106 protein-coding genes and 1 other RNA gene (1 of these 107 cut by a window edge) are annotated in these 111,703 nt (G+C 67.2%); 45 read left to right on the forward strand and 62 right to left on the reverse strand.

Going from position 1 to position 111,703, the window contains the following annotated elements; all coding sequences use genetic code 11:
* Window positions 1-408: 408 nt before the first annotated feature.
* From V2S85_RS15930 to V2S85_RS15945, 4 genes are all read right to left on the reverse strand, one after another.
* Window positions 409-705 carry a plasmid stabilization protein gene (locus V2S85_RS15930; RefSeq protein WP_330703831.1) on the reverse strand — a complete coding sequence of 99 codons (297 nt, stop codon included), beginning with the start codon at window positions 703-705 and terminating at the stop codon, window positions 409-411.
* A 122-nt stretch (window positions 706-827) separates the two neighbouring features.
* Window positions 828-3,560, reverse strand: coding sequence for an autotransporter domain-containing protein (locus tag V2S85_RS15935; protein WP_330703832.1), 2,733 nt, complete (start codon window positions 3,558-3,560; stop codon window positions 828-830).
* Window positions 3,561-3,797: 237 nt separating this feature from the next.
* The gene (gene secA / locus V2S85_RS15940; RefSeq protein WP_330703833.1) at window positions 3,798-6,536 is read right to left on the reverse strand and encodes a preprotein translocase subunit SecA; all 2,739 of its coding nucleotides are present in this window, start codon (window positions 6,534-6,536) and stop codon (window positions 3,798-3,800) included.
* A 115-nt stretch (window positions 6,537-6,651) separates the two neighbouring features.
* Entirely contained in the window at window positions 6,652-6,927 is a 276-nt protein-coding gene (locus V2S85_RS15945) for a hypothetical protein (RefSeq protein WP_330703834.1), read from the reverse strand.
* Window positions 6,928-7,115: 188 nt separating this feature from the next.
* Between V2S85_RS15945 and V2S85_RS15950 the strand changes: the two genes are divergently transcribed.
* From V2S85_RS15950 to V2S85_RS15965, 4 genes are all read left to right on the forward strand, one after another.
* A complete protein-coding gene (locus V2S85_RS15950; RefSeq protein ID WP_330703835.1) occupies window positions 7,116-8,114 on the forward strand; it encodes a phosphatase PAP2 family protein in 999 nt (332 codons plus the stop codon).
* Window positions 8,115-8,299: 185 nt separating this feature from the next.
* Window positions 8,300-9,745: an amidophosphoribosyltransferase gene (gene purF / locus V2S85_RS15955; RefSeq protein WP_330703836.1), complete on the forward strand. Its 1,446-nt coding sequence runs from the start codon at window positions 8,300-8,302 to the stop codon at window positions 9,743-9,745.
* Window positions 9,742-10,458 (forward strand): SDR family NAD(P)-dependent oxidoreductase, encoded by a 717-nt coding sequence (locus tag V2S85_RS15960; protein WP_330703837.1) that lies wholly within the window; start codon window positions 9,742-9,744, stop codon window positions 10,456-10,458. The genes purF and V2S85_RS15960 overlap by 4 nt, the downstream gene beginning before the upstream one ends.
* Window positions 10,459-10,520: 62 nt before the next feature.
* Window positions 10,521-10,880: a PilZ domain-containing protein gene (locus V2S85_RS15965; RefSeq protein ID WP_419198207.1), complete on the forward strand. Its 360-nt coding sequence runs from the start codon at window positions 10,521-10,523 to the stop codon at window positions 10,878-10,880.
* Window positions 10,881-10,884: 4 nt separating this feature from the next.
* On the opposite strand, the gene V2S85_RS15970 is transcribed toward V2S85_RS15965, so the two are convergent.
* Window positions 10,885-12,192 (reverse strand): cyclopropane-fatty-acyl-phospholipid synthase family protein, encoded by a 1,308-nt coding sequence (locus V2S85_RS15970; RefSeq protein WP_330703838.1) that lies wholly within the window; start codon window positions 12,190-12,192, stop codon window positions 10,885-10,887.
* Window positions 12,193-12,247: 55 nt separating this feature from the next.
* Window positions 12,248-13,624 carry a deoxyribodipyrimidine photo-lyase gene (locus V2S85_RS15975; RefSeq protein WP_330703839.1) on the reverse strand — a complete coding sequence of 459 codons (1,377 nt, stop codon included), beginning with the start codon at window positions 13,622-13,624 and terminating at the stop codon, window positions 12,248-12,250.
* An 89-nt stretch (window positions 13,625-13,713) separates the two neighbouring features.
* Here V2S85_RS15975 and V2S85_RS15980 point away from each other — a divergent pair, with 89 nt between their 5' ends.
* Complete coding sequence (locus V2S85_RS15980) at window positions 13,714-14,367, forward strand: phosphatase PAP2 family protein (RefSeq protein ID WP_330703840.1); 654 nt, start codon at window positions 13,714-13,716, stop codon at window positions 14,365-14,367.
* On the opposite strand, the gene V2S85_RS15985 is transcribed toward V2S85_RS15980, so the two are convergent.
* The 3 genes from V2S85_RS15985 to V2S85_RS15995 form a co-directional block, all read right to left on the reverse strand.
* Window positions 14,336-15,271, reverse strand: a complete 936-nt coding sequence (locus V2S85_RS15985) for a metal-dependent hydrolase (protein ID WP_330703841.1) — start codon at window positions 15,269-15,271, stop codon at window positions 14,336-14,338. The genes V2S85_RS15980 and V2S85_RS15985 overlap by 32 nt on opposite strands.
* Before the next feature lie 89 nt (window positions 15,272-15,360).
* Entirely contained in the window at window positions 15,361-16,374 is a 1,014-nt protein-coding gene (locus V2S85_RS15990; RefSeq protein ID WP_330703842.1) for a 2-oxoacid:ferredoxin oxidoreductase subunit beta, read from the reverse strand.
* Window positions 16,375-16,397: 23 nt separating this feature from the next.
* Window positions 16,398-18,356: a 2-oxoacid:acceptor oxidoreductase subunit alpha gene (locus V2S85_RS15995; RefSeq protein ID WP_330703843.1), complete on the reverse strand. Its 1,959-nt coding sequence runs from the start codon at window positions 18,354-18,356 to the stop codon at window positions 16,398-16,400.
* A gap of 255 nt (window positions 18,357-18,611) precedes the next feature.
* On the opposite strand from V2S85_RS15995, the gene V2S85_RS16000 reads away from it, so the two are divergent.
* Window positions 18,612-19,094 (forward strand): RNA pyrophosphohydrolase, encoded by a 483-nt coding sequence (locus V2S85_RS16000; protein WP_330703844.1) that lies wholly within the window; start codon window positions 18,612-18,614, stop codon window positions 19,092-19,094.
* A gap of 47 nt (window positions 19,095-19,141) precedes the next feature.
* On the opposite strand, the gene V2S85_RS16005 is transcribed toward V2S85_RS16000, so the two are convergent.
* From V2S85_RS16005 to V2S85_RS16020, 4 genes are all read right to left on the reverse strand, one after another.
* Window positions 19,142-19,684, reverse strand: a complete 543-nt coding sequence (locus V2S85_RS16005) for a tetratricopeptide repeat protein (protein ID WP_330703845.1) — start codon at window positions 19,682-19,684, stop codon at window positions 19,142-19,144.
* A 13-nt stretch (window positions 19,685-19,697) separates the two neighbouring features.
* Entirely contained in the window at window positions 19,698-20,864 is a 1,167-nt protein-coding gene (locus tag V2S85_RS16010) for an RsmB/NOP family class I SAM-dependent RNA methyltransferase (protein ID WP_330703846.1), read from the reverse strand.
* 54 nt (window positions 20,865-20,918) lie between these two features.
* Window positions 20,919-22,376, reverse strand: coding sequence for an IMP dehydrogenase (guaB, locus tag V2S85_RS16015; RefSeq protein ID WP_330703847.1), 1,458 nt, complete (start codon window positions 22,374-22,376; stop codon window positions 20,919-20,921).
* A 510-nt stretch (window positions 22,377-22,886) separates the two neighbouring features.
* On the reverse strand, window positions 22,887-24,419 hold the full coding sequence (locus V2S85_RS16020; RefSeq protein ID WP_330703848.1) for a M28 family peptidase: 1,533 nt from the start codon (window positions 24,417-24,419) through the stop codon (window positions 22,887-22,889).
* Window positions 24,420-24,609: 190 nt separating this feature from the next.
* Here V2S85_RS16020 and V2S85_RS16025 point away from each other — a divergent pair, with 190 nt between their 5' ends.
* From V2S85_RS16025 to V2S85_RS16035, 3 genes are read left to right on the forward strand one after another with little or no spacing between them, the layout of a single operon-like run.
* Window positions 24,610-25,497, forward strand: coding sequence for a neutral zinc metallopeptidase (locus V2S85_RS16025; RefSeq protein ID WP_330703849.1), 888 nt, complete (start codon window positions 24,610-24,612; stop codon window positions 25,495-25,497).
* Between the two features lie 56 nt (window positions 25,498-25,553).
* A complete protein-coding gene (locus tag V2S85_RS16030; protein WP_330703850.1) occupies window positions 25,554-26,198 on the forward strand; it encodes a hypothetical protein in 645 nt (214 codons plus the stop codon).
* A gap of 18 nt (window positions 26,199-26,216) precedes the next feature.
* The gene (locus V2S85_RS16035; protein ID WP_330703851.1) at window positions 26,217-26,987 is read left to right on the forward strand and encodes a hypothetical protein; all 771 of its coding nucleotides are present in this window, start codon (window positions 26,217-26,219) and stop codon (window positions 26,985-26,987) included.
* A 17-nt stretch (window positions 26,988-27,004) separates the two neighbouring features.
* Here the strand turns inward: V2S85_RS16035 and V2S85_RS16040 are convergent, their stop codons facing one another.
* The 6 genes from V2S85_RS16040 to sdhC all read right to left on the reverse strand — a co-directional run bounded on the left by V2S85_RS16040 (window position 27,005) and on the right by sdhC (window position 32,621).
* Window positions 27,005-28,741: a M56 family metallopeptidase gene (locus V2S85_RS16040; RefSeq protein WP_330703852.1), complete on the reverse strand. Its 1,737-nt coding sequence runs from the start codon at window positions 28,739-28,741 to the stop codon at window positions 27,005-27,007.
* Window positions 28,738-29,136 carry a BlaI/MecI/CopY family transcriptional regulator gene (locus tag V2S85_RS16045; protein ID WP_330703853.1) on the reverse strand — a complete coding sequence of 133 codons (399 nt, stop codon included), beginning with the start codon at window positions 29,134-29,136 and terminating at the stop codon, window positions 28,738-28,740. The genes V2S85_RS16040 and V2S85_RS16045 overlap by 4 nt, the downstream gene beginning before the upstream one ends.
* Before the next feature lie 56 nt (window positions 29,137-29,192).
* Entirely contained in the window at window positions 29,193-29,780 is a 588-nt protein-coding gene (locus tag V2S85_RS16050) for a DUF308 domain-containing protein (RefSeq protein ID WP_330703854.1), read from the reverse strand.
* A gap of 238 nt (window positions 29,781-30,018) precedes the next feature.
* A complete protein-coding gene (gene sdhA, locus V2S85_RS16055; RefSeq protein WP_330703855.1) occupies window positions 30,019-31,827 on the reverse strand; it encodes a succinate dehydrogenase flavoprotein subunit in 1,809 nt (602 codons plus the stop codon).
* On the reverse strand, window positions 31,827-32,213 hold the full coding sequence (gene sdhD, locus V2S85_RS16060) for a succinate dehydrogenase, hydrophobic membrane anchor protein (protein WP_008831298.1): 387 nt from the start codon (window positions 32,211-32,213) through the stop codon (window positions 31,827-31,829). The genes sdhA and sdhD overlap by 1 nt, the downstream gene beginning before the upstream one ends.
* A gap of 12 nt (window positions 32,214-32,225) precedes the next feature.
* Window positions 32,226-32,621, reverse strand: a complete 396-nt coding sequence (sdhC, locus tag V2S85_RS16065; protein WP_330703856.1) for a succinate dehydrogenase, cytochrome b556 subunit — start codon at window positions 32,619-32,621, stop codon at window positions 32,226-32,228.
* Window positions 32,622-32,771: 150 nt separating this feature from the next.
* On the opposite strand from sdhC, the gene bla reads away from it, so the two are divergent.
* Together bla and V2S85_RS16075 are read left to right on the forward strand one after the other, a co-directional pair.
* Window positions 32,772-33,668: a subclass B3 metallo-beta-lactamase gene (bla, locus tag V2S85_RS16070; RefSeq protein WP_330703857.1), complete on the forward strand. Its 897-nt coding sequence runs from the start codon at window positions 32,772-32,774 to the stop codon at window positions 33,666-33,668.
* Window positions 33,665-34,567 (forward strand): 50S ribosomal protein L11 methyltransferase, encoded by a 903-nt coding sequence (locus tag V2S85_RS16075; protein WP_330703858.1) that lies wholly within the window; start codon window positions 33,665-33,667, stop codon window positions 34,565-34,567. Before bla ends, V2S85_RS16075 begins: the two co-directional genes overlap by 4 nt.
* 157 nt (window positions 34,568-34,724) lie before the next feature.
* Here V2S85_RS16075 and V2S85_RS16080 read toward each other — a convergent pair whose 3' ends face one another.
* On the reverse strand, window positions 34,725-35,015 hold the full coding sequence (locus V2S85_RS16080; RefSeq protein WP_330703859.1) for a PilZ domain-containing protein: 291 nt from the start codon (window positions 35,013-35,015) through the stop codon (window positions 34,725-34,727).
* A gap of 220 nt (window positions 35,016-35,235) precedes the next feature.
* Here V2S85_RS16080 and V2S85_RS16085 point away from each other — a divergent pair, with 220 nt between their 5' ends.
* A complete protein-coding gene (locus V2S85_RS16085; RefSeq protein WP_330703860.1) occupies window positions 35,236-35,538 on the forward strand; it encodes a DUF1153 domain-containing protein in 303 nt (100 codons plus the stop codon).
* A gap of 96 nt (window positions 35,539-35,634) precedes the next feature.
* On the opposite strand, the gene ligA is transcribed toward V2S85_RS16085, so the two are convergent.
* The 7 genes from ligA to V2S85_RS16120 all read right to left on the reverse strand — a co-directional run bounded on the left by ligA (window position 35,635) and on the right by V2S85_RS16120 (window position 44,921).
* Complete coding sequence (gene ligA / locus V2S85_RS16090; protein ID WP_330703861.1) at window positions 35,635-37,860, reverse strand: NAD-dependent DNA ligase LigA; 2,226 nt, start codon at window positions 37,858-37,860, stop codon at window positions 35,635-35,637.
* Window positions 37,857-38,114: a type II toxin-antitoxin system RelE/ParE family toxin gene (locus tag V2S85_RS16095; protein WP_330703862.1), complete on the reverse strand. Its 258-nt coding sequence runs from the start codon at window positions 38,112-38,114 to the stop codon at window positions 37,857-37,859. The genes ligA and V2S85_RS16095 overlap by 4 nt, the downstream gene beginning before the upstream one ends.
* A 34-nt stretch (window positions 38,115-38,148) precedes the next feature.
* Window positions 38,149-38,448, reverse strand: a complete 300-nt coding sequence (locus V2S85_RS16100) for a type II toxin-antitoxin system Phd/YefM family antitoxin (protein ID WP_330703863.1) — start codon at window positions 38,446-38,448, stop codon at window positions 38,149-38,151.
* 42 nt (window positions 38,449-38,490) lie between these two features.
* On the reverse strand, window positions 38,491-40,155 hold the full coding sequence (gene recN / locus V2S85_RS16105; protein WP_330703864.1) for a DNA repair protein RecN: 1,665 nt from the start codon (window positions 40,153-40,155) through the stop codon (window positions 38,491-38,493).
* 73 nt (window positions 40,156-40,228) lie between these two features.
* Entirely contained in the window at window positions 40,229-40,378 is a 150-nt protein-coding gene (locus tag V2S85_RS16110) for a hypothetical protein (RefSeq protein WP_330703865.1), read from the reverse strand.
* Between the two features lie 272 nt (window positions 40,379-40,650).
* On the reverse strand, window positions 40,651-43,104 hold the full coding sequence (locus V2S85_RS16115; protein ID WP_330703866.1) for a TonB-dependent receptor: 2,454 nt from the start codon (window positions 43,102-43,104) through the stop codon (window positions 40,651-40,653).
* 1,022 nt (window positions 43,105-44,126) lie between these two features.
* Window positions 44,127-44,921 carry an outer membrane protein assembly factor BamD gene (locus tag V2S85_RS16120; protein ID WP_330703867.1) on the reverse strand — a complete coding sequence of 265 codons (795 nt, stop codon included), beginning with the start codon at window positions 44,919-44,921 and terminating at the stop codon, window positions 44,127-44,129.
* A gap of 101 nt (window positions 44,922-45,022) precedes the next feature.
* Between V2S85_RS16120 and V2S85_RS16125 the strand changes: the two genes are divergently transcribed.
* Window positions 45,023-46,804: a cation:proton antiporter gene (locus V2S85_RS16125; RefSeq protein ID WP_330703868.1), complete on the forward strand. Its 1,782-nt coding sequence runs from the start codon at window positions 45,023-45,025 to the stop codon at window positions 46,802-46,804.
* A gap of 251 nt (window positions 46,805-47,055) precedes the next feature.
* Here V2S85_RS16125 and V2S85_RS16130 read toward each other — a convergent pair whose 3' ends face one another.
* Entirely contained in the window at window positions 47,056-47,532 is a 477-nt protein-coding gene (locus V2S85_RS16130) for an Lrp/AsnC family transcriptional regulator (protein WP_330703869.1), read from the reverse strand.
* Window positions 47,533-47,641: 109 nt separating this feature from the next.
* On the opposite strand from V2S85_RS16130, the gene V2S85_RS16135 reads away from it, so the two are divergent.
* Window positions 47,642-48,577, forward strand: a complete 936-nt coding sequence (locus V2S85_RS16135) for a DMT family transporter (protein ID WP_419198208.1) — start codon at window positions 47,642-47,644, stop codon at window positions 48,575-48,577.
* On the opposite strand, the gene V2S85_RS16140 is transcribed toward V2S85_RS16135, so the two are convergent.
* The 6 genes from V2S85_RS16140 to smpB all read right to left on the reverse strand — a co-directional run bounded on the left by V2S85_RS16140 (window position 48,574) and on the right by smpB (window position 57,397).
* A complete protein-coding gene (locus tag V2S85_RS16140) occupies window positions 48,574-49,506 on the reverse strand; it encodes a glutaminase (RefSeq protein WP_330703871.1) in 933 nt (310 codons plus the stop codon). The genes V2S85_RS16135 and V2S85_RS16140 overlap by 4 nt on opposite strands.
* Window positions 49,507-49,623: 117 nt before the next feature.
* Window positions 49,624-52,272, reverse strand: a complete 2,649-nt coding sequence (alaS, locus tag V2S85_RS16145; protein ID WP_330703872.1) for an alanine--tRNA ligase — start codon at window positions 52,270-52,272, stop codon at window positions 49,624-49,626.
* Window positions 52,273-52,679: 407 nt separating this feature from the next.
* Entirely contained in the window at window positions 52,680-53,750 is a 1,071-nt protein-coding gene (recA, locus tag V2S85_RS16150) for a recombinase RecA (RefSeq protein ID WP_330703873.1), read from the reverse strand.
* A 122-nt stretch (window positions 53,751-53,872) separates the two neighbouring features.
* The gene (locus tag V2S85_RS16155; protein WP_330703874.1) at window positions 53,873-56,308 is read right to left on the reverse strand and encodes a hybrid sensor histidine kinase/response regulator; all 2,436 of its coding nucleotides are present in this window, start codon (window positions 56,306-56,308) and stop codon (window positions 53,873-53,875) included.
* Window positions 56,305-56,907: a DUF2062 domain-containing protein gene (locus V2S85_RS16160; RefSeq protein WP_330703875.1), complete on the reverse strand. Its 603-nt coding sequence runs from the start codon at window positions 56,905-56,907 to the stop codon at window positions 56,305-56,307. The genes V2S85_RS16155 and V2S85_RS16160 overlap by 4 nt, the downstream gene beginning before the upstream one ends.
* Window positions 56,908-56,914: 7 nt before the next feature.
* Window positions 56,915-57,397 (reverse strand): SsrA-binding protein SmpB, encoded by a 483-nt coding sequence (gene smpB / locus V2S85_RS16165; RefSeq protein WP_330703876.1) that lies wholly within the window; start codon window positions 57,395-57,397, stop codon window positions 56,915-56,917.
* 214 nt (window positions 57,398-57,611) lie between these two features.
* Between smpB and V2S85_RS16170 the strand changes: the two genes are divergently transcribed.
* From V2S85_RS16170 to V2S85_RS16180, 3 genes are read left to right on the forward strand one after another with little or no spacing between them, the layout of a single operon-like run.
* On the forward strand, window positions 57,612-58,028 hold the full coding sequence (locus V2S85_RS16170; RefSeq protein ID WP_330703877.1) for a hypothetical protein: 417 nt from the start codon (window positions 57,612-57,614) through the stop codon (window positions 58,026-58,028).
* Entirely contained in the window at window positions 58,025-58,906 is an 882-nt protein-coding gene (locus tag V2S85_RS16175) for a hypothetical protein (RefSeq protein ID WP_330703878.1), read from the forward strand. Before V2S85_RS16170 ends, V2S85_RS16175 begins: the two co-directional genes overlap by 4 nt.
* A gap of 54 nt (window positions 58,907-58,960) precedes the next feature.
* A complete protein-coding gene (locus V2S85_RS16180) occupies window positions 58,961-59,557 on the forward strand; it encodes an alpha/beta hydrolase family protein (protein ID WP_330703879.1) in 597 nt (198 codons plus the stop codon).
* A gap of 61 nt (window positions 59,558-59,618) precedes the next feature.
* Here the strand turns inward: V2S85_RS16180 and dapA are convergent, their stop codons facing one another.
* The gene (gene dapA / locus V2S85_RS16185) at window positions 59,619-60,500 is read right to left on the reverse strand and encodes a 4-hydroxy-tetrahydrodipicolinate synthase (RefSeq protein ID WP_330703880.1); all 882 of its coding nucleotides are present in this window, start codon (window positions 60,498-60,500) and stop codon (window positions 59,619-59,621) included.
* 100 nt (window positions 60,501-60,600) lie between these two features.
* Here dapA and V2S85_RS16190 point away from each other — a divergent pair, with 100 nt between their 5' ends.
* The 4 genes from V2S85_RS16190 to V2S85_RS16205 are packed head-to-tail and all read left to right on the forward strand — an operon-like array spanning window position 60,601 to window position 64,399.
* A complete protein-coding gene (locus V2S85_RS16190) occupies window positions 60,601-62,577 on the forward strand; it encodes a lytic transglycosylase domain-containing protein (RefSeq protein ID WP_330703881.1) in 1,977 nt (658 codons plus the stop codon).
* Between the two features lie 57 nt (window positions 62,578-62,634).
* Window positions 62,635-63,114, forward strand: a complete 480-nt coding sequence (gene greB, locus V2S85_RS16195) for a transcription elongation factor GreB (RefSeq protein WP_330703882.1) — start codon at window positions 62,635-62,637, stop codon at window positions 63,112-63,114.
* The gene (locus V2S85_RS16200; protein ID WP_330703883.1) at window positions 63,111-63,902 is read left to right on the forward strand and encodes a TSUP family transporter; all 792 of its coding nucleotides are present in this window, start codon (window positions 63,111-63,113) and stop codon (window positions 63,900-63,902) included. The genes greB and V2S85_RS16200 overlap by 4 nt, the downstream gene beginning before the upstream one ends.
* A gap of 38 nt (window positions 63,903-63,940) precedes the next feature.
* A complete protein-coding gene (locus V2S85_RS16205; RefSeq protein WP_330703884.1) occupies window positions 63,941-64,399 on the forward strand; it encodes a hypothetical protein in 459 nt (152 codons plus the stop codon).
* A 56-nt stretch (window positions 64,400-64,455) separates the two neighbouring features.
* Here the strand turns inward: V2S85_RS16205 and V2S85_RS16210 are convergent, their stop codons facing one another.
* The gene (locus tag V2S85_RS16210; protein WP_330703885.1) at window positions 64,456-65,127 is read right to left on the reverse strand and encodes an outer membrane protein; all 672 of its coding nucleotides are present in this window, start codon (window positions 65,125-65,127) and stop codon (window positions 64,456-64,458) included.
* 291 nt (window positions 65,128-65,418) lie between these two features.
* Between V2S85_RS16210 and rlmN the strand changes: the two genes are divergently transcribed.
* Window positions 65,419-66,747, forward strand: a complete 1,329-nt coding sequence (gene rlmN / locus V2S85_RS16215; RefSeq protein WP_069708041.1) for a 23S rRNA (adenine(2503)-C(2))-methyltransferase RlmN — start codon at window positions 65,419-65,421, stop codon at window positions 66,745-66,747.
* A gap of 156 nt (window positions 66,748-66,903) precedes the next feature.
* Here rlmN and V2S85_RS16220 read toward each other — a convergent pair whose 3' ends face one another.
* The 3 genes from V2S85_RS16220 to V2S85_RS16230 form a co-directional block, all read right to left on the reverse strand.
* Window positions 66,904-67,686, reverse strand: coding sequence for a LysR family transcriptional regulator (locus tag V2S85_RS16220; RefSeq protein ID WP_330703886.1), 783 nt, complete (start codon window positions 67,684-67,686; stop codon window positions 66,904-66,906).
* A 37-nt stretch (window positions 67,687-67,723) separates the two neighbouring features.
* Complete coding sequence (gene apaG, locus V2S85_RS16225; protein WP_008831267.1) at window positions 67,724-68,122, reverse strand: Co2+/Mg2+ efflux protein ApaG; 399 nt, start codon at window positions 68,120-68,122, stop codon at window positions 67,724-67,726.
* Between the two features lie 268 nt (window positions 68,123-68,390).
* On the reverse strand, window positions 68,391-69,599 hold the full coding sequence (locus V2S85_RS16230; RefSeq protein WP_330703887.1) for a trans-sulfuration enzyme family protein: 1,209 nt from the start codon (window positions 69,597-69,599) through the stop codon (window positions 68,391-68,393).
* A gap of 80 nt (window positions 69,600-69,679) precedes the next feature.
* Between V2S85_RS16230 and V2S85_RS16235 the strand changes: the two genes are divergently transcribed.
* Window positions 69,680-70,960, forward strand: a complete 1,281-nt coding sequence (locus tag V2S85_RS16235) for a phospholipid carrier-dependent glycosyltransferase (protein ID WP_330703888.1) — start codon at window positions 69,680-69,682, stop codon at window positions 70,958-70,960.
* A gap of 47 nt (window positions 70,961-71,007) precedes the next feature.
* On the opposite strand, the gene V2S85_RS16240 is transcribed toward V2S85_RS16235, so the two are convergent.
* From V2S85_RS16240 to V2S85_RS16255, 4 genes are all read right to left on the reverse strand, one after another.
* Window positions 71,008-71,211, reverse strand: a complete 204-nt coding sequence (locus V2S85_RS16240; protein ID WP_330703889.1) for a hypothetical protein — start codon at window positions 71,209-71,211, stop codon at window positions 71,008-71,010.
* Between the two features lie 118 nt (window positions 71,212-71,329).
* Window positions 71,330-72,646 carry a HAMP domain-containing sensor histidine kinase gene (locus tag V2S85_RS16245; protein WP_330703939.1) on the reverse strand — a complete coding sequence of 439 codons (1,317 nt, stop codon included), beginning with the start codon at window positions 72,644-72,646 and terminating at the stop codon, window positions 71,330-71,332.
* Window positions 72,647-72,746: 100 nt separating this feature from the next.
* Entirely contained in the window at window positions 72,747-73,424 is a 678-nt protein-coding gene (locus V2S85_RS16250; RefSeq protein ID WP_008832032.1) for a response regulator transcription factor, read from the reverse strand.
* Window positions 73,425-73,518: 94 nt separating this feature from the next.
* Complete coding sequence (locus tag V2S85_RS16255) at window positions 73,519-73,821, reverse strand: PepSY domain-containing protein (protein ID WP_330703890.1); 303 nt, start codon at window positions 73,819-73,821, stop codon at window positions 73,519-73,521.
* A 142-nt stretch (window positions 73,822-73,963) separates the two neighbouring features.
* Between V2S85_RS16255 and V2S85_RS16260 the strand changes: the two genes are divergently transcribed.
* The gene (locus tag V2S85_RS16260; RefSeq protein WP_330703891.1) at window positions 73,964-75,757 is read left to right on the forward strand and encodes an ABC-F family ATP-binding cassette domain-containing protein; all 1,794 of its coding nucleotides are present in this window, start codon (window positions 73,964-73,966) and stop codon (window positions 75,755-75,757) included.
* A 50-nt stretch (window positions 75,758-75,807) separates the two neighbouring features.
* Here the strand turns inward: V2S85_RS16260 and V2S85_RS16265 are convergent, their stop codons facing one another.
* Window positions 75,808-76,110, reverse strand: coding sequence for a TM2 domain-containing protein (locus tag V2S85_RS16265; RefSeq protein ID WP_330703892.1), 303 nt, complete (start codon window positions 76,108-76,110; stop codon window positions 75,808-75,810).
* A 183-nt stretch (window positions 76,111-76,293) separates the two neighbouring features.
* Here V2S85_RS16265 and V2S85_RS16270 point away from each other — a divergent pair, with 183 nt between their 5' ends.
* From V2S85_RS16270 to V2S85_RS16280, 3 genes are all read left to right on the forward strand, one after another.
* Entirely contained in the window at window positions 76,294-76,866 is a 573-nt protein-coding gene (locus V2S85_RS16270) for a helix-turn-helix transcriptional regulator (protein WP_330703893.1), read from the forward strand.
* 7 nt (window positions 76,867-76,873) lie between these two features.
* Complete coding sequence (locus tag V2S85_RS16275) at window positions 76,874-78,100, forward strand: glycosyltransferase (RefSeq protein ID WP_330703894.1); 1,227 nt, start codon at window positions 76,874-76,876, stop codon at window positions 78,098-78,100.
* A gap of 66 nt (window positions 78,101-78,166) precedes the next feature.
* A complete protein-coding gene (locus V2S85_RS16280; protein ID WP_330703895.1) occupies window positions 78,167-78,526 on the forward strand; it encodes a putative quinol monooxygenase in 360 nt (119 codons plus the stop codon).
* A gap of 258 nt (window positions 78,527-78,784) precedes the next feature.
* Here V2S85_RS16280 and V2S85_RS16285 read toward each other — a convergent pair whose 3' ends face one another.
* Genes V2S85_RS16285 through V2S85_RS16295 form a run of 3 tightly spaced genes read right to left on the reverse strand, consistent with a single transcriptional unit; the run spans window position 78,785 to window position 81,074 of the window.
* A complete protein-coding gene (locus V2S85_RS16285; RefSeq protein ID WP_330703896.1) occupies window positions 78,785-79,204 on the reverse strand; it encodes a nuclear transport factor 2 family protein in 420 nt (139 codons plus the stop codon).
* Entirely contained in the window at window positions 79,201-80,526 is a 1,326-nt protein-coding gene (locus V2S85_RS16290) for an aromatic ring-hydroxylating oxygenase subunit alpha (RefSeq protein WP_008830433.1), read from the reverse strand. Before V2S85_RS16290 ends, V2S85_RS16285 begins: the two co-directional genes overlap by 4 nt.
* A gap of 20 nt (window positions 80,527-80,546) precedes the next feature.
* Window positions 80,547-81,074, reverse strand: a complete 528-nt coding sequence (locus V2S85_RS16295) for a nuclear transport factor 2 family protein (protein ID WP_330703897.1) — start codon at window positions 81,072-81,074, stop codon at window positions 80,547-80,549.
* Between the two features lie 240 nt (window positions 81,075-81,314).
* Here V2S85_RS16295 and V2S85_RS16300 point away from each other — a divergent pair, with 240 nt between their 5' ends.
* The gene (locus V2S85_RS16300) at window positions 81,315-82,043 is read left to right on the forward strand and encodes a TetR/AcrR family transcriptional regulator (RefSeq protein WP_330703898.1); all 729 of its coding nucleotides are present in this window, start codon (window positions 81,315-81,317) and stop codon (window positions 82,041-82,043) included.
* A gap of 130 nt (window positions 82,044-82,173) precedes the next feature.
* Entirely contained in the window at window positions 82,174-82,860 is a 687-nt protein-coding gene (locus V2S85_RS16305) for an SDR family NAD(P)-dependent oxidoreductase (RefSeq protein WP_330703899.1), read from the forward strand.
* A gap of 25 nt (window positions 82,861-82,885) precedes the next feature.
* On the opposite strand, the gene V2S85_RS16310 is transcribed toward V2S85_RS16305, so the two are convergent.
* Window positions 82,886-83,659 carry an SDR family oxidoreductase gene (locus tag V2S85_RS16310; protein WP_330703900.1) on the reverse strand — a complete coding sequence of 258 codons (774 nt, stop codon included), beginning with the start codon at window positions 83,657-83,659 and terminating at the stop codon, window positions 82,886-82,888.
* A 99-nt stretch (window positions 83,660-83,758) separates the two neighbouring features.
* Here V2S85_RS16310 and V2S85_RS16315 point away from each other — a divergent pair, with 99 nt between their 5' ends.
* Window positions 83,759-84,160 carry a helix-turn-helix domain-containing protein gene (locus V2S85_RS16315; RefSeq protein ID WP_330703901.1) on the forward strand — a complete coding sequence of 134 codons (402 nt, stop codon included), beginning with the start codon at window positions 83,759-83,761 and terminating at the stop codon, window positions 84,158-84,160.
* Here V2S85_RS16315 and V2S85_RS16320 read toward each other — a convergent pair.
* Window positions 84,157-84,546: a PilZ domain-containing protein gene (locus V2S85_RS16320; protein ID WP_330703902.1), complete on the reverse strand. Its 390-nt coding sequence runs from the start codon at window positions 84,544-84,546 to the stop codon at window positions 84,157-84,159. The genes V2S85_RS16315 and V2S85_RS16320 overlap by 4 nt on opposite strands.
* Window positions 84,547-84,613: 67 nt before the next feature.
* On the reverse strand, window positions 84,614-86,719 hold the full coding sequence (locus V2S85_RS16325; protein WP_330703903.1) for a malate synthase G: 2,106 nt from the start codon (window positions 86,717-86,719) through the stop codon (window positions 84,614-84,616).
* Between the two features lie 328 nt (window positions 86,720-87,047).
* On the opposite strand from V2S85_RS16325, the gene V2S85_RS16330 reads away from it, so the two are divergent.
* On the forward strand, window positions 87,048-87,323 hold the full coding sequence (locus V2S85_RS16330; RefSeq protein WP_330703904.1) for a hypothetical protein: 276 nt from the start codon (window positions 87,048-87,050) through the stop codon (window positions 87,321-87,323).
* Window positions 87,324-87,333: 10 nt separating this feature from the next.
* Here V2S85_RS16330 and ssrA read toward each other — a convergent pair.
* Both ssrA and mscL read right to left on the reverse strand, forming a co-directional pair.
* Window positions 87,334-87,736: a transfer-messenger RNA gene (gene ssrA, locus V2S85_RS16335) on the reverse strand.
* A gap of 53 nt (window positions 87,737-87,789) precedes the next feature.
* Window positions 87,790-88,260 (reverse strand): large conductance mechanosensitive channel protein MscL, encoded by a 471-nt coding sequence (mscL, locus tag V2S85_RS16340; protein WP_330703905.1) that lies wholly within the window; start codon window positions 88,258-88,260, stop codon window positions 87,790-87,792.
* Between the two features lie 198 nt (window positions 88,261-88,458).
* Here mscL and V2S85_RS16345 point away from each other — a divergent pair, with 198 nt between their 5' ends.
* Genes V2S85_RS16345 through V2S85_RS16365 form a run of 5 tightly spaced genes read left to right on the forward strand, consistent with a single transcriptional unit; the run spans window position 88,459 to window position 91,366 of the window.
* On the forward strand, window positions 88,459-89,073 hold the full coding sequence (locus tag V2S85_RS16345) for a LemA family protein (protein WP_330703906.1): 615 nt from the start codon (window positions 88,459-88,461) through the stop codon (window positions 89,071-89,073).
* A 4-nt stretch (window positions 89,074-89,077) separates the two neighbouring features.
* A complete protein-coding gene (locus V2S85_RS16350) occupies window positions 89,078-89,896 on the forward strand; it encodes a TPM domain-containing protein (RefSeq protein ID WP_330703907.1) in 819 nt (272 codons plus the stop codon).
* 3 nt (window positions 89,897-89,899) lie between these two features.
* The gene (locus V2S85_RS16355; protein WP_330703908.1) at window positions 89,900-90,583 is read left to right on the forward strand and encodes a TPM domain-containing protein; all 684 of its coding nucleotides are present in this window, start codon (window positions 89,900-89,902) and stop codon (window positions 90,581-90,583) included.
* On the forward strand, window positions 90,580-91,128 hold the full coding sequence (locus V2S85_RS16360; RefSeq protein WP_330703909.1) for an NUDIX hydrolase: 549 nt from the start codon (window positions 90,580-90,582) through the stop codon (window positions 91,126-91,128). The genes V2S85_RS16355 and V2S85_RS16360 overlap by 4 nt, the downstream gene beginning before the upstream one ends.
* A 1-nt stretch (window position 91,129) precedes the next feature.
* Entirely contained in the window at window positions 91,130-91,366 is a 237-nt protein-coding gene (locus V2S85_RS16365; protein ID WP_330703910.1) for a hypothetical protein, read from the forward strand.
* A gap of 88 nt (window positions 91,367-91,454) precedes the next feature.
* On the opposite strand, the gene mmsB is transcribed toward V2S85_RS16365, so the two are convergent.
* The 6 genes from mmsB to V2S85_RS16395 all read right to left on the reverse strand — a co-directional run bounded on the left by mmsB (window position 91,455) and on the right by V2S85_RS16395 (window position 97,483).
* Window positions 91,455-92,324: a 3-hydroxyisobutyrate dehydrogenase gene (gene mmsB / locus V2S85_RS16370; RefSeq protein WP_330703911.1), complete on the reverse strand. Its 870-nt coding sequence runs from the start codon at window positions 92,322-92,324 to the stop codon at window positions 91,455-91,457.
* A 141-nt stretch (window positions 92,325-92,465) separates the two neighbouring features.
* On the reverse strand, window positions 92,466-93,251 hold the full coding sequence (locus V2S85_RS16375; protein ID WP_330703912.1) for an enoyl-CoA hydratase-related protein: 786 nt from the start codon (window positions 93,249-93,251) through the stop codon (window positions 92,466-92,468).
* On the reverse strand, window positions 93,248-94,291 hold the full coding sequence (locus V2S85_RS16380) for an enoyl-CoA hydratase/isomerase family protein (protein WP_330703913.1): 1,044 nt from the start codon (window positions 94,289-94,291) through the stop codon (window positions 93,248-93,250). The genes V2S85_RS16375 and V2S85_RS16380 overlap by 4 nt, the downstream gene beginning before the upstream one ends.
* A gap of 9 nt (window positions 94,292-94,300) precedes the next feature.
* Window positions 94,301-95,443 (reverse strand): acyl-CoA dehydrogenase family protein, encoded by a 1,143-nt coding sequence (locus V2S85_RS16385; RefSeq protein WP_330703914.1) that lies wholly within the window; start codon window positions 95,441-95,443, stop codon window positions 94,301-94,303.
* Between the two features lie 28 nt (window positions 95,444-95,471).
* Window positions 95,472-95,984: a hypothetical protein gene (locus V2S85_RS16390; protein ID WP_330703915.1), complete on the reverse strand. Its 513-nt coding sequence runs from the start codon at window positions 95,982-95,984 to the stop codon at window positions 95,472-95,474.
* A 74-nt stretch (window positions 95,985-96,058) separates the two neighbouring features.
* A complete protein-coding gene (locus V2S85_RS16395) occupies window positions 96,059-97,483 on the reverse strand; it encodes an aldehyde dehydrogenase family protein (RefSeq protein WP_330703916.1) in 1,425 nt (474 codons plus the stop codon).
* 395 nt (window positions 97,484-97,878) lie between these two features.
* Here V2S85_RS16395 and V2S85_RS16400 point away from each other — a divergent pair, with 395 nt between their 5' ends.
* The 5 genes from V2S85_RS16400 to V2S85_RS16420 all read left to right on the forward strand — a co-directional run bounded on the left by V2S85_RS16400 (window position 97,879) and on the right by V2S85_RS16420 (window position 101,761).
* Window positions 97,879-98,367: a flavin reductase family protein gene (locus tag V2S85_RS16400; RefSeq protein WP_330703917.1), complete on the forward strand. Its 489-nt coding sequence runs from the start codon at window positions 97,879-97,881 to the stop codon at window positions 98,365-98,367.
* Window positions 98,368-98,516: 149 nt separating this feature from the next.
* A complete protein-coding gene (locus V2S85_RS16405; protein ID WP_330703918.1) occupies window positions 98,517-99,269 on the forward strand; it encodes an SDR family NAD(P)-dependent oxidoreductase in 753 nt (250 codons plus the stop codon).
* A 40-nt stretch (window positions 99,270-99,309) separates the two neighbouring features.
* The gene (locus V2S85_RS16410; RefSeq protein ID WP_330703919.1) at window positions 99,310-100,092 is read left to right on the forward strand and encodes an alpha/beta fold hydrolase; all 783 of its coding nucleotides are present in this window, start codon (window positions 99,310-99,312) and stop codon (window positions 100,090-100,092) included.
* A 101-nt stretch (window positions 100,093-100,193) separates the two neighbouring features.
* Window positions 100,194-100,598 carry a Zn-ribbon domain-containing OB-fold protein gene (locus V2S85_RS16415; protein WP_330703920.1) on the forward strand — a complete coding sequence of 135 codons (405 nt, stop codon included), beginning with the start codon at window positions 100,194-100,196 and terminating at the stop codon, window positions 100,596-100,598.
* Window positions 100,598-101,761, forward strand: a complete 1,164-nt coding sequence (locus V2S85_RS16420; RefSeq protein ID WP_330703921.1) for a thiolase family protein — start codon at window positions 100,598-100,600, stop codon at window positions 101,759-101,761. The genes V2S85_RS16415 and V2S85_RS16420 overlap by 1 nt, the downstream gene beginning before the upstream one ends.
* Before the next feature lie 204 nt (window positions 101,762-101,965).
* Here the strand turns inward: V2S85_RS16420 and V2S85_RS16425 are convergent, their stop codons facing one another.
* Window positions 101,966-103,183, reverse strand: coding sequence for an acyltransferase (locus V2S85_RS16425; RefSeq protein WP_330703922.1), 1,218 nt, complete (start codon window positions 103,181-103,183; stop codon window positions 101,966-101,968).
* A 144-nt stretch (window positions 103,184-103,327) separates the two neighbouring features.
* Here V2S85_RS16425 and V2S85_RS16430 point away from each other — a divergent pair, with 144 nt between their 5' ends.
* Together V2S85_RS16430 and V2S85_RS16435 are read left to right on the forward strand one after the other, a co-directional pair.
* Entirely contained in the window at window positions 103,328-104,389 is a 1,062-nt protein-coding gene (locus V2S85_RS16430) for a substrate-binding domain-containing protein (RefSeq protein WP_330703923.1), read from the forward strand.
* Window positions 104,390-104,503: 114 nt separating this feature from the next.
* Window positions 104,504-105,415, forward strand: coding sequence for a GGDEF domain-containing protein (locus V2S85_RS16435; RefSeq protein WP_330703924.1), 912 nt, complete (start codon window positions 104,504-104,506; stop codon window positions 105,413-105,415).
* Between the two features lie 3 nt (window positions 105,416-105,418).
* Here V2S85_RS16435 and V2S85_RS16440 read toward each other — a convergent pair whose 3' ends face one another.
* Window positions 105,419-106,195 carry an SDR family NAD(P)-dependent oxidoreductase gene (locus tag V2S85_RS16440; protein WP_008831106.1) on the reverse strand — a complete coding sequence of 259 codons (777 nt, stop codon included), beginning with the start codon at window positions 106,193-106,195 and terminating at the stop codon, window positions 105,419-105,421.
* A 145-nt stretch (window positions 106,196-106,340) separates the two neighbouring features.
* Between V2S85_RS16440 and V2S85_RS16445 the strand changes: the two genes are divergently transcribed.
* Window positions 106,341-107,582: a CaiB/BaiF CoA-transferase family protein gene (locus V2S85_RS16445; RefSeq protein WP_330703925.1), complete on the forward strand. Its 1,242-nt coding sequence runs from the start codon at window positions 106,341-106,343 to the stop codon at window positions 107,580-107,582.
* Between the two features lie 428 nt (window positions 107,583-108,010).
* A complete protein-coding gene (locus tag V2S85_RS16450) occupies window positions 108,011-110,464 on the forward strand; it encodes a TonB-dependent receptor (RefSeq protein WP_330703926.1) in 2,454 nt (817 codons plus the stop codon).
* A 76-nt stretch (window positions 110,465-110,540) separates the two neighbouring features.
* Here the strand turns inward: V2S85_RS16450 and V2S85_RS16455 are convergent, their stop codons facing one another.
* The gene (locus tag V2S85_RS16455; RefSeq protein ID WP_271181686.1) at window positions 110,541-111,323 is read right to left on the reverse strand and encodes an enoyl-CoA hydratase-related protein; all 783 of its coding nucleotides are present in this window, start codon (window positions 111,321-111,323) and stop codon (window positions 110,541-110,543) included.
* Window positions 111,324-111,343: 20 nt separating this feature from the next.
* Window positions 111,344-111,703 carry the 3' portion of a nitronate monooxygenase family protein gene (locus tag V2S85_RS16460; RefSeq protein ID WP_330703927.1) on the reverse strand. Its footprint extends 621 nt past the window's final position, so 360 of the gene's 981 nt are visible here — the last part of the coding sequence; the start codon falls outside the window, past its right edge; it ends in the stop codon at window positions 111,344-111,346.

Genomic DNA, 111,703 nt, shown 5'->3' on the forward strand with positions numbered 1-111,703 from the left:
CAATGCTCGAGATCCCGCTGCCAATCCTCTTCCATCGCCAGCCTCCATCAAAGCTGGCTCCCTATGAATCACGCATTTCCCCTGCAGGGAATCCCGAAAATCACAATTCTGCCAAAGTAGTGCTAGGGCGCGTGGACAAGTGCCGCGCCGACGGCTTACGCCCCATTCCTCCCCTTTGGGGGAGGAACTGACGACCCCTTGTCGCCATTCACGCCATCCGCACGAAGGGCCGAAGGCGGATCAACCGGAGTTGAACGTGCCGGTATCGACTGCGCCATCCTTCGTTCTCCCTGCAAAGACGGGGCATCATCTCGCCACACCGCGACCGGCGCAGCCGGGAGATACGTTCACCCCTGCCCGAAGAACGACGATGACAGGATCGCAGTCGATCGCGGCTCCAGCGCGCGATCAGCCGCCCGACTGACGACGGCGCCGGGTATCCCACCCCTTGCGGGCGGCGGCCGAGCGCTGCTCGAACGAGCCCGACTTGTGCGCCCGCCCCCCGCGCGCGGAGGAGATCTGGGTGTCCTTGCGGCCCCGGCCCGAGCCGGACTTGTTGCCGCCGCCCGACTCCTTGTTCACCGTCGCCCAGGCGCGGCTCACCGCGTTCTCGTGGCTGGCACCGCGCTCCTCGTAGCCTTGGGCGATGTGTCGGGCCTTGCGCTTCTGCTTGTCGGTATAGCTGCTCTTGTCGCCTTGTGGCATCGGCCGGCTCCTCGATGATTGCGGGGATGTTCCCGAATAACGAAGATCCGGTGCCGATGGTTTCGATCCGGAGCACGGCCCCGCGCCGCGCTCCGGATCCGCCCCCATCGGACCGGGCCCGATCAGAACTTGATCGAGATGCCCGCCGTCGCCCGGTCGGTATGGTAGTCACCCTGCCGGGTGATGGCATATTCGACGCGAAGCTTGATCGCGTTGCTCAGCTTGAGGCCGATCGCGCCGCCGGCCTCGAAGGCGTTCTTGCTCGCATCGACGCTGGAGACCAGCCAGTCCGCCGCGCCCAGCCGGGCGACGCGCACCGCCGTCGCGTCCTTGAGTTCGTGGCGCCAGTTGCCGAACACCGCCGCCTCGACCGGATTGCCCACGCCGACCGCCAGTTCGGCCCCCAGCTTGGTGCGGGCGCTGGTCCACTTCTCCTTGGGCAAGGCCAGCGCGATCGTCGCCGACCCGCCCTCGGCCACCGCATCGGCGCTGGTGCGCGCGATCTCGATGCCGGCGACCGGGCGCAGCACCGTGCGGTCGCCCAGCCTTACGTCGAGCTTCGCCTCGAGCGCGGCGGTCAGCGTCTCGATCTTGTAGCTGTCGGAGGCGGTCAGGGTGGCGCCGGTGAGGCCGACGTTGCGGTCGGTATCGACGCTCGCCTTGTTGTAGCCGAGCGCGAGGCCGAGCGATAGGGCGCCGAAGCGATGCGCGCCATAGGCGAAGCCGGACCAGGTATTGATGTCCGCCGAACTGCCCACCGCGCTGCTCATGTCGCCATCGGTGTAGCTGCCGCCAATGCCGATGCGGGTGCCGTCCACGTTCACCACGTTGATGCCCGCGATGACGCCGCGGGCCTTGCGGTCGTAGCCATAGGCGATGTCATCCTCGCCCACTTCGGTCGACTGGGTGAGGAAGCGGCCCCAGGCGATCGCGCCCTTGCGGGTCGATTCGACGCCGCAGCCCTCGTCGGCGCCCTGCGGGGCCGGCTCGGTGAACTGGCCGGGGCTCTGGACCGCGGGCGAACAGCCCCAGGGCTCCTGCGCCGCGCTCAGAGCCGTCTGCGAGATGTCGCGCGCGGAGTTCAGCGCCATCTGCATGGTGTCGGCGTGGATCTCGCCGCTGATCTGCGAGAAGGCATAGCCGAGTTCCGCGCCGTCCATGCCGTAGAGGCCGCTGAACAGCGGATAGAACGCGCCGCTGCGCGCGCCCGCCGCCGGCCGGAAGGGATCGAGCCCCGCCGCCGCCGAGATCGCGTTCAGCTTCCACCCGGCGCCGGCCCCGAAAGTCGCGAAGCTGACCGGGGTGACCGCCGCGATGACCTGGGTGGGGCGGTAGATCACGTCGAAGCGGGTGTTGGCGGCAAGGCCCGCGTTCGGCTGCGTCACCGAATCGAAGGCACCGGTGCCGATCGCGCCGCCGTCGACGATCACGAAGGTATCGCCGACCGTCGGGGTGAAGGTGTTGTTGCCCCCGCTGATCCCGCGCAGCGTCGGGGCCAAGATGCCGTTGGGCTGGAACGTCGCCCCCGAAGTGAGCGCGAGGCGATCGTAGCTGCCCGCCCCGCCGGCGGCGCTGTAGGCGCGCCCGTCGATCTCGACCGCGAACGTCGCGGCGTCGTCGAAGGTCACGTCGCCGGCCGCGACGATCAGGGTGCCGGGGCTGTTGCCGGGCGCCAGGGTGCCGCCCGCGCCGACATGGACGTCGGCCACCACGGTGCCGCTGCCCCCGAGCCGCGCGCCCGAGCCGACCGTGACGTCGAGGCTGGAGAGCGCCGAATCGACCAGCAGCGTGCCGCCGGCGACGGTGAAGCCCTCGTTGATCGTGCTGATCGCGCCGGACAGGGTCAGCGTGCCCTCGCCGGTCTTGGTCATGCCGCCCGCCCCGGTGATCCCCCCGGTGAGGCCGACGTCGAAGCCGCCGGTGTCGATCGTGCCCCCTTGCGTCTGCACCGTGAAGGCCTGCGCGGTATCGCCAGAGGCGGCGAACTGCAGCGTGCCGCCGACGAAGTTGGGATTGACCAGCCCGTCGTCGACTTCCTGCGGCGTGTAGAAGGCCTTGGCGGTGTCGATGTCGGGGATCGTGCCGCCGATCGGGATCAGCACGTCGGAGCCGCGGGTGATGTCGGTGGCCGGGTCGAAGTCCACGTCGGCATTGGCGTTGGGCACCGCGTTGCCAAAGCCGTCCACGTAGACGTAGCCCGAATGCGCGCCGTAGGGGCAGTCGAGCGCCACGAACAGCAGGTCGTAGTCGTGGCCCGCGATCATGTCGATGTCCTCGACCTTCCAGTCGCTGGTGACGAAGCCGTTGACGTTGCGGAAGATGGTGGTGTTCTGCGCGGTATAGGCGCTGTAGGCGATGTTGTTGATAACCTTGCCAGTCGTCTTGTCCACCACCTTGATGATGAACGAGGGGCTGTCGGTCGCGCCATGGGACGGCTGCAGCACCGCGTTCCAGGCGTAATAGAGCTTGTTGCCGGTATAGTTGGCGACCGACTGCGAGAGCGCGGTGACGCCGTAGTTCGGGTTGGCATCGTTCAGCCGGACCGCATGGTTGCCGCCGAAGACGGTGGGCGCGCCGGTGATCGTGTCGAGATCGCCGGCATTGGTGATGGTGTAGGAATCGGGCGCGCCGGCCCATGTCGAGTCCGCCGGCGGCCACTGCGCGGTGCTGGTCCAGGAGCCCCCGGTCAGTACCCAGCCGGTGGTGTCGCCGGTCTCGAAGCCGGGATTGACGACGCTTTGGCCCCAGGCCGGCGCCGCCAGTGCCAGCGATGCCGCCAGCGCCGCCGCGCTGGCGAGGCCCCTGGCCCGGACCGGTTGCACGGCGAACGTGTCGGGTGTCGCACTACCAAACATGATTTCCCCCTCATGACGAAGCTCTGTTGCCTCGCGAAAGGGACTAACTCAGCCAAAGTCATGCCGATAGTAATCAAGCCCGTCACTAAGGTTACAATAGCGGTTAAACTATTAACAACCCGAACTAAACTTTTGTTTACTTGAAGTATCGATTCACAAATACCGCGCTGTATTCCCATAAAAAAAGGCGCCGCCGGGATATCCCGGCGGCGCCTCGGCAAGAATGGGGTGCCGGCGTCAGACCAGAACGCCGTGGCAGTGCTTGTACTTGTTTCCCGAACCGCACGGGCACGGCGCGTTGCGGCTGATGTCCAGCCCGGCCCAGGGATTGCCTTCCACCGGCGCGGCGGGCGCGACACCTTCCGGGCTGCCCGCCAGATTGCCGAACAACTGCGCCATCTGCGCCGAACCGTCACCGTCGGCCGAGTTGTCGAGCCCGGTGAAGGGATCGATGTGGCCGGTCAGGAAGTCGGGCAGTTCGGGCAGCTGCGCGGGCTCGGGCATGCGCAGTTCGCTGACCGAGATGATCCGCGTCACGTCCTCGCGGATACCGTCGAGCATGCGCTCGAACAGGCCGAAGGCTTCCTGCTTGTACTCGTTGATCGGCTGCTTCTGGGCATAGGCGCGAAGGAACACCACCTGGCGCAGCGCGTCGAGCGTGGCGAGGTGCTCCTTCCAGTAGTGGTCGAGCCGGTCGAGCAGGATCGACTTTTCGACCTGGCGCCAGATCGCCGGGTCGTCCTGCGCCATCTTGGCGTTCATGTGGGCATCGGCCAGTTCAGTGATGCGCTGCTCGATGTCCTCGGGTTCGAGGCCGTCCTCCTCGATCCACGCCTCGATCGGGGCGTCGACGGCGAGGATGTCCTGCACCTTCTCCTTGAGCACCGCGACGTTCCAGTGCTCGGGGTAGGAACCGGCCGGGCAGGCGTCGGCGACGAGGGAGTTGATCGTGTCATGGCGCATGTCCACCACGACGTCGTCCACCGCCTCGGCATCCATGATGTCGGAGCGCTGCTCGTAGATCACCTTGCGCTGGTCGTTCATCACGTCGTCGTATTCGACGACCTGCTTGCGGACCTCGTAGTTGCGCGCCTCGACCTTCTTCTGCGCGGTCTCGATCGCCTTCGACAGCCATTTCGAGCCGATCGCCTCGCCATCGGCCAGATTGCTGTTCATCATCTTAGAGAACAGCGTGTCGGGACCGAAGATGCGCAGCAGGTCGTCTTCGAGGCAGAGGTAGAACTTCGACAGGCCGGGATCGCCCTGACGGCCCGAACGGCCGCGCAGCTGGTTGTCGATGCGGCGGCTTTCGTGGCGCTCGGTGCCGATGACGCACAGGCCGCCGGCTTCGAGGACGAGGCGCTTCTGCTCGCCCACCTCGGCCTTGATCTTGGCGATCGCGGCGTCGCGCTCAGGCCCCTCGGGCATGTCGCGCAGTTCGTCCTCGACGCGGAACTCGACGTTGCCGCCAAGCTGGATGTCGGTGCCACGACCGGCCATGTTGGTGGCGATGGTGACCGCGCCCAGCGAACCCGCCTGCGCGACGATGTGCGCTTCCATCTCGTGGAAGCGCGCGTTCAGGACCGAGTGCTTGACGCCTTCCTTGTTGAGGAAGTCCGAGAGCAGCTCCGACTTCTCGATCGACACGGTGCCGACGAGGACCGGCTGACCGGTCTCGTACTTCTCGCGGATCAGCTTGGCGATGGCGGCGAACTTGTCGAGCGTGTTCTTGTAGAACTCGTCCTCCTCGTCCACGCGCTGCACCGGCACGTTGGTCGGGATGGTGACGACGTTCATCTTGTAGATGTCGTAGAATTCCGGCGCCTCGGTCGCGGCGGTGCCGGTCATGCCCGAGAGCTTGGGATACATGCGGAAATAGTTCTGGAAGGTGATCGAGGCGAGCGTCTGGTTCTCCGGCTCGATCTTGACGCCTTCCTTGGCCTCGACTGCCTGGTGCAGGCCATTCGACCAGCGGCGACCGTCCATCATGCGGCCGGTGAACTCGTCGATGATGACGACCTTCTCGTCCTTGACGATGTAGTCGGTGTCGCGCTTGAACATGAACACGCCCTTCAGGGCCTGGTCGAGGTGGTGGACGACCTGCGTGTTCTCGACGTCGTAGAGGTTCGAGCCTTCAAGCAGCCCGGCGGCCTCGAGCATGCGTTCGGCCTTCTCGACGCCGTCCTCGGTGAGGCTGATGTTCTTGGTCTTCTCGTCCGCCTCGTAGTCCTCAGGCAGCAGCTGCTTCACGATCGCGTCGACCTGGACGTAAAGCTCGCTCTTGTCGTCGGTCGGGCCGGAAATGATGAGCGGGGTGCGCGCCTCGTCGATCAGGATCGAGTCGACCTCGTCCACGATCGCGAAGTTGAAGGGGCGCTGCACCATCTGGCTGCGCTCGTGCTTCATGTTGTCGCGCAGGTAATCGAAGCCGAATTCGTTGTTGGTGCCGTAGGTAATGTCGGCACCGTAGGCCTCGCGGCGTTCCCACTCGTTGAGGTTGGGGACGATCACGCCGACGGTCAGGCCGAGGAAGCCGTGCAGCTTCTCCATCTGCTCGGCGTCGCGGCGGGCGAGGTAGTCGTTGACGGTGACGACGTGGACGCCCTTGCCTTCCAGCGCGTTGAGGTAGGTCGGCGCGGTCGCCACCAGCGTCTTGCCCTCACCCGTGCGCATTTCCGCGATCTCGCCGCGGTGGAGCACCATGCCGCCGATCATCTGCACGTCGAAGTGGCGCATGCCGTAGACGCGCTTGGAGGCTTCGCGCACGGTGGCGTAGGCTTCGGGCAGAATGTCGTCGAGCGTAGAACCGTTCGCGAGCAGCTCGCGGAACTTGGGAGTCTGGGCGGCGAGTTCCTCGTCGCTCATGGCCTCCAGCGCGGGCTCGAAGGCGTTGATCTGGGCGACGATCTTGTCGAGCGACTTGACGTAACGCTCGTTGGACGAGCCGAAGATGGACTTGACGAGTGCGCCGAACATGGCGGTGGACCCCTGTTTTTCGTGAATTGGATATGATCGGTACGCGCGCCTCACGGCGACGAGGCCGGGCGCGGGAATAAGCTCGCGAGGATGCGAAAGTTGCCGGCCTTCGCGCTTACTGGCGCGCGCGGTCTATCCCGGTGAGCACGGCCGGGACGGCAACCGGCGCGAAGGCGACCGGCTGCTGCGGCGCGTGAAGGCGCGTGTTGCGCAGGCCCGGCTCGGGCAGCCGCGCCAGGGCGACCGGTGCACGCGGCGCCTTGGCGGCGACTTCGCGCAGCGGCAGCACCTGCACCGCCGACACCCGCGACACACACGCCTCGGCAGGGCCGACTTGCGCGGCGAGCCCGGTCAGCAGGGCAAGCAGGGTCAGGATGAGGCGATGGGCCATCGGAGACGTCAGATAAGGTCGATGGCGGGATGTGTCCACCTGCGTTTGCGGTGAACGGGGATTGCGCGCCGCAAACGCAGCATGCCCCCGTCCGCGCGCTTCGTTTCCCGGCGTTCCCGCGGAGACCCGGTGCGGGTCGTTAACCATTCTCATGCATGGGGTGAAACGGCCTTTGGCGGAAGGACGACATGACTGCGACTGATCGACTGCACCGGCGCCTGCGCCGGCTGGACGCGCTTAGCGCGTTCTCCATCGTTCTCCTGCTGGGAAGTTTCGCGCTTCTGGCCACGATCATCCTGACCTGCGGCATGACACTCGACTGGTCCGGGCTGGGTACATGCATCGCTTTCAGCATCGCGGCGCTGGCAGCCGGAATCGCCATGAAGCTGGCCGGCGGCACGCCTCGCGTCGCCGATCTCCTGCTCGTCGTCGCGGTGATGGCGGGCGCGACCGTCTGCAACACCCTGTCGATGAACGTCGGCCTGCGCCTCCACATGCCGCTGATCGATGCCGGGCTGGTCGCCTCCGACCACGTCCTCGGATTCGATCCGGCCATGCTGGTGCGGGCCTTCGCCCTGAGCCCGCGCATCACGGAATGGCTGGGCATCGCCTATACGCAATCGAACTGGGCCGCCATCGCGGTCGTGCTGGGCCGGTGCCTGATGCCGGACCCGGACTGGCGGCCGTTCGTGGCCTATTCCGGCGGACTGCTGGCGGCCTCGGTCATTTCCGTCGTCACGCCGGCGATGGGCAACATCGCGTACTCGCACCTCTTCGATCTGCAGGGACACGGCCTGCCATACGGCGCCGGCACCTATCACCTCGACGCCTTCCGCTATTATTACCACGGGACGGCGCCGATCGCGGGGAATGCGCATATCTCGGGCGTCGGCGTGTTCCCCTCGTTCCATACGATCATGGGGCTGGTCATCGCCACCGGGCTGCGCGGCACCCGGTTCCATCTGGCCGGCGCCGCGTTCGGCATCGCCACGATCGTCGCGACGATCCCGATGGGTTCGCACTATGTCACCGACATCGTCGGCGGCACGGTCATCTGGGCGCTGGCGATGGGACTCGCGCAATTGGGCTACCGCGCCGGGCGAAGGGCGGATGCTGGGTCCGGCGCGGGCCTTACCGCGCGGGCCTCGCAAGCGACGGGCGGCATAGAGGAAGCCATCGCCGCATGAATGGCATCGCCCTCTCACCGTTTTCCTACACGCCGGCGCGTCACCCTCCCGTCATGCATGCATGATAAAAATTCTCCCCGCTCCACGCCCTGCCGCAAGGCCCTCCCCTTCCCCCTTGCTTTTCGAAGCGATCGCAGCCAAATGCGCGTCGCGTTGAGACGCGCCAGGCGGGCTGGAAAAACATCATGAACATGACTCACCCCTTCCTCGATGCCGATGGGGACAAACTGCGCGAAGAGTGCGGTATTTTCGGCGTTATCGGCGCCCGGGAAGCAGCGGCCATCACCGCTGCCGGGCTCCATTCGCTGCAGCATCGCGGCCAGGAGGCGGTGGGCATCACCAGCTTCTCGGGCGCGGAATTCCACTCGCACCGTGGCATCGGCCACGTCGCGCAAGTGTTCCGCCAGAAGGAAGTGGACACCCTGCCCGGCTCGATGGCCTCGGGCCACGTGCGCTACGCCACCACCGGCGGCTCGGGCCTGCGCAACGTCCAGCCGCTGTTCGCGGACCTTGCCGACGGCGGCTTCTCGATCGCCCACAACGGCAACATCTCCAACGCGATGACGCTCAAGCGCGATCTGGTTTCCAAGGGTTCGATCTTCCAGTCGACCTCGGACACCGAAGTCATCATCCACCTCGTCGCCACCAGCCGCTACCCCACCCTGCTCGACCGCTTCGTCGATGCCCTGCGCATGGTGGAAGGCGCCTACTCGCTGATCTGCATGAACAACGAGGGCATGATCGCCTGCCGCGACCCGCTGGGCATCCGCCCGCTGGTGATGGGCCGCATCGGCGACGCCATCGTCTTCGCCTCCGAAACCGTCGCGCTCGACATCGTCGGCGCCGACTTCGTGCGCTCGATCGAGCCGGGCGAGATGGTGCAGGTCGATCACAAGGGCACGATCTCCAGCCATCGCCCCTTCGGCAACCCCTCGCCGCGCCCGTGCATCTTCGAGCACGTATACTTCTCGCGCCCCGACTCGGTGATGGACGGCCTCTCGGTCTACCAGGTGCGCAAGCAGATCGGCGTCGAACTGGCCAAGGAATCCTTCGCCGACGCCGACGTGGTAATCCCGGTGCCCGACAGCGGCGTCCCCGCCGCGATCGGCTATGCGCAGGAATCGGGCATTCCGTTCGAACTGGGCATCATCCGCTCGCACTACGTGGGCCGCACCTTCATCCAGCCCGGTGACGCCGCCCGCCACGCCGACGTGAAGCGCAAGCACAACGCCAACCGCGCCGTCGTCGAAGGCAAGCGCATCATTCTCATCGACGATTCGATCGTGCGCGGCACGACGTCGAAGAAGATCGTCGAGATGATGCGCGATGCCGGCGCCGCCGAAGTGCACATGCGCATCGCCAGCCCGCCGACCGAGCACTCGTGCTTCTACGGCGTCGATACCCCGGAGCGCTCCAAGCTGCTGGCCGCAACGATGGACACCGAGGCCATGGCCGAGTTCATCAAGGCCGACAGCCTCGCCTTCGTCTCGATCGACGGCCTCTACCGCGCCGTCGGCGAGGAAAAGCGCGAGAAGAAGTGCCCGCAGTTCTGCGACGCCTGCTTCTCGGGCGAATACCCCACCAAGCTGACCGACTTCTCGGACCGCTTCCCGGAACTCGACGCGGCGTGAGCGGCCGGTTCGAAGGCCAGGTCGCGCTCGTCACCGGCGCCAGCCGCGGCATCGGCGAAGCGACCGCCATCGCGCTGGCGGCCGAGGGCGCGCACGTCGTCCTGACGGGCCGCGACACCAAGGCGCTCGAACGCGTCGAGGAACGCATCTACGAAACCGGCGGTTCGGCGACGATCGCCCCGATCGACCTCGTAGAGCCCGACGGCATAGCCCGCCTCGCCACCGCGATCCAGGACCGCTGGGGCAGGCTGGACGTGCTGGTCATCAACGCGGCGATCCTGCCCGAACTGACCAGCGTGGCCGATATCGACCAGCGCGCCTTCAACAAGGCGCTGACCACCAACGTGCTTGCGACTCAGGCGCTGATCGCCAATTTCGATCCGCTGCTGAAGAAGAGCCAGGACGCCCGCGTGATCGGCATGACCACCACGGTCGCGCAGGCTCCCCGCGCCTACTGGGGCGCATACGGCGCGACCAAGGCCGCCTTCGAGGTGTTGCTGGACTGCTACGCGCAGGAAACCGCCAAAGTCTCGAAGATCCGCGTCGCCATCGTCAACCCCGGCGCCACCCGCACCGCGATGCGCGCGCGGGCCTATCCGGGCGAGGCCCCGGCTTCGGTCAAGCCGCCCGAAGTCGTCGCCGACCGCCTCGTCTCCCTGCTGGGCGAGGATTTCGCGAGCGGGCACCGGGAAACCGTTAACCAGCCGCAATAACCGGATCGTAACCCCAAACTGGGACACATCGCGCAAGTCCGGCGTTGTAGAGGCGTCGATTAATGCGCGAGGTCGCCATGGATCATACCCAGCAGGAACGCTACGCCGCCGCTGCGCAGGAAGATCGCAGCGCCATCCGCAACCGCATCTCCATTCCCGCAACGCTGCGCCCGTCCGGTTCGAAAAGCTTCCAGACGGCGGTGCGGGACTTGTCGCTCTCCGGTTTCTCGGCAACGGCGATGAGCCGCATCGCCCCGCGCACGATGTGCTGGCTGACACTGCCCGGCAAGGAAGACGCGCTGCCGGCCAAGGTGGTCTGGTGGGACAACGGCCTCGTCGGCTGCGCTTTCGAGCACCTGCTGGAACCCCACGAACTGGAAACCATCCTCGGCCGCTGGAACCGCGATTCCCGGACGAAGTGAGCGCCTAGCCGATCGCCTTCACCAGCGTCACTTGCGCCACGTCGATCCCGCCGCCGAGAAAGCCGCCCTCGCAGTACATCAGATAGAAGCGCCATAATCGCACGAAGCGCTCGTCGAAGCCCGGCGGCAGGCGTCCCTCCTCCACCGCAAGGTCGAAATTGACCCGCCATTCGCGCAAGGTACGGGCATAATCCGCGCCGAACCCCCGGCGATCGACCCATTCCAGACCACGCTCCTCGGCCAGGGCCCGGAACGCGCTTTCCCTGAGCAGCATTCCGCCGGGAAAGATGAAGGTCTGGATGAAGTCGGCGCTGCGCGAATAGCCTTCGAAGATCGCGTCGGGCATCGAGATCAGTTGCAGCGCCGCCAGTCCGCCCGGCTTGAGGTTGCGGGCGATGCAGTCGAGAAAGTCGGGCCAGTAAGCCTGGCCCACCGCCTCGACCATCTCGACCGAGACGATCGCGTCGTATTGCCCGGCGACGTCGCGGTAATCCTGCTTGCGGAAGTCCACGCTGCCGCGCTCGCCGAGCCGCTCGAAGCTCCAGCGTTCACGGGCATAGGCAAGCTGCTCGTCCGAGAGGCTGATCGCATCGACGTGGACGTCTTCATGGCTGGCGACGAAGGCCGCAAGCGTGCCCCAGCCGCAGCCGATCTCGAGCACCCGGTAGCCCGGTTCCAGTTCCAGCCGCTCCAGGATCGCGCCGACCTTGGCCGACTGGGCGACATCGAGTCCGGTCACGAACTGCGCGAAGGCGTTCGGGCCCGGCTCGACGTCCTCGTAGAGTGCGCTGGAGTAGAGCATGGTCTCGCCCAGCCACTGCTCGTAGAAATCGTTGCCGAGGTCGTAGTGCGCATGGATATTCCGAAGCGCACCCTTGCGGGTATTGCGATGCAGGGCATGGAGCATCCGGCTCGCCAGCCGCCAGGGACCATGCGCCCGCCCAGTATTGCCGAGCGCCGCCGCGTTGTCCATGAACAGCGCGAACAGCGGCACCGGGTCCGGGCTTTCCCATTCGCCCAGATCCCAGGCCTGATACCAGCCGACGGAGCCCGCCGTCGCCAGCCGCAGCAGCGCGCGCCGGTGCCTGATCTCCACGATCGCGTCGAAGCCGGGCTGGCGTCCACCCAGCAGGCGGATCGTGCCGTCCGGGAGCGTCGCCATGATCGAGCCGCGCTCCAGCCCCCGGTCGATGCGGTCGAGTATCCGGTGAACCCCGCCCGACCACAACCACGCGAGCAATTGGGAACCGACGCCGATGGCGCGTCCCGCCTCGACCAGTTCCCCACCTCTGCCCGGCGCTTGTGCGTTCATGCGCGGATGATGGCGTCAATCGCGGCCTTCGGCAATTGCCTAAGCTGCAACGGTGTTAGGCGGCATGGACACTCTTCGCTGTCTGCCAGGCCGACAATGCCCGCTCGCGCGCCTCGCGATGTTCGATGATGCGCTCGGGGTAGTCCTTCGGTCGCTTGCCGGACGGCGGATCGTGGATGTCAGCGTCTGACAAATCGGCCAGTTCGGGCACCCATTCGCGGATATAGCCGGCGGCATCGAACTTCTCCGACTGGGTCAGCGGCGCCATGATCCGCACGAACATGTTCGCATCGACGCCCGAGCCGGCGGTCCACTGCCAGTTCACCGCATTGTTGCCGTAGTCCGCATCGACAAGCGTGTCCCAGAACCAGCGCTCGCCTGCGCGCCAGTCGATCAGCAGGTGCTTCACGAGGAAGCTGGCGGCGATCATCCGCACGCGGTTGTGCATCCAGCCGGTGTGCCAGAGCTGCCGCATCCCGGCATCGACGATGGGATAGCCGGTCCGCCCCTGCTGCCAGGCCGCAAGGTCGCGGGTACTGCCGCGCCACGCAAAGGCGTCGAAGGGATCGCGCGCCGGGCGGCTGCCGTAGTCGGGATATTGCAGGATCACGTTCTGCGCATAGTCGCGCCACCCGACCTCGCCGAGGAAGGTGTCCACCGAACCACCCGCATCGGCCACCGCATGCCAGACCTGTGCCGGCGACACCTCGCCGAAGTGCAGGTGCGGCGAGAGCATGGAGGTACCCTCGACTGCGGGAAGGTTGCGCTGCTCGGCATATCGGCGGGCTTCGTCGGCGAAGGCATGGAGGCGCTTTTGCGCGCCTTCCTCGCCCGGTTCCCACATATCGCGCAGGCCCCCTGCCCAGTCGGGCCGGGTCGGCAGGAGGTTCCAGTCGGAAAGCGAATCGGACTTCGGCCACCGCGCCGGAGCCGGGATCGACTGCGGACAGCGCTGCGGCCCCGGCGGCGGCATGAATTCGCGCAAGGCCCGCCAGAACGGGGTGTAGATCTTGTAGAGGCCGCCCGCCCCCGTTGTCACCGAACCCGGCGGGGCGAGGTAGTTGCCGTGGTGCAGGTGCAGATCCAGCGCCTTGCCCACCGCCTTCTCGGCATTGCGCCACCACGGTTCGTAATGGTGGAGGGCATGGACTTCCCTCGCCCCGGTCTCCTGTGCCAGCGCGGCGAGGACGTCGGCGCTCTTACCGTGCCGCAGGATCAGCCGGGAGCCCTTGGCCCGCAGCGCCGCGTCGAGGCTCTCCAGCGAGTGATGCAGCCACCAGCGCGAGGCACCGCCCATCGCGCGATGCTTCGGCGTCTCGTCGTCGCAGATGTAGACGGGGATGACAGGGCCTTTGCGTGCGGCCTCGGCGATGGCAGGTTGGTCGGAAAGGCGCAGGTCGCGCCGCAACCACACGATGACGGGAGAATTCATGCGCAGGCAACGTCCTTTGGCAACGTGCGTTCCCTAGCGCCATGAAGGTTTCCACGCACGGCTTTCGTATCGATCCAAGGCACGCGCTGATGGCGGCGCTGGCTTGTGGGATCGGCCTGCTGCTGATGGCCTGGTCCGTCCACACCGGGCACACGGAGACGCTCGACCGGTTCGGTATGCTGTTCTGGCGCGGCGCCGACCTGCGCGCCCGCGGCTCGATCAAGATGCTGGAGACCGTGCGCGACGTGACCGCGCTCGGCGGCGTCCTCGTACGCAACCTCGTCGCCATCGGCGCGGTGGCGGCGCTGCTGTTCCTCAAGCTGCGCCGCGAGGCCGTCCTCCTTGCCCTGACGGTGATGGGCGGCTGGCTGGCGAACAGCGCCCTCAAGGCGCTCGTCGGCCGGGCCAGGCCGCAGATCGTGCCGCACCTCACCGAGGCGGGCGGCAGCAGCTTTCCCAGCGGGCACAGCTTCAACGCGGCAGTCGTCTACGTCGCGATCGCGCTGGCGTTCGCGGCGATGAGTTCGCGCAGATCGGTGCGGCGGACGCTGGTGGGCGCGGCGATGATGCTGGCGCTGGTGATTGCCTGGAGCCGCGTGTGGCTGGGGGTGCATTGGCCCAGCGACGTCATCGCCGGCTGGCTGGGCGGCACTGGCTGGGCCTTCCTCGCCAGCGCCCTGCTTTACCGCCCGGCGCGCGCGGCGGCCGAAATCACTGCCGGGGACAATCAGGCCCGGTCGTAGGAACCGTCGCCGCGACATTGAAGTTGCGGCTCAATCGTGGTCCGGTGAAGCGAGCGTCGCCAAAGGTCACGGTGGCCTCGCAGCCCTGCCGCGCGATGCGCGCCATCGGCATCTGCGACCAGGCCAGGAATTTCGCCGCCTCCGGGGTCGCCGTGGCGGCGCGCCGGACCAGCGGATCGTCCATCGCATCGGCGACGGGCGGTTCTCCCGCGGCAAAGCCGCCGAACGGATCGTAGCGCCCCATCGCGATACGCCCCCGCTCCCGCCAGATCATGTCCCGCCGCCAGAACAGCACCGGCTCGGGCGAGGCGAACACCCGGTCCGGCCGCCCCGGCACCGCGTGCGAGGCTACCGCCGAAATCCCGATGTTGAGCGCGATGAAGCCGACGACACCCGCCAGCGCCACCCTTGCGGGCCGAACGTCCCTGCGGCGCCGCGACTGCCAGATGCCGAGCCCCAGCATCGCCAGCAGCCATGGCGAGACGATGAACAATCCGTCGGTATGGAACCAGGTCTCACGCATCGGCGAGAGCAACTGGATCGCATAGACATTCTGCAGGTCCAGCAGCGGATGGGTCAGCGCACCGAGGTAGCACAGCACCAGCAGCCACCCGAACCGCATCGCAAGCCCGCTCGAAAAGGTCGCTCCGCGTGAGCATTGCCAGCGATCGAGCAGCCACAGCAGCCCCGCCAGCAACGGCGGCATCAGCAGCACGCCGCCCACCAGTCCATGCGTGAAACCCCGGTGCGTCGCCAGCGGCGCCCAGGGAGCCCAGCCGAAGAAGACGTCGATGTCGGGCATGTTCGCGGCCAGCACGCAAGCCGCGAGGCCCTTGCGCGTGCGGTGCTTGAGACCGGTTTCGGCGAGCGCCCAGCCGACCAGGCTGTGCGTGAGATTATCCATGGATCGTGGCAGCTTGCATGGCGGACCTTATCGGGTCCGCAATGCGCACTGGCAAGAGGCGGGGCCGAGGGGCCGGGCTCAGGCCGCGCTCACGCTACCGTCCAGGTCTGCCCCTTGCCCAGCAGCCCGGCGAGGTCAGCGTTCTTGCCCGCACTCAGGCTGGCGCGTTCGGCAACGACGGCGCTTTCGAATGTCGGCGCCGGATCATCGTAGATGACGCCGAGCGCCATCGGGAATTCGCCGAAGGGCATCTCCACCAGCATATGCGCAAGGCCCCGGTTGCGCACGTTGTGGACCGCCACGCCCGCCGCCTGCCAGTTCCCTTCCGCGACATCGACGACCTTCAGCGAAAGCGTCTCGATATCCAGCGCCAGGCCCTTGCTTCCCTTGGAAAACAGCAGCGGCTCGCCGTTGCGGCAGACGATCTGCATGTCGGCGGCGACGGCCTTGGCGGTGAAGTCGTCGAAGCGGTCCTTGTTGTAGACGATGCAGTTCTGGAAGATCTCCAGGAACGCCGCGCCCTTGTGCGCATAAGCCGCCTTGAGCACCTCTGGCAGATCCTTGGACACGTCGTAGCCGCGCGCCACGAACCGCGCGCCGGCACCCAGCGCGAAGGCACAGGGGCTGGCCGGGCGGTCCACCGAGCCGATCGGCGAGGTGGGCGACGGTGTACCGACCCGGCTGGTGGGGGAATACTGCCCCTTGGTCAGCCCGTAGATCTCGTTGTTGAACAGCAGGATCTGGCAATCGAGATTGCGGCGCAGGACGTGCATCGTGTGATTCCCGCCGATCGACATGCCATCGCCGTCACCGGTCACGATCCACACGTCGAGTTCCGGGTTCGCCAGCTTGATCCCCGTCGCCACCGCCGGCGCGCGGCCATGGATGGTGTGGAAGCCGTAGCTTTCGACATAGTACGGAAACCGGCTGGAACAGCCGATGCCCGACACGAAGACGGTGTTCTTCGGGTCCGCGCCGACCATCGGCAAGGTCCGTTGCACCGCTTTCAGGATCGCGTAGTCGCCGCATCCGGGGCACCAGCGCACTTCCTGGTCGGTTTCCCAGTCCTTCAGCGTGGTCTGGATCGGGGTCATGTCATTCATGATGGAGTCTCCGTTCCAACCGCTCAGGGCCTCTCGATTTCCGGGGCGGGAAGCTGGGTGTCGTTGACCGTGACCTCGCCGCCCTCGTTGCCGGGAATGGCATCGAAGAAGGTGGCGATGGCGGCCTCGATCTCGGCGATGGCGAAAGGCTGGCCGCTGGTCTTGGACAGCGGCACGGCATCGATCAGGAAGCGGTCGCGCAGCACGGTCTTGAACTGGCCGGTGTTCATTTCCGGCACCAGCACCTGCGCGAAACCGCCCAACAGTTCCGCGAGGTTCCGGGGCAGCGGCCAGACGTGACGCACATGGATGTGGCTGACGTCGAGCCCCCGGCGCCGCGCGCGGCGCACCGCCTGGTGGATCGGTCCGAAGGTGGAGCCCCAGCCCACCACCGCCAGCCGGCCCGAAGGCTCGCCCAGCGCCACGTCCTGCGGCGGCACGGCGGCGGCGACGGCTTCGACCTTGGCGCGCCGCGCATCGGTCTGGGCCTGATGGACGTCGGGGGCATAGTCGATGTTGCCGGTGTCGATCGCCTTCTCGATCCCGCCGATGCGGTGCATGAGGCCGGGCGTCCCCGGCCTGATCCACGGCCGCACGCCCCGTTCGTCGCGGCGGAACGGCAGCACCTTGCCCTCGGGGCCCTCGGGATTGTTGCTCTCCTCGAGGAAGCGCACCGGGAACGACGCGAAAGTGGCGGGATCGGGCACTTTCCACGGCTCGGAGGCATTGCCGATGTAGCCGTCGGTGAGGAGGATCACCGGGGTCATGAACTGCGTGGCGATCCGGCAGGCCTCGATCGCGCACTCGAAGGCGTCGGCGGGCGAACACGCCGCGATCACCGGCAGCGGGGCATCGCCGTTACGGCCATAGACCGCCTGGTAGAGGTCCGACTGCTCGGTCTTGGTCGGCAGCCCGGTCGAGGGACCACCGCGCTGCGAATTGACGATGACCAGCGGCAGTTCGGTCATGATCGCCAACCCCATCGCCTCGCCCTTGAGCGCGAGGCCGGGCCCGGACGAGGAGGTCACGCCGAGTTGCCCGGCATAGGACGCCCCGATCGCGGCGCAGATCGCGGCGATCTCGTCCTCGGCCTGGAAGGTGGTGACGCCGAACTCCTTCACCTTGACGAGGTGATGGAGCACCGCCGAGGCCGGGGTGATCGGATAGCCGCCGAAGAACAACTCCAGCCCCGCCAGCCGTGCCCCCGCGACGAGGCCGAGCGCCACCGCCTCCGCCCCGGTGATCGTGCGGTAGAGGCCGGGCTCGGAGGGCACCGGGTCGAGGTGCAGCTTGCGCAGCGGTCCCGCCAGTTCCGCCGTCTCGCCATAGGCATGGCCCGCATTGAGCGCGGCGATGTTGGCCTGCGCCAGTTCGGGACTCCTGGCGAACTTGGCGGTGAGCCAATCGACCAGCGGCTTGCGATCGCGGTCGAACATCCACAGCGCCAGGCCCAGGGTCCACATGTTCTTGCAGCGCAGCGCCTCCTTGTTGCCGAGACCGAAGGGCTTCACCGCCTCCAGCGTCAACGCCGAGATGTCGAACGCCATGACCTCCCACTGCGCCAGACTGCCATCCTCCAGCGGATTGGCGGCATACTTCGCCTTGTCGAGGTTGCGCTTGTCGAATTCCCCGCTGTCGGCGATCACCAGCCCGCCGGGCTTGAGCGCCGCCACGTTCACCTTGAGCGCCGCCGGGTTCATCGCCACCAATACGTCCGGCGCGTCTCCGGCCGTGGTGACCTCCTGCGAGCCGAAGTTGATCTGGAAGGCCGAGACCCCGAACAGCGTGCCCTGCGGCGCGCGGATTTCGGCGGGGAAATCGGGAAACGTGGCAAGGTCGTTCCCCGCGAGCGCGGTGGAGAGCGTGAACTGCCCTCCGGTCAACTGCATGCCGTCGCCCGAGTCGCCCGCGAAACGGACGACTACGGCTTCGGGCGCGTGGAGATGCGCATCGCTTGCGTGCTCGGCCGAACGTGTCGCCATGGTCCATCCTCCTGTCCGGTCCGCGCCGGATCTCTCGTGTCCAAGCTGCGGACGGGAGTTCCCGATGACAAATTAGTTTTCTCTTGGACGAACAAACATGGGATTTGTCGCCAAGGCAAGAGTGTGGGCCACAATATCGGCTAGTCAAGGGCGAGCCCTTGGGCCATCCTGCGGCCATGGTCAGCGCTCCGTGCATTTCCTGCCGAATCGCGTAAAGCGCCGCTCTCCCCTGCAACTTCGGATTTACCTGTTTCGATGAAAGATTTCTCGTCCCTGCCTTATCGCCCCTGCGTGGGTGTCATGCTCGTCAATGCCGACGGCAAGGTGTTCGTAGGCAAGCGGATCGACACGCGTGAAGGCGACTGGTGGCAGATGCCCCAGGGCGGCGTCGACAAGGGCGAAGACCTCAAGGACGCCGCCCTGCGCGAGCTATGGGAGGAAACCGGGGTCACGGCCGGGCACGTCCAGCTGCTCTCGCACACGCGCGAGGAACTGCTCTACGATCTGCCCGAGGAACTGATGGGCAAGTTGTGGGGCGGCAAGTACCGCGGCCAGCGCCAGACCTGGTATCTCGCGCGGTTCGAGGGCACCGATGCCGATATCCGCCTCGACGCGCACCAGCCGGCCGAGTTCTCGGCATGGAAGTGGATCGACGCCGAACTGCTGCCGGAACTCATCGTTCCCTTCAAGAAGCGCGTCTATCGCGCCGTCCTGGAAGAGTTCAAGGCGCTGATCTGAAGCAGTCCTGCGCCATCCCGGCCAGTACCGGGACGACGTACGAAGGCTCAGTTTTCCGAAACGACCGGCTTGGGCGCCACCGCATCGGCAGTGACCATGCGCGGCGCCGGGCCCTTGGCGATGGCGGTCGCGAGATCGCGGGTTTCGCTGCAGTCCTTGCCACACAGGCTCTGCAGCCGCGCGAGGTTGCGGCTGGCCTTCTCGGTCGCGCCCTTTTCCGCCAGTGCCACGCCTTCGCCGGCCAGCGCGGCGACATTGCGCGGATCACTGACCAGCGCGACGCGGTAATAGTGCAGTGCCTTGCCCTGCATGCCCTGGCGGCGCGTGGCGTCGGCCAGCGAGAGCAGTACGGAGACGCTGCCCGGCTCCACCGTCAGCGCCGATTCATAGGCATCGATCGCGCCATCGAGGTTGCCTGCTCCGGCAGCGGCGCGCCCTTCGGCGAGCAGCGCCGATGCGCGCGGATCGAGCTGTTCGGGCGGTTGCGACAGAAGGACGCTGGAAGACGTGGCGGCAAGCAGGGATAGGGCAACGGCAACGGGCGTATAACGCATCAGCAAGTCCTTGGCCGAGGTCTTCGTCCTCATCATGACCGTGACGCTATCACAGCCTGACGAAGCGCGCGACGAAAAAGCCGTCCGTCCCGTCATGCGACGGCGACAACCGCAGGCCCGCGCCGCGCGAGGTTCCGGCGGGCAACGCCGGCAGTTCGGCACGCCAGTCGGGATGGCGGGCGAGGAATCCCGCCGCCTGGTCCGCACCTTCGGCGTCGAGCAGCGAGCAGGTGACGAAGACCAGCCGCCCGCCCGCCGTCACGAGCGTCGCCGCGACGTCGAGCAGGCGCGACTGGATCGCGGCGTAGCGCTCCAACTGCTTTTCAGTCAGCCGCCAGCGGGCTTCCGGGTTGCGCCGCCAGGTGCCGGTGCCAGAGCACGGCGCATCGACCAGCACCGCGTCGGCCGCGCCGACGAAGGGCTTGAGCGCCTCCATCTCGCGGTTGGCATCTAGCAGCAGGGTCTCGATGCCGCTCGCCCCGGCGCGCTCGGCGCGGGGCGGCAGGCGCTGGAGGCGGGTGCGATCGGCGTCACAGGCGACCAGCCGCCCGGCATTCTTCATCGCGGCGGCAAGCGCGAGGGTCTTGCCCCCTGCCCCGGCGCACAAGTCGATCACCGTCTCGCCGGGCCGTGCGGCGACGACTTCGCACGTCAATTGCGAGCCGGCATCCTGCACCTCGATCATGCCGCCCAGATAGGCGCGCGACTGCTCGATCCTGGTTTCGGGCGGATAGCGCCAGCCGTTCGCGGCAGCGACCTTCTCGGCGCCTTCGGGAAGTTCGAGGCGGCCGGACTTGAGCGTGTTGACGCGAATGTCGAGCGGGGCACGGCCGAGCAGCGCTTCGGGGTGCTCGACCCCGTTGTCGGCGAGGCGCTTCATCAGCCAGCCGGGCGCAACCCCGGAATCGGCCACCGGCTCGTCCGGATCGATCGGCGCGGGAGCGTGGCGAGAGCCGTCGAACAGCGGGGCAAGTTGCGCATCGTCCGCCGCGACGCGCAGCATGGCGGCCCGGCCGGTCGCGGGGATCTCGCCGCAGGCGCGGATGGCGCGGTAGGCGAGTTCGCGCACCGCGCGGCGATCTCCGCTGCCCGCCCAGCGACGGGCGCGGAACCACTCGGAGATCAGGCGGTCGGCGGGGGCACCGTTGGAACGCGCGGCCTCGATCACGAGGTCGAGCACGTCGATCGCAGCCTGGACGCGCGCGGCGGGGGTCATGGCGTGAAATTCCTGGCAGGCATGGGCAGGGCCTTGCCGCACACCCCCATCCGATCAGCGCGTCGGATAGTTCGGCGCCTCGCGGGTGATCGTCACGTCGTGGACGTGGCTTTCGCGCAGGCCCGCATTGGTGATGCGGATGAACTTCGAGTTCTTGCGCAGATCCTCGATGGTGGCCGAACCGGTGTAGCCCATCGCCGCCTTGATGCCGCCGACGAGCTGGTGGATGACGTCCTTGGCCGGGCCCTTGTAGGCGACCTGGCCCTCGATACCCTCGGGAACCAGCTTCATCTGGTCCTTGATGTCGCCCTGGAAATAGCGGTCCGCCGAACCCCGGCCCATCGCGCCGACCGAGCCCATGCCCCGGTACGACTTGTAGGAGCGGCCCTGGTACAGGAACGTCTCGCCCGGTGCTTCCTCGGTGCCGGCCAGCATCGAGCCGACCATGATCGTCGAGGCACCGGCTGCAAGCGCCTTGGCGGCATCGCCCGAGGTGCGCAGGCCGCCGTCGGCGATGACCGGCACGCCCGCCTTCTCGGCTTCCTCGGCGGCTTCCATCACGGCGGTGAGCTGCGGCACGCCGACGCCCGCGACGATGCGCGTGGTGCAAATCGAGCCGGGGCCGATGCCGACCTTCACGCAGTCCGCACCCGCGTCGATCAGCGCCTTGGCGGCTTCGGCGGTGGCGATGTTGCCGGCGATGACCTGGGCCGAGTTCGAGAGCTTCTTCACCCGCTCGACCGCCAGAGCGACGTCGCGGTTGTGGCCATGCGCGGTGTCGATGACGACCACGTCGCACTCGGCCGCCAGCAGCGCCTCGGTGCGGGCGAAGCCCTTATCGCCCACGGTGGTGGCGGCGGCGACGCGCAGGCGGCCCGCCTCGTCCTTGGTGGCCTCGGGGAACAGGACGGCCTTCTCGATGTCCTTGACGGTGATGAGGCCGACGCAATGGAAGCCCTCATCGACGACCAGCAGCTTCTCGATGCGGCGGGCGTGCAGCAGGCGGCGCGCTTCGTCCGAGTTCACGCCGACCTTCACGGTGGCGAGGTTCTCGTGCGTCATCAGTTCGCGCACCGGCTGCGCGGCGTTGGCGGCAAAGCGCACATCGCGGTTGGTCAGGATGCCGACGAGCTTGCCCGAGGCCTCGACCACCGGGATGCCGCTGATGCGGTTCGCGGTCATCAGCGCCTGCGCCTCGCCCAGCGTGGCGTCGGGGCTGATGGTGATGGGGTTGACGACCATGCCGCTCTCGAAGCGCTTGACCTGACGGACGGCGGCGACCTGCTCCTCGATGGTGAGGTTGCGGTGCAGCACCCCGATGCCGCCCATCTGCGCCATGACGATCGCCATCTGCGCCTCGGTCACGGTATCCATGGCGGACGAGATGACCGGGATGTTGAGCCCGATCGACCGGGTCAGCATCGAGCGGGTATCGGCCTGGGTGGGGACGATGTCGGACTTGGCGGGACGCAGAAGTACGTCGTCGAAAGTGAGTCCGAGCTGGATATCCATATGCGCCACCAATGCCTTCGCCAAATACCCTAGAGGGGGAGAATCGTGGCGGCCCATGTAATCAAAGGGGGCGGTTTGGGCTAGGGGTTGTGCGGTGATTTTTCCGCAGGCCCATTCCCTTGATTGCAAGAGGGCGGCACGCCCCGTCGAGCCTCGCCCCCCTCACTGGAAGAACGGCGAAACTCGCCGCTCCAGCGGAGGGGGCGTGCGGCCAGCCCGCAAACGCCCCATTCCTCCCCCCATGGGGAGGGGGACCATGCGAAGCATGGTGGAGGGGCACGCGGTGGATCGCCAGACCTCGATCGGCGGGCATTGGGAATGCGTATCGACGCGATGGCATGCGAACCGAGGGTGCCCCTCCACCACCCTGCGGGTGGTCCCCCTCCCCGTGCCGGGGAGGAACTGACGGCAGCAAACCACCCAAATCCGCCGCCACCCTGAACTTGGTTCAGGATGACGATGGAAAGGACAGGAGCGGGTCGGTTTGCTCCTTGTGCGTTGTTTCAGGAGCTAGCGCAACTTGGATGGGGACGAGGCCGGCACCCGCCGCGTATCGCCGAACCACCGCCCCAGTGCGGTCAGCATCTTCACGTCGTCGCTCGCCCCGCCCAGCTCGATCGGATGCGAGAGGTCGTCGCTCGGCCGGTGATAGTCGCCATCGAAGAACGCGCGCATGCGGTCCATGTCGCCATAGGCCGTGGTGACCATGACGGCGGGAATATCGTGCTGCAGCAGCGCCCAGCCATCCTGCCGCTTGACGTATTCGTTGGCCTCGTCGTTGTCGCGCAGCTTGAACCCCTCTGCCTTGGCGACCTTGGCGATGTCCTTGTCCAGCCCGGTCATGCCGCGCCCGACGATGGCGAAGGGAGTCCTGCGCGGTGCGATCGCGATCGAATCGATGTTGAAGGCCGCGACGATCTTCTCCAGCGGCAGCGGGGGGCTCTCGGTGAAGGCGTGTGCGCCCAGCAACCCCAGTTCCTCGGCGGTGGTGGCGAGGAAGTAGACGTCGCGGTCCATCGGCGGCCCCTTGGCGAGGCGCCGCGCCACTTCCGTCAGCGCGGCGACGCCGCTGGCATTGTCGATCGCACCGTTGCAGATGACGTCCTCGGCCGGCGGCTCGCCGCATTCGCCGAAGTGGTCCCAATGCGCGACGTAGAGCACCGCGCCGGCCTGGCGGTTGCGCCCCGGCAGCTTGCCGATCAGGTTGTGCGTGCGAATCGTCGTCTCGTCGGTGCTGGCTTCCAGCGAGGCCGTGAGGTCGAGCACGATCGGGGCGAAGTCGTCCTTGCCCGCCGCCTGCTCGAGATCGTCGAGCGTATGCGTCGTTCCCTTGAGCAGCGTCTCCATCGTCGCCCGGCCGACGAAGGCCTCGAGATCGCCTCCCACCGCCTCGTCCGACAAGGCATAGCCGGAGCGCCTGCGCCGGCTCGCCACCTCGTCGAGCGTACGCTCTCCGTCGAGCACGGTGAGAACCGCCGACGCCCCCATCGCCAGCAGGTCATTCTGGCGTGCACTGTCGGGCGTGTCGCCGTCGAGCAGCACGGCGATGCGCCCCGCCAGTTCGTTGCGCGTGAAGTCCTGGCTGCGCGCGCGCCCGACGAACAGCATCGGCGCATTGCGCACCAGCGCCCGCTTGCCCGAGGTGAACACCAATACGTCGCTGGGCGCAAGAGTCGCACGGAAGCCCTTGCGCAGGAAGCGCGCGGTGCCCGCCGACGGTTCGTGCGCGATCACCGTGACGGGCGCGAACCATTCGTTGCCAGGATCGCCGGTGCCGGAAACCAGGCCGATGTCGAACCACTGCTTCGCCAGGTAGCGCAGCGTCTTGGCCTCGCCCTGGGTGCCCGGCTCGCGGCCGTCGAAATCGTCACTGGCGAGGATCTGGATGTGCGCGCGCAGGCGATCCTCGATCTCCCGGTCCGCGCGGCTGACACTCGCGGCGATGCCCGCGATCGGCCCGCAAATGACTATGGCAACAGCAAAAACCGCGAAGAACGCGGCCGTTCTCCACCCAGTGCTCCCTGCTTCCCACTTGCCCGACATCATTGCCCGGCACGTATACGACACAAATTCGACCGCGGTTGTAAAATCTCCTCAATGACCGCGCAGGTGCAGCATTTTTCCCGAGTGCCCGGGCAACGTGACGCAGGCTTGCAACACCCGTAGAGATGCGGAACACCTGATGCGCCGGGGCATTGCTCGGCAAAGACCAACAGCCAAGGACAGGACACCGATGCGGCTAGACGACTACGATCCCGACGCCATTCGCGTGACCGAAGGAGGCCGCGGCAGTGGCGGGTTTCCGCTCGGCGGCGGCGGCAAGCTGGGATGCGGAACGCTGGCGATCGTGCTGATCGGCGCGCTCGTCTTCGGGGTCGATCCCGGCCAGATGCTCGGCACGATCGAGAACGTCCAGCAGCAACAGGCCCCCACGCAGTCGCAGCAGGGGCAGGCGCAGCAGGGGCAACGCACGGCGGCGCAGATCTGCAGCGACAATGCCTATTCGCAGGAATCGTGCCGCGCGCTCGCCTCGCTCGACAAGACCTGGCAGCCGCTGTTCGCGAAGGCGAACATTCCCTTCGAGCAGCCGGTGCTGCACTTCTACACCGGCGGCACCCAGAGCGGCTGCGGCGCCGCGCAAAGCGCCATGGGCCCGTTCTACTGCCCGGCCGACCAGGGCATCTACATCGACGTCAGCTTCTACGACCAGCTCGATCGGCAACTCGGCGCCAAGGGCGACTTCGCGCGCAACTATGTGATGGCCCATGAGTACGGGCATCATATCCAGCACCTCGTCGGACTGGACCAGAAGGTGCGGCAGGCGCAGCGGCAGAACCCGCGACAGGAGAATGCTCTGCAGGTACGCATGGAACTGCAGGCGGACTGCTACGCCGGTGTCTGGGCCGGAAAGAACCGCGACCGCATCGAGCCGGGCGACCTCGAGGAAGGCATGACCGCCGCCAGCGCCATCGGCGACGACACCCTGATGAAGAACGCCGGTCAGGCGGTCAGCCCCGAAAGCTTCACCCATGGTTCCAGCGCCGAGCGGATGCGCTGGCTCAAGCGCGGCCTCGACAGCGGGAACGAGGACGCATGTGACACGTTCTCTTCCTCAGGATGACATAATGGGGCGCGAGCGGTTTGGCGGCCGCCGCACCGGAACAGAGGACAAGGGACATGAACGGCAAGTGGCTGGGTGCGATCGTCATGGCGGGGCTGGTTGCCACCCCGGCCCTGGCGCGACAGGACGAGAAGCCGATCACCTCACGCGATCCGGACGCGGTGGACGTCGCCAAGACCCCGATGACCGACCTCAACGTCGGCCGCGACGGTGAAATTCCGCCGCTGTTGATCGAGGCCACGGCCGCTCCCTATTCGCTCGCCCGCCTCGGCAAGTGCCGCCAGATCGCCGGCGCGATCCAGGAACTGGACGAAGTGCTCGGCCCCGACATCGACCTTCCCGCCGCCGAACGCGACCGCATCAGCGCCGGCCGCGTCGGCAAGTGGGTGGTCGCCTCCTTCATTCCCTTCCGCGGCCTGATCCGCGAGGTTTCCGGAGCCAACGCGCAGGACCGCAAGGTCAATGCCGCGATCCAGGCAGGCCTGACCCGTCGCGGTTTCCTCAAGGGCGTGGGCGAGGCCAAGGGCTGCCGCTATCCCGCATCTCCCGCCCCGGCCAGCGTGATCCAGGCCCACGCCGCCGCGCTGGAACAGGAAAAGGCGGAAAAAGCCGACAAGAAGAAGGCCAAGGGCGCGAAGGACGACAAGGAACTGGCCTTCAAGAGCGAGCCTGACGCCCGCCAGCCCGCGCCGAAAGACTGATGCATAGGGGCTGATCCCATGCGATCTTCAAACCTTGTCCTCCCCGCATTGGGCGCATTGTCGCTGCTGCTGACCGGCTGCGGAAGCGATACCCCGGCCGAGACCGAGAGCAGCGAGGCGATAGCCCCCGGCGAGGGCGCCAGTTCGCCGGAAGATCCCGCATCGAGCGCCCCTGCACCAGGAATTCCGGCGAGCCCCTCGGCCGTCGTCGGCATGGGCGATACGTCCGGCCCCATTTCCTGCGCGGCGGAGATCGGCGAAGCCGCTGCGGCCCGGCTGGCGGCACAATGCCGGGCCGTATCCCCGGCGACCCGCCCTCCGTGCCATGTCGCCAACTCCTGCGCGATGATCCGCAACGAAGTCGCCCGCAGCTGCGCGATCCTGGCGGAGGACGCCGCCCGGACGCCCGAATGCGGCGGCATAGACCCCATCGGCCAGGCCGCCGCCGCCGACATGGTGGAACGCTACTACGCCGCCATCAACGCGCGCGACTATGCTTCGGCGTGGTCGCTATGGGGCCCGGACGGCGGCGCCGGCGGCAAGACCCTTTCGACCTTCACGCAAGGCTTCGCCGAGACCCGCCGCGTCCATGTCGAGATCGGCAAGGTCTCCGAAGTCGAGGGCGGAGCCGGCTCGCTCTACGTGACGGTGCCGGTCACCATCGACGCCGAACTGGCGGGCGGCGCCCGCCAGCATTTCACCGGCAGCTATGACCTGCGCCAGATCAACCGAGGCATGGGCGTATCGCAAGGCTGGCACATCATGTCGGCCAAGCTGCGCCCGCAATGACGATGTGAGGTCAGGCCTCAGTTCCCGCCGGCCTCGCGGCGGGCATCGGCGATCTCGCCATCGAGATCGGCGAGGATGTCCGCGCGCACCCCGGCGTCGAGCGCGCGATTGGCAGCGATGGAAGCGCGCGCGGTACGCAGCGCCTCCAGGGCGGCGAACCTGGCGGCCTTGGGCTCGCCGGTGCAGACCACCACCACCGCCTTGGAGCCATTGCCCTCGCTGCGCGCTTCGCGGCGGCGGGTGTCGGCGGGGCAGCCTTCATCGAGCACCATGGTCTGGTCGGCAACGCCCTGCCCGTCCTGGCGGACGATACGGATGGTGCGGCGCTTGCCGTCTGCCGAGACGCTCTCCTCCACCCGAGGCGCGCGCGCCCTGGCTTCGGCGGCCATGCGGCGGGCATCGGCGGCGCGGCGCTGGCCTTCGCGGGCCTGCTCCTCGCCATCGCGGATCACGGTCGTGCTGATCGAGACCCGAGACGAAACGGAAGACGACGTCGGAGCGGGAGGAGCAGGAGGTACGGGCGGCGCCGGAGGCGCAATCGCTTCGGGCCCGGCCGGATACGCAGCGAGAGCGGGCAGTGCCGGCGGCTCGGGAGCTTCGGGCGGTTCCGGGGCTTCGTCGCCCTCGACCTGCGGCGGCGCGGGCGGCAGGGGAGCGCGCGCCGCGTGGGGGGGCCGCGCCGCACTCGCCGGCACGGCATCCGCGTGCGGATCGGCCCAGGCATCGGTCTGGTCGGCTTCCAGTTCGTCCATCGCAGCGTAGCTGACGGTAGCGGTGGCAGGCACCGCGACGATAGCCAGCGCGAAGAGACTGCGGCCGAGCAGACGGCGCGCCGGCGTCACGTCGCGCGCGCCGAGGGCCTTCAGACGCTGGATGATCGGCTTCTCGCCCGAGAGCGGCCCGGCCATCGGCGCGGCCAGCCCCAGCCGCGTGCCGCCGGCCATCGAGGCGATCAGCCGGCCATAGCGCGCCCGCTCCGCCCGGCTGCGACCGGCCATGACGCGGGCGTCGCAGAACGCCTCCTGGTCCGCCCGAACGGCGCGCCATCCGGCCCAGCCGACGGGATTGAACCAGTGCAGCGCGAACAGCGGCTGCATCGCGATCAGCGCCAACAGGTCGCTGCCCGCATGATGCTCCATCTCGTGCGCGATGGCGAAGTCGGAGGTTTCGGAGTCGGCTTCGGCGAGGAACCCGCGCGGCAGGGCCACGACCTTGTCGAACACCCCGAAGGCCAGCGGCGCGGTGATCGCCGGGGTCTCGACGATGCGCACGGTGGCGGAATGGGCGACGAGGCGCGCACCGCGCAGCAGGTCGCGCCGCATCCAGCGGTACGTGACCGTGCGCCAGGCCAGGAACAGCACCGCCCCGCCCAGCCATACGCACAGCGCCACACTCATCCACGGCACTTGCGCGAGCAGACCCGGTTCGACCGGCGCGGTAACGGCAGGCACGACTTGCGGCAGCGTCACGATCGCATCCGCGAGCGGCGCCACGGCCGGCGCCGCCGTCTCGACCGGCACGCCCGCCGCAGCGGCGGTGACCGGCTCGACCCCGAACCGGAGGTTCGAAAGCAGCCCATGCGGCAGGAAGCGCGGCAGAGCGAGCGGCGGCAGCACCAGCCGGATCATCGGCAGCGCCCAGAGCGCATAAGCCGCGCCCGGGCCGAACCAGCGCGCCACGGGGCGACGGACGAGCAGTACCAGCGCCATCAGCGCACCGGTTGCCAGCAGCGTATCGGTAAGCCACTCGGTCATGACTTCAGCTCCTTCAGCAGGGCTTCGATCTCGGCGATGTCATCTTCGGTGAGTTGTTCGCTTTGCGCCAGATGCGCGAAGAGCGGCGCCGCACGGCCGCCGAACAGGCGGTCCACCAGACGGCGGCTCTCCGCACCGACATAGGCGATGCGTTCGATACGCGGGGAATAGAGGAAGCGCTTGCCGTCGGGCTCCGTCTCGACCGCCTGCTTGGCGACGAGGCGCGACAGCAGCGTCTTGACCGTCGCGAGGCTCCAGCCGCGCAGACCGCACACTTCCTCGCAGACTTCCTGGGCGGTGAGCGGGGAGCGCTGCCACAGCGCCTCCATCACCGCATGCTCGGCCTCCGAAATCCGGTCAGGCTGTTCAGGGGACTCCGACACCCATCTCTCCATCGTCTACACACGTAATCGACTACGTCTGTAAACATGAACGCCGGGTGAATGTCAACTCAGCTGCGCTTGAGGAGCAGCGCTAGCTGGATCAGGAACACCGCGCGCACCGTCAGGCTGATCGCGACCACGATCGCCAGGAAGGCGAGGCCCGTCGCGGGGCTCGCGAACAGCAGCACGAGGCCCAGCACGACGTCGAGCACGCCCAGCAGCAGGCGCCAGCCCTTGTCGTGCCGGGCCTTGAGCGCGAAGGCGATCTGGAAGCCGCCGGAGATCACCAGCCACAGCCCGATCGCGATCACCAGCGACAAGGCGCCGGCCACCGGGTCGGCCACGGCGAAGATGCCGGCGAGCAGCGCCAGGGCGCCGAGCAGGATTTCTGTCCACCGAGCGCGACTCGACAGCGAGGTCCAGCCCGCTGCGATCGCCGCCACGCCCGCGACGATCAGGATGACGCCGAGGATCAACCCGGTCGCCACACCCGCCACCAGTGGATTGAGCAGCACGATCAGCGCGGCGAGAATCAGCAGCACGCCGTAGCCCATCACCCAGCCCCAGGTGCTGCCGGGTGCGCGCTCCATCTCGCGCACGAGAGGGTCGCGTTCCACGTTGGGCTCGAGCAGGGGATCGACGTCGGTGCGTTGCATGAGGGTTCCTTCCACCCCCAGCAATGCACGGCAAGCCGCCCGGTTCCTCCCCGAGCTTGTCTCGGGGAGGTGGCAGCCCGTCAGGGCTGACGGAGGGGGAATTGTTTGATCCCTTCCCCCTCCACCACCGACTTCGTCGGCGGTCCCCCTCCCCGAGCAAGCTCGGGGAGGAATAGAAAAAGGGCGGCGCAGCCTTGCCGCTGCGCCGCCCTCCTCTCGTTTTCAGCTTGCGCCGATATCAGTACACGCGAGCCTTGGGCTTGATGTACTCGACGTCGTCGGTCAGCGTGAATTCGTGCACCGGGCGATAGTCGATGCGGACTTCGCCGCCCTTGCCGCCCCAGCCGTTGAACCAGGTCGCGGTGTGCTTCATCCACTCCGCGTCGTTGCGGTTCGGGAAGTCCTCGTGCGCGTGGGCGCCGCGGCTTTCCTGACGGTTCTGCGCGCCGTGCAGGGTCACGGTGGCCTGCGAGATCAGGTTGTCCAGTTCCAGCGTCTCCACCAGGTCCGAATTCCAGATCAGGCCGCGATCGGTGACCTTGATGTCGTTCATCTTCTGATAGGTCGCGGCGAGCTTTTCCTTGCCCTCGACCATCAGTTCGTCGGTGCGGAACACCGCCGCGTGAAGCGACATCGTGCGCTGCATCTCGGTGCGGATTTCCGCCGTCGAGGACGAGCCGTTGGCATTGCGGAAGTGGTCGAGGCGGGTGAGCGCCAGATCGGCCGAATCCTTGGGCAGTTCCGCCTGCGTGCCGTTCGGCGTCAGGTTTTCCTTGAGGTACAGGCCGGTCGCGCGGCCGAACACCACGAGGTCGATCAGCGAGTTCGAGCCCAGACGGTTGGCGCCGTGAACCGAGACGCAAGCCGCCTCGCCCACCGCGAACAGGCCCGGAACCACGGTTTCGGGATCGCCGTCGGGGCCGATGGTCATCACGCGGCCGTTATAGTCGCACGGGATGCCGCCCATGTTGTAGTGGACGGTCGGAACGACCGGCAGCGGCTGGCGGGTAAGGTCCACGCCCGCGAAGATCTTGCCGCTCTCGGTGATGCCCGGCAGACGCTCGCCCAGCACCTTGGGATCGATGTGATCGAGGTGCAGGTAGATGTGGTCCTTGTGCGGGCCAACGCCGCGACCTTCGCGGATTTCCATCGCCATCGAGCGCGACACGACGTCACGGCTGGCGAGATCCTTGGCCGAGGGAGCGTAGCGCTCCATGAAGCGCTCGCCCTCGGAGTTGGTCAGGTAGCCGCCCTCGCCGCGTGCGCCCTCGGTGATGAGAACGCCGGCGCCGTAGATGCCGGTCGGGTGGAACTGGACGAATTCCATGTCCTGCAGCGGCAGGCCCGCGCGCAGCACCATGCCGCCGCCGTCGCCGGTGCAGGTGTGGGCCGAAGTCGCGGTGAAGTACGAACGGCCGTAGCCGCCGGTCGCGAGCACGACGGCCTGCGAGCGGAAGCGGTGGATCGTGCCGTCATCCATGCACAGCGCGATCACGCCGACGCACTTGCCGCCGTCCATGATGAGGTCGATCGCGAAGTATTCGATGAAGAAGTCCGCGTCGTACTTCAGCGACTGCTGGTACAGCGCGTGGAGCATGGCGTGGCCGGTACGGTCGGCGGCGGCGCAAGTGCGCTGCACCGGCGGGCCTTCGCCCATGTTCTGCATGTGGCCGCCGAACGGACGCTGGTAGATCGTGCCGTCCGCGTTGCGGCTGAAGGGCACGCCTGCGTGCTCCAGCTCGTACACGGCTGCGGGAGCTTCGCGCACCATGTATTCGATGGCGTCCTGGTCGCCCAGCCAGTCCGACCCCTTGACGGTGTCGTACATGTGCCAGGTCCAGTGGTCCGGCGTGTTGTTCTTGAGCGACGCGGCGATGCCGCCCTGCGCCGCTACGGTGTGCGAGCGGGTGGGGAACACCTTGGTGATGCACGCGGTCTTCAGGCCGGCTTCGGCCGAGCCCATCGTGGCGCGCAGGCCCGAGCCGCCGGCGCCGACGACGACGGTGTCGTAGGTGTGGTCGATGATCTTGTAGGCAGGCGCGGACATCAGGCGTGTGCTCCCAGCGCGATACGGACGATGCAGAACACGCCGAACGCGATCCCGCCGCAAGCGGCAAGGTTCAGCGCGGCGATGGCGGCGAACTTGTTGGCGTGGTCGTGCAGATAGTCCTCGACCAGCACCTGCAGGCCGAGGCGCGCGTGCCAGAAGGTCGTGACGACCAGCAGGATCATCATCACGGCCGGGACCGGGCGTGCGATCCATTCGACGATGGTGCCGTAGGAATAGTCCGGCAGCAGCACCAGCGAGACGATCAGGAACAGCACCGAGATCAGGTTGCCGATCGCGGTGAAGCGCTGCAGCAGCCAGTGGTGGACGCCGCCCTTTGCCGAGCCGAGGCCGCGCACGCGGCCGATGGAGGTTCCGTTACCCATTGTTCGTTACCCTCAGCGAAGCAGCAGGAGCGCCCAGAAGGCGGCAGTGAAGACAACGCCCAGGATCGGGCACAGGATCGACCACAGACGGTTGGCGTTCAGCTCGAAGCCGGCGCCCACGTCGAGGAAGAAGTGGCGCACGCCGCTCGCCATGTGGCTGAAGAAGGCCCACGAGATGCCCACGAGCACCAGGTAGCCGATCGGAGTCGTCATCGCCCACGCGAAGGTCGCATAGGAGGCCGGGCCTCCGGCGAGCGCGCCCAGCCACCACAGCAGCACGGCGAGGCCGGCGAATGCCATGCCGTCGCCGGTGACGCGGTGGAGGATCGACACGAACATGTGCGGGCCCCACTTCCAGATCTGGAGGTGCGGCGAGAGCGGACGGTTCTTGGTCCCGGCATTTGCCATGGCGCTTACGAATCCCCTTGCCTGCGGCAGTGTCATGAACTGCCCTATTGCATGCCCCCTTAGACAAATCGCCGCATGGTGCAAGTTCTGCGGCGCAACATCGACGCGGTGGACTGGCCTATCGCATAGGTGGGCCGTAAAGCAGCGCGCATGAGTCGCATCCCGATGGCCATCGCGCTGGCTTCCCTATGGGCCGTTTCCCCTGTCGCCGCTCACGCAGCGAAAGGGCGCACGCAGACACCTGCCGCGCTCGCCAAAGCCTGCGCGGGCAAGGACGAATGGGCGGACCCTGCCCCGCCCGCGCGCCTTTTCGCCAATACCTGGTACGTTGGAACTTGCGGCATTTCCGCCTTGCTGGTGACGGGTGAGGACGGTCATGTCCTCGTCGACGGAGGCGTCGCCGAAGCCGCACCGCTGGTTCTCGCCAACATCCGCCGCGCCGGGTTCGATCTTAAGGACGTGCGCTGGATCGTGGCCAGCCACGAACACTTCGACCACGTCGGCGCTCTCGCCGCGCTGCAGCAGGCCACGGGTGCAAAAGTTGCAGCCCTGCCGACGCAAAAAGCGGCGCTCGAAACCGGCAAGCCGGGCGCCGACGACCCGCAGTTCGCCGGTTTGACGCCGATCGCGCCGGTTCGCGTTGACCGGACGCTGAACGACGGCGACAGCGTGGTCGTCGGCAAGCTGGTGCTCACCGCGCATGCCACTCCGGTCCATGCACCGGGCTCGACGAGCTGGACCTGGCAGAGCTGCACTGCGGCATTCAACTGCAAGATGATCGCCTATGCCGACAGTTCCTCGACGATCTCGTCGGACGGCTACCGCTTCACCGACCACCCGGCGCGCGTCGCGGCGATCCGCAAGGGCCTGCCGGTGATGGCCGCCCTGCCCTGCGACATCCTGCTCACCCCGCATCCCGGCCAGAGCGCAATGATGGAGCGCTTCGCCGGACAGAAGCCGCTCGCCGACCCCAATGCCTGCCGCGCTTATGCGAAAGCCGCCGAAGGGCGCCTCGAACAGCGTCTCTCTAAGGAAACCGCCAAGTGAGCTGGAAAGTCACCGTCTTCGCCCCGCGCCCGGTCATCGAGGCCGCGCTTATCGCGCACGAGGACGCCTGGGACTGGGACCACGAAGTCGTGCTCTCCGGCCGCGAGGTCGCCGAGGACCAGCCGGAGGACTGGGTGCTCGAAGCCTGGCTCGACCGCAAGCCGGGCCGGGCCGACAAGGCCGCCATCACCGCCCTGTTCGCCGACACCAAGCCCAAGCTGATCGTCGAGGAACTGCCCGAGACCGACTGGCTGGTCGCCAGCCAGGAAGGGCTGGAACCGATCCGCGCGGGCCGCTTCCACGTCCATACCCCCGATCACCCGGCCGTTGACGAGCCCGGCGTGTTCGACTTCGCGATCCCCGCCAGCCAGGCCTTCGGCACCGGTCACCATGCCACCACCGCCGGTTGCCTGGCGATGCTGACGCACATGAAGGCGCAGGGCCTTGTCGTGCGCAACTGCGCCGACATCGGCACCGGCACCGGCCTGCTCGCCTTCGCCGCGCTCTCGCTCTGGCCGCGCACGCTGGCGACCGCGAGCGACATCGACGCCGTCTGCGTCAACGTGGTCGAGGATAATGCGCAGGCCAACGGCGTGACCATGGGCGCCCGGCGCGGCGAACTGGTGATGACCGTGGCGGACGGCATGGCCCATCCGGTGCTGGAGGCGCGCGGGCCCTATGACCTGATCTTGGCGAACATCCTCGCCGGTCCGCTCGTCCACCTTGCGCCCGATTTCGGCAAGGCGCTGATCCCGGGCGGGCACCTGCTGCTTGCGGGCCTGCTGGAGACGCAGGAGGCCGCCGTGCGCGCCGCCTGCCGCAAGGCGGGCCTGCGCCTCGCCGCGCGCATGGTCAACGGCGACTGGTCGATCCTGTGGATGCGCAAGCGGCGGGGCTAAGGCAACCGTCATCCCGGCGCATGCCGGGATCGCGGGCAAATCTTGAGGCGACAGCTTTCGTCAGGGTGGCCGCAAGAAAGGCCGCGCCTAAAGACCGCCCACGGTCCCGGCATGCGCCGGGATGACGTACCGCCCTCAGGCCGCCCTCAGGCCGCCCTCAGGACAAGTACAAATCCAGCCCCTGCACCACCCGGCTGCGGCGGACCATGGCGCTTTGCGCATCGCGTGAAATCGGACGGTCGAAGGCGAAGCCGACGCGGTCCTTCACCACCCAGCGCACCGTACCCAGCACCGGCGGATACCCTTCCAGCGCGAAGCTGAGGCGCTGCCCCTGCTCGATCGGACTACGCTCGACCACGAACTGACACCCGTCCGCTGAGACGTGCCGCGCCAGCGCCGATGCATATGCGGAATGCTTGCGTCGGGTCGGCACGTCAAATCCCTCCATTTCGGATTATTCCTTCAATACCGAATGGTAATTAACGCTGGTAAACGGCCTGTAAATATTTCCATCGAGATCAGGATGAATTTTTACACAGCTATTGCAATGACTTGCGGAAAATACAGTTAATATGCGTTAACCAACCACGATGGGTTCAATTTAACACTTATCCGGGAGAATCCGTAACTGACAGGGGGTTGGCAATTAGCATTTCACGAGGCCAACCATGGAAGACATCAAAACCGACCGCCCGGCGGTCATCACCGGCCCGCTCGGCGAGCCGATGAGCATCGAAAGCCTGCCGCCGCCCAACACCTCTCGCTGGGTCGTGCGCAGGAAGGCTGAAGTGGTTGCGGCAGTCAACGGCGGACTGCTGACGATCGCGGAAGCCTGCGAACGCTACGACCTCACGCTCGAGGAGCTTGCCTCGTGGCAGCGTTCGATCGAACGCGAGGGCATGGCCGGCCTGCGCGCCACGCGGGTCCAGCATTACCGCCAGGTGCATGAGCGCCGCGGTCGTTTCAGCTGAGCTTCACGCGCCGCGGCAACCCCCTGCCCGCGGCGCATGATACTCTCTTGATGCGGCTGCCCCCTCCCCGAAGCGGGAGGGGACGGGCATCTTCCTTCAGCCCGCCGCCTTCACGATCTCGGCCCATTCCTCTTCGCTGAGCACGCGAATTCCCAGTTCGGCCGCCTTCTTCAACTTCGAGCCCGCCCCCGGTCCCGCGACCAGAATGTCCGTCTTGGGCGAAACCGAACCGGCCGCCTTGGCGCCCAGCCGCTCGGCCTGTGCCTTGGCCTCGTCGCGGCTCATCGTCTCCAGCTTGCCGGTGAACACCACGGTCTTGCCCGAGACCTTGCTGGCCTTCGTCTCGACGATGTAGGGCGGCGGCGAGACTTCGCGCAGCAGGTCGTCCCAGACCGCGCGGTTGTGCTCCTCGTGAAAGAAGGCGATGAGCGACATCGTCACTTCCGGCCCGACCCCGGAGACGCCGATGGCCCCGGCCATCTCGTTCGCCAGCTTGCGTGACAGACGCAGGCGAAGATCTTCGTCGCCGCCCTCCACCGCCGCGGCGATCTGCTGGTCGATCTCGACCTGCCTGGCATCGCGGAGATCGGACAGTTCCTGCACGGCCACCCGCAAGTCCGGCAGCGTCGCGAAGCGCTTCATGAGGTCGCGTGCCGTCACCGCGCCGACATGGCGGATGCCCAACCCGAACAGCAGCCGCGCCGCATCCGGCTGGCGCTTGCTTTCCACAGCCGCCAACAGGTTATCCACAGACTTGTCCTTCCAGCCCTCGAGCGCCAGGATCTCCTCGCGGCGCTTCCTCAGGCGGAAGATGTCGGCGGGGCTTTCCAGCCAGCCCTGGGCAAAGAACTCGTCGATCGTCTTCTCGCCCAGCCCCTCGATGTCGAGCGCGGCGCGGCTGACGAAGTGCTTGAGCCGCTCGGTGCGCTGCGCCGGGCAGATCAGCCCGCCGGTGCACCGCACATCCACCTCGCCCTCGGCCGCGACCGCCTCGGACTGGCATTCAGGGCAATGGTCGGGGAACGCGTAAGGCTCGCGCGCCTCCTCGCGGGTGAGGTTCTCGACGACTTGCGGGATCACGTCGCCCGCGCGCTGAAGCACCACGCGGTCACCCGGACGCACGCCGAGCCGCGCGATCTCGTCGCGGTTGTGGAGCGTCACGTTGGTCACCGTCACGCCGCCGACCAGCACCGGCTTCAGGCGCCCCACCGGCGTCAGCTTGCCGGTGCGCCCGACCTGGATGTCGATCGATTCAAGCACGGTCTCGGCGCGTTCGGCCGGGAACTTGTGCGCCAGGGCCCAGCGCGGCGCCTTGGCGACGAAGCCGAGCCGCTGCTGCCAGTCGAGCCGGTCGACCTTGTAGACCACCCCGTCGATCTCGAAATCCAGTCCGGCACGCCCGTCGCGAATGGCGCGGTAGGCGGCCAGCATCTCGTCGAGCGAATGGCACTGCCGGAACTGCGGCGAGACCGGCAGGCCCCATGCCTCGATGCGGCGCACGACCTCGTGCTGGCTCTCGCCCGGCACATGGCTCGCCGCGCCCCAGCCGTGCGCCCAGAAGCGCAAGGGGCGCTTCGCGGTGACCGAGGCATCCTTCTGGCGCAGCGATCCGGCGGCGGCATTGCGCGGATTGGCGAACTGGCGGACCTTGCCGTCGTCGAACGCCTCGCCCTTGCTCTCGGCCAGAGCGCGCGCCTCGTCCATCAACTGCGTGTTGAGCGCCAGGAACGCGGCCTTCTCCATGTAGACTTCGCCGCGCACCTCGAAGACCTCGGGGATATCCTCGCCCTTCAGTTCCTGCACGATGTCAGGGATATGCGCGACGTTGGCGGTGACGTCCTCGCCCACCTGACCGTCACCGCGGGTGGCGGCGCGCACCAGCCTGCCGTGCTCGTAGCGCAGCGAGCAGGACAGGCCGTCGATCTTGTCCTCGGCCGTCATCACCAGCGGCTCGTCGGCAGAGAGCGAGAGGAACCGCCGCACGCGTGCGAGGAACTCAGCCACTTCCTCGTCGGTGAAGGCGTTGTCGAGGCTCATCATGCGAACCTCGTGCGCCACCTTGCCCAGCGACGAGGCGGCGATTTCGTGGCCGACCTTGTTGCTCGGGCTGTCGGGCCGGACCAGATGCGGGAACGCCGCCTCCAGTTCGGCATTGCGCCGCACCAGCGCGTCGTACTCGGCGTCGGAAATATCCGGCGCGTCCTCGGCGTGGTAGAGGCGGTTGGCGCGGTTGATCTGGCGCGCCAGACGCATCAGTTCGTTGGCGGCAGCGGCTTCGTTGGGGGTTTCGGAAGGAAGGTCGTCGGGATGCATTTCAGTCATTCGTCATCTGCTTGGCGAAGGCGATTCATGGCGACCGTGTAGACATCGTCCTTTGCCGAGTCTCGCTTGCAGGCCGCAACGATGAGGATAACCAGCCGCGCGTCGATCACCTGGTAGATGACGCGGTAGCCCGCAGCGCGCAGCTTGATCTTGTAGCAATCGTCACCCCCCCGAAGCCGGGCGGCAGGAATGCGCGGCTGCTCCAGCAGCGTGTCGAGCTTTCGAACCGCCTGTCGCTTGATGTCCGGCGCCATCCTGTCCCACTCCCTGCGCGCCGACGGCAGGATTTCAATCGAGTAGGTCACGCAAGGCAACCGGCGTGGCTTCGTCCAGTTCGCCCATCCGCTCTTCCACGAGCGCGGCATCCAGCGCATCTTCATGCAGGCGCTGGAGATATTCCCATACCTCGGGCGAGACCATGTAGGCGACCGGCCGATTGCGGTTGAGCACCGCCACCGCACGCTCCTGCGCCTCCGCCACCACGGCGGCGGGGTTGGCCTTGAGATTGCTGATGCTCACGCAGGCATCCGCGAGCACTTCGGCGATGACCGGCGGGGCCGTGACCGGAGGTTTGAGCGGCGCGTTCATGACCTGAATTTAGGTCATCGAACAGGTCTCGTCAATCGAGGCTCACGCCCGTACCAGCAGCCGGTCCGCCTGCGCCCGCGCCTCGTCGGTCACTTGCGCGCCGGAGAGCATGCGGGCGATCTCCTCCTTGCGTTCGGCGGCCGAGAGCGGCGTGACCGACGTGCGCGTCACCGTGCCCTGGCTCGACTTGGCGATCATGTAGTGCCGGTCCCCGCGCGCGGCGACCTGGGGCGAGTGCGTCACCGCCAGCAGTTGCCCGCTGGAGGCAAGGCGCGAGAGGCGCTCGCCGATGGCATCGGCCACCGCGCCGCCGACGCCGCGGTCGATCTCGTCGAAGATCACCGTCGCCGCGCCGCCCTCTTCCGCCAGCGCCACCTTCAGGGCGAGGATGAAGCGCGAGAGTTCGCCGCCGCTGGCGATCTTGCCGAGCGGCGCGAAGTCGGAGCCGGGGTTGGTGCTGATGAGGAATTCGACCGCATCCGTGCCGGTCGCGCCCCAGCGCTCCTCGGGCAGGCGCACCACCGAGGTGCGGAATCGCGCCGCGTCCAGCTTGAGCGGCGCCAGTTCGGAAGCCACCGCCGCGTCGAGCTTCTTCGCCGCCGCGCGCCGCAGGTCGTGGAGCGCACCCGCCTTCTCGCGGTAGACCAGCGCCGCCTTCTGCGCCGCCTTCTCCAGATCGGCGATGTGCTCGTTGCCGCCCTCGATATCGTCGAGCGCGGCGCGCATCTCGGTCATCCTGGCGGGGAGGTCGTCGACCTGGCAGCCCTGCTTGCGGGCGGCGGCGCGCAGATCGAACAGGCGGGTTTCGATGCGGTCGAGTTCGGCGGGGTCGAAGGCCAGGGCCTCGGCCGCCTTGTCGAGCTTGTCCTCGGCCTCGCTAGCCTCGATCACCGCGCGGTCGAGGGCGGCCAGCGCTTCCTCCAGCAGTTCGTGCTCGCCGGCGATGCGGTCAAGCCGGCGCGAGGCGGTGCGCAATTGCGCCAGCGCCGAATCGGACCCGGTCCACAAGTGCTGCAGAGCCGAGAGATCGTCGGCCAGCTTCTCGCCCTTCTGCATCTGCGCGCGGGCGTCGGCGAGTTCCTGCTCCTCGCCCTCGACCGGCGCGAGCGCGGTCAGTTCGGCAAGGTGCGCGAGCAGCAGATCCTGGTCCTCGGCCGCACGGGCCACGCGTTCGCGCGCGAGGTCGAGCGCGTCCTGGCCTGCGCGCCATTCCCGCCACGCAGCCTCCACGCCGGCCACCTCGCCCCCGGCGAAACGGTCGAGCAGCGCGCGGTGTCCGCGCGCGTTGACGAGGCCGCGATCGTCGTGCTGGCCATGGATCTCGACCAGCGCCGGCGCGATCTCCCGCAGCAGCGCGACGCCGACCGGCTGGTCGTTGAGGAACGCCTTGGAGCCGCCATCCGCCTTCAACTGGCGCTTGAGGATCAGCGGCTCGCCCGGCTCGATCTCCAGCCCGGCATCGTCGATCACGGCAAGCACCGAGGCGGGCAGCGCCGAAACGTCGAAGCTGGCGGTGACGCTGGCGCGGTCCTCACCGCCGCGCACCAGCCCGCTGTCCGCGCGGTTGCCGAGCACGAGGCCCAGCGCGTCGAGCAGGATCGACTTGCCCGCGCCCGTCTCGCCCGTCAGGACGCCCAGGCCACGCGCGAAATCGAGGTCGAGCGCCTCGATCAGGACGATGTTGCGGATGGAAAGCCGGCTCAGCATGTTCGCGAAGCGTTCTAGCCGATGGCGAAGCCGCCGTCACCCCGCTTCGCGCGTCGCCGGGCGCTTTTGCCGGTCAGTGCAGACCCTCCGCCAGCAGTTGCGCACCGAACGCAAGCCAGACCGCGACGAAAATGGCGACGATGAGGACAAGCTCCACCGGCGTGCCCATGCGCGCCGCATCGGCGACGTGGACTTCGGGATCCGGCGTGAAATCGTGCTTCATGTCCATCGTGAGAAAACCTGCCCCCAGCCTGATGGCGGTATCCCGATCTGAAACCGGGTTCCTTTCCCCAGGAAAACCTTACTTGGTGAATCACACGATAAGGGAAATTTCCGGCTCCGAGAAATTACTAAAAGTTCACAGTGCAATCGATTTAGACGAATTTTCTGATTGTTGTTCAATGGCAAAGTTGCGCGCGGTGCAAACGAAAGACCCCGCCCCGCCGGTATGGCGGGACGGGGCGACGATTCGCAGGCGACCGGAAGGTCGGCGGATCAGAAGTTGGACTTGATCGTGAAGCCCCAGGTGCGCGGGTCACCCGGCAGGCCGGCGATCAGGCCGGTGTTGCCCGGGCCGACGAAGAGCTGCTCGAAGTAGTTCTCGTCGAAGGCGTTGCGCACCCAGCCATAGACGTCGAAGCCGCTTTCGGTGCGGAAGCCCGCCCGGAAGTTGTGCAGGCTATAGCCATCGACCCAGGTGTAGGCCGAAGGCGACGGGTTGGACGAGAAGTTCGACCGCACCGAGCCGTCATAGCCGAAGTAGACCTCGCCCTCCTTGCCGAGCAGCTTGGCCGGGGCGTTCACCTCGGCGCCGAACGAGAACGAGAACTTCGAGACGCCCGGCAGGCGCTGGCCGGAGATGTCGCAGTTGGCCGGGCTGATGCCTCCTGCCGTGCCCGGAGGGCTGACGGTGGTAGTGGCGGTGACGGTGGTGCCGCCCGAAAGCTCAGGCGGACACGGCGCATCGACGAACTTGCGATAGGTCGCGTCGGTGTAGGCGCCGTTGGCATAGGCGTTGAACCGTTCGCTCGGCCGGACCGAGAAGTCCGCCTCGATGCCCTGCGATCGCACCGCGCCGGCATTGGCGAGGTAGCCGCGCAGCACGCCGTACTGGCCGTTGTTCACGTTGGCCTGGTAGTTGGTGATATCGGTGCGGAAGATCGAGACGTTGAAGGTGGCACGGCGATCCCAGAACTGGGTCTTGATGCCCGCCTCGTAGTGATGGACCGATTCGGGCTTCACCGTCGCGGAGGCGAGGATCGGGTTGTTGCTGGCATCGACCGGCACGCCGTTCTGGTTGATGCCGCCCGACTTGAAGCTCTTGGCATACGTCGCATAGACCAGCACGTCCGGCGCCACCTTGTAGCTGGCGGTGAAGTCGTAGCTGAAGTTCCAGTCGCTGAATTCCGGCGAGATTTCCTGCGGCGTGTAGATCGCGACCTGGGCCTTCTGCGCGGTCGTGAAGCTTGCCTGGTTGGCGAGGAGCAGTTCGTTGCCGGCGCCGTCGAACACGCGGCGCTGATAATAGCCTTCCTTCTTGTCGTAGTTCAGGCGCACGCCCGGCTGCAGGGTCAGTTCCGGCGTGACGTGCCAGCTCAGCTGGCCGTAGAGCGCCGCGCTGGTGTTCTTCAGGTACTGCGTGTTGTAGGCGACAAGGCCGTTGAGGGCATCGTTGGCGACATTGTTCCACGCGCTCGACGCAGACCCCTGAGCCTCGGTGCCCTGGGTATCGATGCGCTGGTAGAAGCCGAAGGCGCCGACGACGAAATCGATCTTGTCGCTGCTGTAGTTGTAGCGCAGTTCCTGCGTGTACTGGTCCTGCTGCGACGGATTCTGCGACAGCGCGACGATCGGCAGGCCGGTGAAGTCACGGTCGTTCGAGGGATCCCAGTCCCAGAAGCGCCAGGCGGTGATCGAGGTCAGCGCGCCTGCGCCCAGTTCCCACTTCACCCGCAGCGAGGCGCCGCCGATCTTGTTCTTCGCCCGCAAGTCGGTGTCGAGGTCGGTCAGGCGGTCGAACGGATCGGTGCTCGGCGGGGCATAGCCCAGCTTCGCGGCAAGCGCGGCGAACTGGCGGGCCGTGGCGCGCTGGGTGGCGCCGGTGCGCACGTAGACCGAGCCGCAGCAGTTGGCGTCCTGCGCGCTGAAGTCGCCCGCCAGGGTTATGTCCAGCGTTTCGGTCGGCTTCCACAGCAACTGGCCGCGCAGGCCGAGGTTGTCCTGGCTCTGGATGTGCTCGCCGGTGGTGACGTTGTAGATCGTGCCCTTGCGATTGGTCGAGGAGACCGCGATGCGCGCCGCCACGGTGTCCGACAGCGGGCCCGAGATCGCCGCCTTGGCCTGCTTGAAGTTGTAGTTGCCCAGCGACACCTCGGCCTTGCCCTCGAAGTCGAAGGTCGGCTGGTTGGTGGTGATGTTGATCGCACCCGCCGTGGTGTTCTTGCCGTAGAGCGTGCCCTGGGGGCCGCGCAGCACTTCGACTTGCGCCACGTCGAGGAAGTCGAACGTCGCCGAGGCCACGCGCGAGTTGTAGACGTCGTCGACGTAGATGCCCACGCCCTGCTCGATGCCGTCGTTGGTCAGGCCGAACGGCACGCCGAGGCCGCGGATGTTGACGGCGGTGTTGCGCGGGTTCGATGAGTAATACTGAAGTGTCGGCGTCAGCTGCTGCAGGCGGCCGACGTTGAACGAGCCGGTCGAATCGATATGCTCGCCCCCGACGACGGAGATCGCCAGCGGCACCTCCTGGCTCGATTCCTGGCGGCGCCGCGCGGTGACGACGATGTCGCCGCCGCGATCATGGGCACCGGTGCCGACCGAGCTTTCGGAAGTCTGTTCCGCTCCGGCCGGCGCTGCCGGGGCATCCTCGGCATGCGCCGCAGGAAGACCGATGGTCACGGATGCGAGAACGGTGGACGCAAGCAGCGTCCGTCGCACGAACGAAGTCATCTTCAAATCCTTTGTCAGGGAATTGAACGCATCCGGGATACCCCGGTCTGCACCTGCTGGTCGGCCCGCCCCCTCAGGACCGGCAGGTAAGGCTCGATGCGCGCCCCGCATGCATACGGGACCGCGATCGGGCGAAAAGATCATGGAAAACCGGCGTGGTCAGGCGACGCAAAACCTCATATGCCCATTCCTCATAAGGTGTCCTCCAAGGCCGTTTCGCCTCTTGTTGAGCATTACTAATCTCAACCTAATTAGTGGACAATAGACTTCCGCTATCAGGCCATAAAGGGAAACTGCATCGGCGGGCGCCCATGTATCGTCGCGGCGAAAGCACTGCGCCGCGCGGGCGGGCCGGCGATCTTGACATTTATAACCACATGGGTTATATGCCCCAGCATCCGGAGCGGTGCAGATCACATCGCCCCGGTGTATCGGGTCGGCGTCGTGGGCCGGGATGCGGTTTCAAGCCGCGATCGCGCAAACCACGCGTCCGTTCGAAGACCCGAAGTGCCCCCGAGCTACTGGAAAGCGTCGTCCATACGTTCCTGCGACACACGGCAGGACATTGGAAGGCCCCGCCGGATAGCCATCGGCTGATAACGCTGCGAGCCCTAACAGACGGCCACATGGGACACTTCGATGGAATGCAGGTCGAGCCGGGCTGACCACCGCTACCCGGCCGCTCGCCAGAGCAGGTGGAAAACAAACCCCCGCGTCCCAGCTTGGACGCTCCCGGCGCCGACCCGATGTTCTCGGATGCGTTGATCTTCCCCCGGCGTTAGGCCCGCACTCGCCAGCGGGCGTTTTCGCATGTGCAGTTCCTCCCCGAGCTTGCTCGGGGAGGTGGCGCCGCCGAAGGCGGTGACGGAGGGGCAATCGCCTTGCCCCATCCCCTCCACCACCCGCTGCGCGGGCGGTCCCCCTCCCCGAGACAAGCTCGGGGAGGAACAAGAAACCCCCGGTGGAGCTTGTCCGCCGGGGGTCTTGCTATACGATCGTCAGGAAGGAGCCTGTCGCCGCCCTCAGGCCGCGACGTCCTGTGGTGCGTGCTTCTGCATCAGCTTGTAGGCGCGCGCGTACCACTCGCTGCCGCCGTAGTTGTGCTCGAGCACGGCGGCTGCCTTCTGCGCCTCCTCCGGTACGCCGAGCGCGAGATAGCCCTCGACCAGGCGGAACAGCGCCTCGGGGGTGTGGCTGGTGGTCTGGAAGTTGTCGACCACGTTACGGAAGCGCAGCGTCGCCGCCAGCCACTTGCCGCTCAACTCGTAGGAGCGGCCGATGGTCATCTCCTTGCCCGCGAGGTGGTCGTTCACGAGGTCGATCTTGAGCTGCGCGTCGCGCGCATAGGTCGTGCCCGGATAGCGGCGCATGATGTCGGTGAGCGCCTGCTTGGCCTGCTCGGTGGTCTTCTGGTCGCGGGTCACGTCGCTGATCTGCTCGTAGTAGCAGATCGCGATCAGGTAGTACGCGTAAGGCGCGTCCTTGTTGCCCGGGTGGATCGACAGGAAGCGCTGCGCCGACTGGATCGCCTTGTTGTAGTCACGCGCGGCATAGTAGCTGAACGCGCTCATCAGCTGGGCGCGGCGGGCCCAGGGCGAATAGGGATGCTGGCGCTCGACCTCGTCGAACAGCGCGGCGGCCTGCTTGGTGCGGCCGGTGTTGAGACGTTCCTGCGCGGCGGCATAGAGCGTATCGACATCGCGCGCGACATAGGCGGTATCGCGGCTCTTGGCGCGGCCGCCGCATCCGGCAGTGAGAACGATCGCCCCGGTAGCGGCGAGAAGGACGGCGGTCTTGAGCGACGAACGTGCGAACATGGACGGGTCTATAACCAGCGCTTGGCTGAACGCCAAGTGAAGTTGCGCGAATAGCGACAGCGCAATTGTCGCAGGACGTTGCAGGCCCTAGGCTGCCTCGCATGGCAGGCAGCAGCGATCTCTATTCCCCCGTCATGTCCGACGCCCTGGTGATCCTGGGCGCGGCGGGCATCGTCATCCCGGTATTCAACCGTTTCCGCATCACCCCGGTGATCGGCTTCATCCTCGTCGGCCTGCTGGTCGGCCCGTTCGGCATGGGCCGCCATGTCTTCGACCAGCCCTGGCTGCACTACGTCACCATCACCGACCCCGACGGGCTCGACATCTTCGCCGAGTTCGGCATCATTCTGCTGCTGTTCTCGATCGGGCTGGAGCTGTCCTTCGCGCGCCTGTGGGAGATGCGGCGCATGGTCTTCGGGCTGGGCTCGCTCGAACTGATCTTCATCGCCGCCGCCCTGACCTTCATCCTCGCAGCGATCGGGCAGAGCTTTTCCGGGGCGATGGCACTGGGCCTGGCGCTAGCGCTGTCCTCGACCGCGCTGGTGCTCAAGATCACCGAGGCGACCACGCCGGTCGGCCGCGCCGCGCTGGCCATGCTGCTGTTCGAGGACATCGCCCTCGTCCCCATCATCTTCCTGCTCGGCGCGCTCGGCCCCCATGCGGGCAGCGGCGTCGACGAACTGCTGCACACGCTGCTGTGGGGGACCGTGGTGGTCGGCGGACTGCTGATCTTCGGGCGCTACCTGCTGCCGCCGCTGTTCGCGCAGGCCGCCCGCACCAAGAGCCCGGAGCTGTTCCTAGCCGCCAGCCTGCTGGTGGTGATCGTCGCCTCGCTGGCGACCGCCGCCGCCGGGCTCTCCCCGATCGTCGGCGCCCTCGTCGCCGGCCTTCTGATCGCCGAGACCGAGTACCATTCCGAGGTCGAGCAGATCACCGAGCCGTTCAAGGGCCTCGCGCTCGGCGTCTTCCTCATCACCATCGGCATGAGCATCGACCTTGCCGTGGTGTGGGAGAACCTCGGCTCGATCCTGATCGCGACGGTGGTGGTCATCATCCTCAAGGCAGTGGTCACCGGGGTCATGCTGCGGGTCATGGGCGCGCGGCGCGGCACCGCGACCGAGGCGGGCATCCTGATGTCGAGCCCTTCGGAGACGACGCTGATCGTGCTGACGGCGGCGGGATCGGCGCAGCTGATCCAGCCCGGAACCGCGCAGTTCTGGCAGATCGTCACCGCGCTGGGGCTGACGGTCACGCCGCTGCTGGCGCTCGCCGGCAAGATCATGGCAAAGCGCGTGGACGGCGCCGAAGCCCCCCCGCGCGGGAGCGAGACCATCGGGGACGACGGCAAGCCGCGCACGCTGATCGTCGGTTTCGGGCGCGTCGGCCATCTCGTCGCCGACATGCTGACCCGGCATGGCCGCCCTTACCTCGCGGTCGACAGCGATGCCGATCTCGTCGCCCACGGACGGCGGCTGGGCTACACGGTGGCGTTCGGCAATGCCGGGCGCGGCGACGCACTGCTGCGCCTCGGCGCGGCCGAATCGGCGGCGGTGATCCTCACCATGGACGAGCCCGTCACCGCCCAGCGCATCGTGCGCAAGCTGCGCCTGCAGTTCCCCGACCTGCCGATCCTCGCCCGCGCGCGCGACGCCGACCACGCTGCCCAGCTCTACCGCGCCGGCGCCAGCTATGCGGTGCCGGAAACACTGGAAAGCTCGCTCCAGCTCTCCGAGGCGGCGCTGGTGGAGACCGGCGTGGCGATGGGCCCGATCATCGCCTCGATCCACGAGAAGCGCGACGAATTCCGCGAAATGATCATGGAACGCGGCGGACTGGCGGAAAAGCCGTCGCTGAAATCGGGGCAGCTGCGGGAATCGGCGTAACCGGGCGGCGGGGGGTTTTGCTCCCTTTTTCGTCATCCCGGCATGCGCCAGGATGACGGATGACCGCTTCCCACCCAAATCCGCCGTCACCCTGAACTTGTTTCAGGGTCCATCAGGCCGATGGCCCAGTTTGTGATCCGCCAATCGAGATGGCGGCTCGAGCCACCACGCTCGGATGCCAATCGCCCGATGGATCCTGAAACAAGTTCAGGATGACGAAGCGCCGTGGGAACAGGTCCGCTCCCCCTCCCTCACCGCACCACCACCTCCATCCCGCTCTTGACCCGGTCGAGCGCCACCAGCGTGCGGAAACTCGCCACCCATTCGTGATCGGAGAACAGGCGCCGCGTCAGTTCCTCGTAGCTGCGCATGTCGCCGGTCACGATCACCAGCACGAAGCTGGTCCCGCCGGTGGTGTAGTAGCACTGCTGCACTTCGGCGGTTTCGCGGAACAGGGCCTTGGCGCGGTCGATGCTGGCGGTCCGCTCGTCGCGCAGGAACACCTCGACCACGGCGGTGACGGTCAGACCCAGCGCCGCCGGATCGACCAGCGCCACGTTGCCCGCGATCACCCCTGCCTGCTCCATCGCCGCGATCCGGCGCTGCACCGCCGCCGCCGAGAGGTTCACCGCCTCGCCGATGGTCCGCTGCGGCGTGCGCGCGTCACGCTGGAGGATGCGCAGGATGGCGCGGTCGAAATCGTCGATCGGGGCGGACTTGCGAGGCATATGCGAGCTTTTGTTGCGTTTTGACCGCGAATCAAGAGCGCACGCCCCGGTGCCTTGGTGGTAATCCCCCCGGATCACGCAACGAACGGAAGCTGCCTTGGACCTCGCCCTGCCCCCAGACCGCAAAGACGGCTCCACTTTCAGCGGCGTTCTGAGCGGCATGGGCGCGGGCGCGCTGTGGGGGCTGGTGTTCCTGGCACCCGAACTGGTGCGCGGATTCGGGCCGCTGCAGCTCTCGATCGGACGCTATCTGTGCTACGGCGCGGCCTCGGCCGTGCTGGTGGCGCCGCGCCTGCGCCGCGTGCTCGCGGCGGTCGAGCCCCGCGAGTGGCTGAGCCTGGCCTGGCTCGCGCTCGCCGGCAACACGCTCTACTACGTGTTCCTGTCAGCGGCGGTCCAGGCGGGCGGCGTGGCGATGACATCGCTGGTGATCGGCTTCCTGCCGGTGGCCGTGACCGTGATCGGCAGCCGCGACCGCGATGCGGTGCCGCTCGCGCGCCTGGCGCCCTCCCTGCTGCTCTGCGCGGGCGGCGCGGTATGCATCGGCTGGCAGGCGCTCGCCGCCCCCGCATCCGGCGCGGCGGGAAGCCAGGCGATCGGCCTCGCCTGCGCGATCGGCGCGCTGGTGTCGTGGACCGCCTTCGCGATCGGCAATGCCCGCTGCCTTGCCCGCACCCGGGTTTCGGTCCACGAATGGAACCTGCTCACCGGCCTCGTCACCGGGGCACAGGCGCTGGCGTTGCTGCCGCTCTCGCTGCTGCTGGACGACTGGAGCCGCCCCCCGGCCGAATGGCTAACTTTCGCCGGCGTTTCCATCGGCGTCGCGCTGTTCGCCTCGATCGTCGGCAATGCGCTGTGGAACCGGATGAGCCGCCTGCTGCCGCTGACGCTGGTGGGGCAGATGATCCTGTTCGAGACGCTGTTCGCCCTGCTCTACGGCTTCGCCTGGGAGCATCGCTTGCCGACCCCGCTGGAACTGGGTGCCTTCGCGCTGGTGGTGGCGAGCGTGGTCAGCTGCATCTCCGCGCACCGCCGCAAGCGCTAACCGCGCGGTTCGAACACCGACCACCCGGTCCGCTGCACGAGCCGCTCCAGCGCCAGTTGCCCGAGATGCGAGTTGCCCGCGTCGTTCAGCCCCGGCGACCACACCGCGATGCTCGCGATCCCCGGCGCGACCGAAAGGATCCCGCCGCCGACCCCGGACTTGCCCGGTAAACCGATACGATAGGCGAAATCGCCCGAATTGTCGTAATGCCCGCAGGACATCATCAAGGCATTGATACGCCGCGCCCGCCGCCCGGTGACGACGCGGTGCCCCTCCACCTTGCCGTCGCCCATCAGGAAACGCCCCGCCATCGCCAGCTGCCGGCAGCTCATCGCCAGCGCGCAGAAGTGGAAGTAGGTGCCCAGCACCAGCCCCACCTCGCCATGGATATTGCCGAAGGCGCGCATGTAGTCGGCGAGCGCCATGTTGCGAAAGCCGGTCTCCTGCTCGGCGCGGGCGACCGCCTCGTCGATGCGGATGGTGTCATCGTCGCCCGCCAGCTCGCGCACGAAACGCAGCATCTGCCCGATCGCCTCGCGCGGCTGCAGCCGGCCCAGCAGCACGTCGCACACGACGATCGCGCCGGCGTTGACGAAGGGATTGCGCGGAATGCCATGCTCGGTCTCCAGCTGGACGATCGAGTTGAACGCGCTGCCCGAAGGTTCGCGCCCCACCCGGTTCCACAACTGGTCGCCGACCGCACCCAATGCCAATGTCAGCGCGAAGACCTTGGAGATCGACTGGATCGAAAACGCCTCGTCGGCATCGCCGGCGGCATGGACGCTGCCATCGGCCATGACGACCGCGATACCGAACTTGCCGACCGGCACTTGCGCAAGCGGCGGGATATACGAGGCGACGGTGCCGCGCTCCGTCTCGGCGCCCATCTGCTCGGCGATATCGGCGACGATTTCGGCAATCGACGTCATTGCAGCTCCCGTCGTCCCGGGTCTGGGACCGCTCAGTTCACGGCTTGACGCCCTCGCCGACGGTTTATCCGGGGAAGACCGTCAGCAGCCTCGGGAAATCCCGGGGCCGCGAGAGGATCACCCCGCCAGCGCCGCCTTGACCGCCGCGATGGCATCCGCCGCCTTGTCGCCGTCGGGACCGCCGCCCTGCGCCATGTCGGCGCGGCCGCCGCCGCCCTTGCCGCCAAGCGCCTCGACGCCCTTGCGGACGAGTTCGACCGCGCTGACGGTGCCGGTGAGGTCTTCGGTGACGGCAGCGGCGATGCTCGCCTTGCCCTCGTTCACCGCGACGATCGCGGCCACGCCCGAACCGAGGCGCTGCTTGGCCTGATCGAGCAGCCCGCGCAGTTCCTTCGGGTCGAGCCCTTCGAGCACCTGGCCGGAGAACTTGACGCCGTTCACGTCCTCGTCAGCCGCCTCGGCCTTCGCGCCGCCGCCGCCGAGGGCCAACGCCTTCTTCGCCTCGGCCAGTTCGCGCTCCAGCTTGCGGCGTTCGTCGAGCAGCGCGGCGACGCGGGCTTCCACGTCCTCGGGCGTCGTGCGCAGCAGGCTGGCGGCGTTCTTGAGCGCATCCTCGCGGCCGACCAGCCACTGCCGCGCGCCCTCTCCGGTCATCGCCTCGATACGGCGCACACCCGAGGACACCGCGCTTTCCGACACGATGCGAAACACGCCGATGTCGCCGGTGGCGCGCACGTGGGTGCCGCCGCAAAGCTCGACCGAATAAGTACGATCACCCGAATGGCGGCCCATCGAGAGCACGCGGACTTCGTCGCCGTACTTCTCGCCGAACAGCGCCATGGCGCCTGCTCCGATGGCATCGTCCGGCGTCATCAGGCGGGTGAGCACCTGCTCGTTGGCGCGGATTTCGGCGTTCACCTCGGCCTCGATCGCAGCGATGTCCTCTTCGGTCAGCGCCTTGGGGTGCGAGAAGTCGAAGCGTAGACGGTCGGCCGCGACCAGCGAGCCCTTCTGCGTGACATGGTCGCCCAGACGGCCACGCAGCGCCGCATGCAGCAGGTGCGTCGCCGAGTGGTTCGCGCGCACGGCATCGCGGCGCTCGACATCGACCGCCATGGCGACGGCATCGCCCACCTTGATCGTGCCCGCCTCGACCGTGCCGCTCATCGCGTGCAGGCGGCCGAGCGGCTTGGCGGTGTCGGTTACGGTGATCTTGAGGCCGTTCGCGCCGGAGATCGAGCCGCGATCGCCTTCCTGACCACCCGATTCGCCGTAGAACGGGGTCTGGTTGGTGAGCACGACGACCTCGTCGCCCGCGTTCGCCGACTGGACTTCCTTGCCGTCCTTCACCAGCGCCACGACCTGGCCTTCGCCGGTGGTGGAGGTGTAGCCGGTGAACTCGCTGGCGCCTTCGCGCTCGGCGATGTCGAACCACACTTCGCTGTCGGCAGCCTGGCCCGAGCCCTTCCACGCGGCGCGCGCCGCGGCCTTCTGCTGCGCCATGGCGGCGTCGAAGCCCGCCTTGTCGACCGCGATGCCGCGCGAACGCAGGGCGTCTTCGGTCAGGTCATAGGGGAAGCCGAAAGTGTCGTAGAGCTTGAACGCGGTTTCGCCCGGAAGTTCGCCGCCCTCGCCCATGCCGGCGGTCGCCTCGTCGAGCAGCTTGATGCCGTTCGACAGGGTGCGGCGGAACTGCACTTCCTCGCGCTCCAGCGTTTCCTCGATCAGCGGCTGCGCGCGGCCGAGTTCGGGATAGGCCTGGCCCATCTCGGCGACCAGCGCGGGCACCAGGCGGTGCATCAGCGGATCGCGCGCGCCCAGCAGGTGCGCATGGCGCATGGCGCGGCGCATGATGCGGCGCAAGACATAGCCGCGGCCCTCGTTCGAAGGCAGCACGCCATCGGCCAGCAGGAAGCTGGTGGAGCGCAAGTGATCGGCGATCACGCGGTGGCTGGCGCGGGTGTCACCTTCGGCGGCAACGCCGGTCAGGCTTTCCGATGCGGCGATCAGCGCCTTGAAGGTGTCGATATCGTAGTTGTCGTGCACGCCTTGCATGACGGCGGAGATGCGCTCCAGCCCCATGCCGGTGTCGATCGAGGGCTTGGGCAGGTTGCCGACGATCTCGCCCGCAGACTGCTCGAACTGCATGAACACGAGGTTCCAGATCTCGATGAAGCGGTCGCCGTCCTCTTCCGGCGATCCCGGAGGGCCGCCCCAGATGTGGTCGCCATGGTCGAAGAAGATTTCCGAGCACGGACCGCACGGACCTTCGTCGCCCATCGCCCAGAAGTTGTCCTTCGTGGGGATGCGGATGATCTTCTGCTCAGGCAGGCCGGCGATCTTCTTCCACAAGTCGAAGGCTTCGTCATCGGTGTGGTAGACGGTGACCAGCAGCTTCTCTACCGGCAGGCCCCACTCCTTCGTCAGCAGCGTCCACGCATGGGTGATCGCCTGCTCCTTGAAGTAATCGCCGAACGAGAAATTGCCGAGCATCTCGAAGAACGTGTGGTGGCGCGCGGTGTAGCCGACGTTGTCGAGATCGTTGTGCTTGCCGCCCGCGCGCACGCATTTCTGCGAGGACGTCGCGCGCGGCGTGGCGCGGGTTTCCAGGCCGGTGAACACGTTCTTGAACGGCACCATGCCCGCATTGACGAACATCAGCGTCGGGTCGTTGTAAGGAACGAGCGGCGCGGACTGCACGGCCTCATGACCATTGCTGGCGAAGTAGTCGAGGAAGGACCGGCGGATGTCATTCGTAGTCTGCATGATTTGCGCCGATAATGGACACCGCGCGCGGCGGCAAGCGGGAGTCTGCGGTCAGACTGGTCGGGAATTGCGATGATACGCCGGTTTTTGCACCATAGTGGCGAGTGGGTTACGGAAGAAGAGGGAAGAAGAAGCAGGGGAGCATAGCCCCCCTGCCCCCCCGTTACCTGTCGTCGTTGTGCGTGCAGCGGCGTTGGGGGCGCATTGAAGCGCCGCAGGCTATATCGGTTTTGAAGGCGGCTTCGCCGCAGTAGAACGAAGCGCTGCGCCCGCCCCCACAGACCGAGGCTGCTGCAAGGCGCAAGGCCGACATTCCCGGGAGCGCGAGGGTATTAACCCTCGCATTTCCCATTAAACCTCTTCCCAAACAAAAAGCCCCGACATTCCTGCCGGGGCCTTTCGCTTTATCAGTCGTCGCCCTCGGAAGGCCCGACCATCATTTCCTCCGCCAGACCGTCGGTTTTGGTACGGATCGCCTTTTCGAGGCGGTCGCAGACTTCGGGGTTGGTCTTGAGGTAGGTCTTGGCGTTCTCACGCCCCTGCCCGATGCGGATCGAATCGTAGCTGAACCACGCGCCCGACTTCTCGACGAGGCCGGCCTTGACGCCGAGGTCGAGGATTTCGCCGATCTTGGAGACGCCTTCGCCGTACATGATGTCGAATTCGACCTGCTTGAACGGCGGGGCGACCTTGTTCTTGACGATCTTGACGCGGGTGGCGTTGCCGACGACTTCGTCGCGGTCCTTGATCGCGCCGGTGCGGCGGATGTCGAGGCGGACCGAGGCGTAGAACTTGAGCGCATTGCCGCCGGTGGTCGTCTCCGGGTTGCCGTACATGACGCCGATCTTCATGCGCAGCTGGTTGATGAAGATCACCATGCAGCGCGAGCGGCTGATCGAACCGGTCAGCTTGCGCAGCGACTGGCTCATCAGGCGGGCCTGGAGGCCGACGTGGCTGTCGCCCATCTCGCCTTCGATTTCGGCGCGGGGAACGAGCGCGGCGACCGAGTCGACCACCAGCACGTCGATCGCGTTCGAGCGCACCAGCGTGTCGACGATTTCCAGCGCCTGCTCACCGGTGTCGGGCTGCGAGACGATCAGTTCGTCGATGTTGACGCCCAGCTTCTTGGCATAGACCGGGTCGAGCGCGTGTTCGGCATCGATGAAGGCGGCGGTGCCGCCGGTCTTCTGCGCTTCGGCGATGCAGTGCAGCGCCAGCGTGGTCTTGCCCGAGCTTTCCGGGCCGTAGATCTCGATCACGCGGCCGCGCGGCAGGCCGCCGACGCCGAGCGCGATATCCAGGCCAAGCGAGCCGGTGGAGATCGCTTCGACCTGCATGGTCTCCTTCGAGCCCAGCTTCATCGCGGAGCCCTTGCCGAACGCCTTGTCGATTTGCGCAAGCGCGGCTTCGAGCGCCTTCTGACGGTCCATTGCGTCCTTTTCCTTGCCTTCCTGGATCAGCTTGAGCTGAGCAGCCATGTCACTACCCTCCTGCTACCGGCGTGACCGGAAAGGTCAACGTCATGGCAGGACGTGTATCTACTTTGTTCTCCGTGAACAAGAGGAGAACTTCGGCGAATTTCCGTTTTTTAACGCGGGAATCAGCCCTTGACGGTCTGCGCCAGAACTTCCCCGACTTTTTCGGAGAGCTGCTGGACCGAGAACGGCTTGGGCATGAACCAGGCATTGGCGATGCCGATCTGCTTGCGCAGTTGCTCCTCCGCATAGCCCGACATGAACAGCACCGGCAGGTCCGGCGCGAAGCGGCGGATCTCGCGCGCCATGGCCGGGCCGTCGAGCGTGGGCATGACGACGTCGGAGACGACGAGGTCGAACTTGCCGCCCTCCTCGACCAGTTCCAGGCCCTCCTCGCCGTCGCGGGCGCAAGTCACCTGGTAGCCCTGGCGGGTCAGCGCACGCTCGGCGACGATGCGCACCGGGTCTTCGTCCTCGACCAGCAGGATCGAGCCGCCGCCGGCCCACTGCGTCGGCGGCGGGGCCGGCGCGGCGATCGCCTTGTCCGGCGCGCTGCCGGGGGCGGCGTGATGGACGGGCAGGTAGACGGTGAAGCGCGTGCCCTTGCCCGGTTCACTCTCGGCGAAGATGAAGCCGCCCGACTGCTTGACGATGCCGTAGACGGTCGAAAGACCGAGGCCGGTGCCCTTGCCCTGCTCCTTGGTGGTGAAGAACGGCTCGAAGATCTTGCCAAGGATCTCGGGCGGGATGCCGCCGCCGGTGTCCTCGACGATGAGCGCGGTGTACTCGCCCGCCGGAATGATTTCCGAGCGCATCGCGCGCACGTCGGTAGTGGTGACGCGGCGGGTGGCGAGCGTCAGCTTGCCGGCACCGTCACCGCCGCCTCTGCCGCCATGGCTCTGCATGGCGTCGCGGGCGTTGACGCAGAGGTTGACGATGACCTGCTCGAGCTGCGTCGGGTCGGCGCGGACGGGGCCGAGATCGCGGTCGTGAGTGACGGCGAGCTGGATCTTCTCGCCGATCAGACGGCGCAGCATCTGCGAGACGTCGGCCACCACATCGGGCACCTGGATCACTTCGGGACGCAGCGTCTGCTGGCGCGAGAAGGCGAGCAACTGGCGCGTCAGCGAGGCGGCGCGGTTGGAGTTGGCGCGGATCTGCTGGATGTCGTCATAGTCCGAATCGCCGGGCGTATGGCGCATCAGCATGAGGTCGCAGGTGCCCAGGATCGCGGTGAGCACGTTGTTGAAATCGTGCGCGACGCCGCCCGCCAGCTGGCCCACCGCCTGCATCTTGGTGGCCTGCGCGACCTGGCGCTTGAGACGCATTTCCTCGGACGTGTCGGTGAGACCGAGCAACACGGCGGCATCGCCGAGGCCGCGCACGCCGGCCAGGCTGAGCGAAACCGGATCGTCGGGCTGGCTGGTCAGGCGGATGGCGAGGTCGCCGGCGGCGGCGGGCCCCTGCGCGAAGCGGCGGATCGCCTCGGACAGCGCGCGCTTGTCCTCCTTGACGACGAGGTCGGTGGGGTACGTCGGCGGCTCCTGCCCCTCCTGCCCCGCCGCGCGCATGAACGCAGGATTGGCGAAGAGCAGCCGCCCGTCCCGGTCAGCCATGGCGAGGCCGAGCGGGAGCTGGCTCAGCAAGGCTTCGAGGTGCGGCGCGGAGCCGGTGCCGCCTCCTCCGGTGCCGATGCCCTGCGAGGCCTCTACGACGAGCATCAGCGAGGGGGTGGTGTTCGGATCGGTATCGTCGGCGCGATCGGGATCGGCGACGGGGACATGGTAGAGCACCAGGGCGCCGCCGCGTCCGCCCTCGCGCGCCCAGCCGATCCGCTCGCCCTCTTCCTGGCTGAGCAGGGCGACGAAGTCGGCGCCGGTCATGTCGGTGTTCGGATCGCCGGTGGCGCGCAGTGCGAAGCCGGCGCTGGCGGCGCGGATGGTGCCGTCGGGATCGACCAGTGCGGCGGCGATGCCGGCCTTGGAAAGCCCGCGCCCCAACTTGCCGTCAAGCTGCGCGACGAGTTCGCCGACCGGATCGCTGGCACCGATCGGGGTGATGCGCCAGACGAGGAAGTCGTCGCCCCGTCCGGCCCGGCGCACGTCTGCGCGCCAGTGGACGCCATCCTCGTTGGCGATCTCCACCGTGCCGTGACCATCGCGCCAGGCGCGGCGAGTGGCATCGGCGAGCCGTTCGAGCGAGGCCGGCAGCACCGGCAGGCTGGGCGGCGCACCGGCAGGGCCGAACCAGTTTTCGAACGCGGAGTTGGCGCAGGTCATCCGCCCGGCGCGGTCGGTGACCGCGACCGCCATGTCCGGCCGCTCGATCCCCGCGACGGTGACCGACCAGTCGGGAAGCGCGAATTCGGCTTCCGCCGCCGGAGCACGGCGGCGCGAGAGGCTCCATGCGACGGCGGAAAAGGCGAGCACGGCGGCCAGGAACACCGCCATCAGCACCGCATCCCCGGATGCGAGCCAGACCAGCAGCACGCTCAGCAGCAAGGCGACGGCGACGACCAGAAGATCGGCATTGGAGCCCGCCTTCTGCACGCCGGGCCTCATGCAGCGGGCCCCGACGCAGGTTCGTGGCGGGTCTTGTCGGCGTTCGGGCGGCCGAGGCGGTGGGCCCGGGCGCGGTGCTTGTGACCGATCCACCAGCGCCAGAACCATACCGTCAGCACGTAACTGACGGCGGCGGCGATGACCGACTGGATGAACAGGCCGATCACGACCGCCGGCGCGGTATCGGACAGCAGCCAGTGCCACCACTGCTCCAGCCCCGCACCTTCGCTGACCATGTGCCGCACGGTGCCGATGTCGGCATGATAGCCGAAGCTGTTGCCGATCGACACCGCCAGCGGCAGGATGATGAGCAGCGTCGTCGCCGGGTTGCTGACGAACGTGACGGCGGCGGCAAGCGGGATGTTGCCGCGCAGCGGCACGCACATCAGCGCCGCGCCGACGATCTGCACGCCCGGGATCAGCGCGAAGATGCCGATGAACATGCCCACCGCCATGCCGCGCGGGACCGAGCGGCGCGTGAAGCGGAACAGTTCCTGCCGCCGCGCGAAAGGCGCCGTGAGGCGATTCGCCTCGAGCTGGGCGTGAGTCGGCATCTGGCGGTGAAGGAAGGCCGACAGGCGATGGAGGAGTGCGCTCACCGGCCGCTCAACCGTGGTCGCGCATGATGCGGGCCTGGTCGCGCTTCCACTCGCGGTCCTTGATGGTGTTGCGCTTGTCGGCGGCGTTCTTGCCCTTGGCCAGCGCCAGTTCGACCTTGGCGCGGCCCCGGCTGTTGAAATAGATCGACAGCGGCACCAGCGTCATGCCCTTGCGCTCCACCGCGCCCTGCAGGCGGGAGATCTCGCGCTCGTGCAGCAGCAGCTTGCGGGGGCGCTTGGGCGTGTGGTTGAAGCGGTTGCCGTGGCTGAACTCGGGCACGTTGGCATTGACCAGCCAGCATTCGCCGCCGCGGATCTCGGCAAAGGATTCTGCGATCGAGCCTTCACCGAAACGGAGCGACTTCACTTCGGTGCCGGTCAGCGCGATGCCGGCCTCGAACTTGTCCTCGATGAAATAGTCGAAGCGCGCCTTGCGGTTTTCCGCAACGGTCTTGAACTTGTCGAATACGGAGTTTTGGGGGCGTGCCATAGTCTGCCGCATGTAGGGATGTGCGCGGCAAAAGAAAACGCCCCTTTGCTCCGCTTTAGCGCGAGAACCCCTCCCCGCGTCACGAAGCGGCACGGCCGGGCGGCAGGCAGGACACGACGATGAACGAAATGTCATCGCGGCGTGGATCAACCCGGCGTTGCAAATGCCGGGAACTGCAGGAATATCCGCAGCCAATTCGGGGGAATCATCGAGTATGCGTTCTGTGCTGCGGGCGGCCTTTCCGACCGCTCTTTTCGTCCTGCAGGCCCTTCCGGCGGCGGCTGCCGTCGAACCGCCACCGATCGAGGCCTACGGCGAACTGCCGCGCGTCGAGGATGCGGCGATCTCGCCGAACGGCGATCTCATCGCCAGCGTCACCCGGTTCGGCAGCGAGCGTCACGTCCTGGTGGTCGACAAGGACGGCAACGTCCGTTTCAACGCCGACACCGGCGAGGGCAAGGTGCGCGGCATCGACTGGGCCGATGACGACACCGTCCTGCTCACCAGCAGCGTCACCGTGCCGCTGTTCGGCTTCACCACCGACAAGTCGGAGATGAACGGCACCGTGCTCATCCCGCTCAAGGCCGGGAACGAGCAGGCCTGGTCTTCGGCAAGTCGCGCGGCATCGTGAAGGCCACGCGCGGCCGTTATGGCATGCGCACGATCGACGGGCGTACGGTAGGTTATTTCGGTGGTATCGCGCTCGACACCAGCGATCGCAACGAACCGCGCTGGGCGCATGGCCGGACCACGCTCTACGCCGTCGACATCGCCAGCAACAAGCCGCGCGTGGCGGCGAGGCCCGCGCCCGAGGACCACTATCGCGACTGGCTGATCGATGCTTCGGGCGCGGTTTCGGTCACGCTCGACATTGCCGAGACCAACGGCGTGTGGACGATCTCCACGCAGGGCGGCCTGCAGCTGGCGCGCGGCGTCGATCCCACCGGAGACGTCAGCCTCGTCGCCTTCGGCCGCGCCGGATCGAGCGTGATCTACCGGATCGAGGACGACGCGGGCGTGCAGCGCTGGTTCGAGGTGCCGCTCACGGGCGGCACGCCGCAGGAATACTTGCGCGACGTGCCGGTCGAGCGGCTCTTCGTGGACCGCACCACCGGCAACCTGATCGGCTACCGCACGATGGAGGAAGTGCCGCGCACGGTGATGGACGATCCCGCGCAGCAGAGCGCCCTCACCCGCATCTTCAAGGCTTTCGCCGGGCGCGAGGTCAGGCTGGTCGACTGGACTCCGGGCTTCGCCAAAGTCCTGCTGCGCACCAGCGGCAACGGGGACAGCGGCACCTGGTACATCGTCGACGTTGCCCGGCGCCGGGCCGATCCGGTCGCCAACGAGCGCCCCGAGATCAACCCCGAACAGGTCGGCGCGATCTCACAGGTCGATTACACCGCGCAGGACGGGCTGGGGATCGACGGCGTCCTCACCCTCCCCCCGGGGCGCGAGGCGAAGGGGCTGCCGGTGGTCATGCTGCCGCACGGCGGACCCGCTGCCTAAGACAAGCCCGATTTCGACTGGTGGCCGCAGGCCTTCGCCTCGCGCGGGTATGCCGTGTTCCAGCCGAATTTTCGCGGCTCGACCGGGCGCGGCGATGCATTCCGCCATGCCGGCGACGGCCAGTGGGGACGCAAGATGCAGACCGACATCTCCGACGGCCTCGCCGAACTGGCGAGGCGCGGGATCGTCGATGCCAAGCGCGCCTGCATCGTCGGGGCCAGCTACGGCGGCTATGCGGCGCTGGCCGGGGTGACGATCCAGCAGGGGCTCTACAAGTGCGCGGTATCGGTGGCCGGCGTCGCCGACATCAAACTGATGTACGACACCGACGTGCGCGAAAGCGGGGGCTCGCGGATGCTGGGCCGCTCGCTGGACGAGCAGCTGGGCGACCGCAAGGGCTTCGACGCGGCCTCTCCGCGCCGCTTCGCCGCGCAGGCGGACGCGCCGGTGCTGCTGATCCACGGCAAGGACGATACCGTCGTGCCCTATCGCCAGAGCACGGTCATGGCCGATGCGCTCAAGGACGCGGGCAAGCCCTACGAACTGGTCACCCTGGCGGGCGAGGACCACTGGCTATCGCGCGAGGAAACCCGCAAGCAGATGCTGGCGGCGACGATCCGCTTCGTGCAGCGGTACAACCCGGCCGACTGACCCGCCGGACCGAGGACCGCTCTTCCGGGGGCGGCCCTGCCGCCCCCGAAGCTGCGCCGGATCAGACCAGTCCGGCGTGGACCAGCGCTTCGTCCACCGACTTGCATGCCGCCTCGCTGCAAGGGACGAGCGGCAGGCGCAGTTCGTTCTCGATCCAGTCGTGGACTTGCGCCAGCGCGTACTTGCACGGGCCCGGCGAGCTGTCCTCGAACATCGCGTAGTGCAGCGGGTAGAGGCGGTCGTTCAGTTCGCGCGCCTTCTCGAGGTCGTTGGCGGCGCAGGCGGCCTGGAACTCGGCGCAGAGCGCGGGCGCGACGTTGGCGGTGACCGAGATGCAGCCGACGCCGCCCGCCGCGTTGAACGGCAGCGCCAGTTCGTCGTCGCCGCAAAGCTGCACGAAGTCCTTGCCGATGCCCATGCGGTGATCGGTCACCCGGCTGAGATCGCCGCTGGCGTCCTTGATGGCGACGAAACGGCCGGGGAAGCGGCGGGCCAGTTCGCACACCGTCTCGGGCAGCAGGTCGGTCACGGTGCGGCCGGGCACGTTGTAGAGCACGATCGGCAGGTCGTTGTTCTCGGCCAGGTAGCTGAAGTGCGCCAGCAGGCCGGCCTGGCTGGGCCGGTTGTAGTAAGGCGCCACCAGCAGCGCGGCCGCCGCGCCGCACTTCTTGGAAAAGTTCATGTGCAGCAGCGCGTTCATCGTGTCGTTGCTGCCGCAACCGGCGATGATCGGCACCCGGCCCGCCGCCTGCTCGATGCAGACTTCGATGACGCGGTGATGCTCGGCGTTGGAAAGCGTCGAGTTCTCGCCGGTGGTGCCGCAGGGAACCAGCCCGGAGGAGCCCGATTCGATCTGCCAGTCGACGAGCCGCCGGAAAGCCTGTTCGTCGAACGCCCCGTCGCGAAACGGTGTGACAAGCGCGGGAATCGAGCCGGAGAACATGGACTTTACCTCTTAGCGATGCTCAATGATCGCCCGGACCGGGAACAACCCCGGCTGCCGAACGTCACGTTCAGCGCCTGATAAGGAGCCTATCCCGAAAATGTCCAGCATGTTGCGCGCACCTCACCTTCTGCTGAGCATTTCTTTCGCCGTCATCGCCTCGCCCGCACTTGCGCAATCCCTGCAGGACGGGCGCGAGTGGGACGCGGCGCGCAGCGCCTCGATGCAGAGCCATGACATGGTGGTTCACCAGTCGATCGACCGCTGGAAGCTGCTCTCGACCAACGACCGCATGGGCTTTGCGGCCTATACCTCGTTCCTGCTGACGTATCCGGGCTATCCGCAGCAGGACAAGATCCGGGGCTTCGCCGAAAAGGCGCTGCTCACCGAATCGCCCGCGCCGCAGACGGTGGTGGGCTACTTCGACCGTTTCGCGCCGCTCGGCAGCCGGGCGGCGGGGCGTTATGCGGTGGCGCTCGCCACGCTGCGCCGGGCCGACGCGGCGACCAGTGCGGTCGCCGCCTGGCGCAAGGGCGCGCTGATCGACGCCGACGAGGCCGCCCTCCTCGGCCTCTACCGGGGCCAGTTCACCACCGCCGACCACGACGCACGCATGGACGCGCTGCTGTGGCAGGGCGAGACCGCCCAGGCCGAACGGCAGATCTCGTTCGTATCCGCCGCCCGCCGCGCCGAATTCATGGAGCGGCTGACCCTGCTGCAGGGTTCGGCGCCGGGCACGCTGGGGATGACCCTGCCCGCATCGATCGGCTCGGACCCCGGCTACGTCTACAACCGCGCGGTGCAGGCGCGCCGTTCGGGCAACCTGCCCGGCGCGATCAGCCTGCTCGCCAACCGGCCGCCGCTCGCGGGCCCGGTGCCGCAGCCGGAGCTGTGGGTGCGCGAACTGCTGACCGCCGCCAAGGGCGCCGACGACGCCAGCGCGGTGCGCATCGCCGCCTCGATCGACGATGCCTTCGCCCCTGGCACCGACGTCTCGCGCCAGTCGTTCCGGGTGCGTGACGACTATACCACGCTCGTCTGGCTGGGCGGCACCAAGGCGCTGTGGTCGCTGCGCGATCCGCGCCGCGCGGCGCCGCTGTTCTACCGCTACGGCGCCGCCGCGCAGACGCCGGGGACGCGCTCCAAGGGCTTCTACTGGGCCGGCCGCGCCGCCGCGATCGGTGGCGACACGGCCGCGGCCAACCGCTACTTCGAGATGGCGGCGCAGTATCCGCAGTATTTCTACGGACAGCTTTCGCTCGAACGGCTCGGCCGTCCGATCCCCAACCTCGACACCCGGCCCAGCGCCGTGCCAAGCCTGGCCCAGCGCAATTCGTTCGCGACGCTGCCGATCACCCAGGCCGTGCGGGATGTCGCCCGCGATGCCGACTGGCGCACCGGCGTCCAGTTCTACCGCGAGATTTCCGACCAGGCCGAAACCGCCGAGGACTATGTGCTGGTCGCCGACCTGGCGCAGCAGATCGGGCGGCGCGACCTTGCCGTCATCATGGGCCAGAGCGCGCATGCCGGCGGTTTCGACCAGTTCGGCAAGATCTCCTTCCCGCTGGTGCCCAACCCGCCCGGCACCGACTGGACGATGGTGCATGCCCTGTCGCGGCAGGAGAGCCAGTTCGCCCAGAACGCGCTCAGCTACGCCGGCGCGCGCGGCCTGATGCAGCTGATGCCCGGCACCGCGCGCGAGCAGGCGGGCAAGATGGGCCTTTCCTACGACCAGGACGCGCTGATCTCCAACCCATCGTACAACCTGCAGCTGGGGGATGCCTATTTCCGCCGGGTGAAGGATTACTTCGGCGGTGCGCTGCCGCTGGCGATCGCGGCCTACAACGCGGGGCCCGGCAACGTGAACAAGTGGCTGCGCGCCAACGGCGACCCGCGCACCGGCAGCATCGACTGGATCGACTGGATCGAGCAGATCCCCTTCTACGAGACCAAGAACTACGTGCAGCGCGTGCTGGAGAACGCGGTGGTCTACGAGACGATGTATCCGGAGAAGTCCGACTACAACGGCGCCAACAAGCTCAGCCGCCTGATGCCGGGCAAGCGCGCGCCCGGCTGAGGGCGATCGCCAAGACAAGGCTTCAACTCGCCGCCGTTAAGCCCTAGACGCGGCGGCATGAAACCCGCCGGTCCCCCGATCACCCCCACAGGCATGGCGTCGCTGCGCGCCCGCTACGACCACCTGCTCGGCAAGGAGCGCCCGGAGATCGTCGAGATCGTCTCGTGGGCGGCGGGCAACGGCGACCGTTCGGAGAACGGCGACTATCTCTACGGCCGCAAGCGCATGCGCGAGATCGACCGCGAACTGGCCTTCCTCGCGCGCCGCATGAAGGCGCTGCGCGTGGTCGATCCCGCGACGCAGGCCGAGCGCGGCAAAGTGTTCTTCGGCGCCACCGTCGAACTCGCCGACGAGGACGACGAGCGCCTGACCCTCACCATAGTCGGCGACGACGAGCAGGACGCCTCGGCCGGCCGCATCGGCTGGAGCGCCCCGATCGCCCGCGCCCTGCGCGGCGCGATGGTGGGAGACTTGCGCACCGTCCGGCTCCCCTCGGGAGAGAAGGAGTGGGAGGTCATGGCGGTGAGTTACCCGTGATCGATCCGGGCATGGCCCAACTGGGCATCGACGCCATCCTGTTCCTGATCGCCGTCGCCTTTCTCGCCGGCGGGGTCGATGCGCTGGCGGGCGGCGGCGGGCTGCTGACGATCCCGGCGCTGATGGCGGCCGGCGTCCCGCCCGTCGCGGCGCTGGCGACCAACAAGCTGCAGAGCTGCATCGGCACGGGTTCCGCCTTCCTGACCTTCCACCGCGCCGGCCATGTCGATCTCAAGGCCTTCGCCCTTCCCGCGCTCGGCGCCTTCCTGGGATCGGTGGCGGGAGGCACTGCCGTGCAGTTCGCCAACCCGGCGTTCCTGGCCGCCTTCGTACCGGTGCTGCTGATCGCGATGGGGCTCTACTTCCTCCTCGCCCCGCCGATGAGCGAGGTCGATCGCCATGCCCGGATGGGACGCGTGGGCCTTACCCTGGTAGCGAGCGTGATCGGGTTCTACGACGGCTACTTCGGCCCCGGCACCGGTTCGTTCTTGACGACGGCGCTGGTGGCGCTGGGCGGGCTCGGCCTCGTGCGGGCGATCGCCAACACCAAGTTCCTGAACCTTTCGACCAACATCGCCGGGCTGGCGGCGATGATCGCCGGCGGCAAGGTGATCTGGCTGCTCGGCGCCGGGATGGCCATCGCCAATGTCGCGGGCAACCAGGTCGGCGCGCGCCTGGCGATCCGGTTCGGCGGCAAGGGCGTGCGCCCGCTGCTGGTGGTCATGTCCTTCGCGCTGACGATCAAGCTGCTGGCCGATCCGAAGAACCCGCTGTGGAGCCTGTTTTGAAATCCCCTCGGCTGACAGCGCTCCTTGCGCTTTCGTGCGTGGCCCTGGCCGTACCCGCACAAGCCCGCGAGAGCCTGGGTCTCTATGGCGGCTGGGGGGCGTTTCGCGATCCGCTGGTGCCGCGCTGCTACGCCATCGCCATGGCCGCGCCAAGCGCCATGCAGCGCGATTACCAGCCTTATGCCGCGATCGGCACCTGGCCCCGGCGCGGCGCGCGCGGCCAGGTCCATTTCCGGCTGTCGCGCAAGCTGGCGCAAGGGGCCGCGATCAGCTTGCGGATCGGGGACCGGCGGCTGCAGCTGACCGGCGGCGGCGGCGACGCCTGGCCCCGCAGCAACGGCGACAACGCCGCGGTGATCGCCGCGATGCGCTCGGCCCGGTCCATGACGGTCAGCGCCCGCGACGCACGGGGGCGGCCGTTCTCCAACACTTGGGAACTGCCGGGCGCCGCCTCGGCAATGGACGCGGCGCTGATCGGCTGCGCGAAGCTCAGATGAAAGAAGGGCGGAGCCTCCCAGCCCCGCCCTTCCCTCGCCATGAGGCCGTCTAAGCGTTAGAAACGCACGCCCACGCCGGCCATGATCTGGTGCCGGTCGAGGTCGAGGTCGAAGCGCTGGCTGTCCGGAACGTCGCCGGTGTAGTCGATCTCGCCCTTGCTGTAGTTCGAGTAGCGGTATTCCAGCTTGGCGAAGACGTTGTTGGTCACCGCCTGCTCGACGCCCGCGCCGATGCGCCAGCCGTCGGCATCGATGTCGCGGTTGGTCTCGACCGTGCCGAAGGTGCTGCGCACGTCGAACTTGGCGTTGGTGTAGCCGCCCTTGGCGTAGATCATCGTCTTCGGGCTGATGACGTAGCCGACACGGGCACCGACGTAGAGATCGCGGTTGGTCTTGACGTTGCCGATGCCGAAGCCCTCGAAGTCGCCGTCATCGAACTTCGTCTTGGCGGTCGACCAGGTCACTTCCGCTTCCGGACCGAACACCAGGTTGCCCGAGCGGAAGTCGTAGCCCGCACCGACGCCGTAGGTGAAGCCGTCGATCGACTGGTCGTTGTCCGCGTTGGCGTCGTCGTCGATGCTGCTGCCCGCCTTGGTGATGTCGTAGCCGCCAAGCGCCTCGACGTGGAACTGCGAGAACGGATCGACCGGGGCGACGTCCTGCGCGAAGGCCGGGGCGGCCGAAGCCATCGCGGTTCCTGCGGCGAGGCAAACAAGGATCTTCTTCATAAACGGTACTCCAAAAAACCAACCCGTGAGGCGGGGTATTCCCGCTTGCCCATCGAGGTTCCATCGAGCGGATCGTTCCGCCTTGGACTGGTCAAAAGCGCACCGGCCCTCCCGAGTTTCCTGAACCTAACACAACGAAAACGTTGATGTTTTTTGGTCACACTCCGTCGATGGGCCGGGCCGGAGACGCGATGTGTGACGGGAACCCGACGAAGCGCCCGCCGTTCGCGCAGGCTCGCGCGGGCACGCATCTTCCGTTTGCAGGGCAAATGCACTATATGCCCGCCGATCATGTCAGAGCAGCACATCTCCACCGCAGCGGTCTCGACCGCCGCCGGCCTCACGCCGATCCCGGGCAACGTCGACCCGATGACCGTGGCGCGTCCCTCCCTGGTGGACGGCGTGACCCCGCGCGAGGACGGCCGCATCGACCTCATCGGCCTGCCCAAGAAGCGCATCGCCGAACTGTTCGAAGGCGCCGGGCTGGACGTGAAGGCCGCCAAGCTGCGCGCCAAGCAGGTCTACCACTGGCTCTACCACCGCGGCGTGACCGAGTTCGAGGCGATGACCGACATCGCCAAGACCATGCGCCCCTGGCTGGCGGAACGCTTCGTCATCGGCCGCCCGGAGATCGTCGAGGCGCAGCATTCCAGCGACGGCACCCGCAAGTGGCTCCTGCGCACGGCGGACGCGCACGACTTCGAGATGGTGTTCATCCCCGACGCCGATCGCGGGACGCTCTGCGTCTCCTCGCAGGTCGGCTGCACGCTCAACTGCCGCTTCTGCCACACCGGCACCATGCGCCTCGTGCGCAACCTGACCGTGGGCGAGATCGTCGGCCAGGTCATGCTGGCGCGCGATTCGCTCAGTGAGTGGCCCAAGAACGCCGAAGACAGTCGCCGCCTCGCCGCATTGATGGACGACATCGGTGACGACGATGACGAGGAAGGCGGCTACCATCCCAGCGGCCGCCTGCTGACCAACATCGTGATGATGGGCATGGGCGAACCGCTCTATAACTTCGACAACGTGCGCGATGCGCTCAAGCTGGTGATGGACGGTGACGGCCTCGCCTTGTCGAAGCGCCGCATCACGCTGTCCACCTCGGGCGTGATCCCGCAGATGGAGCGCTGCGGCGAGGAGATCGGCGTCAACCTTGCCGTCTCGCTCCACGCGGTGACCAAGGAAGTGCGCGACGAGATCGTGCCGGTGAACAAGAAGTACGGCATCGAGCAGCTGCTGCAGGCCTGCGCCGACTATCCGCGCGCCAGCAACGCGCGGCGCATCACCTTCGAATACGTGATGCTCAAGGACAAGAACGACAGCGACGACGACGCGCGCGAACTGGTCCGCCTGCTCAAGCACTACAAGCTGCCCGCCAAGGTGAACCTGATCCCGTTCAACCCCTGGCCCGGCGCGCCTTACGAATGCTCGACGCCCGAGCGCATCCGTTCGTTTTCCGAGATCGTGTTCCAGGGCGGCATTTCCGCTCCGGTCCGCACTCCGCGCGGGCGCGACATCGATGCGGCCTGCGGCCAGCTCAAGACGGCGGCGGAAAAGAAGAGCCGCGCCGAGATCGACCGTCTGCTGGCGGAGAAGGAAGCGGCGCTGCTGGGCTGAACGGTCGAGCCCCGCGTGCCGGGGCTTCGACAGGCTCAGCCTGAGCGGAAATCATCGTCATTGCGAGCGCAGCGATGCAATGACGAATGGTACTTACCCAAACCCCGCTCGTCCTGAGCTTGTCGAAGGACCACGCGCAACGCTGCGTCCGCCCCCTTACCCGGTCAACGCCGCAACCAGTTCCTTGACCTTCTTCTGCCGCCACTGCGGCGTCGGCGCGACCAGCCAGTAGCCTCGGCGGCTCGGCGTCGGCTCGCCCACTTCGGCATCGCGCCCGGCAACGCCCGCCGCCAGCAGCGCCGGAATCCGGGCGCGCCCGACACCCGCCAGCGCGGCGGCGATCGCCTGCCCGGCATCGCTCACCAGAACCGGCGGCTTGGCTTCCTCGCCTTCGCCATCGGGCTCCGGATCTCCGGGCCAGCCGATCCAGTCGCCCGAACCGACCTCGACCCACTCCGCCGCGCCCAGTGGCACGCCCTCGAGGTCGCCCGGACCATCGGTCCAGCGCACCGCAAGGTCGAGGTTCGCCTCGGTGAAATCCGTCATCTCGCCATCGACCAACACGTATCGCACTTGCGGATTCGCAGCGCGAAATGCGGCAAGGCGCGGCGCCAGCCAGGCGGCGAAGAACTCGCGCGGACAGGCGATGGTGTAGACGTGGCTCGACTGCCCCGCCTGCATCGCCTGCACGGCGTCCTCGAAATGGAGGAACCCGCTGCGCAGAGCGGCAAGGCCGGCGCCCGCCTCTTCGGTCAGTTCCAGCCCCTTGCTGGTGCGGCGGAACAGCACCACGCCGAGCAGGTCTTCCAACGCGCGGATCTGCTGGCCGACGGCGGCGGGCGTCACCGCCAGTTCGTCGGCGGCGCGGGTGAACGAGAGATGGCGTGCCGCTGCGTCGAAGACGCGCAGGGCGTTGAGGGGCAGGTGCGTGCGCTTCATGACGCTTCCCTAAGCGCCACAGTCGCGCGGGGCAATATCAGCCTGCGGTCGCGGGCGCAGCAAGCGGGAAGAAGGGGATGCTGGCGCGGAATTCGGTGCCGTCATCGCGGCGGAAGGTGTAATACCCCTCCATCGAACCCTGCGGCGTCGAAAGCGGGCATCCCGAGACGTAGTCGTGGCTGCGGCCCGGTTCGAGCAACGGCTGTTCGCCGACGACGCCCTCACCCTCGACCACATCGACTTTGCCGTTGGCATCGGTGATGCGCCAGTGACGGGTCATCAGTTGCAGCGTGTGGTCGGTCTCGTTCTCGATCCGGATGTGATACACCCAGAACCATTTACCCGCCTCGATACGCGATTGCTCGGGCAGGAAATTGACGGCCACACGCACGGTGAGGCCGTCGGTGATCGCGGAGTGCTGGAACAGTTCCTTCATGACACGGGCAACCTAACCACGATTCTTTCAGGCTACAACCGTGTAGAAGTGAGCAGGTTCCGAGGGCGAAGCGATCCGCCCGTCCTATGTCACCGTCACCCTGAACTTGTTTCAGGGTCCATCAGACAGCGCAAGCCGATGCTCGCGGCAGCAAACCGCTGGCGCCGATGGTGATCCCGACTTTCCGGTCAAACCGAGGGATGGACCCTGAAACAAGTTCAGGGTGACGAAGAGTATGGCGAGGCGCCGAAGAGGGAAAATGCCCTCCTTACAGCCCCACCGCCTTCAAAGCCTGGTCCATGTCTTCCTTGAGGTCTTCGATGTCCTCGAGGCCGACATTGATGCGCAGCATGCCTTCGCCGATACCCATCGCCTCGCGGCCTTCCGGCCCCATGTTGTGGTGCGTGGTCGAGGCCGGGTGGCACATCAGCGAACGCGAGTCGCCGATGTTGTTCGAGATGTCGATCAGCTTGAGCGCATCGAGCAACCCGTGCGCCTGTTCGCGGCCGCCGTCGAGCACGAAGGAGAAGATCGGCCCGCAAGCATCCATCTGCTTCATCGCCAGCGCCTGCGCCGGGTGGCTGTCGAGCCAGGGGTGCAGGATCGTGGGGACGCGATCTTCCATGAACTTGCCCAGCGCCAGCGCGTTCTCGCTCTGCTTCTTGGCGCGCAGGTCCAGCGTCTCGAGGCCCTTGAGCACGACCCAGGCATTGAACGGCGAGAGGTTCGGCCCGGTGTTGCGCTGGAACGGCAGCAGCACGTCGTTGATGAACTGCTCCGAGCCGCAAACGGCGCCAGCAAGAACGCGGCCCTGCCCGTCCATCAGCTTGGTCGCGGAGTAGGCGACGACGTCGATGCCGAATTCCATCGGCCGCTGGAGAGCGGGCGAACAGAAGGCATTGTCGACGACCGTGGTGATGCCGTGCGCCTTGGCGATCTCGGCGATGGCGGCGAGGTCGGCGACGCCCATGGTCGGGTTCGCCGGGGTCTCGAAGAAAAAGACCTTGGTGTTGGGGCGGATCGCCGCTTCCCACTGCGCGGTGTCACCGGCGTCCACCAGCGTCACCTCGACGCCGAAGCGCGGCAGGAGATGGTCGCCCAGCCAGCGGCACGAACCGAAGGCGGCGCGCGCGCTCACCATATGGTCGCCCGCCGAAAGCTGGCACAGCAGCGCAGCGGTCATCGCCGCCATGCCGGTGGCCTGGGTGCGGCAGGCTTCCGCGCCTTCGAGGAGAGCGATACGCTCCTCCAGCATCGCCACCGTCGGGTTCTGCAGGCGCGAGTAAGTCATGCCTTCCTCGTCGCCCTGGAAGCGGGCGGCGACCGTGGCGGCATCATCGTAGCTGTAGCCCGAAGTCAGGAACAGCGCCTCGCTGGTCTCGCCCATTTCCGAGCGCCAGGTGCCTCCGCGGATGGCGCGGGTTGCGGGGCGCCAGCTCTGGGTCTGGCTGCGGTCCTGTCCGGTGGTGCGTTTCATGGCGCAAGCCTCTAAGGGCGCGCGCGAGTCTGTGCAAGCGCGCTTGCCGAAACCCGCGCCCCTCTTTATCCGCGCATCCGATGCCACTCTCCCGTCAAAATCGCGATCCGCTCGGCTGGTGCCTTCTCATCGTCGCGGCGTTCCAGGCGCTGGTGCTGTGGCGGCTGACGATCCCCTCGCGCTACTACTTCGACGAGGTTCACTACGTCCCCGCCGCGCTCAAGCTGCTGGAGCTGATCCCCGCCAACCGCGAACATCCGCTGTTCGCCAAGGAAGTGATCGCCGGCTTCATCCACCTGCTGGGCGACAAGCCGCTGGCGTGGCGCCTCGGCCCGGCACTGTTCGGCGGACTCGGCCTGTTCGCCTTTGCGCGGCTGGTCTGGCACGTGACGCAGCTGCGCCGCGCGGCAGTGCTGGCGACGGCGCTGCTGGCCACCAACTTCATGTGGTTCGTGCAAAGCCGCATCGCTATGCTCGACATGATCGCCGCAGGCATGTGCATGGTGGGCCTGTGGCAGTTCGCCGCCGCCTGGCGCGCGAAGCGCACCGGCATCGCGCGCCTGCACCTGATCCTGAGCGGTCTGGCCCTCGGCCTGTCGCTGGGCGCGAAGTGGAGCGGCGCTCCGGCGCTGGCGATGCCGGGCCTCGCCTTCCTCGCCATGCGTATCGCGGATACCGGCCCGGTCTTCATCGGCAAGCGCGGCGCCGGGCCGATCAAGGGCGTGAGCCTGATCGAGGCCGCGCTGTGGCTCGGCCTGTTTCCGATCGCGGTCTACTGGGCGACGTTCATCCCGGCGATGTTCTACCCGCACCACACGCTCTCGCCCTGGGGCTTCGTCCAGCAGCACGAACTGATGGTACGCCTGCAGGATAGCGTGAAGAAGCCGCACCCTTACAAGACGTACTGGTATCAGTGGATCGTCGACTGGCGGGGCATCTGGTATCTGTTCCAGAACGTCGATGGCGCGCACCGCGGCGTGGTGATGATCGGCAATCCGATGGCGATGATCGCAGGCCTCCTCGCGTTCTTCTGGAGTGTGTGGGCCGCCCTCTTCCGCGGCCGCCGCGACGTGCTGTTCTTCGCGGTTCTCTATTTCGTGTGCGTGGGCATGTGGGCGGTGAACGGCAAGCCGGTGCAGTTCTACTACCACTACCTGCTGCCGGGCGCGTTCCTGATGGCGCTGATGGCGCTCGGCCTCGATGCCTTGTGGGACCGGCGCGACCGTTGGCGGCTGGTGGCGCGGTGGGTCTTCGGCCTGTCGCTGGCGCTGTTCGTGGTGTTCTACCCGATCATCTCGGGCTGGCCGCTGCCGTTCAAGGACGCCTACAACCTGTGGATGTGGCTGCCGAGCTGGCGGTGAGGCCATTCCTTCTCCCCGAGCATCCCCCGGGGAGAAGGAATCGAGGGTTACTCCCCGACCAGATCCTGAAGGCGCGCCATCAGCGTCTGGATGCGCGTAGCGGCCTCGGTGAAAGTGGCGACATCGTCGCGGTTGCCGTTGCCGCGCGCTTCCTTGGCCGATTCGAGGTAACCCTCGAGATCGACTTCAAGCGCATCGACCAGCATTTCGATCTCGTCCGTGGTCAGCGGGACGTTGATGGGCTTGCTCATGAATGCTCCTCAAATCAGACAGGCGCCGCAGATAGCCCCCCTGCCCGCGACCGCAACCCGTGCCGCGCCAGGTTACCCCGAAAAAATGCCGGACAAAAGCGCGGCGGACAAAGACACGTCAGGCAAAAATTCTCGGCAGCTTGAGCTTCACCAGCAGTCCGCCCAGATCCTCGCTCTCGTCAAGCTCGACCGTGCCGCCGTAGATTTCCACCACGTCGCGCACGATCGCGAGGCCAAGGCCGGTGCCGGGCTTGCCGGTGTCGAGGCGGGCGCCGCGATCGAAGATGCGGGTACGCTCGGCCTCGGGGATGCCCATGCCGTCGTCCTCGATCCAGATTTCGCAGAAGCGCTCGTTCTTCGCCGCATCGACGGTGACGAAGACGCTGCCACCGCCGTACTTGGCCGCATTCTCGATCAGGTTGCCGAGCATTTCCTCGAGATCCTGCTTCTCCATCGCCACCGCGACCTCGCGGTTGCCGTCGAGGTCGAAGCGGGCTTGGTCGTAGAGCCGCTCCACCGCCCGCAGCACCGCCTCCAGGCTCGGCCACACGTCCGCGCGTGACTGGCCGACGGCGCGGCGCCCCACGGCGCGGGCGCGGGCGAGATGGTGGTCGACCTGCCGGCGCATCACCGCCGCCTCGCGGATCACCGTATCGGCAAGATCGGGCGCCTGCGCGGTGGCCGCGTTCATCACCACCGTCAGCGGCGTCTTCAGCGCATGGGCGAGGTTGCCCGCATGAGTGCGCGCCTCCTCCGCCTGCCGCTCGGTATGGGCAAGCAGCGCGTTCAGCTCGTTCACCAACGGCTCGACCTCACGCGGGAGAGGATCGTTGACGCGGCTGGTCCCGGTGGTGCGCAGCTTCTGGATGGCGCGGCGGACGTGTCGCAGCGGGAACAGCCCGTACCAGGTCTGCATCGCCGCCATCAGCATCAGGCCGAAGCCCAGCGCCACGAAGCTGTAGACCAGGATCGAGCGGATCATCTTGATCTGGTCGTTCAGATCCTTGCGGCTCGCCGCGACGGTGAACATCCAGCGGGTGTCGCTGCCGGGCAGGATGATCGAGCGCTCCATCACCCGCAGCGGCTCGCCTTCGAACTGGAAGCTGTCGTAGACGTGGGTTTCGGCGTCGAAGTGATCCGGCGGCACGTTGAGGCTGCGGTCCCAGAGCGAACGCGAGGGCCAGTCCTCGTGCCCCTTGGCGCGGATCTGGTAATAAAGGCCTGAATTGGGCTCCAGGAACCGCTGGTCGCCGAGCGGGCGGATGAAGAAGACCTCTCCGTCCGGCCCGATCTCGGCCGAACCGACCATGCCGGTCAGCATGTAGCCCAGCTGGTCGTCGAAATTGCGCGTGACAATCCCGGTGACGGTATGGTCGAGTGCCAGCCCGCCCGCGAGCAGCAGGAAGGATATCCACCCCGCCGCGATCAGCATCATGCGCCGCGCGAGCGAGCCGGTGCTGGCGTGCCGCTTCACCGCCCCCGAATCGGGGACGGCGCCGAAGGCGGTGTCAGCGCCCTCGACCGTGAGGGCAGGCTCAGCCGCGACCGGGTTCGGCGGGATCGTCGAGGCTGTAGCCAAGGCCACGGATCGTCGTGATGACATCGGCACCCAGCTTCTTGCGGATGCGCGTGACGAAGACCTCGATCGTGTTCGAATCGCGGTCGAAATCCTGATCGTAGATGTGCTCGATCAGTTCGGTGCGGCTGACCACCTTGCCCTTGTGGTGCATCAGGTAGGACAGCAGCTTGTATTCCTGCGCGGTCAGCTTGACCGGCTCGCCGGACAGGGTGACGCGGCCCGAGCGGGTGTCGAGGCGCACCGGCCCCGCCGTCAGTTCGCTGGAGGTATTGCCCGAAGCGCGGCGGATCAGCGCGCGCAGGCGGGCGATCAGTTCCTCGGTCTGGAACGGCTTGGCGAGATAGTCGTCGGCGCCGGCGTCGAGCCCGGCAACCTTGTCCGACCAGCTGTCACGCGCGGTCAGCACCAGCACCGGGAAGGTACGCCCTTCGCGGCGCCACATGCCGAGCACGGTCAACCCGTCGATCTCGGGCAGGCCGAGGTCGAGGATCACCGCGTCGTAGTCCTCGGTGGAGCCAAGGAAATGCCCGTCCTCACCATCGGCGGAGAGGTCCACGGCATAGCCGTTCTGCTCCAGCGTGGTCTTGAGCTGGTTGCCCAGGGTGGGCTCATCCTCGACGATCAGGATGCGCAATGTACCGTCCTCCTAACATGAACGGGGTTGAGATGGGCCGAAAGCCTGAACGGGTCAAGCAATGGGAAAACCCTTTGGTTCCCGCCCGGCGGCTCTAGCGCGACTGGCCGATGATGCGTCCGGTGCGGGCATCGACGTCGATGAAGGTGACCCGGCCGTTCTTGATGAACTTGAGCCGGTAGGTCATCGCCGCCGGATCGTACTCGGGGCCGAGGTACTGCATCCCCGCCATGCGCGGCAGGATATCGCGCTCGATCTCGCGCGGGGGGAGGATGTTGCCGGCGCGGCGCTCACGGCGCAGTTCACCCTGCTCGCCGCCGGAACCGGCATAGGCCTGGGGGGCGGCAAGCGCGGGGAGCACCGCGAGAACCGCAAGAAGGGTCGAAATCCTTTTCATCACGGCTTCGGTGCCTAAACTTGCAGCGTTGAACAAGTCCTGAATGTGGCGGGAAGGTGGCAGACAGGTTTCCGGTGTTGCCGGCGGGCAACGCATCGTCCCGCCTTCCCTTCCCCGCTGCTCCCCTGTAGGGCGCGAGCCCATGGCACTCGCACCGATCCTCAGCTGGGAAGGCCTTGGCCTCGTCCAGGGCAATGGCTGGCTCTTCCAGGGCCTCGACATCAACATCGCCCCGCGCGACCGGCTGGCACTGATCGGCCGCAACGGCGCGGGCAAGACCACGCTGCTCAAGCTGATCGCCGGGCTGGTCGACGCCGACAAGGGCACCCGCTCGGTCCAGCCGGGCACCCGCGTCGTCACGCTGGAACAGGATCCGTTCTTCACCGGCTTCGACACCCTGCTGGACTTCGCGATCCACGGCGACGATGCGCCTGCCCGGCACGAAGTCGAAGCCATCGCCGACCAGCTCGGCATCGACCTTTCGCGCGAGGCATCCAGCGCTTCGGGTGGTGAGCGCCGCCGCGCCGCGCTGTGCCGCGCCCTCGCCTCCGAGCCCGACCTGCTGCTGCTCGACGAGCCGACCAACCACCTCGACCTCGCCGCGATCGACTGGCTGGAATCGTGGCTGCAGCGCTACAACGGCGCCTTCGTGGTCATCAGCCACGACCGTACGTTCCTGACCCGCCTGACCAATGCGACGCTGTGGCTCGATCGCGGCGGGCTGCGCCGCAAGGACATCGGCTTCGGCGGCTACGAAGCGTGGGAGAACGAAGTCTACGCCGAGGAAGCGCGCGCCGCGCAGAAGCTCGATGCGAAGCTCAAGATCGAGGCGCACTGGCTGGAGCGCGGCGTCACCGCGCGCCGCAAGCGCAACCAGGGCCGCCTTGCCAAGCTGTGGGAGATGCGCGCGGCGCGTGCCGCGATGGTCGGCCCGCAAGGCGCCGCCAAGCTGGAAGTGGTCGCCGACGACAGCAAGACCAAGTCGGTCATCGTCGCCGACAAGGTGACCAAGGCCTTCGGCGCCGGCGACGAGCAGCGCACGGTCATCAAGAACTTCTCGCTGCGCATCCAGCGCGGCGACCGGATCGGCATCGTCGGCGCCAACGGCTCGGGCAAGACGACCCTGCTCAAGCTGCTGATGGGCGAGATGCAGCCCGATGCCGGCACGATCACCCGCGCCAACTCGCTCGACGCCACGGTGATCGACCAGCAGCGCAGCCGGATGAGCCCCGAACTGCGCATCCGCGACGTGCTGGCCGAAGGCGGCGACTGGATCGACGTGCGCGGCGCGCGCAAGCACATCCAGGGCTATCTCAAGGACTTCCTGTTCGACCCCGGCCTGGTCGAGGCGAAAGTCGGCACCCTGTCGGGCGGCGAACGCTCGCGCCTGCTATTCGCCAAGGAATTCGCGACGACCTCGAACCTGCTGGTGCTGGACGAGCCGACCAACGACCTCGACCTCGAGACGCTGGACCTGCTGCAGGAAGTCATCGCCGACTACGACGGCACCGTGCTGATCGTCAGCCACGACCGCGACTTCCTCGACCGTACCGTGAACGTGACGCTCGGCCTCGACGGTTCGGGCCATATCGACGTGATCGTCGGCGGCTATGCCGACTGGGAAGCCAAGCGCCGCGAACGCACGGTGGGCGCGGCGAAGAAGGCCAAGGCGGAAGCGGCGGCCGCCGCGCCGATGCCGCCGAAGAAGGCCAAGCTCTCGTACAAGGACCAGCGCGACTACGAACTGCTGCCCAAGCGGATCGAGGAACTGGAAGCCGCCATCGGCCGTGACGAGACCGCGCTGTCCGACCCGGCGCTCTACACCCGCGACCCGGCGAAGTTCGCCGCCCTCAGCGACGCCATCGCCAAGGCCCGCGCGGACAAGGACACGGCCGAGGAACGCTGGCTGGAACTGGCGGAACAGGTCGAGGGGTGAGAGACTGCCGGCGGCATCCGGTCACGCCGGATGCCGCGAGGGAGATGAGTTCAGTCGAACGCGAAAGTGTCCGCGAGTTCCATGTTCTTCTGGCGAGCGATGCCGGGAATCAGGAAAAGATCGACGAATATCCAGATGCCGAGCGGAATCCACGCGACGAACAGCGTGATCCACCCCAGCACCCACAACCCCAGTTGCAATCCGCCACCGAGCTTCGAACCGAGATAGAAGCGATGCGCCCCAAAGCCGCCAAGGAAAATGCACAGCAGATAAGCGACCCCCTGCGATTTCTTGTTCGCATCGTACATCATCTGCGCGCGAGCGCTGGCCAGTACGGCCCTTTCATCGACCATATCGTATTCCCCCTTAGACAAATCAGTCTATGTCGCTTTCTGCCAAAGCGCCATGAAGATTGAATTATTTTGTAATCCTATAGCTTAAGCCCTGAGGAGTCTCCACGCGCCGGCGCCTTTGCCCTTGCCATATGAGCAATCCATGGCTTATCGCATAAAACCATATCGGTTACAGAGGCTCTCATGATAAACCGCATCCGCGACATTCGCCGCCAGAAGAACATGACCCTCGCCGACGTCGCGCTGGCCTGCGATCCGCCGACGACGGCGCAGACCATCGGCCGGCTCGAGACGGGGATGCGCAATCTCTCGCTGGTGTGGATGAACCGGATCGCCGCCGCGCTGCAGGTGGAGCCGGAGACGCTGCTGCGTTCCGAAGGCGCCGAACCGGCCCGGCTCGTCGCCACGCTCGGCGCCAGAGGTGCCGAAGCGCTGAAGAAGCCGGTCGATGCGGTGCTGCCCAACGACTTGTCCGCCGACGCGCCGTGGGTGGTGGTGTCGGTCGAAGCCTCGGTCGGCGAATACCGCGAGGGCGACCAGCTCTGGCTGCGCCAGCACGCGCCCGAGGCCGCCGCGGACCTGCTCAACCGCGACGTTCTGGCGCCCATGCCCGGCGGCCGTTTCGGCTTCGGCCGCCTGACCGCAGGCAGCGCCGAGAGCGTCACCCTGCTCCCTCCCGTCAGCGGCCGCAGCCCGCTGTCGGTGGAACAACCCGCATGGCTGGCCGTTGCCGAGATGCTGGTCCGCAAGCTTTAGGGCACCGATGCACGTCCTCTCCATCGCCACCCTATTCCCCAACCCGGTGAAGCCTTCGTTCGGGGTGTTCGTCGGCAACCAGATGCGCGCGGTCGCCGCGCGCGGGGAAATCGAACTGACGGTGGTGAGCCCCATCGGCATCCCGCCCTGGCCGCTGTCGCTGCGCGAACCCTACGCGCGCCTCAAGGCCATTCCGGAGGTGAGCGACGCCGTCGGCCTCAAGGTCCACTACCCCCGGTTCACGACGTATCCCAAGGTCGGCGGTGATACCAATCCCGGCCGCATCGCCCGCGCCGTGCTGCCGCTGGTGCGCAGGCTGCATGCCGAAAAGCCCTTCGACCTCGTCGATGCGCAGTTCTTCTTTCCCGACGGGCCGGCGGCGGCGATCGTCGCGCGCGAACTGGGCCTGCCGCTGACGATCAAGTCGCGCGGGGCGGACATCCATTTCTGGGGCCAGCGCCCGCATGCGCTCAGGCAGATGCTGGATGCGGCGCGGCAGTCCGCCGGGCTGCTCGCGGTCAGCCAGGCCCTGCGCGAGGACATGATCGCGCTGGGCATGCCGCCTGAGCGCATCGAACTGCACTATACCGGGCTCGACCGCGAGAAGTTCCATCCGATCGAGCGCGGCGCCGCGCGCGCACTGGTATCGGCCATGCCCAACCTGCAGATCTGGCCCGAAGGCCCGCTGCTGGTCACCCCCGGCGCGCTGATCCCGCGCAAGGGCCAGGGACTGGTGATCGAAGCGCTCACCCGCCTGCCCGAGGCCCGCCTCGCCCTTGCCGGCGCGGGCGAGGACGAGGCGCGCCTGAAGGCGCTGGCGCAGCGGCTGGGCGTCGCCGAGCGCGTGCAGTTCCTGGGCCTCGTCGATCACGAGCTGCTGCCGCATGTCTTGTGCGCCGCCGACGTGCTGGTGCTGCCGTCCGCCAGCGAGGGGCTCGCCAACGTGTGGGTCGAAGGGCTCGCCTGCGGCACCCCGATCGTCATCCCCGACATCGGCGGCGCGCGCGAGATCGTCAGCGACGAGACCGCCGGCCGCATCGCCGGACGCACTCCGGCGCAGATCGCCTCCGCCGTCGAGGACATCCTCGCCGCCCCGCCCACGCAGGCCGAAGTCGCCGAGCACGTCAGCCGCTTCTCGTGGGGCGTCAATGCCGAGAACATCGTGCATTTCTGGAAAGGCGTGCTGGGCGAAGCGACGGCGGCCAACATCGAGGTCGTGGCCGAACTCGCCTAAATGCCAGCGGTGCGGGGCGCGCCGCCGCCCTACCCTCTCCCGCGCAACCGAGAGAGAGGATATCCCATGCGCATCATCGTGGCCGGCTGGCTGCGCTACGCGGGCGACGACAGCACCTGCGCCGAGATCATCACCACGGGCCGCGACCACATCCTTGCCGCGCGCGAGGAGAGGGGCTGCGTCGCCTATACCTGGGCGGTCGATCCGATCGACCCCGGCGTGATCCAGGTCTACGAGGAATGGGAGAGCGAGGTGGACCTGCTCCAGCACTTCGCCGATCCGCCCTACCTCGAGATGCGCAGGCATCTGGAGCAGTGGGAGATCACCGGGTTCGGCGTGCAACTCTACGGTGCGGGCGAACCCGAGGCGGTCTACGCCGAGGACGGCTGGCCGCGTAAGGAGATCTTCGGGGTGACGCTGGGGTAACCCCGCAGGAGACTTCCGGCCTCTCCCCATTCACGCCGTCACCCTGAACTTGTTTCAGGGTCCATCCGGCAGCCGAGGCCGGAAGGTAGACCGCAAGAACATACCGGCGGCCCACGGTTCCGACCTTCGGAGGATGCGGCTCGATGGACCCTGAAACGAGTTCAGGGTGACGGCGTGTGTGGTGCAAGCCCCGCACCGGACCGATTACGGCAAAGATAATCGGCTAATTCGGGGTGACGCTTAAGGCCTGATGGTCAATCATGCTTCGATCGGGATCAGGAAGTCCATCGTATAGCGCCTGGCCTTCCACCCTTGCCCGGTACGCACCACGTCGAAGTAGTAGCGCCCGTTGACGGTGATCCCGCCGCCCGCCTTGTACTTGCCCATGCCGGTCACATAAGCGCGGATCGACGCGGTATCGCCGTCGTAGGCGGTGATCGCGAAGTTCGTCAGGTAATGCGCCTGCCCCGCCATCGCCGCGAAAGTATCGGCGAAGAAGCCGCGTATCTGCGCATGGCCGGTCAGGCTGGGAAAGCCGATCCCGGACAAGTCGAACTGCGCATCCTCGACGAAGACGGCGCAGATGCCGTCGAGGTCGTGCAGACTGTCGACGGCATGGGCATAGGCGACGAGCAGATCCTGGATCGCCAGCCGGTCCTCGATCGGGCAGGCCGTCATTCGGGCGCGCCCTTCACGTAATCGTTGAGCAGTTCGTGGAAGCGCTGGATGCGCTTTTCCTGGCCCGGCAGGATGCAGCCCTTGAACCCGCGCGAGTTCAGGCCCTGCTGCTGGCTGGTGCCGATCGACAGGTCCTGATCGGCCACGTAGCCCACCGAAACGCCGTCGCCGTAGACCGAGTGGCGCGCGACTGCGTCATGCTGGAGCGGCAGCATGCCGAGCGGGGTGAAGACCTCCTTCATGCCTTCGACCGGCGGGTAGAGGCACCAGTGCTGGAACACGCACTTCTCCGGATCGGTCGGGTGCGGCTCGGTGCGCAGCACCTGCAGCTGCTCGGGGCTCATGGTGAGCGTGAGGTTGGGGAACAGCGTGCAGTGGAAATAGTCCACCAGCTGCTGGTCGCTCATGTTGTCGTAATTGGTGTAGCCCCGGCCCGGGCCGAGGCGACGCTTCGCTTCGATGATGGCTTCGCGCAGATCACCCGTGCGGCCGTTGTATTCCTCGGGATCGATGCCCCAGGCGCGCGCCGCCTCGCCCAGCGGAGCGGGGACTTCGGAGGTGTGGTAATCGACGCGGGTGGTCGCCTGATGGCCCTTCATCCACATCGAGTTGTGGCCCGAGGGGTACATCTCGAACAGGGTGTCAGGCAGGCCGTCGTTGATGAAGGTCGCCAGTTCGGGGTGGATGGTCGGGAGGTGATAGCTCTCGTTGAAGTTGTCGCGGATGATCTTCCAGTTGAAGTCCGCGTCGGCCGAGACGTTGAGCACGCGCACCCAGTTCTCGATGCCGTAGCCCTTCAGCCGCTCGGGGAACGGATCGAGCCATTCGTGCAAGGGGGCGACATCATCATCCATGCACCAGAACACGAACGGACCCCAGGTCTCGCAGCGCAGTTCGGAGAGGTGGACCTTGCCGCAAGGCGTGCCGCCTTCGAAATCGTCGGGATCCTGCACTTTGGCGAGGGTGCCGTCGAGGTCGAAGGTCCAGTTGTGATAGCCGCAGACGATGCGCGGCACGCTGGCCATCTCGCCCAGCACAAGCCGGTTACCCCGGTGCGGGCAGGAGTTGTAGAACGCCTTGATCGAGTCGTCTTCCTGCTTGACCATGATGACGGATTCTTTGGCGAAGTTGTGGCGGATGATGTCACCCGGCTCCTCCAGTTCCGCCAGCAACCCGCCAAGGTGCCAGACCTTGGGCCACAGGTTCTTCATCTCGCCGTCCATCCACTCCTTGGTGGTGTAGCGGTCGGCGGTGATGGTGTCGCCGCGCACCGGCGGATCGAATTCCTGCGAGTAGCGGGAAACCTTGGTCTGGATGTTCATGGTGCCTCTCGTCCTGTCGATTATGTCTGGCTGGGGTCCGCACCCCGACGGCCGCCGCGCGGGGCTCCGGGGTTGGCGGCGAAGAAGTCGAGCGTGCCGGGATCGTCCTTGACCCAGTCGGTCACCAGCACGCGGCGAACGATGCGCCATTCGCCCTGGCGGCAGGCGTATTCGTCGAGGTAGCGGCCCGAAATGAACAAGTCGCGCATGCCGCCATCGGGCGAAGGCGCCGAATGCCAGGCCTGGAAATACCACTCGCCCGAAGCCCGCTCGCCCTCCACCGCGATGCGCGACTGGCCCAGCAGGTGATGCGTCGCGTTCATGTCGGCGAGGAAACCCTGCGAGAAGGCGACGAATTCGTCGGCGTCGCCCTGCATCAACCCGCAGTCGATCACGGCATCGTCATGGAAGGCGCTGCGCTGCAACTCGGGATCGAGCCGGTCGAGGCCGCGCATATAACGCGCCGCCGCGTCCGCGATGTCGCGGCGTGCGGCAAGGTCGCGCACTTCGGCCTCGAGGTCGAAGCGGCTTGCGGTCACGGCATCCATGCGGCGAACCTGCGGCTGGATGGCGCATCTGTGCTCGGCATGCCTTTCACTCTCCCGTTCCAGCCCCCTGCGCGTCTGTGTTCGCGCGCCTGAAGGCCATCGCCACGGTGCTTCGGCGATAAACCGACTCACCTGCCGGTTTTTTATGCTACGTCACAGGGCATCCGCTCACCTGCGATTTAGGTCAGGTTTCGCCGCATCGCCGCTTGCCGCACGAGAGCACTGGAAACGGGGAAGAGAATGAAGGCCCAGGCCCTGCAGGATCGCATGCTCAGCGCGCTGATGCCCGAGTTGCACGCGCGGCTGCCCCGGCACGGCCTTTCCGAAACGGCGGGGCCCGAGAGCGGAGCCCCCGGCAAGTGGCAGCAGCGCAAGAGCGCGCTGATGCGCGACCGGCTGGTCGGCGCCGCGATCGACTGCCTTGTCCGCGACGGCTATCCCGGCCTCACCACGGCGGCGGTCGCCAGCGCCTGCGACGTGTCGCGCGGGGCGATGCACCACCACTTCCAGACCCGCATGGAACTGGTCTGCGCGGTGGTCGACCATGTCGTCTACCACCGCATGCGCACCTTCCTCGCCGACTACTTCGACGTCGCCTCGCGACGGACCGACGAGCCGATGATCGAACTGGCCTGCGACGCGCACTGGCGCTCGGTGCAGACGCGCGACTATGCGGCCTGGCTGGAGCTGGCGGTCGCCGCGCGCACCGACGCCGACCTCGCGACGATCTTCGAGCCGGCGGCGCGCCGCTACGACGCGGTGTGGACCAGCGAAATGATCGAGGCGTTCCCGCAGTGGCGCGAGGACTGGGACAACCTCAAGCTGGCGCACGACTTCACCAGCGCGCTCCATGCCGGGATGCTGCTGCACCAGCCGATCTTCGCCAGCCAGGAACGCATCGACCGCCTGCGCCGCTTCGCCGCGCGCACGATGCAGCAGTTGAGCGAGCAGACTTCGTCACGGCCCTGAACGGATGGCCCCGATCCGACCGCAGGCGCGCTTCTCTCAAAAGTCACAGCTGTCGCTCGGCGGCTCTCTCTTCCAGACATGGGGCGCATAACGAATCCCGAAAGCCGGGTAGCAAAGGAAAGGATCCCCGATGGCAACCGTGGCAATCACCGGAGCAGCGCGCGGCATCGCGTTCGAACTGGCCCGGCAACATGCCGAACGCGGCGACCGGGTCTTCGCCCTCGCCCGCGACCCCGCCGGCGCCGAGGCGCTGAACGCGCTGGCGGATGCTTCCGGAGGGCTGATCTCGGTCCACGCGATGGACGTGGGGGACAACGCCTCGGTCGCCTCGGGCGCGGCAGGGACCGGGACCGATGCGATCGACGTTCTCTACAACGTGGCCGGAGTGACCGGCAAGGCCGAGCCGCAGCTCGACGGGATCGACTGGGACGACTTCGACCAGTCGGTCGAGATCATGCTCAAGGGCCCTCTGCGCGTGTTGAGTGCCTTTCTGCCACGTCTGAGTGCCGGCTCGAAAGTCATCAATTTCTCCAGCCAGCTGGGCGCCTCGACCTGGCCTTACGGCGGATACTGGCCTTACGCGGCGGTCAAGGCCGGGCTTGGCCGCATGATGCGCTCGGTGGCGTTCGACCTGAGGGATCGCGGCATCGTCGTCGGCATCATCCACCCCGGCTACGTCTCGACCGACATGAGCGGCCCCGGCGCCGACATCACCCCGCAGGAAAGCGCCGCCGCCATCATCCGCCTGACGGACGGCTGGGCGATCGAGGAAACCGGCGAATTCTACAAGTGGAACGGCGAGAAGCACGCCTGGTAGGCAAGGCTTCCCGCCGCGCTTCGCGTTACAGGTCGAGCTGCGCGAACATCTTTTCCGAAAGCCCGGTGAGATGCCCCATGACCTGGGCATGGGTGCCCTCCGCCTCGGCGTTGCGCAGGGGAAGCACGCGCGTGACCAGGATTTCCTCCGGCGTCGGTTGCTGCCCGAACAGGGCGATCACCTCGGCGGCGAATTCGGTCAGCGGCTGATAGCCTTCGCGCGTGCTCTGCCCGGGCGTGAGGTCGGTCTGGACCGCCGGCGGCGCCAGTTCGATCACCTCGACACGCCCGCGCAGGCTCTCGCGCAGGGACTGGGTGTAGCTGTGGATCGCCGCCTTGGTGGCGCAGTAGGTCGGTGCCCCGATCAGCGGCACGAAGGCGAGCCCGGAGGTGACGTTGACGATCGCGCCGTCGCCCCGGCCGAGGAGGTGCTCGACGAAGGCGTCGACCAGCCGGATCGGGCCGAGCACGTTGGTGGTGATGGTAGCCTCCGCATCGGCAAGGTCGCGCGCGCGGTCCAGCCGTTCGTAGCGCATGATGCCGGCGTTGTTGAACAGCACGTTGAGCGCGGGGAAACGCGCCAGCACCTCGCGCGCGAAAGCGGCCACGCCAGCGGCGCTCTCGACGTCTAACGCCACGGCGTGCATGTTCTCGCGGCCCGCGCAGGCGGCTTCCAACACGTCCAGCCGTCGCCCCGCGACGATCACGGTATTGCCCAGATCGTGAAAGCGCTGCGCCAGCGCGGCGCCGATGCCCGAGCCGCCGCCGGTCATCAGGATGGTGTTTCCGGTCATCTTCATGGCGATACTCCTTGGTTGACGCGACCGATGTAGCGCCCCACACTCGATCGGAAAGAAGGCACCCAAAAGATTTATACTTACCCGAAAGAGAGTGACATCATGGCCGCCCGCCCCGCTCCGGACAGCGTCGCCCACCCGAAACCCTGCGACGCGATCGACCCGCGCGTGGAAGCGCTGGTCACCGAACTCATCGGCCGCGTCGCCGACAAGTGGACGATGATCCTGCTCGAAGTGCTGGAGGAAGGCGGCACCTTGCGCTTCACCCAGATCGCCAGGGCGGTGCCGGACATCAGCCAGAAGATGCTCACCCAGACGCTGCGGCGCATGGAGCGCGACGGCATGCTGACGCGTGAAGTCCATGCCGTCGTGCCGCCGCGCGTGGACTATGCCCTCACCCCCCTGGGCGCGAGCCTGGGTGAGGCGTTCTGCGGGGTGTGGCTATGGGCGGAGGCCAATCTCGATCGGGTCGAACACGCCCGCGCGGACTTCGACGCGCGCTAGCCCAGCAGGCCGCGCAGGAGTTCCATGGCGCTGCGACGGGCCAGACGCTCGGGCACGTAGAGCACAGGGGCCGCCCGTCCCTCGATCAGTTCGGCGACGTCGATCGGCTCCTTGAGCGCGATGCCGCAGCGATCCAGTGCCCGCCAGCGCACTTGCCCCTTGAGAACGTGATCGCCGATCCTCAGCTCGACGGCGGTTCCGCGCGGCGGCGGCGGCGCCTCCTCCACCATGGCCAGCACCCCGCGCGACGAAGCATTGGCGATCGTCGCCGCGACGGTGCGGCCACCGATGCGTATGTCCGCCTGCACCGCAAGCATCACACGCGTTTCCATTCGCTGCCGGTGAATGAACATGCCCGCCGTCCCCTGCAAAGAGCTGGCGGGCATGATACCGTATGAATGCCTAAGATGGAGTTAAATCGGGTTCAACTCAGGCGTGGGCTCAGGCTCCCGATCACGCCGCCTTCTTCTTCAGGCGCCAGGCGTGGAGCAGCGGCTCGGTGTAGCCGTTGGGCTGCGCCGCGCCCTTGAACACGAGGTCGCAGCCGGCCTGGAAGGCCATGCTGGTCTCCCAGTTGCCCGCCATCGGCTCGTAGAGCGGATCGCCCGCGTTCTGCGCATCGACCTTGGCGGCCATGCGCCGCAGCGAATCCATCACCTGTTCTTCCGAGCAGACGCCGTGCAGCAGCCAGTTGGCCATGTGCTGGCTGGAGATGCGCAGCGTCGCGCGGTCCTCCATCAGGCCGACGTCGTTGATGTCGGGCACCTTGGAACAGCCGACGCCCTGGTCGATCCAGCGCACGACGTAGCCGAGCAGCCCTTGCGCGTTGTTGTCCAGTTCCTCGCGCACTTCCTCCTCGGACCAGTTGACGCCGTCCGCCAGCGGCACCGCCAGCAGCAGGTCGAGGCCGGGCACCTCCTCGGCGGCGATGTCCTCGCGCAGGCCGAAGACGTTGACTTGGTGGTAGTGCATCGCATGCAGCGTCGCGGCGGTGGGCGACGGCACCCAGGCGGTGTTGGCGCCGGTCTTCGGGTGGCCGATCTTCTGCTCCATCATGTCGCGCATCATGTCGGGCGCGGCCCACATCCCCTTGCCGATCTGCGCGATGCCGGAGAGGCCGTGGCGCAGGCCGATCGCGACATTGCGCTTCTCGTAGGCGGCGATCCATCCCGAGCCCTTGATCTGCGCCTTGCGGATCATCGGACCTGCCCGCATCGAGGTGTGGATCTCGTCGCCGGTACGGTCGAGGAAGCCGGTGTTGATGAAGACGATGCGGTCCTTCACCGCGTGGATGCACGCGGCAAGGTTCGCCGAAGTGCGGCGTTCCTCGTCCATGACGCCGACCTTGATGGTGTTGCGCGGCAGCGCGAGCAAATCCTCCACGGCGTCGAACAAGGCGTCGGTGAAGCCGCATTCCTCCGGCCCGTGCATCTTCGGCTTGACGATATAGATGCTGCCTTCGCGGCTGTTGCCGTACTTCGTCAGCCCCTTGACGTCCTGCGCCGAGATCGCGCTGGTGATGACCGCGTCCATCACGCCCTCGGGAATTTCCGAACCGTCGGCCAGCAGGATCGCCGGGTTGGTCATCAGGTGGCCGACGTTGCGCACGAACAGCAGCGAGCGCCCCGGCATCGCCGCCTGCTCTCCGCTCGGCAAGGTGACGACCTTGTCCGCCGCCAGCTCGCGGGTCAGCGTGCGCCCGCCCTTCTCGAACGTCTCGGTGAGGTCGCCACGGATCACGCCCAGCCAGTTGGCGTAGGCGGCGATCTTGTCCTCCGCATCGACAGCCGCGATGGAATCCTCCAGATCGACGATCGCGGTCAGCGCGGCTTCCAGGACGATGTCGGAAACGCCCGCCTTGTCGGTCGATCCGACCTGGCTTTCGGCATCGAAGACGACCTCGATGGTCAGCCCGTTGTTGCTGAACAGCAGGCCGCCTTCGGTCTCGCCGACGAACTGGCGCTCGTTGGCGAGTTCGAGGACTTCGGGGTCTTCCAGATCGGCCCACGATCCCGCCTTGAGCGGCACCGCCTGGTCGAGGAAAGCCCGCCCCGCCGCGATCACCGCGGCGCCGCGCACGGTATCGTAGCCGGGCCCCTTTGCCGGCACCGCGTCGAGCGCATCCGTACCATACCATGCGTCATAGAGGCTGCCCCAGCGCGCGTTGGCGGCATTGAGCAGGAACCGCGCGTTGAGCACGGGAACGACGAGCTGCGGCCCGGCCATCGTCGCGATCTCCGGGTCGACGCCCGTGGTGCCGATGGTGAAGGCCTCCGGCTCAGGCACGAGATAGCCGATCTCGCGCAGGAACGCCTGGTACTCGCCCTGATCGATAGGCTTGCCCGCCCGCGCGAGGTGCCAGGCATCGATCTGCGCCTGAAGCGAATCGCGGGTATCGAGGAGCGCGCGGTTGCGCGGGGCAAACTCGGCCACGAGTGCGGCGAAGCCCTGCCAGAATGCGGCGGCGTCCTGTCCGATGGGGGGCAGGACCTGCGCCTCCACGAACTTCGCCAGCCCTGCATCGACCTGCAGCCCCGAACGATCAACCCTGTCAGTCATTGCCGTCTTCACCCTGTGTTGGCGCAGTGTTGGCGCACTGGCGCATTGGTTGGGAACGCGCACGCATGGTGCCACGCCCGTATCGAATACCAAAATGCCCTGGGGAAGGATGTGAGCCCTATGGCCCATGCGCGCGGCCTTGGCAACCGGGGTGAAACTATCCACCTGTGCCAGAGGGTTACGATATCCGGCGCGATCCGGGGCAATCCCGGATTTTATTAAGCGTCGGAAACCCTTACATTCAAGGTTCCGTTAAGCACCAGACTCGGCGGGAACGCAGGGTTGGCACGATCGTTGCTCAGCAGGTGGCCAGAACAAAGGGATGAAAATGCTCCGGAAATTCGGTCGCCTGTTCGTAATCAAGAGCAACTGGGAGGCGTATATGGTGATCTATGCGCTGGCCCTGGGCGCGATCGAGCGCGGCAGCGTGTACCTGACCCGATTCCCCGGCTTCGGCGGCAAGCTGCTGTTTCTCGCCTGCACCGGCGCGGTGTTCATGGCGGGCGGCAAGATCCTCGACTGCATCAAGTACGAGAAGGCCGAGATGCTGGCGAAGGCAGCAATGGTCCAGCCCGAACCGGAAGCCGAGCGCCAGGCCGCCTGATAGGAAGGAAAGTAGGGCGATTCTGTTGATAGGCTCGCCCCCAGCCCCCGGAATCCGCTTCTGTTACCCGGTGGGTCCAACCGTGTTCTAACTTTGTAACTTCAGGGCGTTAGCCCCTAGAATTACGCCGCGAGAGCAAGTGCTTCGTTGTCGTTGGCACTTATGAGTTTTGAGCCTTGAACGGGTTACTCAGCCCGGAAGAAAACACCGCTTTTCAACACACGTCGATCCTAGTTCGGCCCCGTCATCACCCCTGCGACAACAGGGTTGTTCCCGTCAGGAAACGGGTGATGGTGGAGCCGCCGGGTACCGCCCCCGGGTCCGCTGCGTCTATTGCACGGCGCAATTTATCCTCATAGCCGGTCGAAACCGGCAAGGCCCCATATAGGGGCTCGCGTCTGAATGTGAAGTGAAAGCCTCGGCATGCTTGTGGAATGCCGGCAAGGGCACTCCACAATCGGCGCGATCAGGCCTTGGGCTTGCGCAGTTCCTCCAGGATTTCCTTGAGCGCGACCAGCTGCGGATCGACCGGAGCTTCCGGCGCCGGAGCGGCCGCGGCAGCTTCGGCTTCCTGCTTCTTCACCGAATCGATCATCTTGTTGACCGAGCGCACCAGCATGAACAGCACGAAGGCGATGATGAGGAAGTTGACGACCTGGGTGATGAACTCGCCGTAGCCGATCATCGGCACGCCTGCCGCCTTGAGCGCGGCATAGTCGGTCAGGCTACCCTTGTAGTCCGCCGGGACATCGCCGAGCTGGAGGAAATACTTCGAGAAATCGATGCTGCCGAACAGCCAGCCGATCACCGGCATGATGAGGTTCTCGTTCAGCGAGGACACGATCTTGCCGAAGGCGGCACCGATCATCACACCGACCGCGAGATCGAGCACGTTGCCGCGCGCGATGAACTTCTTGAATTCGTCTACGATTGCCATGCGCCTGGTTCCCCTTCTGCCGGCTATGGAATTATGCCTGAGTGCTGTTTGGCATACTCGGGTAAGCCCCTCAAACGTTTGTTAACCGTGACGGTTTCCGTACAGAGGGGCCTTGCGTCCTTGATCCGCCATCCGGCAGCGCTATCTATCGCGTGGAAGCTGCCGGTTCGTCCGGCGTGCAGTGGAGGAAAGACCCCGATGTCGCTCGTCAATGCCCGCAGCAATTTCGGCCGCATCAAGACCGGCCTGGTTCTCGGCGCGGCCCTGTCGCTCAGCGCCTGCGGCTTCAATTCGGTGCCGACCAAGCAGGAGGCCGCCAAGGCCAAGTGGGCCGACGTCGAGGCCGCCTTCCAGGAGCGCTCGAACCTCGTCCCCAACCTCGCCGCCGTCGCAAAGGGTGCGGCCGAGCAGGAAAAGTCGATCCTCGTCGGGGTGACCGAGGCGCGTGCCAAAGCGACGTCGGTGCAGGTGACCGCCGATGACCTGAACGATCCCAAGAAGATGGAGCAGTTCCAGCAGGCGCAGGCGGACCTCGGCGCCGGGATCGGCCGCCTCCTCGCCAGCGTCGAGGCTTATCCGGACATCAAGTCCAGCACCAACTACCAGATGCTGCAGAGCCAGCTGGAAGGTCAGGAAAACCGCATCCGCGTGGCGATCCGTGACTACAACGGCGCGGTTCAGGACTACAACACCGAAGTCCGCACCTTCCCCTCGATGATCGGCGCGCGCCTGCGCGGGGCCGAAGTTCTGGTGCCCTACAAGGCCGTGACGCCCGGCGCCGAAGCCGCCCCGAGCCTCGAAGGAAAGCTCTGACCTGATGGCCCGCGTCCGGGCCGTATCGCTGGCCGCGCTCCTGTGCCTGCTGACCCTCGTTTCGGGGGCTGGCAGCGCATGGGCGCAGGCGGCGCAGTTGCAGTTCCCCAAGCTGACGGGGCGCGTCGTCGATGCCGCGAACATCATCCCCGACGCCGAGGAAGCGCAGCTGACGCAAAAGCTGGAGGCGCTGGAGAAGCAGTCGAAGCGGCAGTTGGTGGTCGCGACGATCCCCTCGCTCGATGGGTATGAGATTTCCGATTACGGCTACCAGTTGGGCCGCGCCTGGGGGATCGGGCATAAGGGCGACAACAACGGCGCTATCCTCATCGTCGCACCGAACGAGCGCAAGGTGCGCATCGAGGTCGGCTACGGCCTCGAAGGCACGCTGACCGACGGGATGAGCTTCCTCATCATCAACCAGCAGATTCTCCCCCGCTTCAAGGCCAACGATTACCCCGGCGGGATAGAGGCCGGCAGCGACGCGATCATCAGGCAACTGACCCTGCCCCCCGAAGAGGCGCAGAAGATCGCCGCCCAGGCCGACAAGGCGCGCGCGGACGACGGCGACGACGTCTCGATCGGCATGGTCATCTTCATCCTTTTCGTGATCTTCTTCTTCGTCCTGCCGATCATGCGCGCGGCCAGCCGCGGCGGACGGCGCAGCCGCTACGGCGGCATCGACACGCCGATCATCTGGTTCCCCACCAATTCCGGCGGTAGCAGCTGGGGTGGCGGCGGTGGCTGGGGCGGCGGAGACGGCGGCGGCTTCTCCGGAGGCGGCGGCGATTTCGGCGGCGGCGGCGCGAGCGGGGACTGGTAGGCCATGGCAAGACCCAAATACCTCACGCCCGACGACCACGAGCGCATCCGCGCCGCGGTGGCCGAGGCCGAACTGCTCAGCTCGGGCGAGATCGTCACGATGCTGACCGACCGCTCGGACGGTTACACCGACGTCGCGCTGGCATGGTCGGCCTTCGTGGCGTTCCTGGCCCTCTCCGCGCTGGCGATCGCGCCTGATTTCTACATGGGCCTCTACGACGCACTGATCGCCGACTGGGGCCATGAGTGGTCGCCCGGAATGATCCTCTCGCTGGCGCTGGGCGTGGCGACGATCAAGTTCGCGGGGATGACGCTGCTGCAGCTGTGGCAGCCGCTCAAGTTCTTCCTGATCCCCGCGCCCATCCGCACCGCCCGCGTCCACGGCCAGGCCACGCGCGCCTTCCGCATGAGCGCGGAGCGGCGCACCACCGGCCGCACCGGCATCCTCATCTACATCTCGATGCGCGAGCACCGCGTCGAGATCCTCGCCGACGAGGCCATCGCCAGCAAGGTCGAGCCCGGCACCTGGGCCGACGCCATCGCCGCGATGCTGGGCGAACTGCGCGAGGGCCGCACCGCCGACGCCATGATCGCCGGCGTCGGCAAAGTCGGCGCGATCCTCTCCCTGCACGTCCCCCGCCTGCCGGACGACGTCAACGAACTGCCCGACGGAACCATCGAACTATGAGCGCACCTGACCACTATGATGCCGACCATCCCGTCGAGACGATGTGGGAAGGCCGCTTCATCACCGCGAAGAAGAAGGGGCGCTGGGAATACGTCGGCCGCGCGCGCGGCATCCGCGCGGCGGTGATCCTGGCGATCGACCCGGAAGACCACGTCATCCTCGTCGACCAGTACCGCGTGCCGCTCAGCAAGCGCTGCATCGAACTGCCCGCAGGGCTCGTCGGCGACGATGACGATAAGGCCGATGAGCACGCCGCCACCGCCGCCGCACGCGAACTGGAGGAGGAAACCGGCTACCACGCAGGCCGCATCGAGAACCTCGGCGAGTTCTACTCTTCGCCCGGCATGGTCAGCGAGAGCTTCACCCTGTTCCGCGCGCACGATCTGGTGAAGGTCGGTGAAGGCGGCGGCGTGGAGAGCGAGGACATCGTGGTGCACCGCGTCCCGCTTTCGGGGCTTGCACAGGCGCTCGAAACGTGGCGCGGCGAGGGATACGCGATCGACGTGAAGATGCTGACCTTGCTCGGCCCGTCCATCCTGGCCTGACATGCGCACCAGCCCCGGCGTCTGCCAGCGCAAGGCGCGCTACGCCAGCGAAGCCGACGCGCTGGAAGTCGCCTCGCGAGCGCCCTTCCCGCTGCGGCCGTACAAGTGCGGGCTGTGCCGCAAGTATCACCTGACCAGCCGGACGAAAGGCATGAAGCTGCCGAAGTTCGAACTGCAGAGGCGATCGAGTAATTCCTCCCCGAGCTTGTCTCGGGGAGGTGGCAGCCCGAAGGGCTGACGGAGGGGGCATTTCCGGAACTCGCCCCCTCCACCACCCGCTGCGCGGGCGGTCCCCCTCCCCGAGCAAGCTCGGGGAGGAATTTTGCTTACAGCGTCGTGAAGATCGCACCGAAGTCCTTGCCGCCGTTGCCAGCCTCGACGAAAGCTTCGTAGATCTTCGTCGCGTGCTCGCCCATCGGCACCGTGGCGCCCGCCGTCTCGGCGCCGCCCATGGCGAGACGCAGATCCTTGAGCATCAGCGCCGAGGCGAAACCGCCCGCGTAGCCGTTGTCCGCCGGGCTCGCCGCGCCAACGCCCGGTGCCGGGGTATAGTCGTTGAGCGACCAGCAGTAGCCGGTGGACTTCGAGCTGATCTCGTAGAACTTCTGCGGATCGAGGCCCGCCTTCTCGGCCAGCGCCAGTGCCTCGCAGGTGCCGATCATGTGGACCGCCAGCAGCATGTTGTTGCACATCTTGGCAACCTGCCCCGCGCCGCTCTCGCCCGCGAGAATGACGGCCTTGGCCATCGGTTCGAGCACGACTTTCGCCTTCTCGAACGTCGCCGCCGGACCGCCGACCATGAAGGTCAGCGTGCCGCCGTTGGCCGCCGCGATGCCGCCCGAAACCGGCGCATCGACCATCTCGTAACCTGCCGAAGTCGCCAGTTCAGCCACTTCGCGCGCGGTGGCAAGATCGATGGTCGAGCAATCGAGGAACAGCGCGCCCGCCGGGGCCTTGCCGATCACGTCGGCGGTGTAGACCGCCTTCACGATGCCACCGTTGGGCAACATGGTGACGACGGCTTCGGCATCCTTCACCGCGTCGGGGACGGCGGTGTAGGTGGCGCAGCCGTTCTCGGCCGCCTTGGCCAGTGCGTCGGGCGAGAGATCGAAGGCGTGGACTTCGTGGCCGGCCTTGACGAGGTTCGCGGCCATGCCGCCGCCCATGTTGCCCAGGCCGATGAATGCGATCTTCATGGATTTACTCCTCTCCCGTCATCCCGGCGCATGCCGGGATGACGGGCTGTCTTTAGAAGCGAACTCGCGTCAGGGGCGGCTTGCCGATAGGACTAGCCTAAAGACCGCCCACGGTCCCGGCATGCGCCGGGATGACGCCGATTACTTGCCCTTCCACACCCCGGGGCGCTTCTCGACGAAGGCGGCCATGCCCTCGGCCTTGTCCTCGGTGGCGGTCAGCACCTGGAACATGCGGCGCTCCAGCACGAGGCCGGTGTCGAGCGTGGTCTCGAATGCGAGGTTGACCATCTCCTTGTTCATGGTCGCGGCGAGCGGCGGCATCGCGGCGATCGTCGCGGCCGACTTCAGCGCCGTCTCCAGCAGGTCGGCGAGCGGCACGACCTGGCTGACGAGGCCCGAGCGCTCGGCCTCGGCGGCATCCATCAAGCGGCCGGTCAGGCACATGTCCATCGCCTTCGACTTGCCGACGGCGCGGGTCAGGCGCTGCGAGCCGCCCATGCCCGGCGCGACGCCGAGCTTGATCTCGGGCTGGCCGAACTTCGCGTTTTCCGAGGCGATGATGAAGTCCGCCATCATCGCCAGTTCGCATCCGCCACCCAGCGCGAAGCCGTTGACGGCCGCGATCCAGGGCTTGCGGGTGGTCTTGACGACCTGGCTGGTCCAGCCGGCGAAGAAGTCCTCCGAATAGAACTCGGCGCTGGGCTTGTCCGACATCTCCTTGATGTCGGCGCCCGCCGCGAAGGCCTTCTCGCCCGAACCGGTGATGACCGCGCAGCCCTGCGACTTGTCGGCCTCGAAGGCGGCGAAGGCCGCGATCAGATCGGCCAGAACCTTCGAATTCAGCGCGTTGAGTGCCTGCGGACGGTTGAGCGTGATGAGCGTGACGCCGCCCTTCTGCTCGACCAGGATCGTTTCGTACGTGCTCATAGGGGCTTCCATTCCTCTTCGGGGGAAAGCGGCGCGAAGATCGCGTCCAGCATCTCTTCGGTCACGCCTTCGGGCGTAGCCGGGTTCCATTGCGGATTCTGGTCCTTGTCGACGATGACCGCGCGCACGCCCTCCGCAAAGTCCGGTAGGACCAGCACGCGGGCGCCGAGGCGGTATTCCATCGCCATGTTCTGCGCAAACGTGTCCAGCCCCAGCGAGGCTTCGAGCTGGCGCAGCGAGACCTTGCAGGCCTGCGGGCTCTTGGTGCGCAGGCTCGCGAGTTCCTTCGCCGCCCATTCGCCGCCGTCGCTTTCGAGCGAGGCCAGCACCTGCTCCAGCTTGTCGCAGGCGAAGTGCTTGCGGATCGCACCGGCGTTGGCGGCGACCTTGGGTTCGGGCGCCTTGACCGAGAGCGCGGCGAGGACGCCGCCGATCTCGTCGCCCGCAGCGATCCGGCTCTTGGCCTCGGCCAGCGCTTCGGAGGGAAGGTAATGCGTCGAAAGGCCCGCCCAAAGGCATTCCGCGCCGTCGAAGCGCGCGCCGGTGAGCGCCAGGAACTGGCCCACGCGCCCGTCGAGACGCGAGAGATACCAGCCGCCGCCGACGTCGGGGAACAGGCCGATGCCGGTCTCGGGCATGGCGTAGCGGGTGTTCTCGGTCGCCACGCGGTACTTGGCGGGCTGCGAGATGCCGACGCCGCCGCCCATGGTGATGCCATCCATGAAGGCGACGATCGGCTTGTCGTATGTGAACAACTGGTGGTTGAGGCGGTATTCCTCGAAGAAGAACCTGCGCCCCTCTACCCCGCCATCGTTGAGGGCGGAATGGCGCAGCAGGTTGATGTCGCCGCCCGAACAGAAGCCGCGCCCTTCGGCGTGGTCGATCAGGATGACTTCCACTGCGTCGTCGCTCGCCCAAGCGGTCAGCTGCGCGCTCATCGCCTCGCACATGGCGAGGGTCAGCGCGTGGATCGCCTTGGGGCGGTTGAGCGAGATGACGCCTGCGACGCCTTCGCGCCGGAACAGCACTTCGTCAGTCATGAAGGCCCCTTACTTAACGAGTTCGCGGCCGACGATCATGCGCATGACCTCGTTGGTGCCTTCGAGGATGCGATGAACGCGCAAGTCGCGCCAGAAGCGCTCGATCGGATAGTCCTTGAGGTAGCCGTAGCCGCCGAAGATCTGCAGCGCGCGGTCCACCACCGAGGAGCCGGTGTCGGTCGCGATCAGCTTGGCCATGGCGGAGAAGCGCGTCTTGTCGGGCGCGCCCGCCGTCACCTTGGCGGCGGCGAGGTAGAGCAGCGCGCGGGCGGCCTCCAGTTCGGCGGCCATGTCGGCGAGGCGGAACTGGGTGTTCTGGAACTCGGCGATCGGCTGGTCGAACTGCTTGCGGTCCTTGGCGTACTGCACCGCCTCGTCGAGGCAGCGCTGCGCCCCGCCGAGCGAGCAGGCGCCGATGTTGAGGCGGCCGCCGTCCAGGCCCGCCATCGCGAACTTGAAGCCGTCACCCTCGGCGCCGACGCGGTTCTCCGCCGGGATGCGCGCGTCCTCGAACACGACCTGCGCGGTGGGCGAGCTGTTCCAGCCCAGCTTCTTCTCCGGCGCGCCGAAGCTGACGCCGGGGGTGTCCTTGTCGACCACGAAGCACGAGATGCCGCGCGCCTTGTGCTCGCCGGTGCGGGCCATGACCAGGTAGACGTCGTTGACGCCGCCGCCCGAGATGAACTGCTTGGTGCCATTGAGAACATAGTAATCGCCGTCCAGCCGCGCGGTCGTCTTGAGCGCCGCCGCGTCCGAACCCGAGCCGGGTTCGGTCAGGCAGTAGGACGCGATCTTCTCCATCGACACGAGGTCGGGCAAATAGCGGTCCTTGAGTTGCTGGTCGCCGAATTTGTCGATCATCCACGCGCCCATGTTGTGGATCGAGATATAGGCGCTGGTCGCCGGGCAGCCGTAGGACATGGCCTCCATGATGAGCGCCGCGTCGAGACGGCCAAGACCGATGCCGCCGCTTTCCTCGGACACGTAGATCGCGCCGAAGCCCAGTTCGCCCGCGGCCTTCCAGACGTCGACGGGATAGTGATGCTTCTCGTCCCACTCCGCCGCGAAGGGGGTGATCCGGTCGGCGGTGAACCGCTGCGCCGTTTCCTGGATCGCGAGCTGGTCTTCGGTGAGGCCAAACTGTTCGGTCATCTCTATCCCTGTTTCGTCATGGGCGCTGTCATCCGCAGCGGGTGTATGTAAGCGGTCCCGGCATCGCGTCCTTGCCGTAGTCCCGCCGGATCATCGTCTTGCCATCGTCCTGCACGTCGAGGACGACATCGTTGGTCCAGCTTTGGCCTTCGCCGGTGTAGTCGAAGGTGCCCCGGATGCGGCTTTCGCCGGCTTCCTTGGTCTCTCCCAGCTTCGCCACCGACTCGTAGAACCTGAGCTGGTCGGCCGAGACTTCGAGCAGGCCCTTCGCATCGCCCTTCGTACTGGTGCAGTCGGCCGGGACGAGGCCCCAGCGGCCGCGGATCGTCTCGGGGATTTCCGATGCGCTCGCCCCCCTATCTGCACCGAGGCCGCCGGCATCGAGCCCCGCTTCGCTCGCCTCGACCGGGGCGGGCGATTCCTGGAACACTTCCTCCGTCTCGGTCGGCGCCGCCGTGGTGGCGGTGGCGTCAGGCTGCTTCGAGCAGGCACCCAGCGCCAGCGCGGCGGTCAAGGCGAGAAAGGGAAGCGTGCGGGTCATCGGTCATCTCCAAGCGCGGCACCGGATAAAACGTGTGGAACGCTCCACCACCCTATCCGGTTGCCGCACGAAGATCAGCCCACCAGTGCGATGATGTCCTTGCCGAAGAGCTGCTCGTCCGACGGGATCACCTTATGCTGCGCCAGCGGCTTCGACACCCAGGTCTCGTTGATGAGATCGCGCCACGTCACGTTGTTGTTGGTGCCGTTGCCGCCCCACGAACCGCAGCCCAGCGAGAAGGTCTGGCGCATGCCGTTCCACACGTTGCCCGAGTTCGAGGCCGACTGCGGCTGGTTCACCATCACGCGGCTGGTCTTGGTGCCCTCGGCCAGCTTCATGATGTTGGCATCGCTCTGCGAGTAAATGCCGCAGGAATGGCCCTGGCCCTGGTAGCCCTGGATGGCGTTGGTCAGGCGGATCGCCTCGTCGATGTCCTTCGCGCGGTAGAGCGCCATGGTGACGGTCATCTTCTCGCCCGAGAACTTGTAGTCCGGGCCGTAGCCGGTTTCGGGCACGATGAAGAAGGCAGTACCTTCGGGGATCGCGAAACCGGCATAGTCAGCGATGAACTGCGCGGACTGGGCGACGACCTTGGCGTTGATGTGCTCGCCGTCTTCCCAGATCGCGTTCTGCAGCCTGGTCTTGTTCTCACCTTCGATGATGAAGCCACCCTTGGCCTTCAGCTTTTCGAGCATGGTGTCGTAGATCGCGTCGAGCAGGATCACCGCGTTGTCGGACGAACACGAAGCGGCATAGTCCAGCGTCTTCGATAGCAGGATCTTGGCGGCGGCGTCATCGAGGTCGGCGGTGTCGTCGACGGTGATGACCGCGTTGCCCACGCCCACGCCCAGCGCCGGGGTGCCCGACGAATAGGCCGCCTTCACCATCGGCGTGCCGCCGGTGGCGAGGATGCGGTCGCACTGCTTCATGACTTCGTTGGTCTTCTCGACCGAGGGCTGCTCGATCGGGATCACCAGGTCGGCGGGGGCGCCCATCTTGACCAGCGCGTCGCGCATCAGGTTGCAGATCTTGGCGTTGATGAACTTCGCGCGCGGGTGCGGGCAGATGATGATCGAGTTGCGGCCCTTGACCGCGCTGATCGCCTTGATGACCGGGGTCGCCTCGGGGTTGGTCGAGGGCGAGAGCGCACCGATCACGCCGACGGGCTTGGCCAGCTTGACGATGTTGCGCTCGGGGATCTCGTCGATGATGCCGACCGACTTGTCATCGATGATGTCGTAGAGGGTGGCGCGGGTCTTGACCGAGATCTTCTTGAACTTGCCCTCGTAGTTGCCGAGTTGCGTTTCCTCGACAGTCTCGCGGGCGATTTCCTCGTCCATGCCGGGCTTGCACACGGCATAGACCATGCCGCGGATCCAGGTATCGACCTGCTCCTGCGTGGCGTTCTCGATCTGCTGCTGGGCCGCGCGCGAACGGGCGACCAATTCGGCGACTTCGGCGGCGACGGGGGTTTCGGCGATCAGTTCGGCAGTGGCCATGTGCATCTTCCCTTAGATTTCTGCGCGCAGGTGCCCGGCAGACCCCGCGTTTACGCTGGCATCCGGATCACCCCTCGTTCCCCGAGTTAGGCGATCCGACACACCTTGCTCACCTGCACCTTTGGCGAGGCCTGCGCAAGTTTAATTAACCGAGCGATTAAATCGTAAGGTTGCAAAAACATCATCTTGATGCGCAGACCACGCAATGATCGATGGCCGGAGGATTTGCCCGAGAATAGCCGTCGCCCCTTGCCCGGCACAGGGGTTCCGGGCAGTAGAGGGCCGCAATATCGCGGAGGCGCTCCAGACCGGAGATGCCCGCCCGATTTCGACACAACCAAGATAGCCGGGTGGGCGGGGGTCGCCGCCGGGGCAATGGAAAAGGTGACAGGCGCGTGAGTGAGACGATTGATCCGGCAGAATTCCGCAAGGTGCTCGGCAGCTATCCCACCGGTGTCTGCGTCATCACCGCGCTGGACGAGGGCAAGCCCGCCGGCATGGTCGTCGGCAGCTTCACCTCGGTCTCGCTGGACCCGCCGCTGGTCGGTTTCTTCCCCGACAAGGCCTCGACCTCGTGGCCGCTGATCGAGAAGGCAGGCCACTTCTGCGTCAACGTCATGGCGAGCGACCAGGGCCCCGTCTGCAAGGCCGTCACCGCCAAGGGCGAGGCCAAGTTCGTCGGCGTCGAATATGCGATCTCCGAGCATGACCTGCCCGTCATCGCCGATTCCATCGCCGCGATCGAGTGCAAGCTCTACTCGGTGACCGAAGCGGGCGACCACTGGTTCGTGCTGGGCCAGGTGCTGCGCATGGAAACCGTGCGCGAGGAGGAACCGATGCTGTTCCACCGCGGCCGCTACGGCAGCTTCGCGGAGAAGATGTAAGGCTGAGCCTGACGGCGGGGCTTCGAGAAGCTCACCCTGAGCTTGTCGAAGGGTCATGCACGGCCGCAGCCTCATCGCCCGCGCGGTTTGACTCTCCCAGCATAAATGCTGTTCATCCGTTCAGCATCAGATCCGGGAGAGTATTGCACATGACACGTTCGCTTGACGGCAAGGTCGCCGTCGTCACCGGCGCGGGTTCGGGGATCGGCCGGGGCATCGCGCTGCGGCTGGCCGAGGACAAGGCGGCGATCGCCGTATGGGATCTCAACCCCGAAGGCGCGGCGGAAACCGTGAAGCAGATCGAGGCGGCGGGAGGCAAGGCCCTCGCCATCACCGTCGACTGCTCCGACAAGGCCGCCATCAAGGCCGCCGCCAACGAGACCCGCGCCAGGTTCGGCGCCATCACCATCCTCGTCAACAACGCCGGAATCGCGCCGTTCACCGCGTTCATGGACATCGAGGACGACGAGTTCGACAAGGTCATCCGCATCAATCTCAAGGGCCCCTGGCTGGTCACCAAGGAGATCGTGCCCGACATGCTGGCCGCAAGCTGGGGCCGCATCATCAACATCACCTCGTCCTCGACCCAGTCCGGCTCGTTCATGCAGAGCCACTACGTCGCCTCCAAGGGTGGGCTGCTGGGCCTGACCAAGGCGCTGGCGCTGGAACTGGGCAAGACCGGCATCACCGCCAACATGATCCCGCCCGGCTCGATCGACACCCCGATGCTGCGCGGTGCGCCGATCGACGCGGAGGCCTACGGCGCCTCGCTGCCGGTCGGGCGGCTGGGGCAAGTGGCGGACATCGCGGCGGCGGCGGCGTTCCTTGCCTCCGAGGAAGCCAGCTACATGACCGGGCAGACCATCAGCACCAACGGCGGCCGCTACATGGGTTCGGCCTGACGGGGTTTTCACGCCGCCGGGGGCAGCCTAAGCTCCCGGCATGACCGAAGAATTCCGCATAGCCGTGGACGGCGCCGTCCTGCGCGGCGAGCGGCGCGAGGGCGCCGGAACGCCGCTGGTGCTGGCCCACGGCTTCGGCGGATCGCGGCGCGACTGGGACGCCGTGGTCGCCGCGCTGCCCGGCGCAAACCCGCTGATCGCCTACGATCTGCGGGGCTTCGGCACCTCTGATACAGACGGCGCGGCTTATTCCCACGCCGACGACCTTCTCGCCCTGCTGGATGCTCTCGGGATCGCCGAGGCGGACCTTTGCGGCATGTCCTTGGGCGGGGCGACTGTGCTGAACTTCGCGCTCGACCATCCGGAGCGGGTGCGGCGGCTGGTCCTGGTGAGCCCGCTGATGGTCGGCTGGACCTGGACCGCCGACTGGATCGAGCGCTGGAAGGCAATCGGCCGCGCCGCGCGGGCCGGAAATATGGCGCAGGCGCGGGACTTGTGGTGGAACCACCCCCTGTTCGATACTGTCCGCGAGAGCCCCGCCGCCGCCGCGATGCGCGCCTCGATCGAGGCGTTTCACGGCGACCAGTGGGTGCAGGACGCCCAGCGCCCCGCCCTTCCCGACAGCGAGCGGCTGGGCCAGCTTTCAGCCCCCACGCTGCTGCTGACGGGGGAGCGCGATACCGCGGATTTCCGCATGATCGCAGAGGCCATCGCGGCGATGGGACGCAACGTCACGCGCATCGACCACCCGCGCGCGGGCCACATGCTCAACCTCGAAATCGCGGCGACGATAGCCGCGGAAATCAGCCGTTTCCTGGCCTGAAACGCCCCCGCGAAACGTCGCGGCGATGCCTGCGGGCACCCGCCTTGACCTGACGGCACTCAACGGCACCTAACAGGTACACAGAACGGGGAGAGCGACACATGAGCCCACCAAGACCGAGGCCCAAGCTGGATCACGAGAACACCGCGTTCTGGACCGGCGGGGCCCAGGGCGAACTCAGGATCGTGCGCTGCGGCGACTGCGGCGAGTACACCCACCCGCCCCGCATCCTGTGTCGCCACTGCCAGTCCGAAAACGTCGCCGCCCAGCCCGTCGCCGGGACCGGGGTGATCGATACCTTCACGATCAACCACCAGCCCTGGGCGAAGGACTTGCCCGTCCCCTACGTCATCGCCCGCGTCGCGCTCGACGGCGTGCCCGGCGTCTACCTCACCACCAACATCGTGAACTGCCCGGTCGAGGCGGTCGCGTTCGGCGATCCGGTCCGCGCCGTGTTCGAGGAGCAGGACGGCGTGTTCTATCCCCTGTTCGAGCGAGCGATCTGATGGCGCGCGAAGCCTACATCACCGGCGTCGGCCAGTCCGAGGTGGGCGTGCGCCTGCCGCGCCATCCGCTGCTGCTGACGCTCGACGCCGCGAAGGAAGCGATCGCCGAGGCCGGCCTCACCTTCGACCAGATCGACGGCGTGTTCTCCTTCCCCGGCAAGAGCCACGGCTACCTCGCCTTCTCCCCCGTCGGCACCGACGAGGTGATCGAGGCGCTGGGCATCAGGTCGAAGTGGCAGATGGGCGGGCTGGAGCAACCGGCGCAGCTTTCCGCCATCGGCATGGCGGCCTGGGCGGTGAAGGAGGGCATCTGCCGCCACGTCCTGTGCTTCCGCACCGTCTACGAGGCGGGCGGCATGGCCGACCCCGCCACCTACATGCCGCCGCGCCCGGACACCGTCTCGGGCGCCTCGCAGTGGACCGCGCCGTTCTGGGCGACGTCGGCCGCCTGCTGGACCGCGCAGTACGCCGCGCGCCACGTCCACAAGTATGGCCTGACGCGCGAGCAGCTCGGCCAGATCGCCATCAACGGTTCGAAGAACGCCATGCTCAACCCGCGCGCGCGGGCGATCACCAAGGCGGAACTGACACTCGACACCTACATGTCGGCGCGGATGATCTCGACCCCGCTGTGCCTCTACGACTGCGACCGCTTCTCCGACGCCTCCACGGTGGTGATCGTCTCGGCCGGCGACGCGCTCGACGAAATCAAATGCGAACCGATCCGCATCGCCGCGATGTCCGGCTCGGTCGACCGCTATTCGTGGGACCAGGCCGAGTGGCCCGCCGCCTACGACGCCGGCCGCGACTTGTGGGCGCGCACCGACTACACGGTGGACGATGTCGATACCGTGCAGTTCTACGACGGCTTCGCGTACCTGCCGATCACCTGGCTGGAAGGGCTGGGCTTTTGCGAGAAAGGCGAAGGCGGCCGCTTCATCGAAGGCGGCAGCCGCATCGCCCGCGACGGCCAGCTACCGCTCAACACGGCGGGCGGCCAGCTCGGCGCCGGACGCCTGCACGGCTTCGGCTTCGCGCACGAGGCGGTGACGCAGCTGCGCGGGAACGCGGGCGAGCGGCAGATTCCCGGCGATCCGAAAGTGGCGGTGGCGACATCGGGCGGCGGCCCGCTGGCGGCGGCGCTGCTGCTGGCGAAGGACTGAGGTTCGACGGCTCCGGCCTCGCGGGCTCTCCTCCCACGGGGCCGGGGATGGCAATACCGCGTCATCCCGGACTTGATCCGGGACCGTGGGCAGTCTTTAGGCGCGGACTCTCATTTGGACGCAGGCTTGCCGCCGAGGCGCCTCGGCGCGACGTGGGCTGTTCACGGCCCACGGTCCCGGATCAAATCCGGGATGACGAGGGGGTTACGCCGCCGTCGACGGCCGCGCCTCGGCCTCGGCCCGCTTCACCGGCCTCGCGCGCTTCAGCCCGATCAGCGGACGCAGCGGCCCGATCTCGCGCCCGACCAGATAGAACAGCCACGATCCCCCCGCCACGGTCACGCACAGCACCACGAACTCGGGCAGCGCGGTCAGCCCCTTGTCACGCAGCCAGTAGCTGACCAGCACCATCACCGTCTGGTGCGCGATGAACACCGGGAACACCGCCTCCGCCAGCGTGCCGCGCCAGCGGGCATCGCGGTTCCAGAAGCGGTCTGCGATGCCGAACAGCGCGATCACCGTGCCCCAGCACTGGACGGACTTGGCGAAGTCCAGCGGCTCCAGCCAGGCGCGCGGGGTACGCACGTTTCCGGGGAAGTACCAGGCCTCCAGCGCCACGAAGGCATAACCGACAAGGCCCACCGCCAGCGCCGGCTTCCACTGCCGTGCGATCGCCCGGCGCAGCGGCTCGCAGCGGCGCAGCAGGAAGCCCAGCAGGAACATGCCGCCGTAATGCAGGTGCGCGCACATGTCGGTGAGCAGGCTGTGGGTATCCGTCCAGCCATCGCCCGGAAAGCGCACCGCATACGTGGCGAGGCAGCCCGCCGGCAGCAGCCAGGGCCCGGCCAGCACTTTCTCCACGCCCCGCGCCAGCGCGGCGGTCCAGCGCCCGGGCAGGATCATCAGCGCCAGGCACAGCGCGATCGTATAGGCGAGCAGGTAGATCACGAACCACAAGTGCATGACCGCCGGCAGGTTCTCGTGGATCACCCGGCGGAAGCTGAACGCGTCATGGAACAGGAAATAGCCGTAGCCGTGCGTGTAGCCGCTGTTGAGCAGGCCCATGTAAGGCTGCGGCGGCACGATCACGGTCAGCCCGAACAGCAGCGGAATCCCCAGCCGCAGCAACCGGCTCTTCAGGAAGGAGGCGGTATTGCTCTCGCGCACCAGCAGGGCGGCGCTGGCATAGCCGGAAATCGCGAAGAGCAGCGCCAGCCGCCAGGCGCTGAGCCCCAGCAGCGGAATTTCCGCCCACCAGACCACCCCGCGCGTCGGCGTCTGGTAGCCCCACGGGGTGAACGAGAAGCCGACATGGTAGAAGATCAGCATCACGAAGGCGCCCACGCGCAACCAATCCATTCCGTAGTGGCGCTGGCTGGTGGCGGGGTTCATCGCATTCCGTTGCACATCCGGTCCGCGCATGCGGCTCCTGCTTGAGGGGCGCTCATTAGGCCCCTTGCCACGGTACTGCAATGACCCGCTTGTAATAGAACGTATCGGTGCGTTGCCTCGGTTTCGGACCAGACTGGGGTTGGTGAGCCATGCCGAGGCGCCGAACATCGCCCCATGAACATTCCCGAAGCGAGTACCCCCGAAGCAAGCATCCCCGAAGCGGCGCCCGCCCTCCGCGCGATCCGGTCACGCCGTGCCAGCGCCATCGAGCGTGCGGGCTATGCCCCGGTGCCGCGCGCGACGCCCCCACTCGCCGAACCTCCCGCATCCGTCGACAGCGGCGCGCCTCCGCCCCGCACTCGGGCCGCCGCCCGGACAGCCGCGCGGACAGCCGCTGAGGCGCCCCCCCGCCCGGGCATCGTCGCGCTGGTCCACGACGGGCGAGGCGCCGGGGTGGTCGATGCGCTGGCGGCCGGAATGGCGGGGGCGCTGGCCGGAGGGGACCATGTGCTCACCCTGCTGCCCTGCCCGGCCAAGCACGCCGCCGAACGGCTCGCGGCCTTCCTCGACCGGCACCGCCCGGCGGCGGTGATCCTCGCCCCGCCGCTGGCCGACCGCGACGACCTGGCGGCGCTGTGCCACCATGCCCGCGTCGCATGCGCGCGCGTCGGGGCGGGATCGGGCTTCGCGGCCGATCTCGTCGCCGACGAGCGCGACGCGGCGGCCTCGGCGGTACGGCGGCTGGTCGCTTCCGGGCATGTGCGGATCGGGCTGGTGGCGGGGCCGGATGGCTCGTCCAGCGCGCAGCGGCGCGAACTGGGTTATCTCGACGCCATGGCCGAACGCGGCCTCGACCGCGGCCCCGCGCTGATCGTACCGGGCGACGACAGCTTCGAATCGGGGATCGAGGCCGGCCGCCTGCTGCTGGAGATCAGCCCGCGTCCGACCGCGATCCTCGCCAGCAACGACGAGATGGCCGCCGGCGTCCTGCATGCCGCCAGCCAGGCCGGGGTGGCGGTGCCCGCCGCGCTTTCGGTCATCGGCTTCGACGATACCCGGCTGGCCGCCCGCACCCTGCCGCCGCTGACGTCGATCCGCTTGCCCTGGCAGCGGATCGGCGGGGAGATCGTCCACCGGATGTTCTCGGCGGAGGCGGCGGCAGAGGCGGGGGTCGTCCTGCTGGAGACCGAACTGGTGGAACGCGGCTCGACCGCACCGCCCGGCCAGGCGGCGTGAAGCTGCCCGGAGCAAGCCCCTCTGCGTAAAGGGAGTTCCGTTGGTGATCCGTTTACCATAAAGGATTAAGCCATAGTGGATCCATTAGCGGTGGATCGCACGAAGGGGCCGAGCTTGTACCTGCAGACCGACACACATCGTTCCGCCATCCGGCCGCTGACCGATGGCCATATCGTGTCCCGCGCCGCCGCCCTGGCGGGCGTGAGCGCGTGGAGCTGCGATCTCGCCACCGAAACGCTGGCGTGGGGTGACGGGGTGTTCGAAATCTTCGGCCTGCCCCGCGACAAACGCCTCCATCGCGGCGACACGGTGGCGCTCTACGCCGAGGAATCGCGCGATATCATGCTGCGGCTGCGCCGCCGGGCGATCGAGACGCGTTCCGGCTTCTCGATGGAAGCGCAGATCCGCCAGCCGGGCGGCGACGTGCGCTGGATGCGCCTCGCCGCCGCCTGCCATGTGGAGCATGGCCGCATCGTCCAGCTCTACGGCATGAAGCAGGACATCACCCACGAACGGCTGGAATGGGACCGCCTGCGCCGGCTGGCGGAAAGCGACACGGTCACCGGGCTCGGCAACCGGGCGCGGTTCCAGTCCGAATGGCTCGACCTTGCCGCCGGCTCCGAGGCCCTCTCCCGGATCGGCGCGCTGGTGCTGTTCGACCTCGACGACTTCAAGGGCATCAACGATCGCTGGGGCCATGCCGCCGGCGATGCCTGTCTCGCCAGCTTCGGGGAACGGCTGGGCCGCGCGTTCCCGCAGGCCCGCCTCGCCGCGCGGATCGGCGGCGACGAGTTCGCCCTGCTACTGCCCGCGACGCTCTCCGCCCCCACCCTGGAGAGCGCGGTGCGGCGGCGGCTGAGCGCCCTCGTCACCCGCGTCGAATGGCGCGGCACGCTGATCCCGATCGCCGTCAGCGCCGGCCTCGCCTTCGTCGAGGGAACCCCCGAAGCGACTTTCGCGGCCGCCGACGCGGCGCTCTATGCCGCCAAGCGCAGCGGCCGCAACGTCCTGCGGGTCGCGCCCTGACTTCTATTCCGGCTCGACCCAGGTAGTGCGCGTCACCCTTGGCGAGAGGTACTTCGTCGCCGTCCAGCCGCCGTCCACGACGATCGACTGGCCGTTGATCATCTCGCTGCCCGGCAGGCACAGGAAGGCGATGACCGAGGCGATGTCCTCCGGCTGCGCCAGGCGCGGATAGGGCGTCGTCTCGACATTGGCGCGCTTGAAGCCCTCGTCCTCGAAACGGTGGCGCACCATGTCGGTCATCGTCACGCCCGGCGCCACGCAGTTGGAACGGATGCCGCGCGGACCGTATTCGCAGGCCATGTGCTCGGTCATCGACTTGAGCCCGCCCTTGGCCGCCGAATAGGCCCCGCCGCGCCGTCCGCCGATATGCGCGAACGTGCTGGTCACGTTGACCACGCTGGCGCCCTCCCCCAGATGCGGGATCACGTCGCGGCAGAGCCGGAACGGGGCGACGAGCATGATGTCGAGGAAGTCGTCGAGCGTCTCGTCGTCCGTCTCGTCGAGCGGCTTGGGGCTGCCGACGCCCGCATTGTTCACCAGCGCGTCGATGCGGCCGAAGCGGGCCAGCGCCTGCGCGACGACGGCTCCGGGCGCGGCCGGGTCGGTCAGGTCGGCGCTGATGGCAAGGACGTGGTCGGGATTGCCGATCGCGGCTTCCAGCGCCGCCAGCTTGTCCTTCGAGCGGCCGACCCCGACGATCGCGAAGCCTTCGCCGTGCAGGATCTTCGCGGTTTCGAGGCCGATGCCGCTGCCCGCGCCCGTGATGATCGCTACCTTCACTTCGCCTGTCTCCCATGCTGTCCGCATCGTGTTAGCCGCCGCTCCGGCAAGCGTCGAACCGCCCCGGCGGTATTGCCCGGGGCTGCCTTGTCCCCGGACCGCACAGGGCTAGTCAGAAGGCTCAGACAACGAGCGAACAGGCACAATGAGCACACCCAAGGCCGCCCTCGAAGGCATCCGCGTCATCGACATGAGCCGCGTCTTCGCCGCCCCCGTCGGCGCGCAAATCCTCGGCGACCTCGGCGCCGACGTCATCAAGGTGGAGCGGCCGGGCGTCGGCGACGACGGGCGCGGCTACGGCTTCTCGTGGGTGCCCGGCAAGGACGGGATCGAGACGCGGCACTCCAGCTTCTTCACCGTGTCCAACCGCAACAAGCGCTCGATCACGCTGAACCATTCCCGGCCCGAGGGGCAGGCGATCCTGCGCGATCTGGTGAAGAGCGCCGACGTGCTGATCGAGAACTACAAGGTCGGCGACCTCAAGCGCTTCGGCCTCGATTACGAGAGCCTGCGGGAGATAAACCCGCGCCTCATCTACTGCTCGGTCACCGGCTTCGGCCAGACCGGGCCGATGGCGGCGCTGCCCGGCTACGACGGACTGTTCCAGGCGACCGGCGGCATGATGGCGGTGACCGGCATTCCCGATGGCCAGCCGGGCTCCGGCCCGCTCAAGACCGGGCCCAGCCTCGTCGATTTCGTGACCGGCCACAACACCGCGCTGGCGATCCTGGGCGCGCTGATGCACCGCACCCGCACCGGCGAGGGCCAGTACATCGACATCGCCCTGCTCGACAGTTCGGTGGCGATGGTCAGCCACATCATGCAGGACTACCTGATCAGCGGCAACGCCCCGCCCCGCCTCGGCAACGGCGGCAATGGCGGCGGCCCGGCGGACCTGATCCATTGCGCGGACGGCATCATCTACCTCACCGCCGGCACCGACGAGCACTGGCGCCGCCTGACGGTGCTGATGGAGCAGCCCGAACTGAACGACGACCCGCGCTTCGATTCGAACCTGAAGCGCGGCAAGACCAATCGCGCCGAGCTGATGGCCATCATCAACGACTGGAGCGGTCGCTTCCCGACCCTGAAGGTTCAGGCCATGCTCGACGGCGCGGGCATTCCGGCGGCGCGCTACAATGAACTGGCCGACGTCTGGGAAGACCCGCAGGTGCAACATCGCGGCCTGAAGGCGACGACGCCGCACGCCTGGGCGGAAAGCGGCTCGGTGGACCTGATCGCCAGCCCGCTCGCGAAGATGTCGGCGAGCCCGGCGACGATCCGCATGGCCCCGCCGATGCTGGGCGAGCATACCGACGCCATCCTTGTCGAACTGGGCTACGACGAGGCCCGGATCGCCGGGCTGCGCGAGGCGAACGTGGTTTAGGAAAAGGCGCGCTCACCCTTCGTCATCCGCGAGAAGGGAGCAGGGTCAAGGTGACCCTGCCCCGGCGCGCCGCATCGCGCATGAAATCGTGCAGCTCCTGCACGGGAATCCTTGCGCAACCCCGATATCGGTCCGACCAGACCCGCGTTTCGCCCGGCGGACGGTCGTGCCGGTCGTCCAGCCGGCGATCCGCGCGGCAGAATCCCCCCCTGCGATATGATGTATCAACGCCGATCGTTCGGCAGCGACCGATAATACCGTGGTAAAACAAGGCAATGACCGGACCTATCCGACCAGTCCGCATTCCGGTCCGACCAATTCACTCCCCTTGCCGAGCAACAATCGAGCAATACGATACTACGAGAACGGCGTTTCCACATCGACTCAGTTCGTTGCGGACCAGAAGCGTCGTCAGGGAGAGAACAATCATGAAGACCATGCATCCGAGGGCCGTGCTCCGTGCCTCCACCGCGCTGACCTTCGCCGCCGCGCTGGCCGCCCCGTTCCTGGCCGCTCCGGCGCTGGCCCAAAGCGAGCCGCAGCCAGCCCGCCGTTCCAGCCAGCCCGCGATCGGCGCCAACGACATCGTCGTCACCGCCCGCCGCGCCGAGGAGCGCCTGCAGGACGTGCCGATCTCGATCACCGTGTTCAACCAGGAGCAGCTTTCGCAGCGCAACGTGGTCAACGCCAACGACCTGGCGACGTATACCCCGTCGCTGTCGTCCAACACCAACTTCGGCACCGAGAACACCACGTTCGCGATCCGCGGCTTCGCGCAGGACATCGGCACCCTGCCCTCGGTCGGCACCTATTTCGCCGAAGTGGTGACCCCGCGCGGCGCCTCGAACGGGTTGCCCACCGGTGACGGCGTGCTGCCCGGCAGCTTCTTCGACCTGCAGAACGTGCAGGTTCTGAAAGGCCCGCAAGGCACGCTGTTCGGCCGCAACACCACCGGCGGCGCGGTGCTGCTGGTGCCGCAGCGGCCCACCGACGTGCTCGAAGGCTACGTCGAGGGATCGATCGGCAACTTCGACTTGCGCCGCGTGCAGGGCGTGGTGAACATCCCGCTCGCCGATACCTTCAAGGTCCGCCTCTCCGCCGACCGCATGACCCGCGACGGCTATCTCAAGAACCAGAGCGGCATCGGCACCAGCGACTTCAACGACGTGAACTACACCGCGCTGCGTCTCAGCGTCGTCGCCGACCTGACGCCCGATCTGGAGAACTACCTGATCGCGTCCTACGTCCACTCGAACACCAACGGCCCGATGACCAAGCTGGTCGCGGTCGATCCGACCGAGGGCCTGGGCGCACTGTTCTACGGCCAGCTCGCGAAGCAGGGCACCGGCTTCTACAACGTGATGAACCCGATCGACGACAACTACTCGAAGATCACCCAGTGGCAGGTGATAAACACCACCCGCTGGCGCGCGTCGGACGCGATCACCGTCAAGAACATCGCCAGCTACGCCCAATACACGCAGACCATGGATGCGGCGCAGTTCGGCACGCTGGCGCAGCTCGGCCCGTTCGTGGTGCCCTTCACCACGATCACTTCGCCGCCGGGCCTGCACACCGCAGACCAGTACACGCTGACGGACGAGTTGCAGGTGCAGGGCAAGACGCCCGATGGCCGGCTGGACTGGCAGGTCGGCGGCTATGCCGAGATCAGCCGCCCGCTCGGGCTGGCGGGCAGCCAGTCGCCGTTCCTCTCCTCGTGCATCGACAGCGCGACCTTCCAGTGCACCGACCTGATCGGCGCCGGATCGGTCAACTACACGGTCGGCAAGACGTACTTCCGGGACTTCGGCCTCTATGCGCAGGCCACGTATGCGCTGACCGACAAGCTCAAGCTCACCGGCGGCATCCGCTACACCTGGGACGAGCAGCGCAACACCAGCACGCGCCGCACGTACCTGGTCCAGTCGGTGCCGAACTACGGGATCGCTTCCGTGCGCTGCACCGATCCCGCCGCCACCGCCAACGGCTGCGAAGCGACGCTGAACCAGAAGTCGAGCGCGCCGACATGGCTGATCGACCTCGACTACAACTTCACCCCCGATGCGATGGCCTATGCCAAGTATGCGCGCGGCTATCGCGCCGCGACGATCGCGCCCAACGTCTCGGCGCCGCTCGACCTCGTCGATGCGGAAAAGGTCGACAGCTACGAGATCGGCTTCAAGAGCAGCTTCCACGGCGCCGTGCCCGCCACGCTGAACCTTGCGGCATTCTACAACGATTTCCAGAAGCAGCAGTTGCAGGTCGGCTTCAACGCGGTGGCGGGCAGCGGGCAGGCATCCACCGCCGCGCCGGTCAACGCCGGCAAGTCCGAGATCTACGGGCTGGAGGCCGAGGCGAGCATCAATCCGTTCGAGGGACTGACCCTCTCGGGCAGCTACACGTACCTGCACACCGAGATCAAATCGGTGCCCGAGGGGCTGCTGACCTACAGCGACCCCAACTTCACCCTCGCCGCGCCGTTCGAGGTGGGCGATCCCGAAGTGCTTTCGCCGAAGCACAAGTTCACCGTCTCGGCGCGCTATACGCTGCCGCTGGACGAGAGCGTCGGGCGCGTGTCGTTCGGGGCGGACTATACCTATCGCACCAGCATGCTGGTGAACTACATCGACCGCGAGAACCCGAACCCGGCCATCGCCGCGTTCAGCACGCTGCCCTCGCTGGGGCTGCTGAACCTCAACTTCGGGTGGGAGGGGATCGCCGGATCGCCGGTGGACCTGACGCTGTTCGCCACCAACGTGACCAAGGAAAAGTACTATACTTATGCGGCGGGCCTGGGATCGCCGGAAGTGGGCTTCGAGATCGCCTCGGTCGGCGAACCGCGCATGTACGGCATGCGCCTGAAAGTGCGCTTCGGCGGATGAATGCCGATCCCCTTCCCCCTCGGCGGGGGGAAGGGGAACTGCCTGGGGCGGGGCTGTTTACTCCCCCGGCGGGGTTTCAGCGTCCCTTGAACGCGGGCTTGCGCTTTTCGAGGAACGCATTGACGCCTTCGAGGAAGTCCTCGGTCCGCCCTGCCTCGCGCTGGCCGCGCCGTTCCGCCTGAAGCGCGGTTTCGAGGCTGGAATCCAGCGCGTCCCACGCCATGCGCTTGATGAGGCCGAGCGAGCGCGGGCCGGTGGCCAACCGCTTCGCCAGCTTCATCGCCTCGGCGTCGAGGTCGTCCTCGGGCACCACCCTGGTCGCAAGGCCCCAGTCGAGCGCGGTCCTGGCATCGACCTTCTCGCCCAGCAGCATCATCTGCACGGCGCGCACCCGGCCCACCGCCTGCGCCAGCAGGTAAGTCGCGCCGCCATCCGGCACGAGGCCGACGTGGCAGAAGGCGCAGAAGAAGTAAGACCCCTCCGCCATCAGCACAACGTCGCCCGCCGCCGCCAGACCCGCGCCGAAGCCCGCCGCAGGCCCGCGGATCGCGGTGACGACCGGCTGCTCCATGGTCTTGATCTGCATGATGACCGGGTTGAACGCGCGGTCGAGCTGGCCGCCGATATCGCGCATCGGATCGGCCAGCATGTCCTGCGCGGCGGCGAGGTTCGCGCCCGAGCAGAACGCCTTGCCCTCACCCGTCAGCAGCACCGCACGGGCATCGCGCGCCGCCACGTCGAGGGCGTGGACCATCTCCAGCCCCATCGCCTCGGTGACGCCGTTCATGGTCTTGGGATCGTTGAGGGAAATGCGCGCGACGCCGTCCTCCAGCGAATAGAGGATGTGCTCGTAACTCATGGAATCTCCCTCTCCGTCGATCAGGCGAGCATGGCGCCCAGGCGTTCCTTCACGATTGCCTCGGCCTCGCCAACGATCCTTTCGATCAGTTCCTTGCAGGTGGGCACGTCGTGGATCAAGCCCTGCACCATCCCGGCCCAGAAGATGCCCTTGGTAAGATCGCCGCTCTGCAGTAGCTCGCGGCCCACCGCGCCCGCGACGAGGTGGCGGATATCCTCGAAAGTCGAGTCCGGCCGTTCGGAAATCGCGACCACTTCGTCGGACACGTCGTTCTTGCCGACGCGCGCCGAGTTCTTGAACTTGCGGAAGATGAGGTTGGTGCCGCGCTCGTCGTTCTCGACGTACCTGGCCTTCACGTTGTCGTGGATCGGCGCTTCCTT

This window comes from Novosphingobium resinovorum (assembly GCF_036352595.1).
In the GTDB taxonomy this organism is placed as follows: Bacteria; Pseudomonadota; Alphaproteobacteria; order Sphingomonadales; family Sphingomonadaceae; genus Novosphingobium; species Novosphingobium resinovorum_B.

Coding starts and splice junctions, on each gene's coding strand:
- V2S85_RS15930 (WP_330703831.1), bottom strand. CDS start 705: ATGCCACAAGGCGACAAGAGCAGCTATACCGACAAGCAGAAGCGCAAG.
- V2S85_RS15935 (WP_330703832.1), bottom strand. CDS start 3,560: ATGTTTGGTAGTGCGACACCCGACACGTTCGCCGTGCAACCGGTCCGG.
- secA (WP_330703833.1), bottom strand. CDS start 6,536: ATGTTCGGCGCACTCGTCAAGTCCATCTTCGGCTCGTCCAACGAGCGT.
- V2S85_RS15945 (WP_330703834.1), bottom strand. CDS start 6,927: ATGGCCCATCGCCTCATCCTGACCCTGCTTGCCCTGCTGACCGGGCTC.
- V2S85_RS15950 (WP_330703835.1), top strand. CDS start 7,116: ATGACTGCGACTGATCGACTGCACCGGCGCCTGCGCCGGCTGGACGCG.
- purF (WP_330703836.1), top strand. CDS start 8,300: ATGAACATGACTCACCCCTTCCTCGATGCCGATGGGGACAAACTGCGC.
- V2S85_RS15965 (WP_419198207.1), top strand. CDS start 10,521: ATGCGCGAGGTCGCCATGGATCATACCCAGCAGGAACGCTACGCCGCC.
- V2S85_RS15970 (WP_330703838.1), bottom strand. CDS start 12,192: ATGAACGCACAAGCGCCGGGCAGAGGTGGGGAACTGGTCGAGGCGGGA.
- V2S85_RS15975 (WP_330703839.1), bottom strand. CDS start 13,624: ATGAATTCTCCCGTCATCGTGTGGTTGCGGCGCGACCTGCGCCTTTCC.
- V2S85_RS15980 (WP_330703840.1), top strand. CDS start 13,714: ATGGCGGCGCTGGCTTGTGGGATCGGCCTGCTGCTGATGGCCTGGTCC.
- V2S85_RS15985 (WP_330703841.1), bottom strand. CDS start 15,271: ATGGATAATCTCACGCACAGCCTGGTCGGCTGGGCGCTCGCCGAAACC.
- V2S85_RS15990 (WP_330703842.1), bottom strand. CDS start 16,374: ATGAATGACATGACCCCGATCCAGACCACGCTGAAGGACTGGGAAACC.
- V2S85_RS15995 (WP_330703843.1), bottom strand. CDS start 18,356: ATGGCGACACGTTCGGCCGAGCACGCAAGCGATGCGCATCTCCACGCG.
- V2S85_RS16000 (WP_330703844.1), top strand. CDS start 18,612: ATGAAAGATTTCTCGTCCCTGCCTTATCGCCCCTGCGTGGGTGTCATG.
- V2S85_RS16005 (WP_330703845.1), bottom strand. CDS start 19,684: ATGATGAGGACGAAGACCTCGGCCAAGGACTTGCTGATGCGTTATACG.
- V2S85_RS16010 (WP_330703846.1), bottom strand. CDS start 20,864: ATGACCCCCGCCGCGCGCGTCCAGGCTGCGATCGACGTGCTCGACCTC.
- guaB (WP_330703847.1), bottom strand. CDS start 22,376: ATGGATATCCAGCTCGGACTCACTTTCGACGACGTACTTCTGCGTCCC.
- V2S85_RS16020 (WP_330703848.1), bottom strand. CDS start 24,419: ATGTCGGGCAAGTGGGAAGCAGGGAGCACTGGGTGGAGAACGGCCGCG.
- V2S85_RS16025 (WP_330703849.1), top strand. CDS start 24,610: ATGCGGCTAGACGACTACGATCCCGACGCCATTCGCGTGACCGAAGGA.
- V2S85_RS16030 (WP_330703850.1), top strand. CDS start 25,554: ATGAACGGCAAGTGGCTGGGTGCGATCGTCATGGCGGGGCTGGTTGCC.
- V2S85_RS16035 (WP_330703851.1), top strand. CDS start 26,217: ATGCGATCTTCAAACCTTGTCCTCCCCGCATTGGGCGCATTGTCGCTG.
- V2S85_RS16040 (WP_330703852.1), bottom strand. CDS start 28,741: ATGACCGAGTGGCTTACCGATACGCTGCTGGCAACCGGTGCGCTGATG.
- V2S85_RS16045 (WP_330703853.1), bottom strand. CDS start 29,136: ATGGAGAGATGGGTGTCGGAGTCCCCTGAACAGCCTGACCGGATTTCG.
- V2S85_RS16050 (WP_330703854.1), bottom strand. CDS start 29,780: ATGCAACGCACCGACGTCGATCCCCTGCTCGAGCCCAACGTGGAACGC.
- sdhA (WP_330703855.1), bottom strand. CDS start 31,827: ATGTCCGCGCCTGCCTACAAGATCATCGACCACACCTACGACACCGTC.
- sdhD (WP_008831298.1), bottom strand. CDS start 32,213: ATGGGTAACGGAACCTCCATCGGCCGCGTGCGCGGCCTCGGCTCGGCA.
- sdhC (WP_330703856.1), bottom strand. CDS start 32,621: ATGGCAAATGCCGGGACCAAGAACCGTCCGCTCTCGCCGCACCTCCAG.
- bla (WP_330703857.1), top strand. CDS start 32,772: ATGAGTCGCATCCCGATGGCCATCGCGCTGGCTTCCCTATGGGCCGTT.
- V2S85_RS16080 (WP_330703859.1), bottom strand. CDS start 35,015: ATGGAGGGATTTGACGTGCCGACCCGACGCAAGCATTCCGCATATGCA.
- V2S85_RS16085 (WP_330703860.1), top strand. CDS start 35,236: ATGGAAGACATCAAAACCGACCGCCCGGCGGTCATCACCGGCCCGCTC.
- ligA (WP_330703861.1), bottom strand. CDS start 37,860: ATGACTGAAATGCATCCCGACGACCTTCCTTCCGAAACCCCCAACGAA.
- V2S85_RS16095 (WP_330703862.1), bottom strand. CDS start 38,114: ATGGCGCCGGACATCAAGCGACAGGCGGTTCGAAAGCTCGACACGCTG.
- V2S85_RS16100 (WP_330703863.1), bottom strand. CDS start 38,448: ATGAACGCGCCGCTCAAACCTCCGGTCACGGCCCCGCCGGTCATCGCC.
- recN (WP_330703864.1), bottom strand. CDS start 40,155: ATGCTGAGCCGGCTTTCCATCCGCAACATCGTCCTGATCGAGGCGCTC.
- V2S85_RS16110 (WP_330703865.1), bottom strand. CDS start 40,378: ATGAAGCACGATTTCACGCCGGATCCCGAAGTCCACGTCGCCGATGCG.
- V2S85_RS16115 (WP_330703866.1), bottom strand. CDS start 43,104: ATGACTTCGTTCGTGCGACGGACGCTGCTTGCGTCCACCGTTCTCGCA.
- V2S85_RS16120 (WP_330703867.1), bottom strand. CDS start 44,921: ATGTTCGCACGTTCGTCGCTCAAGACCGCCGTCCTTCTCGCCGCTACC.
- V2S85_RS16125 (WP_330703868.1), top strand. CDS start 45,023: ATGGCAGGCAGCAGCGATCTCTATTCCCCCGTCATGTCCGACGCCCTG.
- V2S85_RS16130 (WP_330703869.1), bottom strand. CDS start 47,532: ATGCCTCGCAAGTCCGCCCCGATCGACGATTTCGACCGCGCCATCCTG.
- V2S85_RS16140 (WP_330703871.1), bottom strand. CDS start 49,506: ATGACGTCGATTGCCGAAATCGTCGCCGATATCGCCGAGCAGATGGGC.
- alaS (WP_330703872.1), bottom strand. CDS start 52,272: ATGCAGACTACGAATGACATCCGCCGGTCCTTCCTCGACTACTTCGCC.
- recA (WP_330703873.1), bottom strand. CDS start 53,750: ATGGCTGCTCAGCTCAAGCTGATCCAGGAAGGCAAGGAAAAGGACGCA.
- V2S85_RS16155 (WP_330703874.1), bottom strand. CDS start 56,308: ATGAGGCCCGGCGTGCAGAAGGCGGGCTCCAATGCCGATCTTCTGGTC.
- smpB (WP_330703876.1), bottom strand. CDS start 57,397: ATGGCACGCCCCCAAAACTCCGTATTCGACAAGTTCAAGACCGTTGCG.
- V2S85_RS16170 (WP_330703877.1), top strand. CDS start 57,612: ATGCGTTCTGTGCTGCGGGCGGCCTTTCCGACCGCTCTTTTCGTCCTG.
- dapA (WP_330703880.1), bottom strand. CDS start 60,500: ATGTTCTCCGGCTCGATTCCCGCGCTTGTCACACCGTTTCGCGACGGG.
- V2S85_RS16190 (WP_330703881.1), top strand. CDS start 60,601: ATGTCCAGCATGTTGCGCGCACCTCACCTTCTGCTGAGCATTTCTTTC.
- greB (WP_330703882.1), top strand. CDS start 62,635: ATGAAACCCGCCGGTCCCCCGATCACCCCCACAGGCATGGCGTCGCTG.
- V2S85_RS16210 (WP_330703885.1), bottom strand. CDS start 65,127: ATGAAGAAGATCCTTGTTTGCCTCGCCGCAGGAACCGCGATGGCTTCG.
- rlmN (WP_069708041.1), top strand. CDS start 65,419: ATGTCAGAGCAGCACATCTCCACCGCAGCGGTCTCGACCGCCGCCGGC.
- V2S85_RS16220 (WP_330703886.1), bottom strand. CDS start 67,686: ATGAAGCGCACGCACCTGCCCCTCAACGCCCTGCGCGTCTTCGACGCA.
- apaG (WP_008831267.1), bottom strand. CDS start 68,122: ATGAAGGAACTGTTCCAGCACTCCGCGATCACCGACGGCCTCACCGTG.
- V2S85_RS16230 (WP_330703887.1), bottom strand. CDS start 69,599: ATGAAACGCACCACCGGACAGGACCGCAGCCAGACCCAGAGCTGGCGC.
- V2S85_RS16235 (WP_330703888.1), top strand. CDS start 69,680: ATGCCACTCTCCCGTCAAAATCGCGATCCGCTCGGCTGGTGCCTTCTC.
- V2S85_RS16240 (WP_330703889.1), bottom strand. CDS start 71,211: ATGAGCAAGCCCATCAACGTCCCGCTGACCACGGACGAGATCGAAATG.
- V2S85_RS16245 (WP_330703939.1), bottom strand. CDS start 72,646: ATGATGCTGATCGCGGCGGGGTGGATATCCTTCCTGCTGCTCGCGGGC.
- V2S85_RS16255 (WP_330703890.1), bottom strand. CDS start 73,821: ATGAAAAGGATTTCGACCCTTCTTGCGGTTCTCGCGGTGCTCCCCGCG.
- V2S85_RS16260 (WP_330703891.1), top strand. CDS start 73,964: ATGGCACTCGCACCGATCCTCAGCTGGGAAGGCCTTGGCCTCGTCCAG.
- V2S85_RS16265 (WP_330703892.1), bottom strand. CDS start 76,110: ATGGTCGATGAAAGGGCCGTACTGGCCAGCGCTCGCGCGCAGATGATG.
- V2S85_RS16270 (WP_330703893.1), top strand. CDS start 76,294: ATGATAAACCGCATCCGCGACATTCGCCGCCAGAAGAACATGACCCTC.
- V2S85_RS16275 (WP_330703894.1), top strand. CDS start 76,874: ATGCACGTCCTCTCCATCGCCACCCTATTCCCCAACCCGGTGAAGCCT.
- V2S85_RS16280 (WP_330703895.1), top strand. CDS start 78,167: ATGCGCATCATCGTGGCCGGCTGGCTGCGCTACGCGGGCGACGACAGC.
- V2S85_RS16285 (WP_330703896.1), bottom strand. CDS start 79,204: ATGACGGCCTGCCCGATCGAGGACCGGCTGGCGATCCAGGATCTGCTC.
- V2S85_RS16290 (WP_008830433.1), bottom strand. CDS start 80,526: ATGAACATCCAGACCAAGGTTTCCCGCTACTCGCAGGAATTCGATCCG.
- V2S85_RS16295 (WP_330703897.1), bottom strand. CDS start 81,074: ATGGATGCCGTGACCGCAAGCCGCTTCGACCTCGAGGCCGAAGTGCGC.
- V2S85_RS16300 (WP_330703898.1), top strand. CDS start 81,315: ATGAAGGCCCAGGCCCTGCAGGATCGCATGCTCAGCGCGCTGATGCCC.
- V2S85_RS16305 (WP_330703899.1), top strand. CDS start 82,174: ATGGCAACCGTGGCAATCACCGGAGCAGCGCGCGGCATCGCGTTCGAA.
- V2S85_RS16310 (WP_330703900.1), bottom strand. CDS start 83,659: ATGAAGATGACCGGAAACACCATCCTGATGACCGGCGGCGGCTCGGGC.
- V2S85_RS16315 (WP_330703901.1), top strand. CDS start 83,759: ATGGCCGCCCGCCCCGCTCCGGACAGCGTCGCCCACCCGAAACCCTGC.
- V2S85_RS16320 (WP_330703902.1), bottom strand. CDS start 84,546: ATGCCCGCCAGCTCTTTGCAGGGGACGGCGGGCATGTTCATTCACCGG.
- V2S85_RS16325 (WP_330703903.1), bottom strand. CDS start 86,719: ATGACTGACAGGGTTGATCGTTCGGGGCTGCAGGTCGATGCAGGGCTG.
- V2S85_RS16330 (WP_330703904.1), top strand. CDS start 87,048: ATGCTCCGGAAATTCGGTCGCCTGTTCGTAATCAAGAGCAACTGGGAG.
- mscL (WP_330703905.1), bottom strand. CDS start 88,260: ATGGCAATCGTAGACGAATTCAAGAAGTTCATCGCGCGCGGCAACGTG.
- V2S85_RS16345 (WP_330703906.1), top strand. CDS start 88,459: ATGTCGCTCGTCAATGCCCGCAGCAATTTCGGCCGCATCAAGACCGGC.
- V2S85_RS16350 (WP_330703907.1), top strand. CDS start 89,078: ATGGCCCGCGTCCGGGCCGTATCGCTGGCCGCGCTCCTGTGCCTGCTG.
- V2S85_RS16355 (WP_330703908.1), top strand. CDS start 89,900: ATGGCAAGACCCAAATACCTCACGCCCGACGACCACGAGCGCATCCGC.
- V2S85_RS16360 (WP_330703909.1), top strand. CDS start 90,580: ATGAGCGCACCTGACCACTATGATGCCGACCATCCCGTCGAGACGATG.
- V2S85_RS16365 (WP_330703910.1), top strand. CDS start 91,130: ATGCGCACCAGCCCCGGCGTCTGCCAGCGCAAGGCGCGCTACGCCAGC.
- mmsB (WP_330703911.1), bottom strand. CDS start 92,324: ATGAAGATCGCATTCATCGGCCTGGGCAACATGGGCGGCGGCATGGCC.
- V2S85_RS16375 (WP_330703912.1), bottom strand. CDS start 93,251: ATGAGCACGTACGAAACGATCCTGGTCGAGCAGAAGGGCGGCGTCACG.
- V2S85_RS16380 (WP_330703913.1), bottom strand. CDS start 94,291: ATGACTGACGAAGTGCTGTTCCGGCGCGAAGGCGTCGCAGGCGTCATC.
- V2S85_RS16385 (WP_330703914.1), bottom strand. CDS start 95,443: ATGACCGAACAGTTTGGCCTCACCGAAGACCAGCTCGCGATCCAGGAA.
- V2S85_RS16390 (WP_330703915.1), bottom strand. CDS start 95,984: ATGACCCGCACGCTTCCCTTTCTCGCCTTGACCGCCGCGCTGGCGCTG.
- V2S85_RS16395 (WP_330703916.1), bottom strand. CDS start 97,483: ATGGCCACTGCCGAACTGATCGCCGAAACCCCCGTCGCCGCCGAAGTC.
- V2S85_RS16405 (WP_330703918.1), top strand. CDS start 98,517: ATGACACGTTCGCTTGACGGCAAGGTCGCCGTCGTCACCGGCGCGGGT.
- V2S85_RS16410 (WP_330703919.1), top strand. CDS start 99,310: ATGACCGAAGAATTCCGCATAGCCGTGGACGGCGCCGTCCTGCGCGGC.
- V2S85_RS16415 (WP_330703920.1), top strand. CDS start 100,194: ATGAGCCCACCAAGACCGAGGCCCAAGCTGGATCACGAGAACACCGCG.
- V2S85_RS16420 (WP_330703921.1), top strand. CDS start 100,598: ATGGCGCGCGAAGCCTACATCACCGGCGTCGGCCAGTCCGAGGTGGGC.
- V2S85_RS16425 (WP_330703922.1), bottom strand. CDS start 103,183: ATGCGCGGACCGGATGTGCAACGGAATGCGATGAACCCCGCCACCAGC.
- V2S85_RS16430 (WP_330703923.1), top strand. CDS start 103,328: ATGAACATTCCCGAAGCGAGTACCCCCGAAGCAAGCATCCCCGAAGCG.
- V2S85_RS16445 (WP_330703925.1), top strand. CDS start 106,341: ATGAGCACACCCAAGGCCGCCCTCGAAGGCATCCGCGTCATCGACATG.
- V2S85_RS16450 (WP_330703926.1), top strand. CDS start 108,011: ATGAAGACCATGCATCCGAGGGCCGTGCTCCGTGCCTCCACCGCGCTG.
- V2S85_RS16455 (WP_271181686.1), bottom strand. CDS start 111,323: ATGAGTTACGAGCACATCCTCTATTCGCTGGAGGACGGCGTCGCGCGC.